The following is a 115,343-nucleotide window of genomic DNA, read 5'->3' on the forward strand; positions in this document are numbered from 1 at the left end:
CCACCGAAGTGGCCATAAAAGCCTTTATCGGAAACCTCAAACGAGGTTGTTGGTTCAAGAGTGGTTTGCATAAAATTAGTGCTTGATTAAGCGCAGGCCTGAAGCAGATTTATATAGGGCAATCTATGAAGTCAGACTTATTCTAGTAGCCTTATTGCCAGATATGCGTCTCGTTTTCTACAGCATTCAAGCAGAAGAATTCGTTAACTTCTAGCCAAAGGTGCCCATTCGGAGTTATTGATACGTCAATAAGCCCCACAACACTGGGTTTATTATAGGTTTGCCTTATTGCTTTGTTGTGTATTGGCTTTAACCAAAACTCATAAATCGTTAACGACAGCCATTACACCGTTTCTTCTTCTTCTACCGGCCGAACGCGATCGATCAGTTCTTTCACTTTTGCTACGTCTTTCACACCTGGCGATACTTCGACCTGACTATTTACGTCGACGCCGTAGAGTTTCATGCCTTTCAGTTGATCCAGCTGATCCAGGTTGTCGAGGCCAATGCCACCGCTGATTAGAAATGGTTTTTCGTTATCGTACCGCCGTAAAATGCTCCAGTCGAACGTAATGCCATTACCACCGGGTTGATCGCCTTTGGCGTCGAATAGAAAGAAATCGCAGTGGGCTTTGTAGTTGTTGAGCATCGAAAAGTTGAACGACTCATCAACCCGAAAGGCTTTGATAAGGCTTATACCTCTATTTCTCAGGCTACGGCAATAGTCAGGGGTTTCGTTGCCATGGAGCTGAACGTACTGGAAATCATACTTCTTTACGTTCCGGAGTATGTAGTCCGGGCTGGCATTGACAAAAACACCCACTTTGCGAATGGAACGGGGTAATGACTTCACTACGTCCTCATTCAAATCGTCTCCAACAAAACGGGGCGACTGATCGTAGAAAATGAATCCTACAAAATCAGGACCAAGGGCGGCAATCTCTTTCAGGTTCTCAGCGTCTCTCAGACCGCACACTTTTATTTTCATGATGTAAACGAGTTTTCAAAGGTGGGCATTCGTGAAGTAAAATCAGTAACGATGCTACGTAGTGCCGCAGCCGGATCAGCTGTTTTCATAAAGGCTTCGCCAATCAGAAAACCATCAAATCCAGCTCTGAACAGATTGAACATGGTTTCGGCATCATGTAGACCGCTTTCTGTAATCTTGCCAAACGTGTCAGGAATCCGATCAACCAGTCGGAGTGACGTATCGATGGACGTAGTAAACGTTTTCAGATTACGGTTATTAACGCCGACCAGATCAATGCTATGCATTAACGTCTGATCCAGCTCATCCTCATCGTGTACTTCGAGCAGCACCTGTAGCCCCAGGTTCTGGGCTTGTTCGCTCAACGCTTTTACTTCGGCTGGCGTTAGGCAGGAGGCAATGAGCAGAACGAGATCGGCACCCCAGGCTTTTGCCTCGAACAGTTGATACTCATCAATGACAAAATCCTTGCGTAGAATGGGCGTCGACGGGTTGGCAAGACGAGCAGCCTGAAGATCGGCAGGTGTGCCGCCAAAAAAAGGCTCATCCGTCAAAACCGATAGAACGGCAGCCCCGGCTGCTACGTATCCCTGCGTAGTCAGCGCTACGTCGGCCTGGTCGTTAATAATACCTTTGGAGGGCGATTTACGCTTAAACTCGGCAATAATGCCTGTTGAGTGTAATCCTTGGATGGCTTCTCGTGCCGACAACGGGTGACGTTTGAAGTCGGGCATTTGTTCCAGTACAGACACGGGGGAGGCCTCTTTGCGTTGAGCTACTTCGATTCGCTTTTGAGCAATAATTTCGTCTAAAATCGTCATTTCGTATGTAGAAACGGACATCCCCGTCCGTTTAGCCATCTGGCCAGCTGCTACTGTGACTTATATGGTTAGCCTCGCGGCTGAACGAATGGGGATATTCGTTCTTATTCGATTAATTTCTTAAAGCAGGCTAGTGCCCGTTTGCTTTCTAACGATTCTCTGGCCAGCGCTACCGCATCTTCCCGCGTTGTTGCTTTGCCGGCCGCTACTAATGCCATGGCTGAATTTGCCAGAACGGCCTGTTTCTGCGCAGCGGTTGCTTCATCATTCAGAACATTCATGAATATCTGCGCAGACTCATCCAATGTTTGCCCTCCTGCCAATGATTCAGGGGTTAATACGTTCATTCCCAGTTGTTCTGGCACCAAAACCTGTTCGGTTTGATTGCTGATCACTTTGAATCCACCGGTCAATGAAATTTCATCGTAGCCATCCAAGGCATGAATGATCATAAACTGTTTATCAGTTTGCTGATAAAGATACGCATATAATCGAGCCAATTCAAGGTTAAATACGCCAACGAGCTGTTTTTGAGGCTTTGAGGGGTTGATCATGGGGCCTAATACATTGAAAAATGTTTTGACTCCAAGGTCACGGCGGATGGGTGCTACGTTTTTCATTGCCGGGTGGAAGAGGGGAGCGTGCAGAAAGCAAATACCCGCTGTTTCCATTTTTCGCTGTAATTCGCCTATATCATTAGTGAATTGGTAGCCAAGTCGCTCCATGATGGTTGATGAACCTACCAGCGACGAAACCCCGTGATTACCGTGTTTCGCTACGCACTGACCGGCCCCGGCCACCACAAACGACGATAGGGTTGAGATGTTAAACGTATCTTTGCCATCGCCACCCGTGCCGCATAAATCCATAGGGTCGTAGCTGGTTAGATCAATGGGTAAGCAAAGTTCCAGCATGGCGTCCCGAAAGCCTTCGAGCTCTTCCAGGCGAATGCTCCGCATCATATAAACGGTTAAAAATGATGCGATTTGGGCTGCGTTATATTCCCCACGACCAATGCCAAGCAAGACCTGTCGGGCCTGTTCTTTGGTGAGGAATTTGTATTCAAATAAGTGATTTAAAATGGCTTTCATGGGATAAGTATGCAAAAACGCTACTGAGATTTATGCTTGATTCGTAACAGTTGATAAGCCCCTTTCTGGAAGTGATAATCAACGGGTACAATGTCGGCGTCGAGATTGTGTTGCTGACAAAGATCCAGAACTCTTGCCAGATAAGGCGAGGGCTGATTGTCCAGCGTCATCAGGGGAAAAATGCGAACTTCAGTGGCTATGCGAAGTAGTTCCTGTATTGATTCCAGATGAAAGCGCTCTGAAAGCTGCCCAGAATATAGAAAAAGCAGATGCGAACACAACGCCAGATCGAACGATTGGTCAGCAAACGGAAGAGCTGGCAACGAATGGTTTAAATAGCGACCTACGCTACGTCCCTTTTCGTAATCGGCCAAAAACAGGTTCATAGCCTCCATTCGTTCACTGCCTAGCTGATCCACATTTCGAAACGTTGTCCAGTTGTACTGATGTGCATTTGCGTTAAGCTGGTCAGTAATAACTTGATACGTATCGGTAATGCGCATTCTGATTTCATCGGCGGAGAAAGCATAAATAGGGTCAACCGATATAACTGAATAACCCTTCGCGGTCATTTGAGCGTTGAAACTGGCAGGGCCATCGCCAACGCCCAAAATCCGTTTTGACAGGTCTGTGTCTGTTAGCCCAAACATCAGCTGGTATTCGGTCAATGTTCGCCCCCATGGAACAATCTCAGCCAGTTTCATATCGACAACCAGTTCTGAATCATTTTCACACCGTTTTCTGTCAGAACAGATTCGGGGTGGAATTGCAGGCCTCTTACGTCGTAGCGTGTATGGGCCAATCCCATGACGCGCCCGTGTTCATCGACCGCCGTAGTATGTAGTTCGGCAGGCATCGAGTCGGGCATGACCGTCCATGAATGGTAGCGGCCAACCGTTAGTTCGTCGGGAATATCAGCGAAAAGGCGCTCGGAGCGATCAGTAACGGTTGCCCGATGTGCTACGCCATGCAAAACGTCGCCGAGGTTTTCCAGGCTGGCACCGTAGGCTTCGCCAATGCCCTGATGACCGAGGCATACACCTAAAATGCTTTTTGTTGAACCGTATTCGGTAATCAGCTCCTGCATGATGCCTGCTTCCGATGGGATACCAGGCCCCGGCGACAGCAGAATTTTATCGTATTGGCTTACCGCTTCAAGCGCAATTTTATTGTTTCGGATAACATCAGGCCGTAGCCCTAACTCTCGTAAAATATAGACGAGATTGTAGGTGAATGAGTCGTAATTATCTAAGACTAAAAGCTTCATAAAGTGAAGATTGACAAGTGTAACGTGAAGAGAAGACGATGCTACGTGTTGCAGGCTACCTTCTGTAGTGTTTAAATTGTTTTTGCCTGTTCGATAGCCATTCGGAGGGCGGCCAGTTTGTTATGCACTTCCTGCAGTTCGCTTTCTACGACCGATTTAGCAACAACACCCGCTCCGGCCTGGTAGTAAAGCGTGTTGTCTTTACTCATAAACGTGCGGATCATAATGCAATGGTTGAATTCGCCATCGAAACCCATATAACCAATGCTACCGGCATAGAAACTTCGGCTCAGATTTTCGTAGCGATCAATCAGTTGCATGGCCATATGCTTTGGCGCACCGGATAACGTACCGGCGGGGAAGGTTTCGGCCACAATCTGTAGCGGATCGGCGTCAGGCGTAAGATCACCCACTACTTTTGAGACCAAGTGAATGACGTGGGAGTAGTACTGAACTTCTTTGAAAGTTTCTACTTTCACTACGTCGCAGTTACGGCTTAAGTCATTACGGGCCAGATCGACGAGCATGACGTGTTCGGCCGATTCTTTCGGATCGTCGTATAATTTTTGGGCCAGTTCGGCGTCGTGAAGATCGTCGCCCGTGCGCCGGAAGGTTCCAGCAATAGGGTAAATGGTTGCCTGACGATTTTTGACAACAATTTGAGATTCAGGCGAAGAGCCGAACAGTCTGTAGTTACCGTAATCGAAATAAAATAAGTAAGGTGATGGATTGAGCGACCGCAAGGCGCGGTAAACATTAAATTCATCGCCAATGAACGGCGTGGAAAAACGACGGGACAAGACAATCTGAAAGACATCGCCCCGCTGGCAGTGATCTTTCCCTTTCTGAATAACCCCTCTGAACTCGTCGTCGGTAAAGTTGGATTGCTCAGGGCCAGCGGTACTGAACGAGTAGGTAGGATAATTACGCCCGGTAATCAGATCGCTGATGTAGTCGAGACGATTTTCAGTATCCTCGTTGGCTGACTCCGAATCGACGTTACTCAAATAGCTGTGTTCAAAGAGATAGAGTTCGTCTTTGAAATGATTGATAGCTAACACGTAACGATAAACGGTAAAGACCGCTGCCGGAATCTGATTCTCGGTAGGTACAGGTGCCTGAAGAGTTATGTCTTCAAAGCTTTGAACCGCCGGATAGCCAAAATAACCGAATAAGCCATTGGTAATGAAAGGAAAAGGGAGCTTTTCGTGCTGGAAACTGTCTTTAAATTGCTGGAGTGCATCAACCATTTCCCTATTTTCTGATAACTCCCGAGTCTGCTCCTCCCTCCCCGGCATCTGGACCGTCAGTCTCCCTTTATCGTAGGAGAACCGGGCAACGGGATCGAAGGCGATGTATGAAAAGCTATTGTCATTGCCATGATAGTCAGAGCTTTCCAAAAGGATGCTATTCAGAAAGCGATCCCGAATCCGTAAATAAATACTAACGGGGGTGATGATGTCGGCCAGCATCCGTTTATAACGGGTTGTGACGCGGTACGTGGTTTGAGCTGTGAGGGTTGGCATAATCGGAGTTAATTGTAAGACAAAAAAGAAGGCTCACCGGGATGACGGTGAGCCTTTATAAAATTTGCTGGTGAACAACAATAGCGGCAACCCTCATCCCCAATGAGAAGAGTGCCACCACCAAATCATGTTATTTACCGAACGATTCATTGTTTCTATATATGTATGTCAGGGGTAGACGGTCTTAGCCGTTACATTCTGAACACTTTATCAAAGTCAAATTCCGTGTCGGGGTGGCGGGATTCGAACCCACGACCTCTACGTCCCGAACGTAGCGCGCTACCAGGCTGCGCTACACCCCGAAGGCTGGACGCAAAGATAAAACGATTGTTTTGATATGGACAAGTGGGATAAGGCTTTTTCTCATAAAAAGTAAGACGTATAACCTACTACGTATAGTTTGGTGACGACTAAAAAGGGGCGAGAAGTCTATAAAATCAAATTTGACTATGCTATTGCTTTACGGAGCGTACTATGTAATCATGCGCATCATAGATGTAAAATGACACATATTATAAAATAAGTATATGTTTTTTTTAATGGGTAAATAATAGTTGCCATTTAAAAAATTTAAATATGAGAATTCTAACAATTGAGAGGGTGGATCTATTATTACGATGCGTTTTGGGGGATTTTTAAGTTCCCACTTTTTACTCAAATAGACTTATGGAAAAGCTAATCTTTACATTTGCGGTGGGCATTTGTGCCCTCAGCCTGGTATCCTGTTCGTCTGAGCAGCTAGATAAAGAGGGTCAATCGGTTGCCCCTTCAGCAAAGGCCAGCCGTGCTGAAGAAGCGTTCCCCAATCAGCGTGGGGAAGTGAAAACGGCTTATTTTTTCGGGCAGAAGATTCAGTACCAACAGATCGGTGGCGAGGCTGTTTTCGATAGCGATATGCTTTTATTGCCGCAGGATCTGGAAGAAGGTAGTGGTATCAAAACACAGGGAACGGGGCGGTCAAAGGCTAGTTCGCGCTGGCCGAACAAAACCGTTTACTACGTTATAGACCCTTCTCTGCCAAATCCATCGCGTGTTATGGACGCTATTACGCATTGGGAAGCCAACACCAACATTCAGTTTGTACCGCGAACAACGCAACGGGGCTATGTTCTTTTTCGGACAGGAAGTGGTTGCTCGGCCAATGTGGGCTATTCTGGGGGCCTGCAGTATGTAAATTTGGCTAGTGGCTGCTCCACCGGCAATACCATACACGAGATAGGCCATACGCTGGGTTTGTGGCATGAGCATACTCGGGCAGATCGGGATACCTACGTTACTGTAAACATGGGCAATGTACTGTCGGGTTACGAGAGCAATTTTTATACGTATACGCAGCAGAACATGGATGGCTTTGATTATCAGGGCGGCTTAGACTTTAACTCGGTTATGCTCTATGGCTCGTATGATTTCTCGGCCAATGGGTTGCCAACCATTACCAGAAAAGATGGTTCGACCTTTACCGGGCAACGGAACGGACTCTCGGGAACAGACATCAGTATCATCAATTCAATGTACCCCTAACAAATCAGCAAACACTAATTCACTACCAAAACGCAACAGGTAAACGAACAGGTCGGGAGCAGAAATGCTTATCCGACCTGTTCGTTTAAGACTACATCTCCATCATACGAATCGAAATTGTTTTCGACTCGTTGAGCTCAAATGAAGATTGATCGAAATTAGGTGGCCCCATTAACATCGTTACGTTCGAAAAGCCAAACGGTTCGTCTGGCATTTGTCCGGAAAAGTCCATCTTCTGGTTGTTATTGAGGTCCTGAAAAACCCGTACGGCATAACGGCCAGGTGCAAGTCCATCGAAGGTTACGCTGATTTCTCCGCTGGCTGGCACATCAATAGATTGGCTCTTTATTGATTCGTCTTTAAAACTAGATTCGTTGTTCGCTAAGCCAATGTATAGTTTGCCGGATCGCTTCATTATCTGCCCTATAACTACGGTCAGCTTATGCGTTGCCGAGTCGGCCGGGGTAGGTTTATTGGCCGCCTGAACCAGGGATGTGTGCATAAGAATTAGTAGAACGGTAAGTGTTGCCAGTGTTTTCATCGTGTTTAGCTTTTATTAATTGCGGTTGTTGAACACGACAAACCTACCAGGTCTAGGACACTATATCCAGGTCAATGGGACGTATTGATTCGTTATGGGATAAACAGCACGTTTAGGGTTAAACGGGAAGAAATGGGGAGGTTTGGTAAGCCTGAACGTTATTTGTTTCAGGAACTAGCTTATTGATTTAAAGTAAGGTTACCGTTTTTGGTGTACCGAATTTCTTCTTCGGCCAGCATCTGTTTGATCGTTTGCGCCAACGTATCGGAATCAGTTTGCGAAAAATAATGAGCCAGTTGTTTAGGCGACACGCCGGGGCCATTGGCGAGCGCAACGTATTCGCGCACCTGATCCCGCATGGCCGATGAGACGGTGTCGTGCTTCTTTCTGTTTTTGATGCAGTTATCACAGATGCCGCAGGCTTCGCCTGGCTTTTCTCCGAAATAGGACTGGAGCAAACGGGTTCGGCATTGAGTCGGATGTTCAGTATAAATAATAGCAGCCTGAACTTTCCGAAGCGCCAGTTCTTTTCGCCTTGTCAGTTCCTGAACATTAATAGGAAGTGTTGGCGCATCGAGCCGGGGGGTCAGATAAGTCAGCTGAGGTTTGTCTTTCTGTTTCTCGTAGACAACAACGTTACGTTGATGCAATTGCTCCAGCAAGCTGACAATTTCAGTCTGATTGACTAAAAAAGCGCGGGCCAGCGCTGATTCTGAAATAGTTACAAAATCAGTAAAAGCTTCACCACCATACATCCGCAGAACTAACTTCAGAAACGGATCGAACCGGGGATTCATGACCTGAAATTCATACAGCTGACGATTATCAAGCACCATTAACAGGCGGGATGGGTGAAAATAGTTCTCGCTTAATTCGATCAGGCCTTCCAGCTGTAATTGTTTCAGGGCGTAATGCGTTTCCTGCGGAGGCAAATTAAACGTACTGGTGAACGTAGCCAAATCAAAGTCGTAGCTGTTATACAATCCTCCACCAACCGGTACGGCCGTATAGTTCGCCACTGCCTGATATACACGACGTAGCATTTCGACTGGCTGATAAAGTTGCTCGGTACGGAACCGTAAATTTTCCAGATCGCTATTGGTGTAGAGCATAACCGCATACGCTTTTTGCCCGTCGCGGCCACCCCGGCCTGCTTCCTGATAATACGCTTCGAGCGAGTCGGGTACGTCGAGGTGTACCACCACTCGCACATCGGGTTTGTCGATGCCCATTCCAAAGGCATTCGTCGCTACCATAACACGGACGCGGTCCTGAATCCAGTCATCCTGCTTTTGGGTACGTTGTTGAGTTGTTAAACCAGCATGGTAGAAATCGGCTGAAATGCCCTGCCGGGAAAGCCACTGTGCTACGTATTGCGTTTGCTTGCGACTACGAACGTATACGATACCGCAACCCGGCACGTTCTGCAGAACACGTAGCAGCCGCGCTTCCTTATTTTCTTCCAGAACGGCAGAATAGGAGAGGTTTGGCCGGGCAAATGTTTGCCGAAAAACCTGGGGGTTACGTAATACCAGCTTCTCCTGAATGTCGGTCTGAACTTCGGGAGTCGCTGAGGCAGTCAGCGCAATAATGGGTGTATCGGGAATAAGCTCCCTGAATTCAGCAATTTGCAGGTAAGGAGGTCGAAAGTCATATCCCCAGGCCGAAATACAGTGGGCTTCGTCGACGGCCAGCAAGCAAACCGTCATCTGTTTAGCCCGTTCAATCAGGATTTCGGTACGTAGTCGTTCGGGCGATACGTAGAGGAATTTAGTATTACCATAAATGCAGTTATCGAGGGTAGAATCGATCTCCCGGTAATGCATTCCGGAATAAATGGCGGCTGCCGGAATTCCCCGTTTCCGGAGTTGCTCCACCTGATCTTTCATCAGTGCTATCAGCGGAGTAACCACAATACAAACCCCTTTCATGGCCAGCGCTGGAACCTGAAAACAAAGGGATTTGCCACCACCGGTTGGCATCAGAACAAGTGTATCCTGCCGATCCAGTACAGCATTGACAACATCTTCCTGCATAGGCCGGAAGCTGTTGTAACCCCAGAATTGCTGTAAAATTTGTCGGATAGTCACGTAATCGGGTAGTTGACGATATAAGCCAGAATCGCCAAACAGCCGCAAATTTACGGCCTTAATTCGGTTTCATTGGCGATGAAGCGAGTTGTTGGTACAGAATAAGTAAAACACTGGATACCGAAGTGAGGCTTTGTTTCTTGCGCTTCTCTGGGTACTTTGGCTAAAAAGGCCGACTAAATTGAACCGGGGCTACAATGAAATCCTACTAAAAGCCGTATAAATAAATGATAATCTGCCCGTCATAGAGGAACAGGTGTCGATCAGGAGTCCGTTTAAGGAGCTGGGTTTATCGCAGAGATTCTAGAAAAGCTTGCCGGTAAATGACATTGGTGCCTTTAAAAAGAGCAGACACTCTAGTGCTATAATAAACGAAAACGAACGTATCGATTTATAATTCTACTTTTATATGCATATATGGCAAGTATCAGCGCGGGGTTTCGTTGCTGGTTTAGTGCTGATTAGTACGGCTGTTACCGCACAAAAAACACCTTCATCGGCCTATGAACAGTTTGTTCGGAAAGTCAGAGCCGATTTGCCAGTCCCTAAAACGATCTGTTACAGCAATGATCGTAATGCCTTTACAAATATAGCCCCTCCTCAAGCCTTTTTACAGGCCCGTCGGAATCCTAATTTGCGGACAGCGGCTACGGCCACCTTTACCGTTACGTATACTAACTTTACGCCTGAGGCCCAGGCCGCTTTTCAGTACGCGGTTGATATATGGGCCAATCTTATAAGCTCTCCGGTTCCTATCAATATCCTGGCTTCCTGGACCACTCAGGATCGTGGGGTTTTGGGTTCTGCGGGGCCTGCCGAAATCCGTTTTGGTTCCGATGGAGCGCAGAAAGGACACGGTATTTACCCGATTGCACTCGCCGAAAAAATAGCCCGTCGCGAATTGAACGTACCGGGTCAGCCAGATATACGGGCTGATTTTAACCGAAATAATAATTGGTATTACGGACTCGACGGTAAAACGCCAGCCGGACAGTATGACCTGGTATCGGTTGTGTTGCACGAAATTGCCCATGGCCTCGGCTTTATTGGGTACTTCAATACCAGCGGAACGGTAGGGCAATACGCTGCTGGTCTACCATCGGTCTACGACCATTTTGTTGAAAATGGCCAGAACCAGAACCTGGTAAGCTCAACGAGTCTGTTTGCCGATGGCTCGTCGGAACTTTATCAGCAGTTAACCCGCAACAATCTGTTTCTGAATGGGCCGATTCTGCAGCAGAAAACAGCCCAGAAAATAAAGTTGTATGCACCAGCAACGTTTGACAGAGGCTCAAGTGTTTATCACGTTGACGAAGGCACTTATCCACCTGGCAACCCTAACTCGCTCATGTCTCCTCAGTTTGGATCGGCTGAAGCTATCCATTCTCCCGGCCCCTTGGTGATGAACTTTTTTGCCGATATGGAGTGGAAAACTACCTCTGTATTATACGATGCACTGGCGAGTAGCGAAGAAACAAAAGATGTCGTTTTTAACGCCCGTGTCATCAGCGATACAACACTCGTGCCCGGCTCGGTGAAGTTGCTTTATCGTAAAACGGCGCCAACGGCAACAGATAATCGATTTACGGAAATACCGTTACCGCTGGTAGCCAGAAGCACAACTGCTTACAGTTATACTATGGCTGCTGCTACGGCTCAGGGCGATCTTTGGTATTACATACAGGCACAGGATGCGTCGGGCCGAACGTTTACCAACCCCGGAAAATCGATGGCTGGCGCTCAACTACTGCATCGGGTTCAGTTTGGCCCTGACAGAACGCCCCCGACCATTGTGTTTAGTCCTGACAACAGTTTCATTTTTGCCGTAACGGATAGTATTCCCGTGTATGCCCGGATTTCGGACGATCGAAGCATTGCCGGAGTTCGCTCGAATATCGATACGGCCTACGTTGACTACCAGATTAATGGAGTTGCTCAGCCTGGTTTACCGCTTCGGCTTACACGGCGTGGCCCGGATGGCGCAACCTACGATAGCCTCTATCATAACCGAATTGTTTTCCCGGCGAACGTATTGAAAGCTGGCGATAAAATCAGCTATCGGATTGTTGCGCGCGATTCGTCGAATGCGAAAAATCAGGCTGTCAGCCCGGCAACGGGTTTTTATGACTTGACGGTTGTGGCTCCCAAAGCGCCAATTGAGCGGTACACCAACACATTCGCGGATGCTACGTCGGCCAATGATTTTGTGGGCTATCGGTTCTCAATAGGAACACCAACGGGTTTTAGCAGCCCGGCCATTCAGTCAGAACACCCCTATCAGAACGGAAACAACTTCAAGTATGAAAGTAATGCCCAATACGTACTGCTGTCGCCTATTACAATCAAGGCGAATCCTGACAGTGCTAAAATTCGCTTCGATGAAGTTGTTCTGGTAGAGCCGGGTGATGTGCAGAGTAAGTATGGCGACAATAATTTCTTTGACTACGTAGTGGTAGAAGGTTCGAAAGATAATGGCCGAACCTGGCAACCTTTTGCCGACGGGTATGATTCGAATAGCTACCCCGATTGGCTGGTGGCCTACAATACTAATCTCGTGGCAGGTACTGCGGCTGGCGAAAAAAACTCAACTACGGTAGGATTGCCTAACTTAGCCAAACGGCGTGAGCTGTCGCTGGTCAGTAACGGTAATTTTAAGCCCGACGATAACGTATTAGTGCGGTTCCGATTATTCTCGGATCAGTTGGCGCATGGCTGGGGTTGGTCTATCGATAATCTACAAATTCAGGTTCCCCCACCACCGCCAGTACTCGGCAACGAGCCCATTGCTGCTGGAACACTTTCGGTATATCCAAACCCAGCCACCAGTGGTTTGGTACGTGTTGAAGCAGACCTGGTCAAGTCAGTCGCTGAAGCAGAACTGGCCATCAGCGGCCCTACCGGACAACGGCTTCGATACGTAACGTTGAAAGTGGGCGGAAGAAAGGTAAATGAGCAGCTTGATTTAAGTCAGCTGCCAACAGGCTTGTATTTTCTACAGCTAAAAGCGGGCGAAACTACGCTCACGCAAAAGATCGTAATTGCCCGATAGTTTGTAGGTTTACGGTGTTCGGTAAATAGAACGTAGTATCAATCGTTTATCGAACACCATAAACCGATGCCTATTTTATCGCGATTAGCTCTACTATCACTAGTTATTGCCTGCCAGATCAGTTGCTCGCCATCCCGGCGACTTAGCCGCGATCTGCGCACAAATCCACTGTATACGGATCATTTTATGGGTGTAGCCCTTTATGATCCGATGCAGCAACGAAGCTTGATTCAGCATAACGCCGATAAGCCATTTACCCCCGCATCGAATACCAAATTAGTTAGCTTCTATGCGGGCTTGCTGTCACTACGTGATTCGCTGCCAGCGTTTCGGTATACGATTCGGCGCGACGTAGCGAATGGCGATTCGTTAATTGTCTGGGGCGTCGGAAATCCGTTGTTACTACATCCCGACTTGCCAGACACAACACTGTTAACCTTTCTGCGGAATCGTCCTGAAAGAATCTTTTTTTCGGCGACTAACTATGACGGACCCCGATTTGGTCCCGGCTGGGCGTGGGACGATTACAATGACGACTATATGCCGGAACTAGCCGCATTGCCAATTTTTGGGAACGTGATTAGGTACAGAAACGAGCAGGTTAGCCCGCGCCGATTTATCGATAGTATCCGGGTTATAACCAGTTCTTCATCGCCCAAAGGGCTGCGTCGGTCAGAGTTTACTAATCAGCTCGTACGTACTGTCACTGATCGCCCCTTACGGCAGGATGTTCCCTTTCGCTGGTCGCCTGAATTGGCCGCTCAACTGTTAGCCGATACACTTCGGCGGCCTATTAATGTAGTGTCTATGACTATGCCACCAGATGCCCGGTTAGTACGTAGTACGCCAACCGATTCCTTATACAAGCGAATGCTTCAGGTGAGCGACAATCAATTTGCCGAGCAGGTTCTGTTTATGGCATCGGCCGAACGAAGCACTGGTAAGCTTGATCCTGTGTCCGAATTAAAGCGTATCACTGATAGCCTGCATTTTTCAGCCGGTTCGGCCAGGTGGGTTGACGGTTCTGGACTATCTCGCTACAATCTGTTTACACCCAACGTACTGGTTAATTTATTGACGAAAATTGCGAGCAGAGTCTCACAACAACGATTGTTTGCCTTATTACCGGCCGCTGGCCAGTCTGGAACGCTACGTACACTGTCGACAACCAATAATCCTTATATCTTCGCTAAATCAGGTTCAATGACTGGGGTGTATAATCTAAGTGGTTATATACAGACCAAACGCGGTAAGGTGCTCTATTTTAGCGTGATGAATAACAACTTCACCCAGTCTGTAAGCGAGATGCGTAAGCGCACGGCTGATTTTCTGAAACTAGTTCACGAACGTTTTTAGAACGTACCCCCGGTCTTAGCCAAGGGTATTTTTTTGCTTGATGAGCCGATAAATAGGATAGCTGACCGCAATGAAACCAATAGCATATAAGCTGCTGGAAAAATCGCCTATCACGACACCGATCAGAAAAGCAAGTGAGGCTATCAGCAAAACCCAGGTGGAGAAGGGATAACCCCAGGCCCGTACCGGGCGAAGCAAATCGGGCTCGGTCTGTCGTAGCCGGATCAGAGCCGCAAAGCTGGCTGCGTAGCACAGCACGAAGAAAAACGTTGCAATATCCGACAGCTTGTTATACGTATTGGTCAGGATCAGGATAATGGAGGTTGAGGCCGTCAAAATTGTAGCGTTAATGGGTGTGCCACCTTCGTTGACCTGATTGACAAACGGGAAAAATAACCCATCGCGACCCATCGCAAAAATAACGCGTGGATTGAACATAATCTGGGCGTTGATGATCCCCATAATCGAAATCATCAGCAGGAACGTAACGACCTGCGCACTGCCGGGTCCGAACAAAAGCTGCACCGCGTCGGCCGCTGGTAGTTTGGAACTGGCCAGCGTTGGTAGCGGTAATACGTATAGCAGAGCCAGATTAACCAGTATATAAATACCAATGATTAGCAGTACGCCAATAATCATGGATCGGGGCAGGTTACGACTGGGGTCAACGTCTTCTTCGGTAAAGTAGGCGGCCGTATGCCAGCCGTCGTACGTATAAAAAACAGATTGCAGCGCTGCCAGAATACCAAGCCAAAGGCCTCCTTCGGCTACGGGCCGAATTGTTTCGGCCGAAACGACGACGGGTTTGTCGGGCGTAACAACAAAACAAACAATTACAAAGGCAATAAGGGCGACGGCTTTTAGAACGCTCATAATCTCCTGGGCGCGACTGGCTAATCGAACTCCAACCGAGTGAAAGGCAACGAAAGCTATCAGGATACTAATGGCAATCCATTTCTGATAAGCCGACAGCGAGGGAATCAGTAAGGTTGTGTATTCACTCATGACAGCCGCTCCAAAAGCCATGGCCGATACACTACCCAGCCAACTGCTGATGCCGATCACAAAACCTGCATAGTTCCCAAACGCACGGCGGGCGTATACGTACCAGGCCCCTGCCTGCGGAAGCATAGTACCCAATTCCATAACGGACAAGGAACCGGCCAGGGCGTAAAGACCAACCACCAGCCAGACAATAATAATCAGCGTTGGATCGCCAATTTCCTGGGCAATGGGTCCCGGCTTACGTAGTATACCGGTTCCGACAGTTCCGCCAATGGTTACAGCAATGCCGAAACCGACACCTAATAATTTTTTAAGTTGGTTCTGAGCCATAGGAAGGCGGAGAAGCAGGAGTGGGTTATCCTACAATGATAACAAAAAAACGGCTTATACGCGCTTCTGCCACATATCTGGCCGTAGATACGTATCTATCAGAAACGGAGTAATCATTAGCACATCACTTATCTGTTAGCGATGACACTATCAGCTAAATCTGTTATTCAGCTCTGTTGAGCAGGCTTATCGGGCGGTCAGTTATGCATGTATTGCTGATAAGCGAATACTATAAAATTTATAGTATTGTCTTTTTCGTAGGTAATAATAGTTTTCTGGATATCGTTAACAGGCTATTTAAATGGTCATTAACAAAAAGGTAAATTTTGAAAAATAGACTGCAAATGGCACCAGAAAATCAACCGGTTATCGAGAGAAGCTAATATCCGTTTTAACAGTTAGTGAGAGTTTGTAGTTTGTTTGTTAGAAAAGTACAATTTGTTTGGTTAAGCGCTGTTCTGAAACGTGAGCATTTTATACGGGTTCGTGAACGAGAGTGCTGAATTTCTTAATTACACTATACTATGTTTATCATGAAAGCCGTAAAGGCTACGTTTATTGCTGCTTTCCTCCTTTGCAGTGTTGCTGGGTTTGCTCAGCAAATGACCCGTAATCGTTTGAATCAGAACGATACAGAAGTTCGTTTTTTTTCCCGCGATAATTACCGGGGAGACCAGAAGCGCCAGGGTGAAGGAGACTCTCGTTCCGTAAACTGGCTCATTAATTCAATTCAGGTGCCCAGTGGTTATGTTGTTGAGGCTTATGCGCAGGAAAATTTCCGAGGGCAGTCTACGCGTTACGTAGGTAATGTAACTCGGATAAGTACGCCCATCCGCTCGCTACGTATTACTCGGGAAACGAGTACCAAGCGTCCTGATTTTTCAAATGACCGGGGCCGCAACCGCAACCAGCGTCCGGGCAGTAATGGCAGAGAGGTGCTTCTGTATGCCGATATTAATTATGGAGGAGGTTCGCTGGCTTTGTCAGAAGGCCGTTACCGGGGTTCGGCGCTTCGCAATCTGGCCCGTCAGGTGTCGTCAATCAATATACCGGTAGGATATAAAGTGCAGGTTTATGATACGGATAACTTCACCGGCAATTCGTATACATTTACCACTAGTGCGAACGATCTACGGACCGTTTCCTGGAACGACCGCGCTGCGTCGATCATTATTTCGAGAGGTCGTTAATACTGGCAACAAAAATAGAAGTCTCTATACCGCAACAAGCGAGGCAGTGCGTATAAAAATCAATGCGTAGGATCGTAATCCTACGCATTGATTTTTATACGCACTGCCTTCGATTAGCCCCGGTTTATGTAATACCAGCTTTGACAAAGTTTTGAACTTTGTCAAAGCTATGACTGCCACGCACAATCATCGTTTTTCGTAAGTTTGTCCGTATGAGAGCATTGCTGACACAGCCTTATGTATTAGTTTTTGTGGGAGGTGGCATTGGAAGTTTACTACGTTACCTGGCAGGTCGATTCATTCCCGCAACGCTGGCCGGAATTTCATTTCCAACATCGATCCTACTTATCAACAGCCTGGCTAGTGGGCTTCTTGGCATCGTTTCGGGCTGGGCATTGACCCGTATTGCTGGCGAAGACGTACGCTTACTGGTAGGGGTTGGCTTTTGCGGAGGGCTCAGCACGTTTTCGAGTTTCAGCTACGATACCGCTATCTTGATCCAGAATGGTCGCTTATGGGTAGCCTTGCTAACTATTATTCTGAACGTAACAATCTGCCTGATTGCCTCATTTAGCGGGCTGTATGTAGGACAAAAAATATAATTTTGCCGAAAGCCAGCAAACGCGCACGGTAATCAGTTGTGCCAGTGGCTGACTATCAATCTGTACATGACCTCAACCGCTTTTTTGTCTCAGGATATAGCTCGTCGATTATACGACGCCCATGCTACGTATCAGGAAAAAACCTTTACGCATCGTCGGTTTAAACATAAAGACATCGTGCCTTTGCTGGATGCTTTGCGCAGTCAGCAGCCATTTACAGTCAGTCAGATAGGAGAGTCGTTAGAGAAACGATCGATCTATCAGGTTAAAGCGGGAAACGGGCCGGACAGCGTATTGCTATGGTCACAAATGCATGGTGATGAAGCCACGGCAACGATGGCTCTGTTCGATATTTTCAACTTCCTGAAAGCCAGCAATGATGGATTCGATGAGTTGCGACAAACGATTCTGACTAATACGTCATTGTATTTTGTGCCAATGCTTAATCCCGATGGGGCAGAACGGTTCCAGCGCCGAACGGCAACGGACATCGATATGAATCGCGATGCGCTACGGCTGCAAACACCCGAAGGAGCTTTGTTGAAATCGTTACAGCAAACGTTACGTCCTCTCGTTGGTTTCAATCTCCACGATCAGAATCCGCGCTACAGCGTGGGTAAAACGGGTAAACAGGCTGTTATGTCGTTTCTGGCTACCGCCTATGATGAGGAACGTAACGTGAATGAGGTACGCGAGCGATCAATGAAGCTCATTGTTGGCATGAATCGCGTGTTGAGCCAGTTCATACCTGGTCAGATTGGACGTTTCGACGATGAGTTTGAGCCGCGTGCGTTTGGCGATAATATTCAGAAGTGGGGAACAACGCTGATTTTGGTCGAATCGGGAGGCTACAAAGGTGACCCCGAAAAAATGGCCATTCGCCGGTTAAACTTTGTCGCTATTCTAACGACTTTGCTGGCCATAGCGGAGCATTCATACCAGCAGGAAGATACAAGCCAGTATCAAACCATCCCCGAAAATGGTCGTCTGCTTTTCGATGTACTGATACGTAACGCAACGGTTTGGCACAATGGGCACCCCGTAATGGTTGATATTGGCATCAACCACAATGAAGTGAATGTTGATGAGGCAACGGATTTTCGCTATAAAAGTACAATCGATGAGATCGGCGACTTATCTACGTTCTGCGGTCTGGACGAAATCGATGCGACAGGCTTAACGCTTGAGCCAGCTGGTGAGTATCAGGCAAGCTTGAAATCCGTTGACGATCTGACAGCGATTGATCTGTTGAGCCTGCAGCGTGAAGGTACGCTGGTGTTCAGAAGTCAGGAAAAGCCCCAAACGGACTTCCTGGATCTGCCCGTTCATGTTCTGTACGAAGGTGATTTTCCCGCGAAGCCGCTTCTGATCGATCAGATTCCGACCTTCCTGTTAAAACAGAACGAACAAATTATATACGCCTTCGTGAATGGTTTCTGTATTCAGAAGGCGAACATGACGGAGAAACGTAGCAATGGCATAGCCGAATAATCAGGAGCTAAAAAGATAATAAGCAGGGCAGTAAGAAACTATTGTATGGCATTGGCAGAATATTGTTATTCGTGTTACGTAATAGTTAAGATTCTGTCTTTTAGGGGATTAGGTTTAGGGGTAAATGTAATTCAAGCGTAACATTGGCATAACGTTGGCGTAATATTGGGCAGGTAGTTTTGCGACGCGAAAAGCGACTCCAAATTACCAATATGAACCGAAACGTATTACTCATTCTTTTATCTCTCTTCTCCACTGCCGTTCTGGCACAAACCGGTACTGTCCGAGGAATCGTCAAGGACAGTAAAACAAAAGAAGCACTTATTGGCTGTACGGTACGTATCGATGGCACGCAACTGGGGGCAACAACCGACATCGAAGGCAACTTTGTACTAGCCAACGTACCGGCCGGAACCCAAAAAGTTATTATCTCCTACATTTCGTATCAAACGAAAGAGATTCCGAATGTTCGTGTTGAGTCGGGTAACACAACCGCCATCGAAACCGAACTCGACGAAGAAGGAAAATCACTTCAGGAGGTTGTGGTTCGGGCCAATCGCGCAACGAACACCGAAGTAGCGGTCATTACCGAGATCAAGCAGATGAAGCCGATTGCGGTCGGAATCTCGGCCATGCAGATCCAGAAATCGCAGGATCGCGATGCCGCTGCTGCCATACGGCGGGTGCCGGGCGTTAGTATCGTCGACAATCGGTTTGTTCTGATTCGCGGTTTAGGAACCCGTTATAACTCGGTTCTGATTAACGATGTCGTTACGCCATCGACCGAAGTAGAATCACGTTCGTTCTCGTTCGACATTGTACCGAGTAACATTCTCGACCGGATGATCATCTACAAATCCGGATCGGCAGAACTTCCCGGCGATTTTGCGGGTGGCGCTATTAAAATTTATACGAAACGTCGGCCCGATCAGAATTTTACTGACGTTGGTTTTACGCTTGGTTACCGCGCAAACACTACGTTCCAGAACGTTCAGACGCACACACGTAGTGGCCTCAACGTATTAGGGTTGTGGGGAGCCGATCAGCAAATTCCCAGCAGTTTCCCCGCTCGTTCCGGCGATTTCAATAATCTGAATGCTGCTCAGCGTGCTGCCTATGCCCGGTTATTGCCGAATTCCTGGGGATTGACTAGCTCCACAGCTGCTCCGGATGTTCGTTTTGCCTTCAACGTGGGTCGTCGTTTTGATGCCGGTAACGTTCGGATCAGTAACCTGACCAGTATCAACTATAGCCTCACGAATCAGCTTACGAACGTCGACTTCAATATATATGATAACGGCGCCGTAGCGAACACGATTTCGCAACAATATAAAGACACGAATTTTGCCCGAAGTTCGAGACTAGGTCTGCTGCATAACTGGACTTTCCGATTCTCACCAACATTTACACTGGAATGGAAAACGCTGGTGAACCAATTGAGTTCAACCGAAACCGTTGTACGTAACGGACGTAACATCGATGATGGTAATGTCGATATTCGTAGCTACTCCGAACGCTTCGAAAACCGGACCATCGCCACAACGCAGCTTGCAGGTGAGCATTCGCTGAGTGAGCTGAGCAAATTTAACTGGATCGCCAGCTATGGCTATTCGGGTCGCTGGGAGCCAGACTGGAAACGGGCTCGTTATATCCGCCCTTCGGGGTCAATGGGTTCCGACGGACAGCCTGAACCCTATCGGTTGGTTACGCCAGCCGCGCCAAACCCAATTGATGTTGGACGTTTCTATTCAAAGCTGAACGAGGACGTATACTCTGTTATCGGTAACTACGAACATACGTTTGGCAACCCAACCGATCGGGAGCCCAACCGGATCCGTGCCGGTATCTACGGCGAACGCCGTAATCGTGACTACTCAGCCCGTTTTTACGGATACAATACCATTGGTAACGCATCAGCTGTAACGGTCCGGGATATCAACAGCATTTTTGCCCCCGAATACGTAACGGGTCAGCCTGGTGGCTTATCGCTGCTGGATGGTACAACCGATCTGGATTCGTACAGAGGTTACAATACGTATGGTGCCGCTTACGCCAGTGGCGACGTAAACATTGGGCCAAAAGCAAACCTGACGTTGGGTTTCCGGGGTGAATACAACCTTCAGGATTTACGGGTAACGATTGGTGGAGTTGAGCGCAAGCTGGTCGACAACCCCATCTTCAGCCCACTACCGTCGCTGAACTTTACCTATAAACTCAATGATCGTCAGAATCTGCGTCTGGCTTATTCGGCAACGGTTAACCGGGCAGAATTACGTGAGTTAGCGCCGTTTAGCTACTTCGATTTCAACCTGCTGGCTGTTGTTCGCGGTAATCCAGAGCTGAAAACGGCAACGATCCATAATGCCGATGCAAAATGGGAGTTTTACCCAACGCCTAACGAACTGATTTCGGTTACGGGTTTCTATAAGCGATTCCAGAGCCCGATTGAAACGTTCCTGTTGCCAACAGGTAATGGATTCTCGTACTCATTCATCAATGCCGAAAGCGCTCAGAACTACGGTGTAGAACTGGAACTAAGAAAAGGCTTCCAGAACTCAGCGAGCCGATTCCTGCAAAATATCCAGCTTGTTGGTAATGCGTCAGTAATTCATAGCCGGATTAGCCTTGGCCAGACAGTACGTGCCCCAGATCTTAGCGGAACCGTACAAAACATCGATCTGACCAACCTGACCGATAGCGAGCGCCCATTGGCTAACCAGTCGCCCTACCTGATCAACGCCGGAGTCTATTACGCAGAAGAGAAGACGGGTTTGCAATGGAACGTACTCTATAACATTTACGGCCCCCGGATTTTCGCCGTGGGTACACGTAACAACCCAACCATTTACGAGCTGCCACGTAGCGTCATTGACCTCAATATCAGTAAAACCTTCAATAAGCAACTCGACGTACGGCTAGGTATTCAGGATGTTCTTAATCAGGCCGTACGTTATGCGCAGGATTTCAACGGCGACGGACGTATTGGCAAAGACTTAACATCGCAAAACGCAACAGCCGATCAGACCATCCGGCGCTTCAAACGCGGACAATACGTTACGCTGACAGCTGTGTATACATTTGGCCGACGTACGGTAATTCCTTAATGCGCTTCTAGTCAATTGTTTAACTCAATCCAATTCCTTATGAATCAATTAAAACGCTGGCACTATCTGGTTCTTCTCGTAGGAGGTATCTTCGCAATGATGTCTTCCTGTAAGAACGACGAACAGCCTGCTCCGGTCCTGAGCATTACGAGCATTAGCCCAACCTCGGCTCCGGTAAACTCAACGGTTACGATTACGGGTACAAATTTTAATACAACACCAAGCAGCAATACGGTTGTTTTCGGTACGGTTTCAGCATCGGTTGTAGCTGCTACATCTACCCAACTAACTGTTATTGTACCTGCCAATGCCGGATCGCCTGTTTCAGTTTCGGCTAATGGTGCAACGGCCACAGGACCAGCGTTCAGCCTGGCAGCTAAACCGGTTGTTACGGTGGTTGGATCGGTTTCTGCCAACACAACCTGGTCGGCTGGTACGGTCTATGTATTACGTGGTTTCGTGTACGTATCGAATAATGCTACGTTAACAATTGAGCCTGGTACCATTATCAAAGGGGCTACAAGAGATCAGGACCCTGAAGGACAAAATAGAGGAGGTACGTTAATTGTAGAGCAGGGCGCTAAACTGATCGCACAAGGTACAGCAGATAAGCCTATTGTATTCACGTCCAGCAAAGCACCGGGTCAGCGTACGTATGGCGACTGGGGTGGCGTAGTGTTGATTGGTAAGGCTCCTCACAACCGTCCAGGTAGCCAGCAGCCAGAGGGTGGTATCCGTGGTCAATTGGGCACCTTTACGGACGAGAACGATAACTCCGGGATTCTGAAATATGTACGTATTGAATTCGGTGGTATTGCGCTTACGTCATCAGCCAATAGTGAAATTAACGGTCTGACGCTCTACGGTGTAGGCCGTGGAACAACCATCGATCACGTGCAGGTGTCTTATAGCGGTGACGATTCATACGAATGGTTCGGCGGTACGGTAAATGCTAAATATCTGGTAGCGCACCGTGGCTTCGACGATGATTTCGATACTGACTGGGGTTTCACGGGCCGGGTGCAGTTTGCTCTATCGCTACGTGATCCACAAGTAGCTGACCAGTCGGCTTCGAACAGTTTCGAGTCAGATAACTTCGCTAACGGTGAAAATGCGGCAGGAACGCCATTGTCGGCCAATAATGGTTTGCCGCTTACACAACCAATTTTTGCTAACGTAAGTAGCTTTGCGTTCTCTGGAACACCAAGTACAGCGTCTACGTCGGGCACGGGTGGTAGCGGTTCGTTCCAGTCTGCCATGCACCTGCGTCGTAACACCGCTATCAGCATCTATAACTCTGTATTTGCTGGCTGGCCAGAAGGTCTTCGCCTGGATGGTACAACAACAGGTACGTTGAATAACGTTAACACGGGTGCTCTGGATCTGCAAGGTATTACGGTGGCTAATTCGCTGACCGCCGTACGTGGTGCTGGTTCAATCACGAACGATCAGGCAACGGCATTCTTCAACACGACTGCTAAAAAGAACACAGTAATCGCTTCCAGTGATTTGCCTACGTTGTTGTTGAACGCCAATAACTTTAATCTGACAGCTCCTAACTTCCAGCCACAGGCTACGTCGCCATTGCTGGTGGCCGCTAATGCGGCTACGGGTGGTAAACTGAGCGACAGCTTCTTTACGTCTGCCCCATACCGGGGAGCGTTCAATGGTACTGACAACTGGCTAGCCGGTTGGACCAACTTTGATCCTCAGAATACAGATTACGACAAATAAAAGATTCAAAACAATTTTCATATTGGTGTCGCATGAAAGGGCCGGTGCTTTGCGCCGGCTTTTTTCTTTTAATGAGCGCTAATTAACGTCAGAAACTGATCCCATACTATACGTCACTGACCGCGTTTGTGGCATCAATTGATGTAGCCCAAGAAGTTGAGTTGAGCTAAAATAGGATGTATAGAATCCACAAGAAAGATCGTCTGCGTGTTACCTAAGTCAGAAAATCGCGTCTAACACCCAAGTAAATCTATTGAACTTTAAGACAGTAGATATACCTTGTATCCATGTAGGGCGACTATTTATAACGAGTGTAGAGCAGCCTGGCGATATTTACTCGATATAACGACCCTATAATCTAGCTTACTTAAGTGATTTCCACCTAATAATCCGTGTTGTCAAACCCTAAATCACCGTAGCAAATGATTTCCAAAAAAGCCAAATATGCCATTAAGGCACTTAAGGTTCTAACTGAAGAGTATGGAAAAGGGCCTGTACTGATTTCCTATATTTCAGCTAAAGAAAATATTCCTAAAAAGTTTCTGGAGGCCATTTTACTAGAACTTCGGAATCATGGAATCTTACAAAGTCAGAAAGGGAAAGGTGGTGGTTATCTGTTACGAGTTGATCCAGGCCGAGTTAATCTGGCGCAGGTTTTGCGCGTGATCGATGGTCCAATAGCACCTACTCCGTGCGTCTCGTTTAATTTCTACGTGAAATGCGACGATTGCAATGATGAAGTTACGTGCGCGCTTCGGCCAATTATGGAACGAGTTCGGGACGCGAATCTGGGCGTATATGAGAATACGACTTTGTTGGCTTTTCAGAATCTAGAACTGATTAATACAAAAGAGATTGCAATCGCTTCTGTAGAATTGGCCGAACCAGCCACCGATCGAATGTCTGCCTGATTTTACGTTTCTCAAATGCAAAAAGCCCGATAACGTCTATCGGGCTTTTTGCATTTGAGAAACGTATGACTAGTTTCCGGGCTGGTGCTCTTTACGTAGCAAGTCATTGACGGTCTTAACGGGGTTGAACGTAATGAGCGGTACTTCTACGAACATAGTATTCCAGTCGGCCATAGCCCCATTCCATAGGCCAGGTAGTTCCTGAGCTTTTAGGTCCTTCCCGTCTTTTGATTTGGCCGTGATGAAGCCTGTTTGCGGATCGCGATAGTCCGTTAGATTATACTTCTTGCCATCACGATCTTTGAGGCCACAGACCAGATCGACGGGGTTGAAATGGGTTGCACCGTCGAAAATAGATTTTTGTTGTGGATTAGCCAGATCAATCTGAGCCGATTCTACCACCTGCAACGACACCGATCCATCCTGATTTTTTGCCCAGAATGGTCCGCCACCTGGCTCTCCTACATTTTTTACCATACCGCATGCGCGTACCGGACGATCTAATTTTTTGCGGAAATACGCCAGCTTTTCGTCTGTCGATAGCGTATCAAACCCATCCGGAGGAAGCGTAAACAGCGTTCGGCGTAACAGTTCATCGGCTTCGGCCAGGTACCCTTCGCTAACATCATCCGTGGCGAGTAGGGTTTGCAGACGGGCAATTTGCTGCTGGGCATCTAACAAAACAGCCGCCAGTACTTTCTTATACGTAACGGTTTGTTCTTTGATCTCGTCGGGTACTACGTTGTCGATATTCTTGATAAAGACAATATCGGCGTCAATATCATTAAGATTTTCGATCAAGGCACCGTGCCCAGCCGGACGGAATAACAGCGACCCATCGGCATTCCGAAACGGCGAATTGTCCATATTAACGGAAATCGTATCAGTCGATTTTTTCTGCTCCGAAAAGCTAATGTCGAACGTAACACCCAGCCAGGCTTCATAATCCGCTTTCTGCTCATCAATGAGTTTTTCAAAGCGCTCCCGATGTTCTGGCGAAACCGTAAAGTGAAGTTTAACCAGGCCATCTGAATTGGCATACGCGGCTCCCTCCACCAAATGTTCTTCTACCGGTGTTCGGGGCCCATCAATGTAGCGATGGAATTTCAGCAATCCTTTAGGCAAACTGCCGTAGTCCAGGCCTTTGTTGGTCAATAAAAACTGGAGAACTGTCTGGCGATCGTTGTCGGCTACTGCTTTGTCGAGATCCAGGCCTTCCTGCGCCATAGCCGCTTTCAGGTCTTCGTAGAAAGCGAAGTCGGTTATGCGGGCAAATACCTCGTCGGTCGATTTATCGGATTTGCCATCAAGAGCCGCAAAAAGTGATTTAAACATGCGCGTGGCTGCTCCCGAAGCCGGTACGAATTTGACCAGGTCTTTTTCGTGAGTTGCTTCGTCAAACCGATGGATATAGGCGGCTAACTGGTCCTCGTCAACTCTGATAATACCGTCGCCGATCGTAGCGGCCTTGATTACGTTAAGGTATGGGAAGCCCTGTACGAAATAGTTTATCTGTTCGTCAATCTGACCGGTGGATACGCCCTGTGCCAGAAATTGTTGCTGATCTTGCTCAGTAAATTGCATAAGGGAATAGAAGTAATGACGTTAGGAACGATCGGCAAATTGGCTATTTCACCAATCGGACGCAAATCAAATTTTATAGAAGTTTGGTAATTTAGTTATTCGGTAGACAATGGCATCAAAACGTCAGTGGTATGCTTCTAACAGACTATTGACTTGTTTGTTTTTCGCCAATGCGCCCCAAAATGAATCACTTTTTACGCTAAAACCTTAACTAGCCATGAAACTAATTGCTTTCGACGCTGATGATACGCTATGGGTCAATGAGCCAAATTATGTCAATGTTAAAGAAAAACTGTGCGAACTGCTAGCTCACTACGTAGATCAGGACGTATTGACCGACCGCTTTTATGATGCACAGATCCGAAATCTTCATATGTATGGTTACGGAGCCAAAAGTTTTATTCTGTCGATGGTTGAAACGGCTATCGAGTTAACCGATGGGGCCATTACAGGCCGCGAAATTCAGCAGATAATTGATACGGGCAGGAAATTAATTGATTTTCCTATCGACGTATTCGACGGCATTCACGAAGTGCTGGAAATACTATCGAAGGATTTCGACTTAATGGTATTAACTAAGGGTGATCTGTTCGATCAGGAAAGTAAAATTGCCCGCTCCGGGTTGGGCCATTTTTTCAAACATGTTGAGATTGTGAGCGAGAAGAATGAGCAGTCGTATCAGCGTATTCTTGATCGATACGGCGTAGCACCGGCTGATTTTATTATGATCGGCAATTCACTTAAATCGGATATTCTGCCGGTTGTACATATCGGTGGCCGGGCCATTCATATTCCTTACTCGATTACGTGGGCGCACGAACGCGTGGCCGATGAACAATTGGTTGGCAAGTCGTTCACTACGTTGGCAAGTGCCCGTGAGTTACTGGCCTGTTTTCAGAAAGGTTCTCCCGTTTCGGAGAACATCAACTGATACAGCGTTCGGCTATTGATGCTTTATAGATGGAGGGCAAATTCGTCGGCATCCAGATTGGCTGGGAATTTTTCCCGGAACGAACGTAGCGCATCAATGGAAAGCGTCTGTTGATAAATGGCTTCGGTATCGGAATGACGATATACTACGTCGCCTTTAAAATCGATAAGCGCCGAATCGCCTGTGTAGGTATTACCGTTGTCATCGACGCCAACTCGATTGACACCCACTACGTAGCTCAGATTTTCGATGGCACGGGCCTGTAGCAGTGTATTCCAGGCAGTACGTCGGGCAGCTGGCCAGTTTGCTACGTAGAGGAGCAAATCGTAGGCAAAATCGGTTGAGTTGTTTTGACGATTACGGCTCCAGACCGGAAAGCGCAGATCGTAGCAGATAAGCGGGCAAATACGCCAGCCTTTCCATTCTTTAATGATTCGACGGGGGCCTGATGTATAGACTTTATCTTCGCCGGCCATTCGGAATAGATGCCGTTTATCGTAACTATCGAACTGGCCATCGGGCTGCATCCAGATCAGTCGATTAAAGTAATTACCCGCTTCATGCACTACGTAGCTGCCTGTTACAACGGCACCGGTTTGGGCGGCCATTTGTTTCAGCCAGCGGAACGTAGTAAGATTAGGTGGTTCTGCTACGTTCGAGGCATCCATCGTAAAGCCGGTTGTAAACATTTCGGGCAGAACGATCAGATCGGTAGGTTCGGGCAGTGAAAAGATACGTTCCTCCAGGGCCGCTCTGTTAGCCACAGAATTATGCCAACTAAGATCAGTCTGGAGGAGGGTAACGTGCATAGTAAGCTGGAATAGAGAATTGCCCCAATCAGGGATAGTATGAGTGATATTCCTGATTGGGGCGCTATATAGGCATATGGTTATTTAGGGAATTTCATTCGATATTCTGCATCCGTTTTCCCTTTGGTGATGTCGGTTAGTTTCCGTTTTATCAGCTGACGGCGTAGCGAAGGCAGATAATCCGTAAAAAGCTTTCCTTCCAGGTGGTCATATTCATGTTGAATAATCCGGGCGGCCATACCGTCAAATTCTTCCTCATGTTCCTGCCAGTCGGTATCAAAATACCGAATCACAACAATTTCGGGCCGGAACACTTCGCCCCGAATCCCCGGAATACTTAAACAGCCTTCTTCAAAGCCCCAATCGTCACCCGCTTCTTCAATAATCTCTGGGTTGATAAAGACCTTTTTAAAGCCCACCAGTGATTGGTCTATGTCTTCTTCCGCTTCGCCTTCATTGAGCGGATCGCCATCGACAACAAACATCCGAATACTCTGACCAATTTGCGGAGCGGCCAGGCCAATGCCCGACGCAGCATACATGGTCTCAAACATATCGTCACTTAATTTCTTTACGTCGATACTGCCAGGCTCAATGTCCTTGGCCCGTTTCCGTAATACTGGGTCGCCGTAGGCAATTATTGGGAGAATCATAATTTTTATTGTCCGAACCGGGATTGAGCAGATGCGAGGGTCAATTCCGGTTCAGCTGTTTGCTTTCCATATACGATTGGAGAATAATGACAGCACTGACTTTGTCAATATTGCCTTTCTCGCGTCGGTCTTTTTTACTGCTTCCACCCGCAATCATAGCCTGGAGGGCCATGGCTGACGTGAAACGTTCATCATGCCAATAAACGGGAATAGCAGGTAATGCGTTCTGTAAATGGGTGACGAACTTACGGACTCGGGGTGTATTGTCTGTATCCGTTCCATCTAATCGTTTGGGTAAACCGACGATAAAGGCGTCAACCGGTTCCCGCTCCACATAAGCCTTCAGGTATTTCAACAGTTCATGCGAGGGCACCGTTTCCAGCGCCGACGCAATGAGTTGCAAGGGATCTGTAACAGCAATACCAGTTCGTTTTGCCCCGTAATCGATAGCTAATAGTCGTGCCATTTGAACGACAAAGGTACGATATTGCCCGCAGTTTGAAGATTCTTTTTGTTGTTAGGCATGAGTTAATGCCAATGCCATAGCTGCTAATAAGGATGAGCCAGCATTATCGGCCAGATTCATCTAAAATCTCGGCGTCGGCGGATCGGTGCTGATTAGCGAGCTGCCTTTCGTGAATCGGGCCCGACTTGTCTTTCAAAAAGCCTCCGGAGCCTTTCGTGAAAAACGCCTTAATTTCGGCCATCATAGAGAGAGCTATCTCATCAGGAGTCTCGGCACCGATGTCTAGTCCAATTGGCGCATGAACCCGGCTTAAGGATTCTTCTGTAAACAGAAGCCCATCTTTCCGAAATTCGTCCTGCATCTTATCAAACCGTTTACGTGGGCCCAGCATACCAATGTAGGGGATATCTGTCGCCAGCAGCGATTGCAGTACGGCTCGATCGTAATTGAAATTATGCGACATCAGAACAGCGGCTGTCCGATTGGTGATCGTAATTTGATCCAGAACTGCCTGCCGGTCGGCATACAAAACGCAGGTAGCGACCGGGAACCGTTTGGGAGATAAGTGAGCGATACAATCGTCGGTGACCGTTACCTGCCAGCCCAGTTCCCGAGCTAGTTTGGCCACTGGGACCACGTCGTAACCAGCGCCGAAAATTACTAATTCAATACCTGGGTCGATTCGCTCAATAAATACATCGGCGCTGCCCGTATCAACCGTGTATGTCTGGTTCAGGGGTTTCCCCGTGCCAAGCACCAGTTGCATGTCGTTTTGTAGCCAATCAGGAACCAGACTAGTGCTTGAATCCGTCAACACAAACCGATTGCTGGGGCTAAGATGAGTGCCAGTACTTTTCAGAACGGTTGCCAGGACGCGCACATCTCGTTTTTGAGAGAACTCCTGAAGAATAGCAATGGGATTTTGCGGGTCAGTAGGGTTAATCGGCTCAATCAGAATATCGATGATGCCATTACAGCCCAAACCCACGCCAAAGCTATTTGCGCCATCGTCCATGGTGTCATACGTAACAACAATTGGCAGGCCATCAAGCATCACCTGACGAGCCTTACGTAGTGCATCTCCTTCCAGGCAGCCTCCGCTGATTGCTCCTTCCCAGCGGCCATCGTCGGTAATGAGCATTCGGGCCCCTGGTCGTCGGTAGGATGAACCTTCAACCCATACGACTGTTGCCAACGCAGCTTTTCGCTGAGAAAAATCGATTTGGTCAAAAACTTCGACAATGCGGGTTATTTCTTTCATGATTCAATAATGGGAAGATTACACCTGTACTGTTCTTGCTTGAAGAACTACAGATAAACGTTACGGTTAGACTTTCTCTATATCAAACGGTAACCGTCGGATGCGTTTACCGGTAGCTGCAAATACGGCGTTAGCTAATGCAGGAGCTAGTGGCGGTAGGCCTGGCTCACCAACACCTTTAATGGTAGAGCCTCCTTCGGCTAAAATGAGTACGTTCACTTCCGGCATTTCGTGGATACGTAGCATTCTGTTTTTGTCGAAGTTAGTTTCGACTGCCTGCCCCTTTTCGAACGTAATACTATCTTTTGTGGCCGCCGTTAGTGCCATTGCAATAGCTCCTTCCACCTGGGCTTTAACAGTATCGGGGTTGACAACGGTACCAAGGTCAATAACACAATAGACTTTGTCTACTTTTACGCCACCACTGTTTGTTTTTGACACCTCAACAACCTGGCCTGCTAAACCGGCGAAAAATTCCCATTGAGCCACACCCCGTCCCTTTCCAGCGGGTAACGGTTTATCCCAGCCAGATAGTTCTTTGAGTTTTTGCAGGACGCGTTTTGTGTCTGAATCCTTTGTCAGCATAGCCAGCCGGAAATCCATAGGATCTTTTCCGGCTTTATGAGCCATTTCGTCCAGAAAGCACTCGTGGGAAAAGGCTAAAGTTGAACTGGTTACCGAGCGCCAATACGAGAGAGGGATATGTATGTCTGCATGAACGTACTGCGTGCTTACATTCGGAATCTCGTATTTCTGCTCGCTGGTGCCTTCAAGCATAGTGCCATCAGGCTTGGTTTTGTCGTACGTTTCGCCCATCGTTGCGTCGATGGACGGCGAAATAACTTTGTGTTGTAAGGCTATAGCCTGGCCATTGGCTGATAAAGCGCCCCGCATGGCCGAGAACGTCATGGGGCGGAAGGGCCCCTGAGTCGTATCGTCTTCACGGGTCCAGACTACCTTTACGGGTTTACCGATGGTTTTGGATAGGAGAGCGGCTTCCGTAGCGAAATCCTGCGTCAATCGCCGTCCAAATCCACCACCATTGAACATAATGTGTACGTTGATGTTGTCGGCCGGAATCTTTAGGACTTTGGCCACTTCATCCCGAACCAGATCGCCCCCCTGCGAAGAAACCCACAGATCGACCTTATCACCAGCCTGATAGTGAGCCAGGGCATTCATCGGTTCCATCGTCGAATGGCTGACGATGGGTGTTTCGTAGAAAGCTTCCAGTTTAACGGGTGCCTCGTTGAAAGCCTGATTGAACTCGCCGGTTTTATGTCCTGTTACGCCCTCATTTTTAGCTAAGTCGCGAAGTTTGTTTTCAAAGTCAGCGGTACTGAATGAATCGTAACCATTGTGGTTCCATTGTATTTTAAGCGCCTTTCGGCCTTTGAGGGCCGCCCAGTAGGTATCCGCTACCACTGCTACGCCTTCATAACGGTTCTTGCCAACCACCCGCTCCACTTTGACGGCTTTCTGAACGCCTTTCACTTTTAGGGACTCTGAGGCATCGAAGTTCACTAGGTTACTACCTAATACCGGACACCGCTCAACAGATGCATACAGCATACCGGGCAGTTTACTATCAATGCCAAACATAGCCTGGCCCTTAACCTTCATAGGGGTATCTGGACGAGGAGCTGATGTGCCTAAAATCTTGAAATCGTTTGGATCTTTTAGTTTAGGTTCTTTTGGAACCTCAAGCGTAGACGCTACGTCTACCAGTTCGCCATAGGATAGCTTTTTGCCGGAAGGACGATGGAATACGCTGGCTTCTTTAGCGTAGCATTCCTCCGTTGGTACGTTCCATTGCTGACTGGCAGCCTTGATCAGCATATCGCGGGCCGATGCACCTATTTTGCGCATCTGAAAGTAACCGCCCCGAATGGAACCACTTCCGCCAACCGCCTGTGACCATAATCCTCCAAATTTGGTTTCACCACCCGTTTGCTTGATAACAACGTTGTCCAGCGAAACTTCCAGTTCTTCGGCTATCAAGGCCGGAACCGACTGATACGTTCCCTGACCAATTTCGGGGCGGGGATTCATGAGGGTAATACGTCCTGATTTTTCGATCAGAACGAACGGAGTAAGCTCGTGGGCGTTCGCTAAGGTCAGTTCTGGACCTGTGCTTACATTGAGTATCGGACCCGCCATGGTTTCACTGGAAAAACAGCCTAACACAAAGGCGCTACCGGTTATACCAGCGGCTTTTAGAAAGCTTCGACGGTCTATTCCATTCTGTATCGGTTTGCTGCTCATCGTTTGCCAAGTTTAGGAGTGGATTTAGGCGATTTTGCTGGGGTTGCAATATCGGCCGCAGCCGAATGAATAGCCTGACGAATGCGATTATACGTGCCACAACGGCATATATTGCCCTGCATGGCGGCATCAATATCGCTGTCTGTAGGTTTAGGGGTTTGTTTAAGCAGTGCTACCGCCGACATGATCTGCCCTGATTGGCAGTAGCCACACTGAGGTACCTGATGAGCGACCCAGGCTTTTTGAACGGGGTGGTCACCCTCTTTAGAAATGCCTTCGATGGTGGTGATTTTCTGTCCTACAGCCGCCGATGCCGGAAAGCTACACGAACGAATTGGACTGCCGTTTAGATGAACTGTACAGGCACCACACTGGGAAACGCCACAACCAAATTTAGTACCCGTAAGACCAACAACATCGCGGATGACCCATAGCAGTGGCATGTCTGGATCAATATCAACGGTATGGGCCTGGTTATTGATCGTTAATTTTATCAGGGACATAGCTTCATTCATATATGGCTACAGTTCACATAGACCGTAACACGTTGCAGAATAGGCATGAAAGATAAGCATTTGTCGGCAGATAGTTGTGGCGTAAGGTAGCCGAATTGAGTGCCGGAGTTAGTAAAAGGGAGTTACTATTCCTCCGTAAATGGTAGTTTTGTGTGATGCGTAAATACGTTTTAAACGTAACGGACGGTTGAGTCACGAGAGAAAGCTAAACAGAATAGCGTTTAGAGGAAAAGCTGTATCCTGTATACGGCATGATGTGTCAGAATACGTAGCCAAATTAGCCCACGGCCACAAACCGTCTATTGTGAGCCGTGAGGTCTAAGTACACCAATATAGACGATTGAAAAAGAATCTTCCTGGATGACTTATAAGGAACAACTGACCACTCATTTCAACAACATTTCGGAGGTATGCGTACCTGGTCTGTCACTGGATTGCGTCATTTTTGGTTTTCACGAGACTCGTCTTAACGTACTGTTGTTACGGTGGAAAGGTACCGATGAATGGTGCCTGCCGGGTGGGTTCATCGTTAAAGATGAATCGGTGGACGTAGCTGCTGGCCGGGTACTCCATGAGCGAACGGGTTTGGATCGGTTGTTTTTACAACAGTTTCATTTGTTTGGCGATGCGGTTCGATACGATCGGGAAGATACGTGGCGGAGGCAGAAAATGCCCATGCCATTTGGTAGTGCGGCATGGCCGGAGCGAACCATATCAGTAGGCTATTACGCATTGGTCGATCAGCTCAAAGTAACACCGATGGCCGATTTTATGTCCGATGAATGCAGTTGGTGGGAAGTAAACGAATTGCCGTCCTTGCTGTATGATCATAAACATATAATCGACGTAGCACTCCGAACCATTCGGGTTCAATTGAGCTGGCAACCCATCGGCCTGAATTTATTACCCGAAAAGTTTACGATTCCAGAATTACAACGGCTCTATGAAGCCGTTCTAGGCCGACCGCTGGATGCCCGTAATTTTCATAAAAAAATAATGGGACTCAATATTCTTATCCGTATGGATGAGCGCCGGACAGGCAAGGCCCACAAGTCGCCTTACCTGTATCAGTTCGATCAGGAGCGTTATCAACGAGCGTTGATCAATGGCGATCTAAGCTTTGTTTAAGCATATCCGTTAGACTTACTACTACCTAAAACCTGCTACAAGGCAGACGTAGCCGCTTTGTATAGCTGGCTATTTTCTTCCACTTGCTCATTAGTTTTTATGCATCGGCTCCTCTGCTGCAGCCGACAGCAATTCCGTTTTCTAAATAATAGTAAAGAGACGGATCTTTAGTTGCCGATTACTTAATAATATAAATATATTTGTATAAGACATAAATTATCTCCTGCTAGTATTCTGATATGTTCATTTGTTTGAATTAGAGCTTGGAGGGTTTATAGTTATCCATACCAGTCTATACAGATTTATGAAAACGTTAAGTTCTACTTGTCTACTCTGTCTTCTAGTAAGCTTTTCTGCGCTCGGTCAGCAATTGTATGTCAATGAGATAATGGCTTCCAATAGCCACACGCTGGCCGATAATTCCGGTTCGTATGAAGACTGGATTGAAATTTATAATCCTAACAGTTTTACCGTCAATATTGCCGGTTACTACATTACTGACAACTTATCGAATCATACAAAATCACAGTTTCCGACGGGATCGTCGCAGACCATTATTCCGGCTAATGGCTATAAAATTATATGGGCCAGCGAAGTCCCCAGTCGCGGCCCTTTACATGCCAATATTAAATTGTCGGCCGGGGGGGAAGCGGTAGGTCTGTATCGGCCAGATGGATCAACAGTTGATGAGGTTACGTTTGGTGCACAACGTACCGACGTATCGTGGGGCCGACAACCGGATGGAGCCGCTACCTGGCTGTTTTTTGCTGGCAGTAATATCAGCGCCGGTAGCTCAAATAATGGCAAAACAGGGTATTCGACGGTAATGCCAGAACCTACGTTCTCGCAGAATGGTGGCTTTTATACCAGTAATTTCAATCTGAGTTTACTTTCTTCCGACCCTGCCGCAACCATCTACTATACGCTGGATGGCTCGGACCCAGACCCGGCTAATTTAACGCCCCAAACGTATCAGTATAAAAATACATATGTCGAAAATCCTGGACAATCGCCGGGTAGTTTGCAGACGGGCACGTACCGGACATACACGTATTCCAGCCTTATTCCGATCAGCGATCGGACGAGTGCCGCAAATAAAGAATCGACAAAGTCATCCTCATTCTTTAATCCTCCGTTTTATCTGCCGATCAGCCCGGTTTTTAAAGGGACCGTTATTCGGGCCATAGCCCATAAACCCGGCGCTTTGGCCAGCAATATTGTTACCAATACATATTTTGTGACAAACACGCCAACGCCCCGCTACGCGGTGCCTGTTGTTTCGATTGCTACCAACGAAAAAAGCTTTTTCGATTATTATTCTGGGATTTACACGCCCGGAATCACATTCGATAACTGGCGGGCGGCCAATCCTTCGTTGTCGGCTGGCTTTTGTACAGGCGGCAATTTTTCGAATGAAGGGGATGCCTGGGAGCGGGCTGGTAACGTAGAGTTTTTTCTCAATAACAATTCTATTTTAAATCAATCCGTTGGACTACGTATCAACGGGGGGTGTTCGGTGTCAGTGCCTCGCAAAAGCTTGCGACTGTACGGCGACTCCGATTTCGAGTATCCATTCTTCAGTAACCGGCCCAGTAATCAATTTTACAATCGGTTGCTCCTACGTAACGGTGGTAATGACTGGGATTATAGTCTGATCGTTGATGCTTATATGCAGACAATGGTACGTCATTTGAAATTTGACACCCAGTCCAATCGGGCGAGCGTCGTGTTTGTGAACGGTGAATATTGGGGCATACATAGTCTGTATGAACGATACGATAAATACTATCTCAACCGAAATTATAAGGTCAGTCCAGATAGCGTCGATATTGTTTCGTTAAGTTTTGCGGTTGAAGCAAACGAGGGTGACCTGGTAACCTATAACTCGCTGGTAAACTATTTCGATAATACCAATCCAGTAAGTTATTCGTATGTGACGACGAAGATAGACGTTGAGAATTTTACCGATTATCAGATCGCCGAAATATACGCTGCCAATACCGACTGGCCGGGCAACAACCAGCAGCTTTGGCGGAAACGTACCAGCCAGTACGCACCAACGGCTCCCTATGGTCAGGATGGGCGATTTCGCTGGATGTTGAAAGACATGGACTATGGGCTTAGTTACGTCAATAACCAGGACCATAATACGTTGGCACACGCCACCGATGTGAACATATCGGCTACCCGTTTTCTGCGAAAACTATTAGACTTACCCGATTACAAATCGTATTTCATCAATCGCTACGCCGATTTGCTCAACACGACGTTTACAGTGGATCGTACGGTGGCTATGCTGAATACCATGCAGCAGGAATACCAGCCGTATATTACGGAGCATTATGAGCGATGGCGTACCAATAAAACCCTAACGACCTGGAACAACAACGTGGGAGCGATCCGAACGTTTGTGCAGCTACGTCCCGATCGCGTCCGTAGTCACCTTCGCTCTAAATTTGGCCTGTCTAGTAATCGTAATCTGACCGTAAACGTGTCGGATACGGCTCGAGGTTATGTTAAGGTCAATACGATTGACATTCGACCCTCAACGGCTGGCGTTGCTGCCAATCCATATCCGTGGACGGGTATTTATTTCCAGGGGAATACCATACGTATTGTTGCAAAGGCCAAACCCGGCTACCGATTTGTGTCCTGGCAGGAAAACGGAAACACGATTTCAACGGATACGGCTTATAGTTATAACCCAACTACCAATCGATCATTCACAGCTCTATTCGACTTCGATAATAACTTTGTCGGTAAACCAGCCGCTTTTGATCTTAGTACGTGTGATTATCGGTTTGAAGCCTGGCCTGCCAGCTCACCGGCTGGTACGTATCCACCTAATACGCATTTGGTGAGTATGAATACGCCCGATCCACCATTGACGGCTACGTTTACGCTGGCCGATACGGTTAAAGGAGCTTATAATTATTCGAGCAGTACACGTATCAATGGCCTGGGCGATGATGGATTATCGTTCATCAATACCGGTGGAGCAAACACGGGCTATGTAGCCAGTAGTTTGGGCGGTATGGTCCTCGGGTTAAAAACATTAGGCCTGACCGAAGCGTCTGTGCAGTGGCGGGGAGGTACCGTAACGCCTAATCCAAGACCGTATGCCATCCGGCTACGGTATCGGATCGGAAACACAGGGCCTTTTACTGATTTGCTGGATGGGTCTAATCAGGTGGTCGAGTATGTGCGGAATGCCAGCGCTGGGCATTCGCAGGTAATCGGGCCGGTTGCTCTGCCAGCCAGTCTGCTGAATAAGCCTTATATTCAGTTGTTGTGGCAGTATTATTCAAACGGCTCTGGTTCGGGCGCTCGCGATCAGCTACGTATCGACGATATTATCATTAGCCGGGGAAATTGCCAAAGCCTGGCGTCTGGTTCCTGGAATACGATTTCTACATGGAGTTGCGGTCGTATTCCGTCGGTATGTGACCACGTAGTAATTGCCGATGGCCACACGGTTACGTTAGGTATCAGCAATGCCACTGCCCGAAGTGTGCAATTTGGTACGAATGCTAAACTAGTGTACGCCAATAACACAGCTTCATTGTTCATTCAGAACTGAGTATTAGAACAGCGTGCTACGTTCCCATAAGACTATTGCATAGGTTTAGGCTAACATAAGGCCCTTGTCGGCGGTTGTTTCTGCGGATACAACTCGCACAACTATGGAAACAAATGCATCGGCCGAACGTGAAATAGGGCTTGGCGTTATTGGTATGGGAGGATTTGGTTTGTTCGCTGTACAACAATTCCTCCAAACACCACACACAAAGCTGGTTGCCATTGCTGGCTCGAAACGGGAAGAAGCGATCGTAACAGCCAAACGATTCGGGGCCGAACAGCTAGGCAGCCTGGAAGAACTTGTTCAGCACCCGGGTGTTGATGTCGTGTATATTGCTACTCCACCTTTTCTGCATTACGAACAGGCCATGCTGGCGCTCAATGCGGGTAAACATGTTATCTGCGAAAAACCGCTGGCGATGAATCCCGAGCAGGGAAAAGAAATGGTTGAAACCGCCCGAGCGAAAGGTCTGCTGATGGTAACGAACCTGATGCAACGCTACAACCCGATGTTTGCCCGGATCAAGCACCTGATCGACAAAAAACTGCTGGGTGAATTTTTACATGGCTACTTCGAAAATTACGCTGGCGATGAAGGCTTGTCGCCGGAGCATTGGTTCTGGGATCGTAGCAAAAGCGGGGGGATTTTTATTGAACACGGTGTTCACTTCTTCGATATGTTTTCGGGATGGCTGGGCGACGGTGTTGTTAAATCAGCTCAGGTAGTAAAACGTCCACGTAGCAACGCCCGAACGTCGGACCTTATCGAAGACCAGGTTCAGGCTGTAGTCGAGTACGGTGACGAAACCAGCGGTAAAAAACTCGTTAACTTCTATCATGGGTTTACACAAACCGGGCGCATGGACCGTCAGGAGATGCGGTTGCTGTTTGAACGGGGCGACATAACACTGTTTGAATGGGTTCCCACTCGTATGATTATGCGTTGTATAGTCGACGAAGAAACGACTCGTGCCTTACTGGATCTGTTTCCTGGAGCCCAGCTGAATGTAACGGCTAATGTGAGTGGAAAAGATCGTCCGCTACGTGGTCGTCATAAAGAATTTGATGCCTATCAGCAAATTGAGCTTCGGTTTGGATTTGGCGATGAAAAGCAACATCTCTACAGCGAATTGCTTCGATTAATGTTCCGCGATCAGGTAAGTGCAATCAAATACCCAGATACTCACCGGACAATTCGGGAGGAGAATGGACTTTACTCATTGAAAACCGCCACTGAGGCCGACCAACTCGCAAGACAAACGATTGCATAGCAGGATTTGTTACCTATATTATAAAAAATTTTAAAAATATGCGAACGAACATCCATAAAGACGTACGAACTCGCTGATTTTTTGCGACCTTTGCAAGCTCATACTAATCCCTCCGCATAGCGCATGATCACCGAGTCTCAACTACTCGATAACCCGGACGGACAATTACCGGGCTTCCCCTCTGCTGGTGGCCCGCTCCAGGCGGCTATTACGTACGAAAAAATCCCGACACACATTTATGCCGATGCCAAAGCTGCATCGCGGGCTGTTGCTCAGGAAATTGCCGATTTGATTCGGAAAAAACAAAGTGAAGGCAAGCCCTGCATACTGGGTCTGGCAACGGGTTCATCGCCCAAAACGGTTTATGCCGAATTAATTCGCATGCACCGGGAAGAAGGGCTGAGCTTCCACAATGTTGTCTCGTTCAATCTGGATGAATATTATCCGATGGAACCTAATTCGTTGCAGAGCTACTGGCGGTTTATGCGGGAGCAACTATTCGATCATGTCGATATCCCACAGGGTAATTACCACGTTCCCGACGGTACGTTGCCAGCCGATCAGGTTGCTGAGTTTTCGAAGAAGTACGATGCGGCTATTGAGGCTGCTGGCGGATTAGATTTTCAGTTATTAGGTATTGGTGGCAACGGTCATATTGGTTTTAACGAGCCAGGTTCGCTGATCAACTCGCACACCCGCCTGATGATGCTCGACAATTCGACTCGGGCGGCTGCTTCGACAGACTTTGGCGGACTTCCTAAAACGCCCCGTAAAGCGATTACGATGGGGGTAGCCAGTATACTGAGCGCTCGTCGCGTTGTGTTATTAGCATGGGGTGAGCGTAAAGCTCCGGTTATTCGTGGGGCTGTTGAAGGGACCGTTACCGAATTAAATCCGGCATCATATCTCCAGACGCATCCTAATGCCTTGTTTGTTATCGACGAAGCGGCTGCTTCTGAACTGACCCGCATGAAAGCACCCTGGCTGGTGGATTCTGTGGTTTGGGACAACAATATGAAGAAAAAAGCCGTCACCTATTTGTCGCTGGCACTAGGTAAGCCCATTCTTAAACTGACGGATCGCGATTATAACGATAACGGTATGAGCGACCTGCTGGCTCAGTATGGTCAGTCGTACGATATCAACATCGATGTATTCAATCAACTACAGCACACCATTACTGGCTGGCCGGGTGGTAAGCCTAACGCCGACGATACGAACCGGCCTGAGCGTGCCCTACCTGCTCATAAACGTTGTTTGATTTTCAGTCCGCACCCCGACGACGACATCATTTCGATGGGTGGTACGTTCCAGCGCTTACGCGATCAGGGACATGATGTACACGTAGGCTATCAAACGTCGGGTAACATTGCCGTAGCCGATGATGAAGCGCTACGTTTTGCCGACTACGTCGTTGATTTCAACTCGAAATTCAGCATCGACAGCCCCGAAGCAACCCGTATTTTCCAGGATGCCGCTGCTTTCCTGCGCGAAAAGAAAGATAGCGAGATGGACAGCCTTGAAGTTCGCTACATCAAAGGGCTGATTCGCATGGGCGAAGCGAAGGCAACCTGCCGTTTTGTTGGTATTCCGGTTGAAAACGCACATTTCATGAATATGCCGTTCTATGAAACCGGAAAAGTTGCCAAGAAGCCGCTCAGCGAAGAAGATATTAAGATCACGATGGAGTTGATTGAAGAAATCAAACCGCATCAGATCTATGCCGCTGGTGACCTGGCCGATCCGCATGGTACGCACAAAGTGTGTCTGGATGCAGTGCTGGAAGCGGTTCGCCGATTGAAGCACAAAGATTTCATGAAAGACTGCTGGGTATGGCTCTACCGGGGCGCTTGGGCTGAGTGGGATATTCACGAAATTGAAATGGCTGTACCGATGTCGCCTGATCAGGTGATGAAAAAACGGTTAGGTATCTTCAAACACCAGTCTCAGAAAGACGGCGTTGTGTACCAGGGTACCGACTCTCGTGAATTCTGGCAACGGGCCGAAGAGCGTAACCAGGGAACGGCTGGTTTATATAACCGGCTAGGGTTAGCCGAATACGAAGCCATGGAAGCGTTTGTTCGCTGGAAGTTTTAAATGCTGTTAAGAATAAAAAGCCCGATGCGTGCTACGTATCGGGCTTTTTGCTTTGTAGCCTGCACGTCTACGTCCGGATAGCTCGAATTTTTTCGGATGCAGACGTTCCGACTACCATTAAAATAACAAATAGTTGTTTATTGTAATATATATTTTAGATATAATTGCATGAATATATAATAGTTGTATTATAATTTGCCTGGCGGCTGTCATTATGGTAGGAAGAAGTAAGCAGAAAATGATTCGACTTTTTGCGTTGCATGAGTTTATTGTCGATCATTTTACGAAAGCCGACTGGATTAAGTTGGGGTATCTGACCGATAGTGTCGAACTGATCGAGGAGCATCCTCGACTGTTACGTAGTATGCTTTTTAAAGACGATGATTATGAGGGGAATAGCTTACAGATTTTATCAAAATTAATCACGGAGAGCATCAGTAATCTGTACGAAATTGAGCGTTTTGTTGAGGAGAAGAAAGCCACTTTAAACAGACCAGTCAGATACGTATCCGATTTTGTGTCTACTGTACAATTGTCGGCCCCTGAGCGTGTCATTACGTTTTCGCCCGACGTATTCCGAATTCCTGACAAAAGGGTAGAGGAGAACGTACTGTCGGTAATGATGCCGTTTGAGAGTCGATTTTCGGGGACTTATACGGCTATTCGAAACGTGTGCGAAAAACTTAAAATCGAGTGCAAACGCGCCGACGATATTTGGGATAACAGTATCCTGATTCAGGACGTATTTGATCTGATCTATACATCAAAAGCAGTCATCACTGATTTCACGGATCGGAACCCTAACGTCTTTTATGAAACCGGCGTAGCCCATACACTCGGGAAAATCGTGATTCCGATTACCCAGTCGGTTGGCGACATTCCATTCGATTTACGGCATCACCGCGCCTTAACCTATTTATCCAATACCGAAGGTTTACAAAAGCTGGAAAAAGACCTGGAAAAAAAACTCGTAAAAGTATTCAGCTAAACTTTTAGCCCTACTTGTCGTATCTTCGGGGAACCTCGCCTGGATAATTCTACCCGTTCCTCATGCAATCATTCGTTTCGACAAGTACGGCTTCGGTTCAAACAGCTCCTGTTTCATCAGGACGATTGCTTTCTCTCGATTTCTTTCGTGGATTGACCGTAGCGGCCATGATTACGGTCAATAATCCTGGCGATTGGGGCCATATCTACGCTCCGCTGGAACATGCCGCCTGGCATGGCTGGACGCCCACCGATCTGATTTTTCCGTTTTTTCTGTTCATTGTGGGCGTATCGATTACGTTCGCGCTGGCGGGTGCTAAAGCCGATGGGCAGAACGTAGTGGGCAAGATTGTCAAACGTAGTGTTACGTTATTTCTGCTCGGTTTATTCTTGAATTTCTTTCCAAAGTTTGATATCTCCACCGTGCGTCTTCTGGGCGTACTACAACGTATTGCGTTGGTTTATCTGGCCTGCTCATTACTGTTTCTGAAAACATCGCCCCGACAACAGTTGTATTTACTCGCAGGACTATTGGTCGGCTATTGGGTGTTAATGTCGTTCGTGCCTGTACCGGGTGTAGGGTACGCCAATCTTGAGCCGGAAACAAATATGGCGGCCTGGCTGGACCGAACGATTCTTACGCCCGCACACGTCTATAAACCGGCCAAAGTCTGGGACCCGGAGGGTTTGCTCAGTACGTTGCCTGCCATTGGGACCGGTCTTCTGGGGCTATTGGCCGGAACGTTGTTACGTAGCCAGCGCCCCTCTGCCGAGAAAGTAGCCTGGCTTTTCACCTGGGGTTGCCTGGCTACGTTGGGTGGACTAATCTGGAATGGCTTTTTTCCGATCAACAAAGCCTTGTGGACGAGTTCGTTTGTTTTGCTGGCTGGCGGCCTGGCAATGCTTGGACTGGCGTTATCGTACTGGCTAATTGACGTCATGCGTTATCGGAAAGGCGTTCTGCCATTTGTAGCGTTTGGCGTAAATGCTATAACGGTATTCTTTCTGTCGGGGCTGATTCCGCGGATTATGAACCTGATTCACGTAACGCGTCCTGACGGAACCGAATTAGGATTAAAAGAGTACCTGTATCGGGGTTTTATAGCTCCCCATTTTTCGGACCCGATCAATGCGTCGCTGGCGGGCGCTTTAACATTTGTCATGATCTGGTTCGGGATTCTGTGGTGGATGTACCGGAAAAATGTTATTATTAAGGTGTGACTCAGTATGTTGACGATCTTAAAGACCAGATTGAGCGCATTCTGCGCTGGGAGCCATCTGCCCATTGGCGTCCGCGCGATTTTGTGCAGTTGAGTGAATTGATCTTTGACCATACACAACAACGTATTGAGGCTCATCATCTGCAGATTTTCTGGCGTACGTCGGAAATTATTTCACCCAACTTACTCAACGAACTGGCCCGTTTTGCCGATTACACGGACTGGCGCGATTTCTGTCTTCGCAATTCGTATGGCAGCGTATCAGTAGATAATGAAACAGTGCTCACGCATTCGCCAATGTGGGAAATACCAATACGGTGGGTAGTGGCTATCTGTTGGTTTTCAGTTATTGCTTCCGTGGTTATCGCCATTTTGTTAGTTTGGAAACGATAAACGTTTCATCTCCTCTCAGCGTTATATCGTATAGTTTAGTTAATAACAGAACCACAATCCAATTAGAACGACCGAATGGTACGTTTCCCCTTATCACTGAGTTTGTTACTTAGTGCATCGTTGGTGTTGGCCCAACCGGCCCCCAAGTCTAAATCTCCAGCTGCTAAATCGCCTAAATCTGCGCAGCCTTTATCGCTAAACAGCCTTATTCCTACTGATCCTGCTGTTAAGGTTGGCAAATTGCCTAATGGCCTGACGTACTACATCCGTAAGAACGCCGAACCGAAAAATCGGGCGGAACTACGGCTGGTTATCCGGGCCGGGTCGGTGCTGGAAAATGATAATCAGCAGGGGTTGGCTCACTTCATGGAGCACATGGAGTTTAACGGAACGAAGAATTTTCCGAAGAATGAGCTGGTTAACTTTTTACAGTCGTCGGGTGTCCGGTTTGGAGCGGATCTAAACGCGTACACGGGTTTCGACGAAACGGTCTATCAACTGCCGGTACCAACCGATTCGGCCAATGTATTTCGGCAGGCTTTCCAGATTTTGGAAGACTGGGCGCATAATGCTACGATCGACCCTGCCGAAGTGGACAAAGAGCGTGGCGTTATTCTGGAAGAGCGTCGGTTAGGCCGTGGGGCTGGCCAACGGATGCGCGATCAGTATTTTCCGATTTTGCTGAATAACTCACAGTATTCGAAACGCCTGCCCATTGGTACAGAACAGGTGCTCACTACGTTCAAAACCGAAACATTACGTCAGTTTTATCAGGATTGGTATCGACCTGATCTGATGGCTGTTATTGCCGTAGGTGATTTCGATACGAAAGAAGTGGAAGCCATTATTCGGGAGAAATTCGGGCGCATTCCCATGGTGAAAAATCCGAAACCACGTATTACCTACGATATTCCATCGCATAAGGATACGAAAGTGGCTATTGTGACCGATCCTGAGCAGCCAAATACCGTTGTTCAGGTGATTTACAAACGGCCTGAAATCAAAGAGAAAACGCTGAACGATTTGCGGGAAAGTATTAAGCGTGGTTTGTTCAACACCATGCTGGGAAATCGAATTCAGGAATTAACGCAGCGGGCCGATCCGCCATTTTTAGGGGGCTACAGTAATTATAGCGATTTTCTGGGCAATCTGGATGCCTTTACGTCGATAGCAGTGGCTAAAGAAGGTAACGTAGAAAAGGCTATTCGGGCCATTCTGGATGAAAACGCACGGGTAAAACAATTCGGCTTTACGGCTACTGAACTGGAGCGCGCCAAACAGGAATTTCTGACGAGCGTAGAGCAGGCGTACAGCGAACGAAACAAAACCCGGTCGGTTAATTACGTGAACGAGTACGTTCAGAATTTCACGGACCAGGAGCCATACACCAGCATTGATTTCTACTACAACTTCCTGAAACAGGTGCAGGGAGGAATTAAACTGGATGAAGTGAACGCACTGGTCGATCTGTTTATTCATAACGATAACCGGGCGGTTATTGTCATGGCTCCCGAGAAGGACAAAGCTAAACTGCCTACCGTAGAGCAGATACTGAGTTATGTTGATGATGCCGGTAAAGGCCTGACGGCTTACGAAGACAAAATGCTGAACACACCCTTGTTAGCGAAGCTGCCAACGGGTTCGCCGGTGGTGAGCGAAAAAAAGATTAAGGATATTGGGGTTACCGAATGGACGCTCAAAAACGGGGTTCGGGTGGTGCTGAAACCGACTGACTTCAAAAACGACCAGATCCTTTTTTCGGCCAGTAGCTTCGGCGGTACGTCGCTTTATGATCTGAAGGATTTTATGTCGGCCCGATTCTCGTCAACGCTGGTTTCGATGGGCGGTACCGGCGACTACAACCAAATTCAGCTAGGTAAATTTCTATCTGGCAAACAGGTCAGTGTCTATCCATATGTGGGCGAGTTGAGCGAAGGGCTCAACGGCAGCGCAGCACCGAAAGATCTTGAAACGGCCTTGCAACTGCTTTACAGTTATTTTACGCAGCCCAGAAAAGATGCCGACGTAATAAAAGGCTTTTTGTCGAACCAACGTAGCGCGCTCCAGAATCAGATTAGTACGCCAACACCCCAGCGTGTTTTTCAGGATACCGTACAGGTAACATTGGGGGCGAACAACCCCCGTCGCCAGCCGCTGAAGCCCGAAGATCTCGACAAAATTGACCTCGATCGAGCGTTGCAGGTGTATGAGGAACGATTCGCTAATGGTGGCGACTTTACATTCTATTTTGTGGGGAATTTCACGGAAGCGCAGCTAAAACCACTGGTTGAAAAATATTTGGGTGGTTTACCATCGACTGGCAAGGAAGAGAAATTCAAAGACCTGGGAATACGTATTCCATCGGGTCAGATTAGCAAAACGGTCTACAAGGGACTTGACCCAAAGGCAACGGTTCAGCTCGTTTATAGCGGAGACATGACCTGGTCGCCGGACAATACGGTTCAACTCGATGCGCTGGCTGAAGTTTTGGAAATCAAGCTGATTGAAAAGCTGCGGGAAGAGGAGAGTGGCGTTTACGGAGTAGGTGCCAATGCCGCTTACAGTAAGTACCCGGCACCGCGTTATACGTTCCGTATTAGCTTCGGATGTGCTCCCGAAAACTTAGAAAAGCTTATTGCCAAGACGCAGGAGTTGATCAATGATCTGAAACAAAAAGGGGCGCTGCCTGCCGATATTGCTAAATTTAAGGCCGAAACAAGGCGAGAAACTGAAGTCCAGTTGAAAGATAATCAGTTCTGGCTCGGCTACCTGCAAAGTCAGTATTACAACGGCGATGCGCCCGATGAAGTACTGCACGAAAACGAGCAGTTGGCTAAAGTTACGGTTGAGAGTACCAAGGCGGCTGCCAATCAATATTTTGGATCAAACCTGATCCGATTAGTACTGATGCCCGAGAAAAAATAAGGTAGAGTTTTTTTATGAGAAGGGACCGATTAGCTGATGGCAATAGCTAATCGGTCCTTATTTTTTAGGACACAACGTAATAGTATTCTACCGATCGACTACCTTTGCCAGACAACTTTAGGGGTGTCGGTACCAAACTGGACCGACTGAGAGTTAAACCCTCATTACCTGATGCAGTTCATACTGCCGTAGGGAAAAGTTACCCGGCAATTGCTTGCCACTCCTCCTAAAGTTGCTGTACATACTTTTGCCAACAGCAACATGTCTCAATCAGCACAATCAATCTGGCAGGACGTAACACAGGTTCGTATCCAGGCTCCGCTTATCCATAACATCACCAATTTCGTGGTGATGAATAATACGGCCAATGCGCTGCTGGCGTTAGGCGCTTCGCCTGCTATGGTGCATGCACCTGAAGAGGTTGAAGAGTTTGTCGCGATCTCCAGCGCCTTGGTCGTCAATATCGGAACGTTGGATGCTACGTTTGTGGAGGGTATGAAACGGGCGATGCGCCAGGCAAAATCGATAGAAAAACCGATCGTTTTTGACCCGGTTGGCGTAGGCGCTACGTCGTATCGGAACCAGGTCAGCGAAGACCTTCTGACGCTGGCTACACCCGACATTATTCGTGGAAATGCCTCTGAAATTATGGCACTGGCCGGGCTTAATGCACAGACCAAGGGCGTTGACAGCCTGTACGGTTCGGATATCGCTTTGTCAGGCGCTAAACGTCTTAGTTCGGTTTGGGGCAGTGTTGTCGTGATCAGTGGCGCTATCGACTACGTCGTTTTCGGCGAGCAGATCGCGTCGATCGCCAATGGCCATCCGCTAATGGCGAAGGTAACCGGAATGGGCTGTACAGCAACGGCACTCACCGGTGCTTTTGCGGCTGTGAACCCTGATTATTTTCAGGCGGCTGTTCATGCGATGGCTGTGATGGGCATTGCCGGGGAAATGGCTGCGGAAAGAAATTTGGCCCCCGGAAGCTTGCAGGTGAACTTTCTGGATGCTCTGTATCAGCTGACAGAACAGGAAATCGAAGCCCGACTTAAACTCTCGTACGCATGAACGGCCTGTATTTGGTAACAGATCGCATCATCACGCAGCAAGCGGGGCATACGGTCGCATTTGTCGTTGAGGAAGCGTGTAGAGCTGGAGTCCGTTGGGTACAGCTCCGCGAAAAAGAGCTGTCGACACGGGCCTTTCTGGAAGCCGCCCGCGAGCTAAAGCAAATTACGCAGGCGTATGGGGCTCGGTTGATTATTAACGATCGTGTCGATATTGCGCTGGCGGTCGATGCCGACGGAGTGCACGTTGGTCAGGATGACATGCCTTATGAGGTAGTCCGTTCGCTAGTCGGCCCCGATAAGCTAATTGGCCTTTCGGTCAATAACATGATCGAGTTACGGGCTGCTTTGGATGACAAGCCAGATTATCTGGGCGTCGCTGCTGTTTTTGCTACGAGTACCAAACTTGATACGTCCAATTTACTCGGTCTGGATGGTCTTCGGGAAATCTGTACCAACACGTCGCTGCCTAGGTTTGCTATTGGTGGTATCAATGCCACCAACATTGGGCAGATCATGCAAGCGGGAGCTACCGGAGCGGCTGTTGTCTCCGCCATTTGCGGCCAGCCATCTCCCTTTGAAGCCACGCGTGAACTTCTTCAACTGATTAGCGAGTAAGTAGCCTGGACGTCTACGTCCGGGTATTGAAAAATCTTGATTACACCCGGACGTGGACGTCCAGCTACCCATAGACCATGAAAACATACGCACGAGCATTAACCATTGCCGGTTCTGACAGTGGCGGTGGGGCCGGAATTCAGGCCGATCTGAAAACGTTTGCTGCACTGGGCTGTTATGGCATGTCTGTAGTGACAGCGTTAACCGCTCAAAACACCCAGGCTGTTACGGGGATTATGCCCGTGCCACCTGCCTTTATTGCTGAACAGATGAAAGCTGTTTTGGGCGATATTGGCGTTGACGCTGTTAAGATTGGCATGCTTCATTCGTCGGAAGTTATTGAGCAGGTTGCCAGAACGCTACGTGAATTTGATGTAACCACAATCGTTCTTGATCCAGTTATGGTAGCCAAAAGTGGAGATAAACTATTGCAGGATGAAGCGGTGGCTGCCCTCAGGGAATATCTATTGCCAATGGTATCCGTTATTACGCCTAATTTGCCCGAAGCCAGCGTACTGTTAGGCCGTCCGGTCGATACGTTCGACGATATGCGTCAGGCGGCTGCCGACCTCGCCCAATTATGTCCGGGCGCTATTTTGGTGAAAGGTGGGCATTTGCATGCGCCCGAAAGCACTGACTTATTGTATCTGTCTCCTACTGAGCAGCATTTGTTTTCATCGGTACGATTTCTCACGAAGAATTCTCACGGAACGGGCTGTACGCTCTCGTCTGCCATTGCTGCCGGTTTGGCGAAAGGCTTATCGACTGTTGAGGCTGTGTCGAATGCGAAAGATTATTTGACTCATGCCTTACAGGCTGGCTCGGTTTATAAACTGGGGCACGGACATGGCCCCGTTCATCACTTTTTCAATACCTGGCAATAAACAATGACGTTTACAGATCAGCTTTGGCAGGACATCAGTCCAATATATGAGTCAATACTGAAGCATGGCTTTGTGGGTGAATTAACAGAAGGCGCTTTACCCACGGCTATGTTTCAATATTACATCCAGCAGGATGCGCTTTATCTGGCCGATTTTAGCCGGGCGCTGAGTTTGCTGGCTGCACGGTCGGTTAATACAGACGATGTGCTTCAGTTTACGCAGTTTGCTCAGAATGCTATTCTAGTAGAACGGGCCCTGCATGAGACCTATTTTGCGTTGTACGACATTCAGCCAGGAACGGCTAAAATGCCGGCCTGCTTTGCGTATACCAATTTCCTGCTGGCCACTACGTCGCTTCAGTCGGTGGCTGTAGGCGCGGCTGCGGTTCTGCCCTGTTTCTGGATCTATCGCGAAGTGGGGAAGTACATCTATCAGCGTGCTGTTCGCGAAAATCCGTATCATGCCTGGATTGATACGTATGCAGGGGAAGCGTTCGACGAATCCGTCAATCTGATGCTGGCGATTACGGATCGGCTGGCCGATGCTGCGGGCGCGTTTGAACAAGGCTTAATGCGGGATGCTTTTCGCACATCAAGCCAATTGGAATGGTATTTCTGGAACGATGCGTATACCCAGAATCGCTGGCTGGTCTGAATAGGCTAGTGAACAGGGAATTGATTTATATAACAATCGCCAGTCCGCACCGGACTGGCGATTGTTACTGTAAGTTGTATCGATAAATTATTGATAGATAAACTCCCGTATGCTTCTTGGCGAAGGTTCTGTATTCGCGATTACAAATTCCCGAATGGGGCGGCCTTGTTTATCCGTGTCATACGAGTAGACAAAGACATTGGTATCGGACGCTGAAGACTTCGTATCCGTCGTAACTAATGTTTGTTTGGTTAATAAATTTTTACTTTGCTGCCCTCGGAAAGTCAGCGGGGAAGGGAGACCGGGTTTTGTCAGGTCATACTCATACGTATTACGTTGCACGCTACCTGAGTTAAAGACCGTTTCCCTGGCCACCACATTTCCATCCTTTATGGTATAGGTATCTTGCTGATTATTCCCTCTGTATCGGATCAGATAACCATCTTCGTTGTAGACGTACTCATCGGGACCCTCATTTCCTTTGATATAGCCTCTTTCGTTTAACAGCAGGATATTCAGCATGTCTTTGTTCTCTGAATTTCGGTACCGTTGCGTTAGGTCGGGTGTATATTGATAGGACAGTTCTTCCCACCAATTGCTGTTGTTTCGGGCTGTAGTTGTCTGACGAGTCAGGCGATTTTGCGAATCGTACTCATATGTATTTTTTAGCTGCCAGCTTATTGTCAATTGACTGCCATTGAGCGTCACCCTTGTTTCTCCATTACTGGTTGCATAGTAATTGGTTATTTGAATGATCGGGCTCAGTTTACTGACTTCCGATTTACCTGATTCGACGAGCGAAGACGTCTGTGAGCCAGAAGACGCAGGAGTAATAGTATTTTCAGGGCTGGAGCAAGCGGTCAATATCGCTGATGAGATGACCAGCAAAACAGTTGTTTTCATACAGTAGAGTTAAGGAAATAAAGCCATTAGTGCAAATATAGGTTTGTGGCTGAATCGTTAAGAAAAAGTTTCTTTAGTGGACTTTCACGGTTGTCTAATAAGCTTTTAGTGTTAACTAGTTGGATATTAGTAGCTCACGACCGGTAGAAGCCCAAGAACATGGAAATTTCTGCGACTATAAAAAACTCGTTCAATCATAACGAAGTGGTGGTTGAAACAGATGGTAATTCGAAAACCCTCCAGATTTCATCAAGGATTACTGGCTATGGCTCCTCTGTAAATGGGGGCGAGTTCCTGCTTTTAGGGTTAGCCACCTGCTTTTGCAATGATATTTATCGGGAGGCCGCCAAACGGAATATCGTTGTGTCAGACGTTACGGTTGTCTGTACAGGCGAATTTGGGGCTGAAGGAGAGCCGGGAACCAACTTTCGCTATACAGCCACTGTGGTGTCGGAAGCATCGGAAGCAGAAATCGATGATCTGATAAAACACACCGATCGGGTGGCAGAAATCCACAATACCTTGCGAAAAGGGCTGGACGTTACGTTGATTCAATAAAAAAGCGGCTACGTTCTATCCAGTTAACGATTCTGTTTTAGCAGAAAATCCCGCGCCAGCTCTAACTGGTCAGTACTAATAAAATCGACGCCAGCCTCCCGAAGTTTTGCCCAAACCTGTGGATCTTCGGGACTTGCCCAAAGCCGAAGTTTTTTGCCTTCCTGATGCGTTTTGTCTACCAGTTGACGTATTTTTTGAAATTCACTAGCGGGTATGTCGCCTTTGCCTCGCCAGGCTAGCTGATTCTGATACGCGTCGCTGATGATAGGCATTATAGTTTGCTTATAACCTTTCCCTAAATCATTGGGGCGGCCATCTACGGCCAGCAGACGACTTTTGGCTTTGGTGAGCGCTTGTAAAGGTCGGTTGCCAGAAAGAACAACAGTTAGCAAGCGTTGACCCTTGAGAGTTAGCAGAGACTGATATCGGGTAATCAGCTTTTCCATAGCACGATACGTACTATCCGCCTGCGTCTTAACATCGATCATCAGATAAAATGGGCCTTTGTAGCCAGCCAGAACCTGGCCGTTATTCTGGCGAATCCGCTCCGCCAGTGGTTTGAGGTAGAGATTCTCAAGGGAAAGTTCTGGGCGTTTGATGGATGGCCATTCATGCGCTACGTATAACGTATCGTCAAGCAGATGTACGTCGGCTTCTATGCTCGTAAAGCCATTGTCCAGCGCATCCCAGAGTGGTCTCGATTGTTCGTAATCATTATGTGCGTGAGCATTAGGTAACGGCACTACGTTGGCTACTGGCGTTGGCGGAATGGATTGCGCTATTGGCTGAGTCCAGGCAGTTTCGACGGCATCTTCGGGTCGCCCGCTCTGGATGTACGGATTGTATTTAGGTTTACTGGAGATAATTTTTGCACGAATCAATAACAGATCGTTCGTCAGGGTAAAAGAAGCCGTGGTATCGGAAACCTCACGGAGTAGCTCGGCCTGCTGTGCGCCTTTGCGAATGCCGAAGAACTGAATTTTGTAGGTTATTTTCGGTTCGGGTTTTACGTCGATACGTAGCGTATTGCCTTGCTGAGGGAGCTGTTTCAACGTAACGCCGGATGTCGAGTAGAATCGTCCGGCTTCCATGGCTTCAATAAGGGCTTTTGGTGTCAATTCCGGTGCATTGACCATTACCCAGGCCCGGCCAGAATTACTGAATGTTGGGCCGAAAAAGTAATAATGATGGCTATCGTCGGTGCCCAGTCCATACATTAGCGGGCGGCCCTGCTGAATGAAATGATGATTGATTTTGTCCCACATCGCTTCGGTGCCTTCGCGGGTGCTATCGCCGTAGTTATTCACCAGCGGATGCCCGTTGAAAACCTCGAAAAAGCGTTCGTAGCGAAGCTTCATCAGATCCTGAGCCGTAATGGCATAGTAGAAATTGGGATGATTGATATGCGGAAACATCGGTTGACGCGTCTGACGACGTTGGGCAACCACCAGATCGATGTTGTTCTGCATGACCTCGGCAACGCTGTTGCCCGGTTGAGGTCGAATCAGGTTCTGTACGTTTGTTACGTTGATGTGAATTGGCTTACCCTGATAGCCGGTTGATAATTCTTCGCTCTTGATAATCAGGAATTTTTCGGGCTCTTCGAAATGGCTGCGGTATTCCTCCAGCTTTTTGAGCCGAACTTTGAGGGAGTCGTTCGGCCCCTTTTGATACGTTACCCAATCAGGCCCGAAGTTGCGTAAGTAACGGTCGAACGTTTGCCGACGATCTTTCTGCTTAGGAACATTCACCCATTTTTCGACATCCTGAATAATATTATGATCGGAGAGGCCAACGAAATTATATCCGTTGGCCTTGTACCAGTCCATAATCATCTCGGGATAATCGTCGCCGTCGCTCCACAGCGAATGTGTATGAAGATTGCCTTTGTACCAGTGCTGGGCCTGCGCTGCAGGAGCCAGAACAAGCCACAATACGATCAGGACGTAACGGTTTTTCATGGAAACAGGCGGGTTTATACGTAGCAAAAGGCTACGTCATAAAAGTACCGCTTGTTTCCAGAAGTTCTTTCACTGCCCGTATTACTGAATTATTTCCTTTGCCTTCTAGCGACGTAACGCCGTTTGGCGGCTACTCAATGAATGTTTCAAGCGTTTTCAGCAGCTCGGCCTTCTTTTCGTGCGCGTTATTGCAAAGCAGAATAATGGTTTTGTCTGCATCAATGAAGCGCATAATCTGCGTTTTGTATCCCGGATTATCGCCGTCGTGCCAGACTACTTTACCCAGTTTAGGATTTTGTTTCACTTCCCAGCCAAATCCGTAGTGCGTCAATGAACCATCGTTAAGGGTTGCAACGGTAAACGCATCATTCAGGGTTTGCTGGCTAACGAGTTTATTGGTATACAAGGCCCGATCCCATGTCAATAAGTCGTCAGCTGTTGAGCTAATACGGCCCGGTCCCTTCCGGTTGCCCAACCAAATGGCGTAGTTGAACTGAGGAAATGAGTCGGCCCGGACGTAGCGTTTTTTGTCTGGTACGTACATATATCCCCAGGCCATGTCTGGCAACTTGATTTTATCTTCCTTCGTGCGAATATCCGTATGCGTCATCCCGACGGGTTTGAATATCCGTTCCCGGCAAAATTCAATGAAGTCCTGGCCCGACGCTTTCTCGGCAATACTGGCCAACAGCATGTACCCCGTATTGCTATAGGTGTATTTTTCGCCCGGTTCAAAAAGTTTGGGCGGATGATATTTTATCAGATAAGCAATATTGTCGGCGTTGTTGGCCACTTTGGTTTTATCCCAGTGTTTGTCCATAACGTCCTGATAGTCCGGTAAGCCGGACGTATGGTTAAGCAAATGACGAATTGTTACGCCTGGGTAAGGAAGCCCCGGAATGTATTTGTCGACCGGGTCATCATAGTTCAGTTTACCATCCTGACGTAGCATCATAATGGTCATGGCAGTAAATTGCTTCGAGACGGATGCCAGTTCGAAAATGGAGGAGGTCGTTAATGGGTATTTCGTGTCGATATTCTTATAGCCGAATGCTTTCTGATAGATAGGCATACCCTTGTCGGCAATGAGTACAACACCGCTAAAATCGGGGACACTGGCGAAGAGAGAATCTACTTGTTCTTCCAGTGAATTATCGGCGCGGCTTTTAGGACGGCTACAGGCAACAAAAAGAAAAGTCAGACAGGCTAAGAGCGTAAATAAACAGTGAACTAATTTCATAGGCAGCAAAAAGTAGAGAACCTACGAAAAATAGACATTCTCAGCCTATTATACCGCCAACGAAATAATATTCTTATCTAGCTCCTGCGATGTATGTGTTTTGTCCTATTGATTTGCTTCCCGATGGCGCATATCGTGGTAGGCGTCTTCATCCAGTCCAAGTTTCCAGTAAGCTGCCACATGGAGTTCATGCTGAGCGAGTTGGTGGCGGATGCGGAGGTAGCTGCGAATTTGTTTTGCCGCCGACGACTCAGTAGCTACCCAGATAAATCGTGTTTGAGAAAGACCATCGGGAATAGCTGCCGCCCGGATCGCATCGTCCAGTAAACTACTCTGACCCGCTTCGACCCCATTACGGTGTAGCCAATGAAGCTCAATAGCAGCCTCGTACTGAATGGTTTGTTCTTCCGTGGCATCCGGAACCTCAATAAACGCTAGTCCTCTGGCAGAAGCTGGAAGTTGTTCCAGAATAGCGCCAATGGCTGGTAAAGCCGTCTGATCTCCCGCCAGCAAATACCAGTCGGCTTCCCGATACGGTACACCACCTCGCAGGGCTAGTCCCAGGTAGTGACCAATTGCTACGTTGGTAGCCCAGGCCGATGCGGGACCCTCATCGCCATGAAGAACAAAATCAATGTCTACTGCGCCGGTTTCGGGTTGGAAAGAGCGTACGGTATACGTTCGTACAATCGGTCGACTTTCTTCTGATGGTGGTAGTGGCTGTCCGTTGGCATCGAACGTGGGTAGAGCTGGTTTCTCCTGGCCCGGAGCCGGGAGAAGAATCTTAAGATGAACACCGGGAATTAATCCCTGCAGACCAATCAGCCCCTCACCAGCCACCTTGATCCGACGCATGTGTGGGGTGATATCAGTAAACGCGACAACCCGAACTAATTCGAGAACAACCTGCCTTGTTGGTCTGCCCTGAGACATGGTAGTATAATTTCTAATTTAGAATAACTATAAATGAATAGTGCCGAATGTACGCACAACTCATAAATCCCGCATTTCGATCCAGTTTTCCTGATATTTATCTCTAATTTTCCGGTCAAAGCTGGCAACGAGCGTCGTTCCGGTATATGTTAACCTACTGAATTCGCTAATGGCGATTGATAATCAACCTGAGCTTAGAACGGTTACGGTGACACGCTACGGTAAACCGTTACGGGAGGGCGGGTCATTACCGGCTCTTGTGGAGGCCGACGACGATTTTTTATACGTACTGAAATTCCGGGGTGCCGGTCAGGGTACCAAAGCGCTTATTGCTGAACTGATAGCGGGCGAAATTGCCCGGACGCTTGGCCTGCGTATTCCTGAAATTGTTTTTGCTACGCTCGATGCCGCCTTCGGACGTACCGAACCCGACGAAGAGATTCAGGATTTACTTCGGGCGAGTGAAGGGCTAAATCTGGCGCTACACTATTTATCCGGTGCTATTACGTTCGATCCGGTCATTAATGATGTTGATGCCCGACTGGCCTCGCAGATTGTATGGTTGGATGCCTTCGTTATGAACGTAGACAGAACGGCACGTAACACCAACATGCTGATGTGGCATAAAGAGTTGTGGCTGATCGATCATGGGGCCGCGCTCTACGTTCACCATACAGGACCTGACTGGCCCGAATCGAGTCGACGGCCATTTGCACAAATCAAAGATCATGTGCTGCTGCCGTGGGCTACGGAGCTGGATGCGGTGGATGCTGATTTTCGAAAACTCCTTACGTCAGAACGTATTCAGGCTATTATTTCGCTGATTCCAGACGATTGGTTTACCGACCGATCAATAGCTGAATCGCCTGATACGTTACGGCAGATATACGCCCAGTTTTTAGAAACCCGGCTCGCTTCATCAGAAATTTTTGTCAACGCAGCAAAGGAGGCCCGAAATGCACGTGTATGAGTACGCCGTAATCCGGTTTATGCCGCGCGTCGACCGGGAAGAGTTTTTGAACGTTGGTGTTATTCTGTATTGCCGCGAACAAAAGTTTTTACAAACGTTATTTGACCTGAATGCTGATCGACTACGTGCTTTTTTCCCTAACCTGGATACGGAAGAATTAGAGGGACGCCTGCTGGCTTTTCAGCGCATCTGTACTGGCCGGGCTGAAGGTGGTACGATTGGCTGTCTGCCAATTGCCGAACGCTTTCGCTGGCTGACCGCAACACGTAGCACGGTGGTACAAACATCACCGGTGCATCCCGGTCTGTGCGTCGATGCGAAAGAGACGCTGGAGCGACTTTTCAACGAGCTGGTCTTGTGAAGCCTGGTTGTATTTGTGATTTTAGCGCTTCTTTGCCATATTCAGCGCTATGCAACGGTTTACCAAACTCTTTCTAAGCGCTTTTCTGCTTGCGGCTGTCTGTTGTTATGGGCAGCCGCGAACAGATGCTTTCCTGGCTACTCTTCTTTCGGGAAACAAGAATTCTATTTTTCAGGAAGTAATTCGACATCCTGATACGTATCGCCTTCAGATCATTTATACCCAGATCAATCGGGATAAGCATAACAAGCCCTCGTTTACGAACTACTATTTCAATGTAGACAGCACCAATTATTTCAATCCGGCCTCTATCGTAAAACTGCCTCTGGCGCTGCTGTCGCTGGAAAAACTGAATCATCTGAACAAACCGCAGGTGACAAAATATACGGCTGTGCAGTTTGACAGCGCTTATAGCGCACAGACCAGAGAATGGCGCGACGAAACTTCCGAAACGGGCTATCCATCTATTGCCCATTTCATTAAAAAAGCTTTTCTGGTCAGTGAAAACGATCCCTACAGCCGAATGTACGAGTTTGTCGGCCAGGGCGAGATTAACTGTTCGCTACACGAAAAGGGATACCTGGATACTCGGATCACCCATCGATTTGTACGGATGACGGCCGACGAAAACCGGCATACAAATCCAGTACGGTTTATTCAGCCGGACGGAAAATCAATTTATGCTCAACCGGCTGCGTATAATCAGGACCCGTTTGATTTTAGCCGAACGGCCAAACTCGGTAAAGGGTATTATCTGAGGGATAGTCTGGTGAAGCAGCCTTTCGATTTCACCGAACGGAACAAAATGCCGCTCGAAACCTTTCAGCAAATCCTGCAAACGGTTATGTTCCCGAATTCGGTTCCGGCGAAACGGCGGTTTACGTTGACGGCCGATGATTATAAACTGCTCTATCAATATTTGTCGCAGTACCCCGGCGAAACCAATTACCCCAAATACGACCCCAGGCAGTATTACGACAGCTACGTCAAATTCTTCTTCATGGATAGTACGCATCATCAGATGCCGGAAGGCGTTCGGGTGTTCAATAAAGTTGGCTGGGCGTACGGCTTTCTGACTGATGCGTCATACGTAGTGGATTTTAAAAATAAGGTCGAGTATATGCTGACAGCTACCCTCTACGTCAACAGCGACGGAATTCTGAATGACGACAAATATGAGTATGATAGCATTGGTCATCCATTCTTATACCAACTCGGTCAGACGATTTATCAATACGAGCAGAAACGAAAGCGAAAGTATATTCCTGACTTAGAGAGCTTCAGGATTCAGTATGAGAAGAGACGTGCCGATGGCAGACCTGTTGTGAATGACGTTGATAATTAGAAAATGGGTACTATTTCAGTTTAATATTAGTACATGACCAAAAGCTAAACTGAGCCCTGGCAAAGTAAAACTGGTAACCCAAAATGACATTTCGCTTATGAACGCAGAGGAGCAAATTGACAGCTATATTAGTAGCCAGGCTGAGCCCAAACGCAGCGATATGCAAGTATTACACAAGCTCATTCTGCAAGTAATGCCAGCCTGTAAGCTATGGTTTCTGGATGGTAAAAACAGTGAGAATAAAACCGTTTCTAATCCTATCATCGGCTATGGATTACGTACTATAAACTATGCCGATGGAAAAACCAGAGCATTTTATCAAATTGGTATGAGTGCGAACACAGGCGGAATCTCAGTCTACATTCTTGGTATTGAAGATAAGAAATACTTAGCCCAGGCGTACGGAGAAAAACTCGGCAAAGCGAGCGTGAGTGGTTACTGTATTAAGTTCAAAACGCTAAAAGACATTAACATAGCTATACTTGAAGCTGCCATACGTTATGGCATTGAGGCTACAAGTGAGCATCAAAAGGTAAACTGAGCTATTGACGTAATTAAGTTTTAAAGCATTTACGATAACTGAAGATTTCTCCGAGAATTATGGTACTTCTATCTAGCCTCCGTACGATTTTTCTGGTGGGCATAACGGCAACATGCCTGTATGCGCAAACGGCCACCAAAGTAGTTGCCCCGGTTTTAACGACGGCCAACCCCGAATCGGCCGGATTCTCAGCGGAACGGCTTAATCGTGTCGATGGTCTGATTCAGTCGTACATTGATAAAGGCGCCTTTCCGGGCGTAGCAGCCATTGTAGTAAGGAATGGCAAGATTGTTTACCATAAAGCCTTTGGTAGATCGGATATGGACGATAAGAAACCGCTGAGCAAGGATGCTATTTTTCGGATCGCTTCCATGACCAAGGCCATTACATCGCTGGCGGTGATGATGCTTCACGAAGAAGGCAAAATCATGCTCGACGACCCAATCAGCAAATACGTTCCTGAGTTTGCCAAGCCGGTCGTGCTTGATACGTTCAACGAGAAAGACAGTACGTATACAACCGTTCCGGCCAAGCGCGAAATAACAATACGTCATCTGCTAACGCATACCTCGGGGCTCAATTACAACGTCATTGCCAGCGATCCCCGGATGCGGGCAATTTATACGAAAGCGGGTGGTATCCCCGATGCTTTTGTTACGCAGAACTATACGCTGGGCGAAATGGTCAAAAAGCTGGCCAAACAACCACTCAACCACCAGCCGGGCGAAAAATGGACGTATGGCCTGAATACCGATGTGCTGGGCTATTTAGTAGAGGTTATATCGGGAGAGTCGCTGAATCAATTTTTTCAGAAACGCATTTTTGAACCGCTGGGCATGAAAGACACGCACTTCTATTTGCCCGATGCGAAGAAAGACCGGCTGGCGAAACTCTATTCAGAAGACAAAGATAAAAAGCTGGTAAAAACCGAAACGATCAAAACGCTGCCGGTTAATCCTGATTACCCCATCACTGGCGCAAAGACGTATTTTTCGGGTGGCGGAGGTTTATCCAGTACTGCCTACGATTATGCTATTTTTCTGCAAATGCTGCTGAATAACGGCGTTTATAACGGAAAAAGGCTATTAAGTCGGAAAGGCGTCGATCTCTTTACCAGCACGAATCAAACGGACGCTTTATTCCCGACGGCTGGCAATTACTTTAGCCTGGGGTTCGAAGTTATTGGCGAGAAAGGCCATTCAAAAGATCTGAACAGTATTGGTACGTTCTCGTGGGGAGGAGCTTTCAGTACGCACTATTTTGCCGACCCGAAAGAGAAGATTTGTGTCGTACTGATGAAACAAATGTGGGGCTCGTCGTTTGGTGGGGAGCTTGATAGAAAATTCGACGTACTGGTTTATCAGGCTCTGGACGAGTAAAAGCTATCTGGGCTTTCTAAAGCCGAAACGTGCTAAAAATTAAGTAGGGTAGTAAATATACATTAGACATTTTTTGAGTGCTTGGTTTCGCAATCTGTTTGCATAATTAGTTGAGAATGAAACGTATTGCTACGCTGTTCTGCTGCTGGCTTTTTACATCTTTTGTCTTTGGTCAGACCCAGTATCTTCCGGTTTATAAACCAACTGTTTTTGATAAGGATTGGCTGGTGACCCCTGTTTTACAAAAAGCTGGCGTTTATCAGGCTAACGGTGGCAAAGACCTGGTTTTGGCAAATGGTTTGATCGTGCGTCGCTTCCGTATTAGCCCCAACCTGGCCATGGTCGATTACCAAAACCTGACCACAGGCGAACAGCTTGTGCGTTCAGTTCGGCCCGAAGCGGTGCTGATGATCGATGGCCAAAAATACCAGGTTGGGGGACTGTATGGCCAGAAAGAGCATGCGTATCTGCGCGAAGAATGGATCGATGGATTTACGGCTAATCCGGCCGATTTCCAGTTCAGGACATTTGCTGTTTCGCCGATAATACCATTTGTCCATTGGCAATCCCGCACCTGGACGTCGAATCATAAGCAACCAACGGGGCAGGAGCTGACCTTGCTGTTCAGTTCGAACGTACCAGCGCTGAAAGACATAACCGTAACGGTTCATTACGCACTGTACGATGGTATTCCGGCTTTGTGTAAATGGGTGACGGTTCAGAACAAAAGCACGAAAACGATACGTATCGATCAGGTTGTCAACGAGCTTCTGGCGGTTCCGGAGGAGGAGTCGGCGGTGGTGGGAAAACCGGATCAGATGAAGAAGCCACAACGGATTTACATCGAGAACAACTTTGCTTTCAACAACTCGATGCGCTACGATTTATCGGATCAGGCCACGCACTGGAAAACGGATTCGCTCTACACATCACAGGTAAATTACAACTATGAAACGCCCTGCGTACTGGAAGTGTATCCGACGCTCGGAGTAGGTATTGATCTGGAGCCCAACCAAACTTACACGTCGATTCGATCATACGAGTTACTACTTGATTCGTATGATCGGGAACGTAACGGACTGGCGCGTCGGCGGTTTTACCGGACTGTTATTCCCTGGACTACGCAGAACCCGATTTTTATGCATCTGATCAGTACCGATCCGCCCACGGTACGTAGCGTCATTGATCAGTGTGCGGAAACAGGTTACGAAATGGTCATTCTGAGCTTCGGTAGCGGTCTGAACATGGAGGATACAAGTGCCGCCAATATCGCCAAGTTCAAAACCCTGGCTGACTATGCTCATAGCAGAGGTATTCTTCTGGGGGGGTACTCCTTGTTCAGTAGCCGCCGAATAGATGATGAAACCGACGTAATTGATCCAAAAACGGGCTTGCCCGATAAAGGTGCTTTCTTTGGGCATGCACCCTGTCTGGCCAGCCGATGGGGAATTAATTACCTGAAAAGTCTGAAAAAGTTTATCACCGAAACCGGTTTCGATCTGCTCGAGCACGACGGGCCCTATCCCGGCGATGTCTGTGCATCAACCAAACATCCGGGCCACAAAGGGTTACAGGATTCGCAATGGGTGCAGATGGAAATGCAGAAAGGTTTCTATCGATTCCTGAGCGAGAAAGGTGTGTATATCAATGCGCCCGACTGGTATTTTATGGACGGTACCAACAAGATAGCGCTGGGCTATCGGGAGGTTAATTTCTCGCTGTCGAGAGAGCAGCAGAAGATACTTAACCGGCAGAATATCTTCGACGGTACATGGGAAAAAACGCCAGCGATGGGATGGGGCTTTGTTCCGCTCACAAAGTATCAGGGAGGTGGCCCCGAAGCGGTGCTGGAGCCCCTTAGCGATCATCTGGCCGACTACGAACAACTCATGATGCAGTACTACGGAGCTGGTGTTCAGGCATGTTACCGAGGCCCACGCTTATACGATACCGACAAAACGAAAGAGACTGTCAAGCGGGTTATAAGCTGGTACAAAAAATACCGTAAGATTTTAAATGCAGATGTTGTCCACCTGCGCAGGCCCGACGGGCGCGACTGGGACGGGATTATGCATATTGAACCTACGTTGCCCGAAAAAGGATTGGTGATGCTCTACAATCCGTTAAAAACTAAAATAATTCGAACAATCACTTTGCCATTGTATTATACCGGACTACGTAACAAAGCAACAGTCCGAAGAGGAGAGGGGCCGGCGAAAACGTATTCGCTCAGCAGAAATGATGATCTCAAACTAACCGTTGAGTTAGAGCCTGAAAGCTATGGATGGTGGGTTATTGAGTAATGGAGATGTGTTGCGAAACCAAGAGAATCTAAAACCGCCACCGTGTCTGAACCTTTATCTCTGACTTATGAGGGGCGTCAATCTGATCCAGGCCAGACCCAACAGTGGTTTGGTTCGTAAGGTCAGTCCTGGCCCAGCGCACCCAGGTAGTCAAGTGCCGATTCCAGTTATATTGCGCAATCAGATAATGCCTGACACCGTGATTGAAATAGGCCGGAAATGAAAACGCATAGAGCACATCACGCTCATAAACGTATTGGCGGCTATCGTAATCATCTGTACCAAATAGGGCAATGCGGCCACTCACACTAAATCGGCGTAGGTCTAACGTAGCGTCCTGTACAAAAGCTACTCCTTTGGAAGCTGACTGACCAGCATAGGCAAAACTTCCCCACTGCATGCGTGACCGAAGCGATAGCGTACGTATTGGTTTGTACTCAGCGTTGAGGGCAATAGACCGACGCGTTGTTCGAACCACTTCTTTGGGGTTACTACCAGGTCGGTTCTTCTCTTTATGCTCTTCGTGGTAGATCCCATAAAAAGCGGTTTGCCTGTTTGGGGTGTATCGCCCCTGCACTAGATAATCAAACCCATTCGATGGTTTATCGACCAGATATTTTAGCCAGGGAAAACGATAGTAATCGAAAAAGCTGCTGATTGTTAGTTTTCGATAGATGCTGTATTTAAGTCCCAGATACGCACCCGTTTCATTGATGGTTCGGCTACCTTCGCTAAATCCATTACTATAAAAACTATGGAAATTTTTGTCGTAGTGACGTAGCACGACCGCCATATCCACCTTTTTCGTCAGGCTGGCCAGTGTGCCTGCTACTGCGCCAATACCGCCTGAGTAGGTTTGTGAGCCACTACTCCGCGCGATTTCACTAAAGAAATTCAAGTTTCGCCAAACATAGCCTCCGTGTATGCCTACAACCAGATTTTGTTTGCCTGTAAACTCGTATTGATTATACGGTAGGTCGCGTTTTTGGTAATAGGTATTGAACGTAGTACTTAACAGTGTTAACCCAATTTGCCTATTCTTTTGGTTATGGTATAGTACATGGGCACCAATGTTTGTTTCCAGTAAACTTCCCTGATCATCTCGCTCAGATTGAGTGCGGTGCAGGCCCGATGTTTGTAAAGAAGTCGCTATAATGCCTTGATATGAGTCGTTTGCGATGTTTGCATCTCGCCGGTTTTGGGAAACTAACAGTGTGAGGTCAATGGTAGACCGTAGCGCGTATGTAGCCGTTCCTCCCCTAAAATAGCCATACTCGGTTAATGAGGTGTAAGGGCGAGCACCGATGTTAGGCCTTCTGACGGTTTGAACAGTCTCTGCGCTTTTACCCAGCACAAATCCGGCCGATAGTATTAATCCTTGCCCGATCTGAAGTTGATAGTCGCCTAGCAAAATACTTCGCCAGCGTCCACGATTCTGCAGTTGAGCGTGAAAAGATACGTAGTCGACTCCATGTCGGCGGGACGCGGGTTGCCAACCCATCACTTCGCCCGGGTCCTGTTCCAGCGTTAGTCCCAGACTAAATGCTCGTGGTCGGCTATATCGGTAGCGCGCATACCATTGTTGCGGATTCCCCACATAGCGAGTGGGGAGTTTTCCATTCTTATCTGGCGTTGCTGAGGCAAAGCCTCTCTGCTGTTCTAAAAGCTGCTCGTACCGTAAAATGACGTAATGGTCGGTAGGCGTAGCCAATTTAGTCAGTAGACGCCCTCCCGCTGAAACGGTTATGAATGGTAATAGCCGACGGATAGTTGGCAGATCGAAATCGGGTATAGCCTGAAGTTCATAAACCGAGAGCAGATCACCGTACTCGTTTCGGTAAGCGTTCAGGCTATTTAATTGTCGTTCATTGAGCAGATATGTCGCTGCTAACTCATCGCGGGTAGCTGTATTGATGTCAAGCGGGTTTGCATATAGCTGCGTTAGCGCATCATAAACAGCTTGATAGTCTATACCCTCTGTCTGGACAGGGAATAAATCCTGTATATAGTGCATGACGGCGTCTGTTGAACCGTCGGTAGGCCTTGTTGATCGGCTGCTCTGTGCTATAGCAAGATTACTGATAAGAAATCCGCAGAAACTCAGACAGTAGATGATACGCAAAGTAGCCTGATTTTAAGGTTAAGTACTCGTTCTCAACTCATCCCCATTGGACGGCAAAGAATCAGTTAAGTAACCTAAAATCAGAAAAAATATAAATGCTGTTTGCCTATGAAAAGCGTCGTTTTAGAATTTCAACCAGTTCGCTGACTTCATCACTGCTCATATCCCATAAGTACTGCGACGCATAGCGGTACGAAATCAGATCGAGCGCCTGACCATAATTGTTGAGCGTATCGATTTCTTCAATAGCCTGATTGTAAGCTGCTGAACTACCGTTGAATAGCTGGTTGATAAACCGGAATTTCTGATTAAGAGAAATGCTTCGGGCAATACTTTCAATCGGAGCGCGGTGGAATGTTTCGGCAACCGTTACGGGTTCTGCTGAATTGCTTTCGCGGAGTTTATCGTTCAGGGTTGGCGCTGCTTCTGTAGGTACAGTTAAATTGTCTGTCTGGTTTACGGTCGGCTGAGTGATGCTACCCGTTTGAAGTTGAGAGGGTTGGCTGATTGGGGCTACAGGTTCTGGCCCTGACCCTGAGCTACTACCAAGAAACATAGGACCGCTCGCACTAGAGTCATCCATTGGGGCAGGTGTTGGATCGGGTTGGGGCGGGATAGCTGGACGTGTCGTTTCAGAAACGGCTCCTTCGTGCTTTGATTGATCGTCTTCTGCTACGTTGTTCGTAAGCGGAACTAGCGGAGCAGGAGGAACTGCTGACTCGGTAATCGTGTCGAAGAAAGATCGCCCTGGGGCTGGGGGAATATTATCGGGAACATGACTGCGTAGAAGAGCCGATACGTCCATCGGCACTTTCTCAGAGAACAATGAAACAAACTTATCGTAGTGCTCGATCTCATGCCCACGCTGAGTCAGAACTTCGTCAAGATAAGTTAAAGCCTGATTTACATAGATGAATGGTTTGCCATTCATTCGTTGCGTGATATGGGCTGGAATAAACTGATTGATTTTGGTATAACGCGTAATTTGCCGGAGCGCCGACGCTGTGAGGGTAAACTCGGGCTGACTACGTAGTACATCATCGAAATAAGCCCTCGGATCAAAAATCAATGTAATGGTTCGCCGGATTGCATCAGCGAGTAAGGGCTCCAGGTGTTCACGACGTACTGAAATATGTTGCGATACTACGTTCATGAAGTTCTGTAAAGCCTCCTGAACATCAGCGTTGGTAAAGTCAAAAAAGGGACTACGGAATTTTTCGGCATCGGCTTGCCATTTGTCGGACAGTGTGCTAATAACCAGTAGGTTGATCTGGTTGATGGGGGTTAGTGACAGAATTTGCTGGCCATTAATTGTCGTATGCTGTTGATAAAAATCGGCGGCTACACGACGGGCATAGGACTTGCTATATTCAGTAAGGGCGTTGGCGTTGAACTTGTTCGACATTAGGAAAAGCCTTTCTTTTGTATAAAGATAAAATTTTCGGACACAAACCGCTTTTTGCCCGAAAAAAAAGTAAAAAGTGGTTGGGGCAGTGTAAATTAAAACTTGGATCGAAATAGTATCTATCCAATCTATAAAATATATCGGCTTCTACAACGACCGGCACCAAATGTTTATTGAACCAACTCGACGACGCGAACCTCCTCATCTACGTACTGGCTGGATAGAAGTAATCTGCGGATCCATGTTTTCTGGTAAAACGGAAGAATTAATCCGTCGACTGACCCGCGCTCGGATTGCCAAATTGCAGGTTCGAATTTTTAAGCCAGCCATCGACACGCGTTATGACGAAGAAAATATTGTTTCGCATTCGGCGTTGACTATCCATTCAACGCCTGTGCAAACGGCGGGCCAGATTTTAACGCTGGCCGGTAATTGTGATGTGGTAGGAATTGATGAGGCTCAGTTTTTTGACGAAGAGATTGTAGAGGTTTGTCGTAAACTGGCCGATCAGGGTCAGCGAGTCGTAGTAGCCGGGCTGGATATGGACTTTTCGGGGAAACCGTTTGGCTGTATGCCGCAGTTGCTGGCAACGGCCGAATACGTCACCAAAGTGCATGCCATTTGTGTGGTTTGTGGCGATATTGCGCAGTACTCGTATCGACTCGTTGCCTCAAAAGAACGGGTTTTATTAGGAGAGACGGATAGTTATGAAGCACGCTGTCGGCGGTGTTTCAATCTGGGAGCTGAAGCCGTTCCTAAGGAATGGGCTTACGAAGATGCACACAAAGAGGATTAGCTGACGAATGGATGATAAATGCAATGTCTATCTACGACAACGTAGCTGGTTCTGGCTCCTACTCCTAAGTTTATCATTCATCCATTGCGATTTGTTGTTAGCGCAGATCGGCAACTGGCAAACCCATGTCAGTTATCGATCTGGTCAGTCGGTTGTAGTAGGGGCTGGCAAAGTATACGCGGCCAGCCAGAATGGCCTATTTTATTACGATAAAACAACGAACGAGACCGTAACCCTGTCAAAAAAAGACGGCCTGAGTGATGTTGGAATCAGTCACCTTCTTTACCTGTCCGATCAAAAACGTTTATTGATTGCTTACAGGAGTGGTAATCTGGATTTTCTTTCATTGGACGAATCGGGTGAGCCTGGCGCCGTTCTGAATCTGAATACAATTGTTACCGCTTCCAATCTTCCCCCTTCCCGAACGATCAATCATATTAATCGAGTCGGAAATACTGTTTATCTGAGCACTGATTTTGGACTGGTTGTTCTCGACCTAGTACGGAACGAAATTCGGGACACGTATTTCAGCCAGCGTCCAGATGGCGTAGCGTTGCCTATTTATCAGACAACGGCAACGGCCGATAGCCTTTATGCGCTGACAGGCTCATTGGCAACTGATGGAGTAGGGCGACGTTTACAGGCAATTCGTTTTTCTGCTACTGTAAACATTGCTGATCCGGCTAACTGGCGGGCGGTTCCTGAACCGGGCTCGCAACTGGAGTCTATCGTAACTGCTCAGGATCGATTGGTCGTTACGGTAAATGGGCAGGGGATCTATCAACGTCAAACCGGACGGTGGGTGCTAGTTCAAACACTTGCGAATCCGATAATCCGGCAGTTTACGTCATCGACCGCCGTGATTGTAGCAACCAATTCGACCATTACGATTCCTAACTCAGCTACATTCACCGGAATGCTGTTAACCAATCCTAAAGAGGTCATGGCAGATGGGAATCAGGTTTGGGTAGCTGATGCGCAGAACGGTCTGCTTTATGGCAATGCTGGTACTTTTCAGCAAATTGCTCCGGAAGGTCCAACCCGTGATTTGTTTTCGGGTTTGTATGCCTACTCGAATACGTTGGTTGCCTTACCTAACGCCCCTCAAAGTGCTACGTTGTCTGATAGTGGCCAACCGCCCGTTGAGGTTTTTTCGGTGCCTGATCGTCGATGGCGTAGCGAGACCGGCCTGGGAAGAATTATAGGATTCAATTCCGCTGCTTATTTGCCAAATGAGCAAACCCTATACTTCGGTAGCTATGGCGGTGGTTTGCGAAGCCAGGCAAACGGCCAACCAATAACAACTGTTACGTTGCCAGCCACGATTGGGCCTTATATCAGTTGTATGGCCTCTGATCGGGACGGAAATTTATGGATAGCTACCGCAGGACCGAACGCCCGGCAAGCCACCTTGCATGTTCGGCGGCCCGACGGCCAATTCCAGTCTTTTTCGACCGTTACCATAACAACGATTAACCAGCTAGTACCCGATGATTTTGGCTTTATATGGCTTCGGTTGAGTTCGGGCGGTATTTTGGTATTTGATCCTCAAAACAACCGGAGCCGTTTCCTGACATCTGAAGCAGGGCAGGGCGGTTTGCTGACCAATGCAGTCAGAACATTGGCAAAAGATAGAAACGGAGCAATCTGGGTAGGTACGGACTTGGGGCCGACCGTTTTCGATGATCCAGCAGGGGCATTCGATTTAACCATCGATGCTCAACCTCCTTTATTAAATAGGCGCCGGTTGCTGGCCAATGAACCTGTCTATGCCATTGCGGTTGATGGGGGGAATCGAAAATGGCTGGGTACCCGCTCGGGTCTATACTACGTTGCGCCAGATGGCTCACAATTGCTCGAAACGTTCACGGCAGACAATAGCCCTTTGCCTGCTAACGGTATCCAGACGCTGGCTATTGAGCCAATTAGTGGAAAGGTTTTTATCGAAACCGCTACTGGTTTAATCTCTTACCAGGGCCCAGCCTCAGAGCCTGCTGAAACATTACGTACTATCAATATCTTTCCCAATCCAGTACGTCCTGATTATACGGGAACTGTTGGAATCAATGGATTGACCGAAAATGCTACAGTAAAGATTCTTGATGCGGGAGGGCAACTGGTTTATGAAACCCGTTCACAGGGAGGGACTGCCACCTGGAGCTTACGCGATTATCGGGGGCGTTTGGCGCAGACAGGCATTTATCTGGTTGTTGTTGTGACGTCCGATGGACTGGAAGGCTTAGCTGGCAAGCTTGCTGTTGTTCGGTAAACGAACAGTTTGGTGTACTGTTGGTTGTCAATCTGTTTGATAAGGATACCATTCATATAATCACACTGGGCTATGCTGCACCTCGACATTGAGCGGATCAATATTTTGCAGGATTATCTACGTCGGCGTGGCTGGCTCGATACCGAAGAGGTAATCTCAAGCGTAGAAGAGCCAGGTGAAGGAAAAATGAACGTTACGCTACGTGTGACAACGCCTAATCGTACACTTATTGTGAAGCAATCGAGGGAGTACGTGGAGAAATTTTCGGCTATTCCGGCTCCCGGCAATCGAATTAGTAATGAAGGCCGGTTCTACCAGCTCATACAGCCAGTAGCGATGCTAGCTAGTTATATGCCAGAATTTCTGGGTATCGATGATGAAAACAATATTCTTGTTCTCCGCGATTTAGGAAGCAATCGTCCCTATACATTTCTATACGAATCTGGGCAGACGTTAAATGAGACCGAAGTTGCTGAACTAACCAATTATCTGTCTGAATTGCACCTGCATTTCCTGACAGATCACCCAAATCCCGCGCTTGCCAATCGGGACATGAGGATACTCACTTACGATCACATCTTTAACTCGCCTTTTCTTGACGAGAATGGGTTTGATCTGGACACTGTGCAACCGGGCTTACAGCAGTTGGCTATGGTCTATAAGCAGGATACCAAGCTGAAGAAAGTAATTCAGGAAGTAGGCAGTCTCTATCTGGCCGATTATCAGGCTGGTGACCTGACAACCTTATTACATGGTGACTATTGTCCAAAAAATTGGCTGAAAGCTACTGCTGGCCAATTTTCGGGTATCCGTGTTATTGACCCGGAACGTTGCTTTTATGGACCACCCGAATTTGATGTAGGGGTTATGATGGCACATCTTATGTTGGCTCAGCAGCCTGGGGCGGCTCTGGAAACCGTCTTATCGATTTATGAAAAGCCCGCTGGTTTTAATGACATATTACGACAGCGGTTTACGGGCGTCGAGTTGATGCGTCGTCTGATCGGAATAAGACAGTTGCCCCTGGGTTTGTCTATAGACCAAAAACAGGTATTGCTTGAGGAGGCACATCGTATGCTTCAATAAGTTATAGGCTCCATACTCCCTAACAACTTATCATATCGCCCGTTGTATTGATACGTTCGTTATGAGTTCAATACAGGGAAAAGAAGCGGTTATCATACTTCCTGATAGATATTGTAAGCAGCAATAAACGATGATTTGACGAATCAGGTCATTTTGCCTAATTTTGACCAGTTTTTAGCCAATGCCATTCGTAAGAACCACTACGTTGTTAGGAATGGCATAAAACGAAATCAACCGATTCAGGATGAGAGAAATACAGTTCCGTGAAGCCCTGCGGGAGGCCATGTCGGAAGAAATGCGCCGAGACCCTAAAGTTTATCTGATGGGTGAAGAAGTCGCCGAATACAACGGTGCCTACAAAGTCAGTCAGGGAATGCTGGATGAATTTGGGCCAGAACGGGTAATTGATACGCCTATCGCCGAGTTAGGTTTTGCCGGTATTGGCGTTGGTTCTGCCATAAACGGTCTTCGGCCGATCATTGAATTTATGACCTTTAACTTCTCGCTGGTAGCGATTGATCAGGTCATTAACTCAGCAGCTAAAATTATGTCAATGTCGGGTGGGCAATATTCCTGCCCGATTGTGTTTAGAGGGCCTACGGGTAACGCCGGTATGCTGTCGAGCCAGCACTCCCAGAACTTTGAGAACTGGTTTGCCAATACGTCAGGGTTAAAAGTGGTTGTTCCGTCTAATCCTTACGACGCCAAAGGACTGCTTAAATCATGTATCCGTGACAATGACCCCGTCATTTTCATGGAGTCAGAGCTGATGTACGGCGACAAAGGCCAGGTGCCGGAAGAAGAATATCTGATTCCTATTGGTCAGGCTAATATTGTTCGCGAAGGTAACGACGTAACGATTGTGTCGTTTGGTAAAATTATGAAGGTAGCTCTGGCTGCGGCTGAAGAATTGGCCAAAAATGGCATTTCGGCTGAAGTTATCGATTTACGTTCAGTACGTCCGATCGATTATGCAACCATCATCAATTCTGTTAAGAAAACCAATCGTTGTGTAATTGTCGAAGAAGCCTGGCCATTAGCAGCTATTTCTTCTGAACTGACGTACAATATTCAACGTAATGCTTTTGACTATCTGGATGCGCCTGTTGTTCGGGTAAATAGTATGGACTTACCATTGCCATACGCGCCTACGTTAATAGAAGCCATTTTGCCAAACGTTAAACGTACATTGCAGGCTGTTGATACCGTGATGTATAAGAAATAAGGTAAGAGATACCTTACAAAAAAAGCGCTGAGTGTAGACTCAGCGCTTTTTTTTGGCCATAAAAAAAGCCCGTCTGATTAGAGCGAGCATCTGTTTTGTGGCGTAGTTGATAGTAAAACGATCTGGGCTAGTATTTAGTTTACGACTTGAAAAATTGTTCAATTATTTTTCATATTATTGTTGATAATGAACATAGCTCCAGAAAAACCGCAAAAACAACCTCGAATTCGGCCAACGGGCCGAATTATATACGAAGTGACAGTTAGTCATGTGGGAACGTTAAATTCAATTCGTCAGCGAGAATCAGCCGTAATTTACTTTTCAAATCTTCGGAAAGCTGTTGATGCCATTACCGCTGAACTTGCCCTCACGAATTGGCCGCCCAAGGTTAACTATACCGCCGTTTATAGAGGTATCAAGCAACGGGATTTTTATAGTTGTGATTTTGACGTAGCAGGGACGCGGGTTTTCCGTATTAAAATTATTGCCCGAGTGCTTAATCCCGCGTTGCCACGACTAGGCATTGATGATAACCCCGCTGCTACATAATGAGGTATTATTCGGCAGCCGCTATTTCACCAATAATCGGAACCACCGTTTTTTTGATGGCACCCATACCGCCTTCAACATTTACTACGTTAGCGAACCCCCGGGCTTTTAGAATAGAGTTCGCTATCATTGACCGGTAGCCGCCAGCGCAATGGACGTAAATAGAGCCATCGTGACTGATTTCGGCCATATGGTCATTGAGGTTATCCAGCGGTAAATTTCGGGCACCAGATATGTGCTCTACATCGAACTCGGTTGGCTTGCGTACATCAACTACTTCCTGAACAATGCCTGTTTGCCATCTATCCGCAAATTCTTCAGCCGAAATTGACTCAATCGTATCGGTTTCTTTACCGGACTGTTGCCAGGATGTGAAGCCTCCTGCCAGGTAGCCAATGCAGTTATCGTACCCAACGCGTGCCAGACGAACAATTGTTTCCTGTTCCAGTCCGGCAGGAGTTACTAAAGCAATTGGCTGGTTCAGGTCTGGAATTAGGGCGCCAACCCAGGGGGCAAATTGGCCATTCAGGCCAATATTGATTGAATTTGGAATAAAGCCTTGTGCGAAATCAACTGCGTTCCTAACATCCAGGACTAAGGCGTTATAATCATTCACAGTTGCTTCAAAAGCGTCGGGAGTTAGTGCCTGGTCACTACGTTGAAGTACTCGGTCTAGGCTTTCGTAGCCGTCTTTATTTAAGCGGGCGTTTTCGGCGAAATAAGCCGGGGCAGCAGTGAGCCCATCCAATACCTGTTTTGTGAATTCGTCTTTCGATTTTGCCCTTAACGCGTAATTGAAGCGTTTCTGGTTGCCGAGCGTATCAGTAGTTTCTTTACTCATGTTTTTACCACAAGCCGAACCTGCACCATGAGCTGGATAGACAATCACATGATCTGGCAAGGGCATGAGTTTGGCATTCAGACTATCGTAGAGCATCCCTGCCAGATCCTGTTCGGTCAGATCACCCTTGATTGCCAGATCCGGCCGACCAACATCGCCAATGAACAACGTATCGCCTGTGAAAATAGCATGCTCTTTTCCATGTTCGTCCAGTAGCAAATAGGTAGTTGACTCAAGGGTGTGCCCAGGTGTATGAAGTACTTTAATCGTTACGTTCCCTAATGGAAACAGTTCACCATCGTAGGCATGATGAGCCTCGTAGTTTGTAGTTGCCTTTGGGCCGTATACAATGGTTGCGCCTGTTTTCTTCGCTAAATCGAGATGACCCGACACAAAATCGGCATGAAAGTGAGTCTCAAAAACATACTTGATCGTTGCCCCTGCCTTTTCTGCTTTCCGGATGTAAGGCGACGTTTCGCGAAGCGGGTCAATGATAGCCGCTTCACCATTGCTTTCAATGTAATACGCTCCCTGAGCGAGGCAACCTGTATATAATTGTTCGATAATCATAAGTACAATTCTCAGAGCTGGCTATCGAATTGATGATAGTTCTTTGGTAATCATGTAGAAAGCTACTATCAACACGAACCAGCCAAATCCTTTTTTGAGTCGGTCAGGCGCAACGAATCGGCCAAGATAGGTGCCGATAAAAATGCCGATGATAGATAAACCCGTAAACGGTAGCAGAAAATTCCATGCTAAGCTGGTATGGTGGATGTCGCCAATAAACCCAACAAAAGAATTGACGGCAATAATAAGTACAGATGTTGCTACGGCCCGATGAATGGGTAAACCCGCTAACAATACCAACATAGGCACAATTAAAAAACCACCACCTGCTCCAATTGTACCCGTGAGTAAGCCCACGGCTAATCCGTCAAGAGATAACGTAGTATATCGAGGTCGTCCGTCGGCAGCTTCGCCCTGTTCTGGCCGAGTGCTACGTATCATGGCACGAGCCGCCAGAATCATTACCGTTGCAAAGAAGTATAAAATTGCGTTGCTTTTGGCTAATACAAACCGGTCGAGCTGGAAAAGCGGATCAGGAATCGCCGGAACTAAAAAACGCCGGCTCAGATAAACCGAAACAAACGATGGTAAGGCAAAGGCGGCTGTTACGCGTAGGTCAACCCGTTTGTTGATGATATGATTAATTGAACCCACTAACGACGTAGCGCCCACTACAAATAAGGAATACGTAGTGGCTAGAAGGGTGGGTATATGGAAAACATACACAAAAATCGGGACGGTCAGGATCGATCCTCCTCCGCCCGCCAAACCAATTACTAAGCCCACTATAATAGCAGATGCATAGCCAAGAATTTCCTCTCCGCTCATTTGTGAGCAAAGCTAGCTAATCTACGAATCCATTTTGGACACATCGATAAGTAAATAAAACGGCCTGCTCTTCGTCAGATGAGAGCAGGCCGTTGCCGTGTTGTAAACGGGAAGGATGTTATTCCTCCGGGTTATTCAGATTACTGTGTTTACGGCTATAGGCGAAATAGACGATTATTCCCAGTGTACCCCATACGAGGAAAGCAATTTTCGTATCGATGCGTAGGTTCCACATCAGGTACAGATTGGCCAGTATACCACAGGTTGCCACAAGCGGTAGGGCAGGAGTTTTGTAAGGACGTTCCAGGTTTGGCTCCCGGACACGTAGCAACCATACCGCACCACAAATCATGGCAAAAGCAAGCAATGTACCTGAGCTACACAGCTCCGATACTTTGTCGATCGGTGTAAGGGCGGCCACAATGGATACAATTGTACCAACCAGGATCGTACTTCTCCAGGGCGTTTTGAAGGTTGGGTGAATGGCGGCAAACAGACCTTTTGGCAATAGGCCATCTTTAGCCATACCGAGGAATACACGGGTCTGGCCAAGCATCATCACCAGCATTACCGACGTCAGACCAGCAATAGCGGCAATTGTAATGATATAAACCGCCCAGGTAAGGCCAATATCCGCAAAGGCCTGAGCAACAGGTGCTTTTAGGTCCAGGCTCGTATACTTAACCATGCCGGTTAGTACGCCGGTTACCAGAATATAAAGTATCGTACAAATAATCAACGAAGCGATAATAGCAAACGGTACGTCCTTACGAGGGTTAATCGCTTCTCCCGCCTGGGTAGAAACGGCATCGAAACCGATATAGGCAAAAAACACGATACTGGCCGCTGTTACGATACCGCTGAAACCATAGTGTTGCTGCCCATCTTTCATCACTGGTTCTGGAATGAACGGAGTCCAGTTGGCTGTATCGATGTAGAACGCACCTACGACAATAACGAATATAACAACGGCAACTTTCAGGATTACGATCAGGTTGTTGGTGCTGGCGGCTTCTTTAATTCCTTTCACCAGAATATACGTAACGACCCAGACGATGATAAAGGCTGGTAAATTCATTGCGAAGGTGAAGTCAGGAACGGCTTGTCCAGCGGCACGTAGCGCTTCAGCTTTTTCGTGTGCTGTAACCGGGTCGTTCATGAGCCACAATGGTGGATCTATATGAAACAGATGCAGTAGCTTCTCAAAATAGCCCGACCAGCTAACAGCAACAGTTGTTGCCCCCATCATATACTCCAGAACCAGATTCCAGCCGATAAACCAGGCGAATATTTCACCCACTGTACCATAGGAGTAAGCATAAGCTGAGCCTTCAACTGGCAAAATGGAAGCAAACTCGGCATAACAGAGCGCAGCGAACGTACAGGCCAGACCCGCTAAGACAAACGATAATACGAGTGCCGGACCAGCCCATTGGTTTGATGCGATACCGGTTAGTACAAAGACGCCCCCGCCAATAACGGCCCCGATTCCCAATGAAGTTAGCCCCCATCGAGTCAGGACACGTTTAAGCTCACTCTTTTGCATATCTGCTTCATAAGCCGAAAGGGGCTTTTTCCGCATTATGCTTGTATCAACTGGTTTTAGTTTGGTTTCCATGTAGGAAAATAGAGTTTGGTGATTGTGCCTTTTAGAAAAAGAATGTTAGGTGAAAACGTCGGGAAATATAACAAATTATCCGACATAAATCAGAAAAAGCCGAACAGCTTTCAGACTGTTCGGCTTTCTGGTTACTAACTTATTAGGATTGAGAAGGACGAATCAAAGGCTTTTTGTCTTTCTTCTCTTTTTTGGCTGTAAACTCCTCTGGTGTAGCAGGAGCCGTTGTGGTGAAATCGGCAGGAATAGCATCGAATCCTGTTTTCTTCTCAATTGTTGGTTTGCTGTCATCCTTGCCTTCATCGCGGCTCAGGGCATCAACTACAATCGGTGTAGCAACGAACAACGATGAATACGTACCCACAATAACACCAATCAGCATGGCGAACGAGAAGCCCCGAATGGTTTCTCCGCCGAAGAAGAACAAGACAAGCAGTACAAGAATGGTTGAGAAACCAGTTACCGCCGTGCGACTTAATGTACTGTTCAGAGCGTTGTTGATAATTGTCGGTATGCTTTCATTCTTGCCCCGGTTTTCACTCAGGTATTCCCGAACCCGGTCGAAAACGACGACAGTATCGTTCATGGAATAACCCATAATGGTAAGAAGGGCTCCCACAAACGCCTGGTCAACATCGAGCGAGAATGGTAAGAAACCATTAAAGATCGAGAAGATAGCCAGAATGATTAATACGTCGTGGAACATGGCCACAACGGCTCCGTAACCAAAGGCCAGCCGTTTAAAGCGGATAAGAATGTAGGCGAATACAACGGCTACTGCCAGCAGAATTGACCATAATGCTGATGTTAGAATATCGTAAGCAATGGTTGGACCTACTTTCTGCGAGCTTTCGATTTTAGCTGGATTGCCTTGAATCGTACTTAGCCCTTTGTAAACAGTAGCTTCAGCCCGCTTGTCGGCACCTTCTGAATTGTCATCGACCAGATAAGGTGTCGTTACTTTAACCTGATTGGCGCCAATACCTGTGCCACCGTAGGTTTTAACTTCTGGCGATGAGCCTAAAACACCTTCAAGGGCATTACGAACATCATCCGTACTAACAGCTTTTTCAAAACGTATTACGTAAGAACGACCACCTTTGAAGTCAACGCCCAATCCGAACCCTTTGAAAAGAACCGAGATAATACCAGCAGCAATAATTACCGACGAAATCGTGTAGTACAGCTTACGGCGAGAGACGAAATCAAAGTTAGAATCAGCGAATAGATTCTTGGCCCATGTCGACGTAAAGGTTAGCGTTTTGCCATTACGGATATAATACTCTAGCAGCAGGCGGGTGATGAAAACGGCAGCAAACAACGAGGTAAGAATACCAATGATCAGCGTTGTTGCGAAACCGAGGATCAAGCCTGTACCGAAGATAAACAGGACGATACCGGTAAGAAAGGTCGTTACGTTCGAGTCGATAATTGATGACATCGCGTGTTTGAAGCCATCACTAACCGCTAGTTTAAATGTTTTTCCCTGCTCTAACTCTTCTTTGATACGTTCAAAAATCAGTACGTTAGCATCAACCGCCATACCAATAGAAAGAACAATACCCGCAATACCTGGCATGGTCAGTACAGCTCCGAGTGAAGCCATTACGCCTAACAGGAAGAACAGGTTAATGAGAAGCGCGATATCGGCAATGAATCCAGCCCGGTTGTAATAGAACAACACGAAAGCGAAAACGAGAAGAATACCAACTACGGATGAAATTACCCCAGCGCTTACTGCTTCTGACCCCAGCGTAGCACCCACAACGCTTTCTTCAACGATTGTGGTTGGAGCAGGTAGTTTACCGGCTTTCAATACGTTGGCCATATCTTTGGTTTCTTCAACAGTGAAGTTACCGGAGATGCTGGAACGACCATTGGGGATCTCATTCTGTACGTTTGGAGCGGTGTAAACCAGGTTGTCAAGCAGAATGGCAACCGGACGGCCAACGTTGGCAGCTGTCAGGTTTTTCCATTTACGAGCGCCTTCTGGATTCATGTTCATGGTTACTTCAGGACGACCACGATCATCATAATCATTCGACGCATCCGTAATGACGTCGCCCTCCAGAGGAGCACGGCCACCTGGCTTTCTCAGGAAATAAAGAGGCAGAATTTCTTTACCATCCGTTGCCTTGAAGGATTTACGATCCCAGGCAAAAATGGCATCGGCAGGGAACAGGCTACGTACTTCTGGGGCATTCAGAACGGCATTGGCACGAGCAGTGTCTTTCAGGTAAACACCAAGCTGGTCCTGACCAACGGGTAAGAAAAGCTGGGTCAAGGCTGTACCCTGCGCAGCTGCAGCGGCTGTATCAGTTTTGGCCGTCGAATCTTTTTTCGCGCCCTGAGCCAGCTGAGATTCCAGGCTTGATCCTGCAGCAGTTGTTCCGGCTGTTGGCGTTGTGGTTTTCTGAGTTGCTTTACGAGCCGCTTCCTGCTGTAATAAATAAGCACCGATACCTTCAATGGCTGGAGCCAGTTCATTTAAGCGGTAAACTTCAGTGAATTCAAGTTTCGCCGATCCGGTTAACAGTCGACGAATACGTTCTGGGTTATCAACACCCGGTAATTCGATTTGAATACGTCCAGAACCCGGTAAGCGCTGAATGTTTGGGTTGGCTACCCCAAACTTATCGACCCGTGCCTGGATGATCTGGAAAGCACGACCAAAAGCACCTGAGACTTCTTCGTTCAGTAACTTACGAACTTCGGTATCCGACGACTGGAAATTGATCCGGCTGCGGTTTGCGCTGGTTGCGAAAATGGTAGCCAGCTTCGTATCGGGGGCCAGCTTCTTAAAGTTGTTGGCAAATAGATCCACAAAGCTGGTGTTGCTTGTTTTCTGATCTTCCTGGGCCAGTTTTAACGCTTCGTTGAATTTAGGATCGCGGTTGTTACCCGACAAGCTACGTAGAATATCGGCAGGCGATACTTCCAACACTACGTGCATACCACCCTGCAGATCAAGCCCAAGTCCTAGCTCACGCTCGGTTACTTCCTGTAACGTACTGCCCAAATAAACGGGCTCTTTCCAGAGCGAGTCCAGATAATGCTGCTTTTTAGCAGGATCAACCTGGCCTTGCTTATTGGTAGCGTAAGCCTCTGCATCAGATTTGATGCCTCTTGAGACAAACGTAAATGACAGGAAATAGAGGCAAATAGCCGTCAGTACACCCGTCAGGATTAATATTCCAGTTCTATTTTGCATGAGAAGTAACGAGCTTGAGGCTCGTTGGAGAAAATTGATTTACTTGGAAAGGAAAGATAATAGACTACTAATCAGGCTTGTGCCTGGGGGGAATGCTACGTTAGGGCGCATTCGTGGCTATATGGTGACCGAATACGTATTTGAAGTAAGAAAAATAAAAATGCGGAAGCATGAAATGCCGGAGCAAAGGAACGCTCAACAGCAATAGGATTACGAGCGTTGGAGCTGGCAGCAAAAAAGCGGTTTGGCTGCCACCATCAAGTGTAATAGCTGGCGTAACGACCGCTTCAAACTGGGCCGCACTCAGTTGGGCATCTGACGAGTGAGAATCAGTTGGTTTGCCTGTTTTACTCTGATCAGCAACCGATTGAACGCCAGATACGTTAATCGCTGATACGCGCTGCATCAAACCGACCTGTCCCCAAACTGCGGTAATGAGCAGTAATGAGGCCAGAAAAAGGCTCGAAAGACGTTGTATAGCGCGCGGTTGCTTCATGAATTGCTTTAGCGGATGACAAATTTCGTACCATTTGCGGAACTATGCAAGCGGTTTCAGCTGGATTATCAGAATTAACTGAAACTATGTCAGGCAGAAACAGAATAGTTAGGCCTCAATTCCTAAAAGCGGGCTTATACGATATGGCTAGTTAGTCCGCGTGAAAAATAATCTTAGTACCTTGCGTGCATGAATCTGCATGAATTTATTCAATTAGCTTTAGCTGAAGATGTTGGCGATGGCGACCATACATCCCGTTCTACAATACCAGCCGACGCGCAGAAACGGGCCCGGTTGCTGGTTAAAGAAGCTGGTGTTTTGGCTGGTGTAGACGTTGCGCAGGCGATTTTTGCGGAAGTTGACCCAACGTTTGAGGTCGATATTTTGCTACGTGATGGCGCCAGTATCAAACCTGGCGATGTTGTTTTAACCGTCAGCGGGAATGCACGTAACATTTTAACTGCCGAACGGCTGGTTCTGAACTGCATGCAGCGTATGAGTGGTATTGCTACGCATACTCGGCAATTAGTGGATTTGCTGGAAGGCACACGCGCAAAGCTGCTCGATACGCGCAAAACAACCCCAAATTTTCGGATTTGTGAGAAAATGGCTACCAAAATCGGAGGAGCTGTCAACCATCGATTTGGCTTATATGATATGATTCTCATTAAAGACAATCATATTGATTATGCCGGAGGCATTGAAGCCGCCATTACCAAGGCGGTTACGTATCTGAACGAAACCGGTCGAACACTACGTATCGAGATTGAAACCCGGAATCGTGCCGAAGTAGAAGAAGTTTTACGGGTTGGTCAGGTCGATGTTATTCTGCTTGATAATTTTTCGCCCGACGGTATTCGCGATATGGTACGACTTATCAATGGACGTTTCATAACCGAAGCATCGGGCGGTATCGACGAAACAAACTTGCGGGCTTATGCGGAAACAGGTGTTGATTTTATCTCGTCGGGGGCACTGACCCACCAGATTAAAAGCCTGGATTTAAGTCTGAAAGCTTATTAAAACAAAACGGACGTAGCATAGAAGAATGCTACGTCCGTTTTGTTGGTACGGTTGAATTTTATTTCTCCATTTCTCTCAGCAACTTATTGGCGAAGATAAACTCATTTAATTCAGGAACACTGGATTGGGTTAACGTATTACTATCGCCTTCCCATAGTTTATTCCCTTTATAGAGGAACATAATTTTTTCGCCAATTTCCATCATCGAGTTCATGTCGTGGGTGATCACCACCGTAGTAATTTTATACTCATCAGTGATTTCAGAAATAAGCTGATCGATTTTTATAGAGGTTAGCGGGTCGAGGCCAGAGTTAGGCTCATCGCAGAACAGATACTTAGGGTTAAGAACAATTGCTCGGGCAATACCTACCCGTTTCTTCATACCACCACTTATTTCTGATGGCATTCGGTCGCCCGCATTCTCCAAACCAACTCGTTGTAGGCATTCCTGTGCTCTATCCAGTTTCTCGCTTTCCGATTGTTCCGTTAACATATCAAGCGGAAAACGAACGTTTTCAAGAACCGTCTTGGAATCGAATAGCGCTGATCCCTGAAACAGTACGCCCATTTCGCGCCGGATCGCTTTTTGCGATTCGAGATCGACGGTCAAAAAGTTGCGACCATCATATAAAACCTCACCAGAGTCGGGCTTGACCAAGCCGATCATGCATTTCAGCAGAACGCTTTTACCCGTACCACTACCGCCGATAATCAAACTTGTGTCGCCCGGCTTGAACGTACCATCTATCCCGGCCAGTACCTGTCGGTCGCCAAACGTTTTTGCTATATTTTTAATTTCGATCATGTGAGCCAGAAGAAAAGTGCCTGCGCGAATGCTACGGCTATGCTTTCGGTTTTCACTACGTCAGTAAAATCTGAGTCAGAATAAAGTCGGCCGCCACGATCGCAATACAGCTATTGGTAACGGCTGACGTTGACGCAGCACCCACTTCCAGCGCCCCACCGCTAACATTGTAGCCCTGATAAGCCGAAATGGTGGACACTAGAAAGGCAAATACAACAGTTTTAATGAGTGCGAACGTAACGCCAAAGGGTTTGTAATCGAAACGCAGACCTGAAACATAATCTTCGGGAGAGATAACACCGGCTAAAACACCGGCGATGTATCCGCCTAAAATCGACAGAAAGCCCGCCATCATAACCAGAAGAGGGAACATGAGCACAGATGCAATAACTTTGGGGAGCACCAGATAAGAGCTTGAATTAATACCCATAACTTCCAATGCATCGATTTGCTCCGTAATACGCATAGTGCCCAATTCACCGGCAATATTGGAGCCTACTTTACCAGCCAGTACAATACAGGATAGCGTAGGAGCCAGTTCCAGAATGGTACTGTCGCGTACGATAAGGGCGATAATGTTTTTAGGAACGAATGGGTTAGTCAGGTTGTAAGCCGTTTGTACGCAGGTGACGGCGCCAATAAACGTATTGACGAGCGCTACTATAAAAATGGAGCCAACGCCAATCGAGGTGCATTCATTCAAAATAAGGCCCAGATAAACCCGCATTTTCTCTCTATTCCGGAAGAGAGAACCAAGAAAAATGAAATAATGACCTAATCGTGACATAAACTGCGTAAAGAGAAGCAAAAGTGCCGTTTCGATTATTGGACTGCGGCAATATCGAGAGAACCCCAGCAAAGATAGAATGGTTTCTAACGTAACTTGCGCCGTATCCTAAAGCAGTAGTATAGACAAAAAAGTTTTATCGTTTGTATGAATCCATTGGCTGTAGTGACAGGAGGGAGCAAAGGTATCGGCCGTGCTATTGCCGAACGATTTGTTAACGAAGGGTTTGATGTTGTTGTTTGTGCGCGTGCCATCGACGATGTGCAGGCGGAAGGATTGATTCCGTTTGCCGCTGATCTATCGGATCGATCAGGAGTTGACGCACTGCTACGGTATATTCATTCCTTGAATCGACCCGTTGATATTCTGGTGAACAATACGGGCATTTTTTTGCCCGGACAAATTCAAAATGAAGCAGAAGGAACCTTCGAGCTGACCATGAACACGAATGTTGCCAGTGCCTACCATCTGACAAGAGGGTTACTGACAGACATGATTGCCAGACGAAAAGGACACATTTTTATGATGTGCTCAACGGCTAGCATTACGGCTTATACGAATGGAGGGTCTTACTGCATTTCTAAATTTGCTTTGTTAGGCATGAGCCGTGTTTTACGGGAAGAGCTAAAAACACATGGCGTTAAGGTCACGGCAGTATTGCCAGGTGCTACGTTAACTGCCAGTTGGGAGGGAACCGACCTGCCAGAGGAGCGTTTTATGAAAGCCAGTGATGTTGCCGATAGCGTTTGGGCTGCTTACACGCTGTCGCAAAGTGCGGTTGTTGAGGAGGTGTTGATTCGTCCACAGCTGGGGGATATTCCTTAAATATTTTAATAATGCGGATTAGCCTGATGCTGCATAACGGTTGACTAACGACTCTTTCGTATCTTGCGGCACACTTCATCCTCCTAAGCGTATAACTGTTCACTGTTAACTGATTTCTGTTGCGAATGTCTTCTGTTGAATATTTGGGTATTGACGTCGGCGGAACGAACGTCAAAATGGGCATCGTTGATGCCGATACGGGCAAAATCTCCAATTTCTATAGCCACGATACTATTAGTTGGCGGCAGTCGGGCCATTTCGTTGAACGGTTTGGCGATGCGGTTGCACTTCAACTGGTATCCAATAAAGATGTAAAAAAAGTAGGTATTGGTCTGCCGGGTATGCTGAACCGCAACCGTACTGTGCCTTTGGAAATAACGGCTATTCCTGAAATAAATGGGGTTCCATTAGTTGATATTTTGACGAAACGATTCTCTGGTGTAGAGTTTTTTCTGGAAAACGACGCTAATGCCGCGGCATTAGGCGAATATTATTTTGCTGAAGAAAAGATCACTGAGAACTATATCTTCATTACGTTAGGAACAGGCGTAGGAGGAGCGGCTATCATCAATAAGAAAATTTTTACCGGTGGTGATGGTAACGCCATGGAGCCTGGTCATATTCCTTCTCGGAATGGTCGTGTTCTGGAACGTAATATCGGTAAAAAAGAGCTACTGGAGTTAGCAACTCAGCGTAGAGCTGAATACAAAGGAGAAACACAATTACCTGATGATGGCGATATTTCTACAACAGGACTGGTCGCTGCGGCTGCTGAAGGAGATGAACTTGCTCTTCAAATCTGGACGGAAGTAGGCGAAATACTAGGCGAGGGTCTGGCGGCTCTTATTAAGATACTCGATATTAAGCACGTACTGATTGGGGGCGGTTTGTCGGCTTCGTTCGATTATATTCTGCCAGCTGTTGAAAAAACGCTCGATTACTGGCTTAATGACTATTACAAAAATGGTTTAGCCGTAAAACGCGCAACCCTTGGTAATGACGCCGGTTTGCTAGGTGCTGCGTCATTATGTTTTGAATAATAGCACTACGTAGCGAAATGATGGGTTAACAGAGCATAGAATAGCTGTGTTAACCCATTTTTCTGCCTATACTACGTTTACTTCCGGTGTAATTTCTATATTGAATTTATCGTATACTGATTTTTGGACTTGGTGCGCAAGGGTTAGAATCTCATCTCCAGTGGCATTTCCGTAATTAACAAGTACTAATGCCTGTTTGGTATGCACTCCTGCGTCGCCTAATCGATACCCCTTCCAACCTGTCTGTTCAATCAACCAGCCCGCTGGAACCTTGACGATATCATCACTAATCGGGTAGCCGGGAAGGGTGGGGTAAGTTGATTTGAGTAGATCGAATTGAGGCTTTGGAATTTCTGGGTTTTTAAAGAAACTACCAGCATTTCCTATCTCATTGGGGTCAGGGAGCTTGCTTTGTCGAATATGAATCACAGCATCGCTGATTGCTTTGATTGTCAATGTATCATCCGATATGCCCATTTCTGTAAGCGTTTCCTGAATAGCCCCATAGCGTGTATGAAACGTAGGAGTTTTATCGAGTTGGAACGTAACGCTTGTAATAATATACTGATCCTTTAATTTTCGCTTAAAAACGCTTTCGCGATAGCCAAATGCACAATCAGCATGATTGAAGATACGCTGTTTGCCACTAGCAACGTCGATTGCAGTTAGGGATTCGAAGACTTGCTCAATTTCAACACCATACGCACCGATATTTTGCATGGGCGCTGCGCCCACTGTACCCGGAATTAGCGAAAGGTTTTCCAGGCCTGCATAACCCTGGTTGACACAAAACTTGACCAAGTCGTGCCAAATCACCCCGGCTCCCACTTTTACGTAAATATGGGTATCGTCTTCCCGGATCACATCAATACCCTGAATGTTCATCTTGACAACTAACCCGTTGAAATGTTGCCGCAGAAGAACATTGCTACCACCGCCTAAGATAAGTTTTGGCGTATTAACAAATTCAGTTAGTTGTAATAAAGTCTGAAGATCATCTTCTTGATTAATTTCAACCCAGTAGCGCGTGTTGACATCAAGTCCGAACGTATTGTAAGGCTTTAGTGACACGTAGCTTTCGATAGTCAGCATGTGGTCTCAATAATATACTGTCAAAATTAACCAAAATATAGTTTGTCCTAGTCCATTCTACTGGCTTCATCTATGAATGGACAAAATAGCTATTTTTGTAATCTAATTCTGTGTGGCTATGCGTTTCGGAATCAGTGGTTTTTCTGTTCTGGCTTTTTTGATCATGATGGGCTGTGCCTCAAGTCGACCAACCGTGTCCAACAAGTCGTCTGTGGATTATAACAGCTATGATGAGGATTTATCCGCAGTAAGACCTATTTATAATACGCCATCGTCAGGTAAAGCGACCAACGTAAAGCGGCCTAATTCAACGTCTTCAACAAATACTACTCCATCTCGTAAGCCTGACGCGCCAAGAGTGGCAGCGCCTAACGAGGCTTTGTATGTTAACAAGCGGCTTGACGTAGTGATGGATACCATCGCTGTTAAAAACAAAGCAGTTCGCTATGCGCCGGGATTTCGGATACAGGTATACGTCGGTAACCAGCGGCAGGAGGTCGATGCCGCTAAGTTGCTGATCTACCAGAATTTCCCGGAACTGAACCCCTATCTAACCTACAATCAACCAACATACAGATTGAAAGTTGGTGATTTTATGCATCGTATTGACGCTGAACGATATTATGCTTCAATACGTCAGTTATTGCCATCTGCCCAGCTACAGCCCGACAAAATTGAAGTACGGAGAAGCCTATCAATAAAATAACTTATATAATTTGCTACTGATTAGTTAGTTTTGATGAGTTTTGTACAATTCTGAAAGGTTATCTTCCCTTGTTATAAACGATGAAAAAAGCATTAATTACCGGTATTACTGGACAAGATGGCGCTTATCTGACCGAATTACTGTTATCCAAAGGATATGAAGTACACGGTATAAAGCGTCGTAGCTCGCTCTTTAACACGCAACGTATCGACCATATGTATGAAGATCCTCACGAGAAAAACGTGCGGTTCAAACTTCATTATGGCGATCTGTCTGATTCCACCAATATCATTCGTATAATTCAGGAAGTTCAGCCCGACGAAATTTATAATCTGGGTGCTATGTCGCACGTACAGGTTAGCTTTGAAGAGCCAGAGTATACAGCACAGGTAGATGGTATCGGAACGCTACGTATTCTAGAGGCTGTTCGCCTGTTAGGCATGACCGAGAAAACGCGTATTTATCAGGCTTCTACGTCTGAGCTATACGGTGGTGTTCAGGGACATGCTCAGTCGGAGACTACGCCTTTTTATCCTCGTTCGCCTTACGCTGTTGCTAAACAGTACGGTTTCTGGATTACGGTCAACTATCGGGAAGCTTACAACATGTACGCTTGTAACGGTATTCTATTCAATCACGAATCGCCACTACGTGGCGAAACGTTCGTAACGCGTAAAATTACCCGGGCTGTAGCACGTATCGGCCTTGGTCTACAGGATAAGGTTTATCTGGGAAATCTGGATGCTCAGCGCGACTGGGGCCACGCAAAAGACTACGTTGAGGCTATGTGGTTGATTCTTCAGCAGGATAAAGCCGAAGATTTTGTTATTGCTACGGGTGTTACAACTCGGATTCGGGATTTTGTGCGGATGTCTTTTGCTGAAATCGGGGTAGAACTTGAATTTAAAGGAGAAGGTGCATCAGAAACGGGCGTTGTTGTAAGCTCGTCTAACCCTGAATTCCCGGTTGAAGTTGGTAAAGAGGTTGTTTGTGTTGATCCTCGTTACTTCCGTCCAACAGAAGTTGACCTATTGCTTGGCGATCCAACTAAGGCTATGACGCAACTTGGCTGGCAGCCTAAATATGATTTGAAAGCGCTTGTTAATGATATGATGATCGCTGATATCGACTTATTCCGTCGCGATCAGGTTTTGGCTAAAAGTGGCCATCAGATTCTCAACTACTACGAATAGACTTACTCTATTCTTATCAACAAGAAAGCCCGCCAATTGGCGGGCTTTCTTGTTGATAAGAATACTTATTTAATGATTAAACAGGAACTGCGTAGTAATACATGCGAGAACTGTTAGGATACATGCCGATAAGCATCAGGCCTTCGCCTTCTTTTACTGAAGATAAGGCAGCTTGCAGGTCTTTAGTCGTTTTGACGTTTTTACCGTTAGCTTTTACAATAATGAATCCTTCTTCGATATCGGTTTCAGCTAATTTGCCATCCACAATCTTCTTCACACGAACGCCACCGGTTACTCCCAGTTGTTTGGCATCCTGAGCACTTAGCTCTTCGAAATCAGCGCCGAGTGAGCTTAGAGCTGTTGCTGTAGGTGCTTCTGTCTTCTTGATAACTTCACGACCACCATTACGGTTACGTAATTCAATTTTAAAGTCGCGTTCGGTACCATTGCGATTAACTGTTACGTTCACTACGTCACCTGGACGACGGCGACCGATAACTTCGCGCATTTGAGCATCCGAATCAAGAGGCTGACCTTCCATTTTAATGATAACGTCGCCTTTTTCCAGGCCCGCTATTTTGGCTGCGCCGTTTTCTACTACGCTTTCTACGTAAATACCACGGCCAACCTTAGCGCCTTTTTCTTTAGCAATGGTGCTGTTAAGTTCGATAGGCATGATACCTAAATAACCGCGCTGAACATTACCATATTTAAGAAGATCGGCCGATACTTTTTTCACGAGCGATACCGGCACCGCGAAACCGTAACCGCTATAATAACCGGTGGCCGACGCAATAGCGGAGTTGATACCCACCAGTTCGCCCCGAAGGTTTACCAGAGCACCACCCGAATTACCTGGGTTGATAGCTGCATCAGTTTGAATAAACGCTTCGATTGGCGTATCTGCTTTAGGATCATTTTGCTGACGTGCATTCTGATTCAGAATACCAATACCGCGGCCTTTGGCACTTACGATACCGGCAGTAACTGTCGATTCAAGATCCAATGGATATCCTACTGCCAGCACCCACTCGCCAAGCTTCAACGCATCTGAATCACCAAGAGTAATGGCAGGAAGGTTGTTTGCTTCAATTTTAACAACGGCCAAGTCCGTAAGCGGATCAGTTCCGATAACTTTCGCTTTAAAGCTACGTTTGTCAGTCAAAATCACTTCTACTTCGTCTGCATCCTGCACTACGTGGTTGTTCGTAACAATGTAGCCATCTTTACTGATGATAACTCCAGAGCCAGATGCCTGGCCTTGTTGACGACGGGGACGGCTTTGGCCTCCAAAATCATCACCGAAGAAATCCCGGAAAATGTCAGGAACTTGCTGTTGGCGAACCGTGCGGGTTATGGTAGTACGAATATGGACGACTGTGGGCGTAACGGCTTCTGCGGCTGTAGAAAAATCGTTTGGCGTAGCTGTGGGGCCATTGCCAGTCAGAGCGGCTAGCCGGCCTGTAATGGTTGGCGTAGTCGATGACGATTCGTTAAAAATAACATCCTGCTTATTGAAACCCAATAGGTTATAAGCAGCCAGCGTTACTCCACTCGATAAGAGCGCCATCAACGCTAATAATTTCCAGTTGCTTTTCATGATTAATTGGGAAAATCTAAAATTGCTGTCCTTATGTGTAAGACGTGTACTAATTTACTTCTACTTGTTGATATAACGGAAACGTAGGTTTGAAAAATCCTGCTTTTATAAGCCTTAACATATTTTAACAGGACAGTGTTACGTTGGGTTTAAGAACAAGGTACAGCCTGTGAGATTTTACCCACAGGCTGCGTATTTATTATCCGCCAATCTCAATTTGACGAGGAGGTTTAATTTTAGCTTCCTCACGTTTTGGGACGTCAATTTTCAGTACGCCATCGGTGTAAGTAGCCTGAATTTTGTCCGCATCAATTGAAGTAGGAAGCGTGAAAGTCCGTTGAAAAGAAGAATAACTGAACTCTCTACGAGTATACTTTTCATTACGTGTATCCGATTCTTCCTTTTGGCTTTCCTGAGAAGCTGAGATAGTGAGGTTATTGTGGTTCAAATTGAGTTTAAAATTTTCTTTCTTTAAACCGGGAGCCGCAACTTCAATACGGAAGCCATCTGCGTGTTCCACTACGTTGACCGCTGGTACGTTGCTGACCCAGGATAAACTTGTGTTAAAAAAGTCATTCATATCGCGACCGAATCGGGCCGCCGACGCGGAAGTCTCGATCAACGATGGGAGGTTGTTCGTGCGCATTAACGGATTCATGGCTTTATGTTGGTTTTGAGTTTAAAAATAAGTTAACAGCGTGTGTTACGCTTACTGATTTTCAAACTTTATGCCACCCCATATTTTGGTCATGAGCCAGTCAATATGGCACTATAACTTGGCAACGAGATAGAGAAAACAGACAAAATGCCAGTTTGAGGTCGGCATCATCTGCTAAGTAACTGGAGAAAATGATTGTTGTTGCTATTGAGCATTAAGCAATTCAAGCGCTTTTTCGGCAGCGGCTTGCTCGGCTTTTTTCTTACTATAGCCGCTACCAACCGCAAACTGCTCATCATTTATTGTAACCTGAGCAATAAACTCCCTGAAATGGCTATTCCCTTTTTCGGAAATGATTTCGAAGCGAATTTCCTTTCCCGCTCGTTGCGCCCATTCAATCAGGCGGCTTTTAAAGTTGATATTATTCTGTACAACAGAGTCAATATCGTAGTGGGAAAGCAATTCCTTTAAGATAAACTGACGAGAGAAACGAAACCCCTTGTCTAAATAAACAGCGCCAACGAGCGCTTCCAGCGCGTCGCCATACATAGAGGTGCGAGCTGGTAAACTACGCGTACGACTTCCGTCATACTCAATAAGGTGATCGAGACCGATTTTGCGTGAGATGCCATTGAGGGTTTCCCGGTTTACAATTCGGGAGCGTATCTCCGTCAGGAACCCTTCGTCCTTGTAAGGGTATTTTTTAAAGAGAAACTCGGCAATGACCATGCCGAGCACTGCGTCGCCCAGATACTCCAGCCGTTCGTTTGATTCCCGAAACCCCTCTATCGCTGTCGCCTTTGACGCTGACGTATGACGTAGTGCCAGTTGATACAGGCCGATGTTTGAAGGACGTTCGCCAATAATGTGCGCAATTGACCGTCGCAAATTTTTGCGAGGATTTGAGTTGCCCGAGCGGAACCAATCGAACGGATTAAACAAACTACGGGGTAGCGCGAGTTGCACGACTCAGCTTAGTTTACGGAAAATAACGATGGCATTATGACCTCCAAAACCAAAGGCATTACTCATCACTGTTGTTAAGGAACGAGTCTGCGCTTTCAACGGTGTCAGATTGAAACGAGAGTCGATCTCTTCATCCACATTAAACAAGTTAATGGTGGGTGGAACAATCTGATTTTCTAAAGCCTTTATACTGGCAATTGCTTCAACAGCTCCCGCTGCTCCCAGCAGGTGGCCAGTCATCGACTTAGTCGAGCTAATATTTATCTTAAAGGAATGATCGCCAAATAATTGATGGATGGCCTTCAATTCCTGAGGATCGCCAACGGGAGTTGACGTACCGTGCGTGTTAATGTAATCAATTTCTGAAGGATCAATGCCCGCATCATCAAGCGCATCTTTCATGGCCAGATAAGCGCCCAGCCCTTCAGGATGTGGTGCTGTGATGTGGTAAGCATCTGACGACATACCGCCACCAATTAACTCCGCATAAATTTTCGCTCCTCGGGCTTTCGCGTGCTCATATTCTTCCAGAATAAGTGAGCCTGCCCCTTCGCCCATAACAAAACCGTCGCGTTCCTTATCATAAGGACGGGAAGCTGTTTCGGGAGAGTCGTTACGTTCCGAGAGCGCCCGGTTTGCATTAAATCCGCCAATACCGGCGCGGGTTACGGCTGCTTCTGAGCCGCCCACCACACACATGATCATTCGGCCTAACCGAATATAGTTAAAGGCGTCGATGATACCATTGTTGGTAGAAGCACAGGCCGAAACCGTTACGTAATTTGGACCTCGGAATCCATATCGCATAGAGATCTGACCCGACGCGCTGTCGGCGATCATGCGAACAATAAAGAAAGGATTAATTCGGGGGGTACCGTCGCCTTTGGCATAGTCAATCATTTCGTCTTCGAACGATTTCAGACCGCCGATACCTGAACCCCAAATAACACCGACCTTGTTGCGGTCAACTTTTTCGAGGTCCATCCCAGAATCTTTGATGGCCTCGTCCGTAGCAATAAGCGCATAATGGGTAAATGCATCCATTTTGCGAGCCTCCTGCCGGGGAATAAACTGCGTGACATCAAGCCCCTTGACTTCGCATGCGAAGCGGGTACGAAACTTGGAAGCATCGAACTTCGTGATCGGGCCGGCACCACTTACGCCAGCTGATAAGTTGTTCCAAAAGGTCGGTACATCATTACCAATCGGCGTAAGTGCGCCCAAACCCGTTACGACTACTCGTTTTAACGTCATACAGTTTAACTGCGGGGTAATTAGATTGAGGAAAGCGTTACTGCTAAACCTCGGAAATTATTTACCTGCGTTTTCTTCCAGGTAAGAAATAGCCTGACCAACCGTACCGATATTTTCGGCCTGATCGTCTGGGATAGAAATGTTGAATTCTTTCTCAAATTCCATGATCAATTCAACCGTGTCAAGTGAGTCAGCGCCCAGATCGTTCGTGAAGCTTGCCTCTGGCGTTACTTCCGACTCTTCTACGCCCAATTTCTCGACAATGATATTTTTGACCTTTTGTGCAATTTCTGACATTTTAGTAGTCCGTTGGGGTTGAAAAACTGCGCAAAGAAAGGGATTTACCCGTTTATTGTCAAACAATTTTTTGAGTGAGGAAACGTTTTTGTTATCCCTTTTATGGCTATTAATTATTTGTAAATCAGGGAATTAATGGTTGTTTTCGGCCTGATGTATCTAGTCTGTAAGAAGGTAATAGAGTGATGATTTTAGCGCGAATAAGCTTAAAAAGTTAGTATTTAATCACTTTTTACCTGTCTGTTTCTCGACTTTTATAAATACAATTTACCTGGTTAACGTTGAAATTCTTCATAGGGCTACTAACGATTTGATGAGTATTGGTGTAGGCCAATAGCAGGTAACCAATTAATAAACTTCTTTAAGCAACTATTACCTCTATTAAACTGGATTCAGGAAGCTTTTACGTTGTCCAGGTTAAAATGCAACCCACGATTTTCACGGCGGGCCATAGCCATTTTGATGACCAGATAGGCTACCTCGATCATGTTACGTAGCTCGCAAATGGGGGCCGATACTTTCGATTGCCGATAGAGTTCTTCGTGCTCCAGATAAATAAGCTCAAGCCGATCCATAGCCCGTTTTAATCGGCGATTGGTTCGCACGATACCTACGTAGTTAGACATAATAGACTCAAGCTCTTTTTTCATCTCAGTTACCAGAACCAGCTCTTCGGGATGAGTAGTACCGGCATCGTTCCAGGCCGGAATGGTAGTGGGAATATTGGCCTGATCAACTAACTCTATTGTCTTTAAAAAGGCCCGATGACCAAAAACAACTGCTTCTAATAATGAATTGGAAGCAAGCCGGTTTGCTCCGTGCAGACCGGTGCAGGAACATTCGCCAACGGCGTATAGAAACTGGATATTGGTTTGGCCCCACTCGTTAACGCGAATTCCTCCGCAGAGATAATGTTGAGCCGGTACAACCGGAATGTAATCTTTTCGTAAATCCAGTCCCAGGCGTTCGTTACAATAGGCTGTGATATTGGGGAAGTGCTCAATAAATTTCTCATAGTCACAGTGTGTTACGTCCAGATAGACGAATGGGTCGCCTGCTTTTTTCATTTCGGAGTCAATGGCACGAGCCACTACGTCGCGCGGAGCCAGTGATAAGCGTGGGTCATAATTCTCCATGAACGTATCGCCTTTGCGGGTACGTAGCACACCACCAAAACCTCTTACAGCTTCTGAAATCAGGAAATTAGGCTTTTTGCCTGGTTCATACAGCGCCGTTGGGTGAAACTGAATGAACTCCATGTCCTTGCATACGCCTTTGGCGCGATAAGCCATGGCAATACCATCTCCGGTAGCAATATTTGGATTAGTTGTGTTTTGGTAAATGTTGCCAATTCCTCCCGTAGCCAGCAACGTCGTTTTTGCAAGAAATTGTTCTACCTGACCGGTTTGTGTATTCAGAACATAAGCCCCAAAGCAACGATTGTCGGTGTCGTATCGATGAACTGTCTCGCCAAGCTGGTGTCGTGTGATCAGTTCAACAGCATAGAAATGAGTAAAAATTTCGATTGAACGTAGTGAGCGGGCTTTGTCGAGAAGAGCCCGTTCTATTTCTGCCCCCGTAATATCTTTAAAGTGAAGAATACGATAATCAGAATGACCGCCTTCTTTGGCAAGATCGTAGTCATTTCCATTATGTTCTTTGTCGAAGCGAGTGCCGTAGTCAATTAGTTCCTTAATACGTTCAGGGGCTTCCCGGACAACAATTTCAACGACATGGCGATCGCTCAGAAAATCCCCTGCGATCATGGTGTCTTCGATATGCTTTTCGAACGAATCGGCTTCCGACCACACTGCTGCAATACCACCCTGGGCGTATTTCGTGTTGGTTTCGTCGGCCTGCACCTTGGTGATAACCCCAATGCGAACATGCTGTCCTATGGTATCGAAATGCATTGCCAGTTTTGTGGCGTAACTCAGGCCCGCTATACCGGAGCCAATAACAAGAAAATCGAATTGATGGGGCATTATTCTCTCAATTGAACGAATCGGCTAATATAAGTAGCGAAGCAGGGGAAAATACCTTGCAGCAACCACTTACTGGCGTCGGCTAGCCGATGGCGATTGGTAGTTTCTATTTACTCAACTCCAGCATTCGTGCCACTGACTCGTAGGCTTTCAGTCGAACAGCCTCAGGAACAACGATTTCTGGTTGCTCATAAAGCATGCAGTTATAAACCTTTTCCAGGGTATTCATTTTCATATAGGGGCATTCGGAGCAGGCACACGTGTTGTTCTGGCTGGCTGGCGCTGGTATAATCTTCTTGTGTGGCACAGCCTGCTTCATTTTATGGAGAATACCCGCTTCGGTACCAACAATAAATGTCTGTTCAGGGCTATCCACTACGTATTTGAGTAACGCAGTTGTTGAACCAACGTAGTCGGCCTCACTCAGGATATGTTCCTGACATTCTGGGTGCGCAATAAACTTGGCATCCGGATACTGAGCCCGTAGTTTGTGTAGCTTTTCGAGCGATATGTCGATATGGACAATACAAGCGCCATCCCAAAGAACCATATCCCGTCCAGTCTTTTTGGAAACGTACCGACCCAGGTTAGCGTCCGGTGCAAAAATGATTTTTTGATCTTTCGGTAAGCTTTCAACGATTTTAAGCGCATTTGACGACGTAACGATAATATCTGACAGCGCCTTGATTTCAGCCGAACAGTTAATGTACGACAACACAATGTGATCGGGGTATTGAGCTTTGAACGCGGCAAATTTGTCGGCAGGGGCCGAATCAGCTAGTGAGCAGCCTGCGTTCAGATCAGGGATTACTACTTTTTTTTGTGGAGACAAAACCTTGGCGGTTTCGCCCATAAAATGCACGCCACAGAACACAATCATATCGGCGGGCGTAGCGGCTGCCTGCTGCGACAAGCCAAGACTATCGCCTATATAATCTGCCAAGTCCTGAATGGCGCCATCTACGTAGTAGTGAGCCAGAATAACGGCGTTTTTTTCTTGTTTAAGGCGTTTGATTTCAGCTACTAAATCGATGTCGTCGGCAACAGGTTTGTTAACATAGCCTACGCGCTGAACTTCTTCCAGGAGTGCTTCCATTGACGGTATAACAGGTGGTTTTATACTAAACACGAATGACAGTAAAAAGTCACTACGTTCGATACGGTACGTTTGTTGAACTGTCGGAACAGGCTATGACCTTAGCCGCTCACGCAGGGCGAATTTCACTAAATCGTTTGGGCTTTCAAACAACGATCCGTATTTGGTTAGTTTTGAGTGAAAGCTAGGCACTTTTATGACTGACGATTTTCTTTCGCTTCTAATAACAGATATTGTTGACGAAGCTCCTGATACAAAAAGTTACGTATTGGAATCTACCGACGGACGTACGATTAGGCACCGTGCCGGGCAATTTCTCACCTTAATTTTACAGCATGGTGGCCATGAAGTTCGGCGGTCATATTCGCTAAGCTCAGCTACTAACGAACCGTTACGTCTTACCATTAAGCGTGTTCAGAATGGGGAGATCTCGCGCTACTTACTCGATACGTTACGCGTAGGGGACGTAGTAACGAGTTTGTATCCGGCTGGCCGATTCGTTGTTGATGATAGTATGCCTGGCGATTTAGTGTTGTTAGGCGCAGGCAGCGGCATAACGCCGTTAATGGCGATCTTAAAACAGGAGCTACTTTTTGCAGACCAACGTAACGTAACATTATTGTATAGTGCCCCTAATGAGCGCTCTATAATTTTTAGAAAGGAGCTAGACGCATTACAGCAGCAATTTCCAGATCGGTTCCGATTGTTTTACCTGTTGAGCAATCCCTCCGACGATTGGGTAGGACTTCGCGGTCGATTAAATAACGTAATGCTTGAGCGGCTACTGCCAGCCTTGATCGGGAAGTCAGACACAGAGGCAACCCACTTTTATATATGTGGTCCGGCTGATTATATGCGAATGATTCAATTTACGCTTGTATTTAGCGGTTTCCGGGCGGAGCAGATACGACGAGAGAATTTTGTTGTTGAGACCGTTGTGTTGGCGCCCCCGCCCGTACTGGCTCAGGATCGGACTGTATTGTTACGGTTCCGGGGGCGTGAAGTTGACATACAGGTGCCCGCTTACAAAACAATTCTACAGGCAGCTCTGGATGAGGGTATTACGTTACCCTATAGTTGCCGGGGAGGGCGCTGTTCTACGTGCGCTGCCCGTTGTGTTTCAGGTAGTGTTCACATGACCATTAACGACGTACTGATAGACCGCGACCTCGCCGAAGGCTGGGTACTAACCTGCACGGGCTACCCAGAAACAGATGGGGTAATTGTTGAAGTCTGAAACCGATTCTACGTGTTAACCTTCGTTTTTAGAAAAGCGAGTACTACGTCAAGACCTTTCTTGTAGTGATTATTATTGGGGATAACGATATCCGCTTCGTCTTTATGCGGTTTTACATACTCACGATAGGCTGGTCGTACGTGGTGTTTCCACTGGTAGTTGACCATTTCTTCGGTTAGACCTCGTTCGGCCTGATCGCGTAGTAGCCGACGATCCAGCTTGATTCTGTTTTTGGCCGTAATGTAAACTTTGAGATCCAGTTGACTGGCTACGTCCGGAAAGTGAAAAACGAATAAGCCCTCAACAATGATGATGGGCGTTGGGTGGTAGATAAGCGTTTTAGGAATAACGTTCGGATTATTGAACGTGTATTCTTTGGCCTCAACCGTTTGGCCTGCATGCAGCATGCTCAAATGCTCAGCAAACAACTCATGATTGATCGTTACGGGCAAGTCAAAATTATAGACACCATTCTGATCGATAGGAATATTGTCGAGAGTTCGGTAGTAATTGTCCTGTGAAATAAGGCAAATCTGATCGTCTGGAAATGTGTTAAGCACATCTCTAAGAAAAGATGTTTTGCCGGATGCACTGCCGCCGGTAATACCGACAATAAATGGTTTAGCTGTCATGATAGGACAAAGATACGGAGAGAACAAAAATAGTTTACTTGTCCGATTGTCCTATAAGGTGAATGTTCGAATGATTAATCCGCCAACGATCGCACCGACTATTGGTCCGGCTATGGGTACCCAGGCATACGGCCAGTCAGATGATCCTTTATTGGGAATTGGAAGTAGTGTATAGGCTAGTCGCGGGCCAAAATCGCGGGCAGGATTGATCGCATAGCCAGTCGTGCCGCCTAGTGATAGGCCAATACTCCAGACCAGAATACCAACCAGATAGGGACCTACGCCAATAGCTAGCTCGCCTAAGTTTTTGGAGGAAATTCCTGCCAGGCCCAGAATCAGTATAAGCGTCGCGAGGGTTTCGCTGGTAAAGTTAGCGCCACTATTTCGGATGGCAGGACCCGTTGCAAAGCAGGCGAGTTTAGAGTCAGGATCTTCTGTTGCAGCCCAGTGTGGTAAATAGTTTAACCATACGAGCGTAGCACCCAGGAAGGAGCCAATCAATTGGGCTGTAATATAAGGTACTACGTGACTGAAATCATTGGTGGCAAAGGCAAAGGCTATGGTAACGGCCGGGTTTAAATGCGCGTCTGTACTACCAAAGGCTTTAGAGACAAAAACGCCTATTGTTACGGCAAAAGCCCATCCTGCGGTAATGACGATCCATCCTGCATTTTCCCCTTTTGTTTGCTTAAGAACAACATTGGCTACTACACCATTACCCAAAAGAAGTAGAACTGCGGTGCCAATTAATTCGCCAAGAAATGGGGATGTGTGCATAAAACAACGACCAATAAGAAGTGGTTAGTGAACAGATACGTAAGCTGTCACTAACCACTGGTGTCAAGGTTTAGGAATAGTTTATGCAAATTAAATTATATTTTTGGAGTAAATGCAATTTTGAGGAAATTCCAGCTTGATTTTTATTTTCTCTACATGTTGACCGATGAAAACAATCAAATTTGATCAGATAGGTAAGCCAGCCGATGTATTAAAAACAACAAATGCGGCTATGCCAGAACCGGGGCCCAATGAAGTCAGAGTAAAAGTTATAGCTGCGCCTATCAACCCGTCCGATAGTATGTTTATCCAAAACCTGTATGGCATTCATCCGCAACTACCCTCAGGGGCTGGTTTTGAAGGAGTTGGCATCGTTGACGCTTTGGGTGAAGGGGTTCAAATGCGAACAGGAATGCGCGTGAGTTTTACAACTGTTGGTGCCTGGTCAGAATATGCTATTGCGCATCAGCGTAGCCTGATTCCGGTGCCGGATGCTATTCCCGACGAGTTGGCTGCTCAGTTGTTTGTGAACCCATTCACGGCTTATGCGATAGTACAAGATGCCAATGTTCCTGAGGGTGGTTGGCTCATGCTAACGGCGGCTGGCTCTGCATTTGGCAAAATGGTTATTCAATTATGTAAGATGCGCGGCATAAATACCATCGGCACCGTTCGGCGAGATGATTTGAATGATGAACTCAAAGACCTGGGGCTGACAGAAGTGATTAACGTAGCGACGGAAAACCTGACTGCTCGTGTCAAACAAATAACTGGTGGGGCAGGGGTGGCCTGCGTTTTAGACGCAGTAGGTGGCCCTACAGCTTCCGACTCATTAAAGTGTCTGAGTAAGGGTGGAACAATGATTGTTTATGGCGCACTTAGTTTACAGGACCCGGCTTTTAACGTAGGACTACTTATTTTTAGAGAGCTTACTATAAAAGGTTTCTGGCTTTCCGACTGGATGCGACGGGTCGATAGCCAAACGCGGCAGAACGTAGCACAAAACGTAATTCAACTGTTGGCTACGGGAAAAATTCAAATGCCAGTGGAAGCGTCCTACTCGCTCGATCAGATTCACGAAGCTGTTGATCACGCTGAGCGATCTGGGCGTTGGGGTAAAATTTTAGTGAAGCCGTAGCTATCATTACCTAACTTTCTCTTTCGTTTTCAGGTGGCTTAGTTATCTTTGAAACAATATCCGGTTAAGCCAACTCGTTTGTTTGCAATAACACCTGTAGGTCTAACCTCATCCACTTACCCGACTCGTTCGTATGCTCTTGCTTCAGGTACCGGCTGTTGACACCACGGCCGCATCGCTGTCGGCCACAGCGGCTACTCAACCCCAAAGTTTACAGTTATTTGATCTGGTAGCTAAAGGGGGTTGGGTCATGATTCCCATTGCTATTCTATTCTTTTCGGCGCTCTATCTGATCTTTGAGCGGTATTTCGTAATTCGCTCCCAGACCAAAGTCGATTCCAATTTCATCGATAATATTCGGGATATGGTAGCGCAGGGAAATATCAAATCCGCCGAATCATTTGCCAAAAATCAACGCACCGCTATGGGACGGGTTTTTGAAAAAGCGATTGGACGTATTGGATCTCCTATTAAAGAGATTGAGAGCACGATAGAGACAGTAGGCCAGATTGAACTATCTCGCCTAGAACGTAACATGGGATACTTGGGTATTATAGCCGGTATTGCGCCTATGTTAGGTTTTATTGGAACTATATCCGGGATCATTCGAATTTTCTACGACATTTCGTTATCCGACAATATCAGCGTTGGTATCATTGCTGGTGGTCTATACGAGAAAATGATTACATCGGGCGCTGGTCTTATTGTGGGTATCATCGCCTACACGGGTTACCACCTGCTCAACATGATGATTGAGCGGTTTACACTTTCGCTCGAAATGAATGCATTCGAATTCATTGAAGTGCTTCAGAAACCGACCAACGAACCCGCCCGAATGCGGTAATGAATAGATCTGAATACTAGGGTTTGGTAGGTTACTAGTGACAGCGTCTATCGGCTATCATCTTCTATAAGTATGAAACTTCGTAGAAAAAATAAATTTGCTGCTGAGGTTGCTACCTCATCATTGAACGACATCATGTTTTTCCTGCTGTTGTTCTTTCTAATCATTTCTACGGTAGCAAATCCGAATGTAATAAAACTAATGCTGCCCAAAGCATCATCGTCGCAGCAATTGAGCAAAAAGCAGGTTACGTTATCGGTAGATGATAACAAACAATATTTTATCGATAAAAAACCGGTCGATCCGGCTAATCTGGAAACTGAACTGAAGACCATCATGGCAGGAATTGCCGAGCCAACTGTGGTTGTTCGGTTTGATAAATCGCTTACCGTTCAGGATTTGGTAGATGTGCTTCAGACTGGCGCCAAGCTGAACATACGAATGGTAATGGCTACATCGAAGTAGTTTGGACTAGAATAGATTTTCTTCTCAACAAGAATGCCCTTTGGTTGCAACCGAAGGGCATTCTTGTTAAAGTACAATTGAAAACTCGTCGAACCAACGAATCGAACTGGGTATTTAGAAACGGAAGTTTAACTTACCAAACCAATAAGTTCCGTTGCTGCCCATCTGCACAGGGTCCCAGGCTCCACCTGATTCAGTGAGATCAGCTCGGTGCATATCAGGATAGACATTAAATATATTGGAGCCACCAATCGAAAGGCCAATCTGCGGAGTGAAACGGTAAGAGATTGAGAGATCGGTTGTTACTTTAGGTCGGTATATATCCAGATCGGTTGGGTCGTAGTTCCAGTTTGCGAGTTTCACTTCTCCAAAACGCACGAAACGTAGCAAAAAGGCCCATTTGTTGACACTATAATCAAGTGTCAGATTCATTTTGGAAGGCGGAGCAGATGCCCGTACAAAATAATATTCCCGCAGATCGAAATAGAGATCTTTATAGGGCTTCAGTTTTTCATTGGTATTAACACTGATAGTATCCAGGGAATTGAAGTTTACGCCCAAAGACGTATTTAAACGGCCCTGACCAAGTTGCGTACGATGCGCCAAAACAACATCGATACCACGTGTCCGGGTTGAAATCGCGTTGGTGAAAAACTGTACCTGACTGACATTTAACTGTTTCAAGGCATCCGAAATTTCGGGCAGTTCGTCACTAAATTGACCGGTCAATACGACACGATCTTTAATACGAACGTAGTAGCCGTCGACAGTCAGGCTAAATCCGTTCCCTAACTCACTGGTAAAGCCCAGGCTAGCATTAACCGAGGTTTCCTGTTTAAGGTCTGGAATGCCTAATGCCTGCGTGATGGCACTGCCGTTTTGTGCAATTTGAACCTGAACGGGTTGACCGCCGACAAAATTTGTGATCGTCGAATTAAAGTACTTCTGAGCCAGTGATGGCGCCCGGAAGCCAGTGCTTAACGTACCACGTAGCATGAAAGAAGGACTGATTTTCAGACGGCTCGATAACTTACCATTGAGCGTACTACCAAAATCACTGTAGTTTTCGTAACGGGCAGCGGCCCCAATCATGAATGCCTTGGTTAAATCGGCTTCTGTATCGATATAGATTCCCAGATTCGTACGGCTTTTGTTGAGTACGTTACTGGGTTGAAAACCTGGAAAGCCCTGTGCTCCGGCAGCCTTGCTAATATCGTATGCTTTGTATGAAGCTTCTTCGCCAGCGAAAATCTGGTAATTCTCATAGCGAAACTCTGAGCCAAACGCTACGTTCAAACCTTGTAATGTATTTTTAAAGAAACGGGTAAAATGTAAACCGGTTACGTTTTGCTGTAGTTGAAATCCTCCGGCCTTAAATTCTCGTGGCGACGTGGCCCCCATCGACGTATTAAGTGTGTTTTTAACGCCGTAATCGAATCGGTTGGAGCCAAAAATATTGCCCAGATCTACGTTCCAGTTACCTAGAGTGGTCCGTACGCCAGCCGCAAACGTACCATCGGTAATCGTACTGGTAATTATTGGGTCGAAGCCATCGGGGTAAATTGACGGAATATTACGTGGACTATCCGCAGTTCGAGTCCAGGCATAAGCATCGCCTTTACGAAAATTGATTCCCCCAAATGCATAAATAGTGGTATTTGTGCTTACGGGTATCTGTGAATTAGCATATACGGATGAATTTTTAATACGAGAATCGCCGTATTGCCGACGTTGCAATGTTGAATCGATGCCAGGCGTATTAGCGCGGTTGGTGTGCTCTCGCTGATTATAGTCGCCAGTGAGATTTAGGAAGCCGTTTTTGCCGATACGCCAGCCATAGTTAGCATTTACGTTAAGATTGCCTCCGTCGAATTTCTGGTTATCAAAACGATATTTAGCCTGATAGGCTCCGTAGTTTACATTGGCTACGAGCTGATTAGTTGTTGCTTTTAGCACAATATTAATTACCCCTGCGATAGCATCAGAGCCATATTGGGCGGCAGCTCCGTCGCGGAGGATTTCAATACGTTCGATAGCGGCTGCCGGAATTGTATTCAGGTCTGTTCCCGTATTGCCCCGGCCGCGTGTTCCAAATAGTGTAACTAAAGCCGATTGATGCTGGCGCTTTCCGTTAATCAGTACTAAAGTCTGATCGGGCCCCAACCCACGTAAGCTGGCTGGGTCTACATGGTCAGCACCATCCGAACCAGTCTGCCGGTTTGAGTTAAATGAAGGCGCTACAAATTGCAGCAACTGATTCACATCGAGTTGACCAGTTTTGGCGGTTACCTGGCGCACGTCAATAACATCGATTGGAGCCGGAGAATCAGTAACCGAGCGGTTAATATTACGAGAGCCAACCACCATAACCTCAGTGAGGTTGGTTTGGGCCGATTTCAGTGCTACGTCAAGCGGAGCATTATCATTTGCTGCTACCGTAACTAATTTTTCGATAGTATCGTAGCCAAGCGAACTGAAACGTAGCGTATAACGCCCTGAAGCTAACTGTAGGCTAAAATTTCCACTGGCATCAGTAGTTGTGCCTGTTTGTTTGCCCACTACTAAAATTGTAACACCCGGTAAAGCGCTGGAGTTAGCTTCGTCTGTTACACGACCTCGAATTGATTGAGAAAAGGCCGAGACCGATAAAAAACAACATGTAACTAAGATTTTTGTATTCATTCAGGGAAAAATATAATCATTGAGATTTGTAAAGAAATGTCTATGAATTAGACGTAGCATGGCTTCAATAGTGACTACTATACGCAACAAATTGGACTAATAGTCTCTTTTGTAAACAGCCCATTTTGTAAGCACGTGGGGGGCTATCGCCTACATTTGTCTGTAAGGCATGAGTTCCATTACCGATAAAAGGCATAAAAAGACCGAAAAAATAGGTGTCGATGAGCAATCCGTATTTTTATGAATGCACTCGTCCGCCAGAAGTTTTTAACTTTGTCGCCAAACCGTGCTAGAAACCGGTTTGCTTATGACGCATCAACTTGCCCTCAAAAAGCCGCTGGCTTTTTTTGATTTGGAGACGACAGGTATCAACGTCGCCAAAGACCGTATCATTGAGATTTGTGTTGTTAAGGCAATGCCTAATGGAGAGACTGTCAGTAAAAGTCAGCGAGTAAATCCAGGCATACCAATTCCATTGGAGTCGAGTCTGATTCATGGAATTTACGACGATGATATAAAAGATGCCCCTCCCTTTAAAGCTGTTGCCCGCCTATTTGCTCAGTTTATGGAAGGTTGTGATCTGGCGGGTTTCAATAGCAATCGATTCGACGTGCCTCTGTTGGTCGAAGAGTTTTTGCGGGCTAATGTTGATTTTGACATGAAAAATCGGCGTATGGTTGATGCGCAGCGTATTTTTCATTTGATGGAACCCCGAAACTTGTCAGCGGCCTATCGATTTTATTGCAATAAGGAGTTGGTCGGTGCGCATGGGGCCGAGGCCGACACGATTGCATCGTTTGAGGTGCTAAATGCTCAGGTACAGCGTTACAGAGGAATGGTTGCCAAAACAGATAGTGGTCAGGATGTTGTATTCGAAAATGATATCGATATGTTGCACAGCCTGACCGCCAATAATAATGTTGATCTGGCGGGAAGAATAATCACTAACGATAAAGGCGAGGAAGTTTTTAATTTCGGCAAACATAAGGGGCTACCTGTACTCGACGTATTGAAGAAAGAGCCGTCATTTTATGACTGGATACTGAAAGGTGAATTTCCGCTTGATACTAAAAGACGACTTACTGAAATCCGGTTAAGAATGTTCAGTAACGGGCGTAAATAGTCAGTTAGGTGGTCTGTTCAAGTAAAATAATCATATAAAATTGGGGCTTAATCTGTATTTATTACACTAATAACCTTTATACCTTAGGGTCGCAAATTTGAGCAAGCCCGAATAATCTTTACATTTGCGACACTTTCTATTAACCGGCTAGCCATGCAACCCACGCAGGACGTTCTCATTCCGGAGGTCATTCAGCAAATACCGCTCACGTATTATCTGATTTTCAGCACCGCGCTGTTCGTCATTGGTATCATTGGCGTATTGACCCGCCGTAATGCCATAGTTATCTTCATGTCGATTGAGTTGATGCTCAATGCTGTCAACTTGTTGCTCATCGCCTTTTCGTCATATCGCTCTGACTCGTCGGGCCAGGTATTCGTCTTTTTTATTATGGCAGTAGCTGCGGCTGAAGTATCAGTCGGCCTGGCTATTATTGTGATGATTTACAGGAACACCCGATCCATTGATGTTGGATTACTTAATAAGTTGAAATGGTAAATCAAGTTGTCGTCGTTTTGACAGGTAATAAACGATAAACAACTATGGACTAACGAATAATGAAGATAGAAGTACTCTGTGCATTAATTCCGCTCTTTCCGCTCATTGGTTTCCTGATCAACGGAATAGGCTTTCGTCGAGTGCCTAAAGGCTTTGCTGGTGTAATTGCGACAGCGGCCGTTCTGGTCTCATTTCTCATATCAATTATTCTGTTCAGAGCTTTTGTCAGTAGCGGAGCAGAAGCCCCTTTGGTCGCAACTTTGTTCGACTGGATTAGTGTTGGTGATCTTCACATTAATTTCTCCTTCCAGATCGACCAGCTTTCGTTACTGATGCTGATGGTTGTAACGGGCGTTGGTACATTGATCCACCTATATAGTATTGGCTACATGAGCCACGATGAAGGCTTCGGAAAGTTTATGGCTTTTCTTAACCTGTTCGTATTCTTCATGTTACTGCTGGTGATGGGTTCCAACTACGTCATTATGTTTATTGGCTGGGAAGGCGTTGGTCTTTGTTCCTACTTGCTGATAGGCTTCTGGAATAAGAATACGAACTACAATAATGCTGCCCGGAAAGCTTTTGTCATGAACCGTATAGGGGATTTAGGCTTTTTGCTAGGCATATTCATGCTTATCAATACATTTGGAACGGTAGAATATCTTGACGTTTTCAAGCAAGCTACCAGCCTTGCTATTGGCGACAAGACTGTTTTGGCAATTACATTGTTACTCTTCGTCGGGGCAATGGGTAAGTCAGCCCAGGTTCCTCTCTATACATGGTTGCCGGATGCCATGGCTGGCCCTACGCCAGTTTCTGCTCTGATCCACGCAGCAACAATGGTAACAGCCGGAATTTACATGGTTGTCCGTTCAAACGTATTGTATACGCTAGCACCGATGACACTGGAAATAGTGGGCATTATTGCCATTATTACGGCTCTGCTGGCGGCTTCAATAGGATTGCTGCAAAACGACATTAAAAAGGTACTGGCTTATTCTACAGTATCACAATTAGGATACATGTTTCTGGGATTAAGCGTAGCCGCTTATACAGCAGGTATGTTCCATGTTATTACCCATGCTTTCTTTAAAGCATTGCTCTTCCTGGGAGCCGGTAGTGTTATCCACGCTATGTCTGACGAGCAGGATATGCGTAAGATGGGCGGATTAAGAAAAGCATTGCCTATTACGTTCGTGACGTTCCTCTTAGGAACTTGGGCTATTTCGGGTATACCGCCTTTGGCTGGTTTCTTCTCAAAAGATGAGATTCTGGCTCATGTGTATGAACATAGTAAAATTCTGTGGGCATTAGGTGTGGTGGGTTCTGGCCTGACATCCTTCTATATGTTCCGCCTACTGTTTCTGACTTTCTTTGGCGAGTTTCGTGGAACGGAGGAGCAAAAGCACCATCTCCATGAGTCGCCAATTACGATGACACTACCACTAATGATTCTGGCCGTTTTGTCAGTAGTTGGCGGTATGCTTAACCTGCCAGGTGGTGGCTGGCTCAGTCATTTTATGGAGCCGTTGTTTGAAGGTTCTCGCCAGGTCAATCCCGAAGCTTTTGCCGAAGGAGCAATTGATCATGGTACCGAGGTTATGCTCATGGCTATTTCATCGGGTGTTGCCTTATTATCGTTAGTTATTGCTTATGTAATGTACGTCCGTCGCGAAGCTGTTCCCGAGCCAGATTCTGCTGAACGCTCACTGCCTGAACAACTGGTATATAATAAATACTACGTCGATGAGCTATACGATACGATTATCGTTCGGCCTATTCGCAGCCTGGGTGATGCCTTGTACAGTTTTGGTGAGGGTCTTATTGACGGCGTAGTGAATGGCATAGCCTGGCTTGTTCGTCAGAGTTCGGCCCAGCTACGTCTATTGCAAAGTGGCTCGATTGGGTTTTACGTATTTGCGATGGTGGTTAGTATTGCTGCTATTTTCGCTCTGCGCTTTTTTATTCGATTCTAGGATAGTATACGTTTTACATTGCCGTAGAATTTGCTTTGCTACGTAACAAAAAACGAAACTGCACGGATTAACCCGTGAAAACTTGTTTTACAATGCTTACACTTTTTCTAATTCTTTACCCTGCCGCAGCTGCTACGTTGATTCTTCTTTTTCGTGGAGAACGGGTAAAGCAGGCAGCTTTGGTTGCTGCGTTGGTTGAGTTAGCTTTAGCGGGTTACGCATTTTTAGGGTTTCAGCCAGATGCTTCATCGCAATTCGGCTTCGATTATCCCTGGCTTGGCTCATTAGGAATTCGATTCAGCGCAGGAATTGATGGAATTAGTGTTCTGTTGGTGCTATTAACGGGGCTGTTAGTCCCGCTCATTGTTCTGTCTACATTCAATCGGAACTACGAACGTCCAAGTACGTTCTATGCGCTGATGCTGTATATGCAGGCAGCCTTAGTTGGCGTGTTTACTGCGCGTGATGGCTTCCTGTTCTATCTGTTTTTTGAAGCAGCCTTAATTCCTATTTATTTTCTGGCTGCCATGTGGGGCGGAGAGAATCGTATTGCTGTTACGTTTAAATTCTTTGTTTATACCATTTTCGGTAGTTTGTTTATGCTGGTAGCGCTGGTCTACTTATACTACCAGACTCCGCCAACGGCTATAGCTCCTCATTCCGCAGCAATAGAAGATTTTTATAAACTCAAATTAACCGCTGAAGCACAAAATTGGATTTTCTGGGCCTTCTTCATCGCATTTGCTATTAAGATGCCAGTATTTCCATTTCATACCTGGCAGCCTGATACCTACGTAGAGTCGCCTACACCGGCTACGATGCTGCTGGCTGGGATTATGCTGAAGATGGGCGTATACGGTCTGATCCGGTTCATTTTGCCGATTGCTCCGCTAGGAGTTGGAACCTGGGGGAAAACGGCTGTTATCCTGTCTGTTATTGGTATTATTTACGGGTCAATCATCGCTATTCGTCAGCGAGATATGAAGCGTCTGATCGCCTATTCATCTTTTTCTCACGTTGGATTGATGGCAGCAGGCGTGTTTTCTCAAACCGAAACAGGTCTGCAGGGCGCACTTGTCCAGATGTTGGCTCACGGGATTAACGTAGTTGGTATGTTTTTCGTAGCTGATATTATCTTTTCCCGTACAAACACTCGTCAGTTAGATCAGCTCGGGGGTATAACGAGAACAACGCCCAAACTAACCGTCTTTTTTATGATCATCCTGTTGGGTAGCGTAGCATTACCGCTGACGAATGGGTTTGTGGGTGAGTTCTTATTGCTGCACGGGGTTTTTACATATAACAATTACCTGGGCCTGGCTGCGGGATTCACAATCATATTTGGTGCCGTATATATGTTGCGGATGTTCCAGAAGAGTATGTTTGGTCCCACTTCGTCCCGAACCGAATCCTTTAGCGATTTAACCGCTTCTGAAAGCTGGGTGTTTATATCCTTAGTACTATTTGTATTCTGGATCGGAGTTTACCCACATACATTCCTGAAAGTAACTGAACCAGCTGTTGTCAATCTGATGAAGTATATCGGAACAGCAACAGTATCAATGAAATAAGTTAAATAGGTACGGATAATTAAGTAACGTATTGTTCCTGCTTATTCATACCATCTAATAGTAAGCCGAAAAAATATGCTTCCCATCGTTCTATTGTCGGTTTTTGGTATTGTTCTTCTATTTCTTGGCTTTATGAAGTCCAAGGCGATACTACTGCCAGCTACGTTATTATTTTTAGTGATTACACTGGCTGTTAATTTCCTCGACTGGAACAAATCGTACTTATATTTTAACGATATGCTACGTACCAGCAACCTTTCAATGGTTTTTACGGCCATTGTATTAGGGTCTGCTTTTATGGTTGTGGCCCTATCGAGCCGTTTTATGGAGGAGGAGTCTGCCCAACCTGCCGAATATTACGGATTAATGTTGTTTTCGCTGGTTGGTGCTTTAATGATGATCGGGTTTGAAAACCTGATTATGCTATTTGTTGGCGTAGAGATTCTTTCTGTCGCTATGTACGTATTAACCGGCAGTGATAAGCGAAACCTTCGTTCGAATGAAGCGGCATTGAAATATTTCCTGATGGGGGCTTTTGCAACAGGCATTATGCTGTTTGGGATGGCATTGCTTTATGGAGCAACAGGATCATTTACATTAGCTGGCGTGGGGTCAGGAGCTAATCCTCAACAAGGTATTTCGCTGCTGACTGCCTCTGGAATGCTGATGTTGCTAATCGGACTGTTGTTTAAGGTGTCCGCTGCTCCTTTTCATTTTTGGACACCAGATGTGTATGACGGAGCTCCTACCATATTTACCGCTTTCATGTCTACGGTGGTTAAAACAGCAGGTTTTGCCGCTTTATTCAAATTGCTCTCTGTCTCATTCGCTGGCTTATATCCGTGGTGGTGGACTTTATTAGCTATTATAACCGCTTTGACACTGGTAGCTGGCAATATTACGGCTGTATATCAGAATAGCTTTAAGCGTATGATGGCCTACTCTAGTATTTCTCATGCGGGCTATCTGTTGATTGGTTTAGCTGCACTGGGAACACAAACTAAACAGGCAATTGTGTTTTACTCACTGGCTTATTCGGTGGCCACAATTGCTGCTTTTGGCGTTCTACTGTTAGTGGCCAGGCAGCGAGCTACGCAAACCTTTACCAGTGAGGGTGTAATGAGCGAAAATTTTGACGCTTTTAATGGTCTAGCCCGCCAAAACCCATTATTAGGTTTTGCAATGGCCGTTTCTATGTTGTCATTAGCTGGTATTCCATTAACGGCTGGTTTCTGGGGTAAATTCTACATGTTTTCGACAGCAGTTGAACGGGGGCAGATTTGGTTATTGGTTGTAGCCGTTCTGATGTCAACTGTAGGTATTTACTATTATTTCCGGGTTATCATTGCTATGTATTTCCGCGATGGCGCTACCGAACCTATTCAGGTTGCCCCTTTTTACCGATACGTTTTGCTGGCTGCTACCATTCTAACATTAGGTTTAGGTATTGCTCCAGGATTATTACAGGGCCTGTTTTAATCGTATAGGGTTCGTTCCAATCCGTATCCTAATTAATAAGTTCCGATTACATACGTCTTTGGCATCTAAGTTGTACTTTTGATCTAACGACTTATAAACTAATAAATAACGAAAACGTATTGTTTCGGATAATAAGTGAACGTGAGCAGCATTGATCAGCCAAAACCTAAAGAACTCAAGAATATCTTTTCGTATTTTCTGACGGCTTTGCTGGGAGCGTCTATCAATTTTATTAGTCAGATTTTTTATCGGAGATATTTTGACTACGCTACAAGCGTTCTTTGCGGTTACTTAACGGCTACTGTTCTCACCTTCATTCCAACGAAACGCTACGCATTTTCTGCTGCCGAAACGGGAAATACGGGTCGCGAAGCAATCAAATTCCTGGTAATCGCTCTGGTAGCCTTGATTGTTCAGGTATACGTGTCAAAATATACCCTGGAATGGGTCGCTACTCCCTTGTTTCCCTCAACACCTATGCTTTGGCGAGAAAAAGGATCACATGTGGCAGGTATGGGAATGAGCTTTATGGCTAATTATTTTGGACATAAGTTGCTTACGTTTCGCAGTACCGGTATGTATGATCGAATACGGTCGAAATCGCCGAAAGAAAACGAAGAACAGCCCTTTGATGGCCAGTAGTAATCTTCGAATCTTAATAGTATCAATTGTATTTTTCTATTAACATAGTTGCTCTTTATAAAAATAAAGGGCGGTTATTTGCATTATTTAGAAAAAAGGTATATTTGCTCCCGCAAACTTTAGAATATCACAAAAAGACAATGAAAAAAGTATTCGCTTTATTATTCGTTGGCAGCATGTTAACTTTTGCTGCTTGCCAAAGCAAACCAAAGACTGAAGAAACTACTACAGAATCGACAACGGCAATCTCGACTGATACCACTACGATGGCTACGGATTCGGCTGTAACGACCGTAGATTCAGCTGCAACTGTTGTTGCTGACACCGTGAAGAAATAAGTCATTCGTTTTTCGAATGTAAAAAGCCTTATTTTTATAAGGCTTTTTTTGTTGCTTTAACTTTGACAGACGTTTTTACAACATATTTCCCAGCGGGGGCATCAAATTATTGTCGGCAACTGTGGGAAACCTACAACTTCGATTTCCACATTGTGAAGCCGCGCCGAACTCGGCTGGGTGATTTTCGGGCTTTCCCTTCCGGGAAAACGCAGATTACCGTAAATCAGGATCTTAATCCCTATGCTTTCTTAATTACGTATGTGCATGAAGTGGCTCATGCCGATGTGAACTGTACTTATAAAAAGCGTATTCAGCCCCACGGGAAAGCCTGGCAATCGGCTTTTCAGCGGCTTATGCAGCCATTGCTGGCAGAGCCGATTTTTCCTGAAGAAATAGTAGTACCGTTGCAGCGCTATATGACTAAACCAGCGGCAACAACATATGCCAATCCGGATTTGATGGCGGCATTAAGAAAAGTCGATGTACTGTGGAAAGTAAACACAGATAGTAACGCAATACTTCTTCGCGATGTTATTGAAGGAGAAATGTTTCAATTTGATAAAAAGACATTTATCCGAGGTACGTTACGTCGAACGCGTATCGTTTGTAAGGAAATGTCATCGGGAAAATCTTATGCCATATTGGCTCATGCATGGGTGCAGAAGAGCTGTGACTAATCCATGCCGAATTCTGGGATGCCTAATCTTTTTTAGTTCACTGACGCTGACTATACGCGCTCAGAGCGTTACGTCATCCGTACTGCGTAATGGAACCTGGGTTAAAATAGGCATAAAAGAGTCAGGAGTTTACCGGCTGGATTATGCTTCCCTATCGAAATTAAACGCAAATTTCTCGACTGCCGACCCCCGTCTGTTACGTCTTTACGGCAATGGGAGTGCCGTATTGCCTCAGGCTAATGCGTTGTCGAGAGCAGAAGATTTAAGAGAAAATGCTATTCAGGTACTGGGCGAGGAGGATGGCCGATTTGATCCGGGCGATGCCATACTGCTTTTCGGCGAAAGTCCGCATGTGATACGGTACGATTCCATAAATCAACGTTTTAAACATACTGTCAATCCCTATTCAGACACTACGTATTACTTTCTAACTATTGGTACAAGTCCTGGATTACGAATTACAGAGCGAGCGGCTGGTGTTATGTCTGCAACCGCTACTACTACGTTTCTGGATTATCAGTTTCATGAACAGGATCTATTAAAATTGCCAGCCGTGCGTTCGGGTAGAGAGTGGTTTGGGGAGTACATGACGGCTGATACAATCAGAGATATTGATTTCGACGGGGCAGGATTAGTGGCTAATACGCCTATTCGGTTAATTGGATCGGCAATGGCTGGGGCAAGGTCTCCAACTCAGTTTACACTACAGGTAAATGGTCAATTCGCTGGTTCGTTGCCAATATCGAGTATTTCAGGAGCGGAATACGATTATCAGGGCGCAATGCGGACCGATACCTTTTTAGTAAAATCCACAAATGTTGCCAATTCGTTACGTGTACTGGCAACATTTCAGAAAAGGGGACAATCGTCGGCACAAGGTTATTTAAATTACATCGGTGTTGAGTTTCAGCGCGAACTTCGGCAGTATGATCAGCCAGTATGGGCACGTCGTATGGGAGCCGGGCAGTTGGCTCTCAAACAAGCTACGTCGGGCCTGCGTATTTGGGACGTTTCAAACGCTTATGCGCCAGTTAATCAGCTCTATTCGCTGTCTGCTGACCAGATAGCACGTTGGGGTAGTCAAAAGCATGCCGACTATTTTTTATTTACGGATAATCAGCTAAAGTCCCCGTTATCATTAGCCCTGATTTCGAATCAGAACGTACATAGTTTAACCACGCCTAACTTGCTGATTGTTACGGCTCCAGCTTGGCGTACTCAGGCCGAACGCCTGGCCACTTTCAGACGTGAACATGATCAGCTATCAGTTCAGGTTGTGACAACTCAGGAGGTCTATAACGAATTTGGATCGGGGATACCAGACCCTACGGCCATACGGGATGCTGCCCGCTATTTTTACAAGAAAGAGCCAGGTAAACTGCGTTACTTGTTGCTGATGGGCGATGCTACCTTTGATTATCGGAATATAAGTAACCTGTTAAGCGCATCCCAACTTGCCAATACCATACCTGTTTATGAGAGTTATGAGTCTTTACATCCGGTGCTAAGTTATTCATCCGATGATTACTATGGGTTTATGGATGAACAAGCTGGTGAATGGCCAGAAACACGTGATGGAGACTATAAAATGAATATTGGCATTGGTCGATTGCCTGTCAAGAGTACAGACGAAGCTAAAACAATCGTCGATAAACTAATTCGCTACAGTTCTGATCCAGCATTGGCGGGCGATTGGCAAACACGAGTAATGTTGGTAGGTGATGATGGCGATTTTAATATACATCAGAGCGATGCCAATGAATTAGCAACAATTGTAGAAACTACGGCTCCTGCCTATCGACCTGAGCGCGTTTTTTTAGATGCTTACCCGCAGGAAATAACTGCCAATGGACAAAAATCGCCTATTGTCAATCAGATGATTAACAGAGCAATGGACGATGGACGTTTAATTATTAACTATAGCGGTCATGGAGGAGTAGAAACGCTGGCTGATGAGCAAATTGTTACGCTTCAGGATATATTTTCCTGGAAGAATCACAGACTACCCTTGTTCGTAACAGCGACCTGCCAGTTTGGTCGATACGATGACCCAACCACAAACTCGGGTGCTGAATTAACGTTGCTAAGTCGGCAGGGGGGGGCGATTGGCTTGCTGACAACGACCCGACCTGTTTATGCAAATACGAATCTAGTCTTGAATTCATCGTTTTATAAGGCTGTTTTTACCCCCATCGACAAACAAATGCCAAGATTAGGCGATGTTATTCGGCTTACTAAAAATGCAAGCCTAGTTGGCCCCGTTAACCGGAATTTTGCTCTACTAGGCGACCCTTCCATGCATTTGGCGTATCCTAAGGCGAAAGCGGTGTTGACTCGGATAAATGGTCAACCGGCTTCGAATGGCCGCTTAGATACATTACGAGCTTTGCAGGCGGTAGAGCTTTCGGGTGAAATTCGGGCTGGCGAACAGCAACTAAATAATTTTTCTGGCTTACTTCGATTAACGCTATACGATAAGGCCACCACTCAGACGACACTGGGGACGGAAAGCGCTAAAATGAGCTATCAGGCATATACCAGTACGTTGTTTTCTGGGCAGGTAACTGTCAGGAACGGACAGTTTACAGTACGGTTTGTAATGCCTAAAGATATTGCTTATCCAGTAGGGCGGGCAAAAGTGTACATGTATGCCGTTCGGGCTGATAGCTTATTGGATGCCCTCGGTAGTTACGATAGTCTGCGAGTTGGCGGAAGTTTAGTAACTGATAACCTTGATACAGAACCACCTCTTATGCAATTGTCCGTGGATGGAGGAATGAAACAAGGTGAACAAGTACGGGTGGCCGGCCCAAATGTTACGTTACGTGTTCATGTGTCCGACAATCAGGGGATTAATATTGCCCGTTCGGGACTGGGCCATGAATTAACCGCGCAGTTGGGTAATCAATCGCCTGTGATACTAAACGATACGTATGTGGCTACCGATAGTAACGGGCGTCAGGGAGAGGCTGTGTATACTTTTTCGGGGGTTGCGCCCGGTCAGTATACCGTTAAGGCAAAAGCGTGGGATATTAACAATAATTCAACAGAGGGCACGTTGAGCATAATAGTTTCGAGTAGGCCAGGCTTGCTGCTCAACGTAGTGCAGGCCTATCCAAATCCGATTACTTCCGAAGCGAAGATCGCAGCAGAACACAATCGTTCTGGTGAAGCTCTTGACTGGACATTACAGATTTTTGATCTAAATGGTCGTCTATTCAGCCAACAGCATGGGCAATGTAATAACTGCTCAACTACGCTTGAAGTAGGCTCATGGAATGGACTGGCCGATAATGGGCAGAACCTACCAAATGGAATATATATCTATAGATTACACATTCAATCAACGGCTGATGGATCGGTTGCCGATGGAAGTGGTCGATTAGTTTTGTTGAAATGACGAAGGGTAAAGTATACCCTTTTTTCTAATCCAACGAATCGTTGTAATTTTGACCGTTCAGGGCTGTCCTATTCACCACAACCAGTCGCTGTTGTTGACCAACACACTTTGTATGAAGCGCAATTTCTCCCGTTTTCTTTTCGCTGCCTGTAGTTTTTTTCCTTCTGTCATTTTCGCCCAATCTACGTTATCAGGAGCTAATCTTGGTATTCCAACATCGGCAGTGCCATTTCTGAACTTCACTCCGGATGCACGTTCAGGAGCGTTGGGAGAGGCTGGAGTTGCTCTTGGCGATCCTGATGCAAATGCTCTTTTCTGGAACCCGTCGAAGTTGGTCTTTGCCAAGCAGGATAAAGGGGCTACTATTTCATACACGCCCTGGCTCCGGCAATTGATTGGTGATATGTACTATACTTATTTGGCGGGCTACTCTAAAATCGGTAAAAACTCCGTGATTGGTGGTTCGTTAATGTACTTTGATCTGGGGACGGTTAATTTCACGACGGCAGCCGGTGTGGCCGCTGGAACATTTAACTCGCGAGAATATGCGATCACGGCGTCGTTTTCACAGCGTCTGTCACAAAACTTTTCGCTGGGCGTCGATCTGAAATACCTCAACTCAAACCTGGCTGCCGGGGCTGCCAATGTTGGTTTGAAACCTGGTGGTACGGCAGCCGCAGATATCAGCGCATTTTATCGGAATGAAGCCCGCGATAATGCCACTGGAAAAGGTATTGGCTGGGCATTTGGCGGTATGATTTCGAACCTTGGCGGCCGAATTAGCTACGGTGGGACGCAGCAGTCATACATTTCAACAAATCTACGTTTAGGTACTGCTTTTACGTATTACGCCGATCAGTATAACAAATTCAATATCATAGCTGATGTAAACAAACTGATGGTTCCTACGCCACCAGAATATGCTCGTGATGCTAATGGTAATCTGATTCCGATTGCGGGAAGTAATCCTACAAAATATCAAATCGCCAGAGGTAAAGATCCAGATCGGGGCTACTTCAGTGCTGTTTTTGGCTCATTTGCTGATGCACCAGGTGGTTTCAGTGAAGAACTTAAAGAGTTTACAATCTCTACAGGCGTTGAAT

Annotated in this window: 94 protein-coding genes, 1 tRNA gene and 1 riboswitch (2 of these 96 cut by a window edge); of the genes, 52 read left to right on the forward strand and 43 right to left on the reverse strand. The window is 46.7% G+C overall.

The genetic code is table 11. The features are described 5' to 3' along the window. From trpB to GK108_RS00265, 8 genes are all read right to left on the reverse strand, one after another. Nucleotides 1–71 carry the beginning of a tryptophan synthase subunit beta gene (gene trpB / locus GK108_RS00230; protein WP_163941025.1) on the reverse strand. Its footprint begins 1,129 nt before the window's first position, so the window shows 71 of its 1,200 coding nt (coding positions 1–71); its start codon is at nucleotides 69–71; its stop codon lies beyond the left edge, outside the window. A gap of 272 nt (nucleotides 72–343) precedes the next feature. Beyond that, nucleotides 344–988 carry a phosphoribosylanthranilate isomerase gene (locus GK108_RS00235; RefSeq protein ID WP_163941028.1) on the reverse strand — a complete coding sequence of 215 codons (645 nt, stop codon included), beginning with the start codon at nucleotides 986–988 and terminating at the stop codon, nucleotides 344–346. After that, complete coding sequence (trpC, locus tag GK108_RS00240) at nucleotides 985–1,809, reverse strand: indole-3-glycerol phosphate synthase TrpC (protein WP_163941031.1); 825 nt, start codon at nucleotides 1,807–1,809, stop codon at nucleotides 985–987. Before trpC ends, GK108_RS00235 begins: the two co-directional genes overlap by 4 nt. A 104-nt stretch (nucleotides 1,810–1,913) precedes the next feature. After that, entirely contained in the window at nucleotides 1,914–2,900 is a 987-nt protein-coding gene (trpD, locus tag GK108_RS00245; RefSeq protein ID WP_163941034.1) for an anthranilate phosphoribosyltransferase, read from the reverse strand. A gap of 20 nt (nucleotides 2,901–2,920) precedes the next feature. Then, nucleotides 2,921–3,604 (reverse strand): class I SAM-dependent methyltransferase, encoded by a 684-nt coding sequence (locus GK108_RS00250; RefSeq protein ID WP_163941037.1) that lies wholly within the window; start codon nucleotides 3,602–3,604, stop codon nucleotides 2,921–2,923. Beyond that, nucleotides 3,601–4,167 carry an anthranilate synthase component II gene (locus GK108_RS00255; protein ID WP_163941040.1) on the reverse strand — a complete coding sequence of 189 codons (567 nt, stop codon included), beginning with the start codon at nucleotides 4,165–4,167 and terminating at the stop codon, nucleotides 3,601–3,603. The genes GK108_RS00250 and GK108_RS00255 overlap by 4 nt, the downstream gene beginning before the upstream one ends. Nucleotides 4,168–4,238: 71 nt before the next feature. After that, the gene (locus GK108_RS00260) at nucleotides 4,239–5,693 is read right to left on the reverse strand and encodes an anthranilate synthase component I family protein (RefSeq protein WP_163941042.1); all 1,455 of its coding nucleotides are present in this window, start codon (nucleotides 5,691–5,693) and stop codon (nucleotides 4,239–4,241) included. 228 nt (nucleotides 5,694–5,921) lie between these two features. Next, nucleotides 5,922–5,995, reverse strand: a tRNA-Pro gene (locus GK108_RS00265). Nucleotides 5,996–6,359: 364 nt separating this feature from the next. On the opposite strand from GK108_RS00265, the gene GK108_RS00270 reads away from it, so the two are divergent. Then, complete coding sequence (locus GK108_RS00270) at nucleotides 6,360–7,214, forward strand: M12 family metallopeptidase (protein WP_163941045.1); 855 nt, start codon at nucleotides 6,360–6,362, stop codon at nucleotides 7,212–7,214. Between the two features lie 91 nt (nucleotides 7,215–7,305). Here GK108_RS00270 and GK108_RS00275 read toward each other — a convergent pair whose 3' ends face one another. Both GK108_RS00275 and GK108_RS00280 read right to left on the reverse strand, forming a co-directional pair. Next, nucleotides 7,306–7,755 carry a DUF2141 domain-containing protein gene (locus GK108_RS00275; RefSeq protein WP_163941048.1) on the reverse strand — a complete coding sequence of 150 codons (450 nt, stop codon included), beginning with the start codon at nucleotides 7,753–7,755 and terminating at the stop codon, nucleotides 7,306–7,308. A 179-nt stretch (nucleotides 7,756–7,934) separates the two neighbouring features. After that, complete coding sequence (locus GK108_RS00280) at nucleotides 7,935–9,845, reverse strand: RecQ family ATP-dependent DNA helicase (protein WP_163941051.1); 1,911 nt, start codon at nucleotides 9,843–9,845, stop codon at nucleotides 7,935–7,937. Nucleotides 9,846–10,254: 409 nt separating this feature from the next. Between GK108_RS00280 and GK108_RS00285 the strand changes: the two genes are divergently transcribed. Continuing rightward, the gene (locus GK108_RS00285) at nucleotides 10,255–12,894 is read left to right on the forward strand and encodes a T9SS type A sorting domain-containing protein (protein ID WP_163941055.1); all 2,640 of its coding nucleotides are present in this window, start codon (nucleotides 10,255–10,257) and stop codon (nucleotides 12,892–12,894) included. 66 nt (nucleotides 12,895–12,960) lie between these two features. Beyond that, a complete protein-coding gene (locus GK108_RS00290) occupies nucleotides 12,961–14,250 on the forward strand; it encodes a D-alanyl-D-alanine carboxypeptidase/D-alanyl-D-alanine-endopeptidase (RefSeq protein ID WP_163941058.1) in 1,290 nt (429 codons plus the stop codon). Between the two features lie 15 nt (nucleotides 14,251–14,265). Here GK108_RS00290 and GK108_RS00295 read toward each other — a convergent pair whose 3' ends face one another. Further along, nucleotides 14,266–15,585, reverse strand: coding sequence for an APC family permease (locus GK108_RS00295; protein ID WP_163941061.1), 1,320 nt, complete (start codon nucleotides 15,583–15,585; stop codon nucleotides 14,266–14,268). A 533-nt stretch (nucleotides 15,586–16,118) separates the two neighbouring features. Here GK108_RS00295 and GK108_RS00300 point away from each other — a divergent pair. The 6 genes from GK108_RS00300 (at nucleotide 16,119) to GK108_RS00325 (ending at nucleotide 24,617) form a co-directional block, all read left to right on the forward strand. Continuing rightward, nucleotides 16,119–16,775: a beta/gamma crystallin family protein gene (locus GK108_RS00300; RefSeq protein WP_163941064.1), complete on the forward strand. Its 657-nt coding sequence runs from the start codon at nucleotides 16,119–16,121 to the stop codon at nucleotides 16,773–16,775. Between the two features lie 212 nt (nucleotides 16,776–16,987). After that, complete coding sequence (gene crcB / locus GK108_RS00305) at nucleotides 16,988–17,377, forward strand: fluoride efflux transporter CrcB (protein WP_163941067.1); 390 nt, start codon at nucleotides 16,988–16,990, stop codon at nucleotides 17,375–17,377. A 66-nt stretch (nucleotides 17,378–17,443) separates the two neighbouring features. Next, on the forward strand, nucleotides 17,444–18,868 hold the full coding sequence (locus GK108_RS00310) for a M14 family zinc carboxypeptidase (RefSeq protein WP_163941070.1): 1,425 nt from the start codon (nucleotides 17,444–17,446) through the stop codon (nucleotides 18,866–18,868). A gap of 212 nt (nucleotides 18,869–19,080) precedes the next feature. Then, nucleotides 19,081–21,972, forward strand: coding sequence for a TonB-dependent receptor (locus tag GK108_RS00315; protein WP_163941072.1), 2,892 nt, complete (start codon nucleotides 19,081–19,083; stop codon nucleotides 21,970–21,972). Between the two features lie 39 nt (nucleotides 21,973–22,011). Next, nucleotides 22,012–23,706: an IPT/TIG domain-containing protein gene (locus GK108_RS00320; protein ID WP_163941075.1), complete on the forward strand. Its 1,695-nt coding sequence runs from the start codon at nucleotides 22,012–22,014 to the stop codon at nucleotides 23,704–23,706. A 422-nt stretch (nucleotides 23,707–24,128) separates the two neighbouring features. Next, entirely contained in the window at nucleotides 24,129–24,617 is a 489-nt protein-coding gene (locus GK108_RS00325; RefSeq protein ID WP_163941078.1) for an RrF2 family transcriptional regulator, read from the forward strand. Nucleotides 24,618–24,686: 69 nt separating this feature from the next. On the opposite strand, the gene GK108_RS00330 is transcribed toward GK108_RS00325, so the two are convergent. Next, a complete protein-coding gene (locus GK108_RS00330; protein ID WP_163941085.1) occupies nucleotides 24,687–26,201 on the reverse strand; it encodes a DUF4301 family protein in 1,515 nt (504 codons plus the stop codon). Between the two features lie 217 nt (nucleotides 26,202–26,418). Here GK108_RS00330 and GK108_RS00335 point away from each other — a divergent pair, with 217 nt between their 5' ends. After that, a complete protein-coding gene (locus tag GK108_RS00335) occupies nucleotides 26,419–27,132 on the forward strand; it encodes an HAD family hydrolase (RefSeq protein ID WP_163941088.1) in 714 nt (237 codons plus the stop codon). Nucleotides 27,133–27,155: 23 nt separating this feature from the next. Here GK108_RS00335 and GK108_RS00340 read toward each other — a convergent pair whose 3' ends face one another. The 6 genes from GK108_RS00340 to GK108_RS00365 form a co-directional block, all read right to left on the reverse strand. Continuing rightward, nucleotides 27,156–27,941, reverse strand: coding sequence for an amidohydrolase (locus tag GK108_RS00340; RefSeq protein WP_163941091.1), 786 nt, complete (start codon nucleotides 27,939–27,941; stop codon nucleotides 27,156–27,158). Between the two features lie 80 nt (nucleotides 27,942–28,021). Then, on the reverse strand, nucleotides 28,022–28,594 hold the full coding sequence (def, locus tag GK108_RS00345; protein WP_163941093.1) for a peptide deformylase: 573 nt from the start codon (nucleotides 28,592–28,594) through the stop codon (nucleotides 28,022–28,024). Between the two features lie 40 nt (nucleotides 28,595–28,634). Next, the gene (gene ruvX, locus GK108_RS00350) at nucleotides 28,635–29,060 is read right to left on the reverse strand and encodes a Holliday junction resolvase RuvX (protein WP_163941096.1); all 426 of its coding nucleotides are present in this window, start codon (nucleotides 29,058–29,060) and stop codon (nucleotides 28,635–28,637) included. A gap of 103 nt (nucleotides 29,061–29,163) precedes the next feature. Then, a complete protein-coding gene (locus GK108_RS00355) occupies nucleotides 29,164–30,321 on the reverse strand; it encodes an XdhC family protein (protein WP_163941098.1) in 1,158 nt (385 codons plus the stop codon). A gap of 66 nt (nucleotides 30,322–30,387) precedes the next feature. Continuing rightward, nucleotides 30,388–32,586, reverse strand: coding sequence for a xanthine dehydrogenase family protein molybdopterin-binding subunit (locus GK108_RS00360; RefSeq protein WP_163941101.1), 2,199 nt, complete (start codon nucleotides 32,584–32,586; stop codon nucleotides 30,388–30,390). Continuing rightward, a complete protein-coding gene (locus tag GK108_RS00365) occupies nucleotides 32,583–33,089 on the reverse strand; it encodes a (2Fe-2S)-binding protein (protein WP_163941104.1) in 507 nt (168 codons plus the stop codon). Before GK108_RS00365 ends, GK108_RS00360 begins: the two co-directional genes overlap by 4 nt. Before the next feature lie 372 nt (nucleotides 33,090–33,461). Here GK108_RS00365 and GK108_RS00370 point away from each other — a divergent pair, with 372 nt between their 5' ends. From GK108_RS00370 to tenA, 12 genes are all read left to right on the forward strand, one after another. Continuing rightward, nucleotides 33,462–34,229: an NUDIX hydrolase gene (locus tag GK108_RS00370; protein ID WP_163941107.1), complete on the forward strand. Its 768-nt coding sequence runs from the start codon at nucleotides 33,462–33,464 to the stop codon at nucleotides 34,227–34,229. A gap of 304 nt (nucleotides 34,230–34,533) precedes the next feature. Continuing rightward, complete coding sequence (locus GK108_RS00375) at nucleotides 34,534–37,809, forward strand: CotH kinase family protein (protein WP_163941110.1); 3,276 nt, start codon at nucleotides 34,534–34,536, stop codon at nucleotides 37,807–37,809. Between the two features lie 103 nt (nucleotides 37,810–37,912). Further along, nucleotides 37,913–39,079 (forward strand): Gfo/Idh/MocA family protein, encoded by a 1,167-nt coding sequence (locus tag GK108_RS00380; protein ID WP_163941112.1) that lies wholly within the window; start codon nucleotides 37,913–37,915, stop codon nucleotides 39,077–39,079. Between the two features lie 123 nt (nucleotides 39,080–39,202). Further along, entirely contained in the window at nucleotides 39,203–41,176 is a 1,974-nt protein-coding gene (nagB, locus tag GK108_RS00385) for a glucosamine-6-phosphate deaminase (RefSeq protein WP_163941115.1), read from the forward strand. 214 nt (nucleotides 41,177–41,390) lie between these two features. Next, complete coding sequence (locus GK108_RS00390) at nucleotides 41,391–42,164, forward strand: hypothetical protein (RefSeq protein ID WP_163941118.1); 774 nt, start codon at nucleotides 41,391–41,393, stop codon at nucleotides 42,162–42,164. 62 nt (nucleotides 42,165–42,226) lie between these two features. Continuing rightward, nucleotides 42,227–43,384 (forward strand): acyltransferase family protein, encoded by a 1,158-nt coding sequence (locus GK108_RS00395; protein ID WP_163941121.1) that lies wholly within the window; start codon nucleotides 42,227–42,229, stop codon nucleotides 43,382–43,384. Beyond that, the gene (locus GK108_RS00400; protein ID WP_163941124.1) at nucleotides 43,381–43,776 is read left to right on the forward strand and encodes a hypothetical protein; all 396 of its coding nucleotides are present in this window, start codon (nucleotides 43,381–43,383) and stop codon (nucleotides 43,774–43,776) included. The genes GK108_RS00395 and GK108_RS00400 overlap by 4 nt, the downstream gene beginning before the upstream one ends. 75 nt (nucleotides 43,777–43,851) lie before the next feature. Next, nucleotides 43,852–46,701, forward strand: a complete 2,850-nt coding sequence (locus tag GK108_RS00405) for a M16 family metallopeptidase (protein ID WP_163941127.1) — start codon at nucleotides 43,852–43,854, stop codon at nucleotides 46,699–46,701. A gap of 109 nt (nucleotides 46,702–46,810) precedes the next feature. Continuing rightward, nucleotides 46,811–46,913: riboswitch (TPP riboswitch) on the forward strand. Between the two features lie 49 nt (nucleotides 46,914–46,962). Next, entirely contained in the window at nucleotides 46,963–47,769 is an 807-nt protein-coding gene (gene thiM / locus GK108_RS00410) for a hydroxyethylthiazole kinase (RefSeq protein WP_163941131.1), read from the forward strand. Continuing rightward, nucleotides 47,766–48,386, forward strand: a complete 621-nt coding sequence (gene thiE, locus GK108_RS00415) for a thiamine phosphate synthase (protein WP_163941134.1) — start codon at nucleotides 47,766–47,768, stop codon at nucleotides 48,384–48,386. Before thiM ends, thiE begins: the two co-directional genes overlap by 4 nt. A 77-nt stretch (nucleotides 48,387–48,463) precedes the next feature. Then, nucleotides 48,464–49,270, forward strand: a complete 807-nt coding sequence (gene thiD / locus GK108_RS00420) for a bifunctional hydroxymethylpyrimidine kinase/phosphomethylpyrimidine kinase (RefSeq protein ID WP_163941137.1) — start codon at nucleotides 48,464–48,466, stop codon at nucleotides 49,268–49,270. A 3-nt stretch (nucleotides 49,271–49,273) separates the two neighbouring features. Further along, complete coding sequence (tenA, locus tag GK108_RS00425; protein WP_163941140.1) at nucleotides 49,274–49,924, forward strand: thiaminase II; 651 nt, start codon at nucleotides 49,274–49,276, stop codon at nucleotides 49,922–49,924. Nucleotides 49,925–50,011: 87 nt separating this feature from the next. Here the strand turns inward: tenA and GK108_RS00430 are convergent, their stop codons facing one another. After that, a complete protein-coding gene (locus tag GK108_RS00430) occupies nucleotides 50,012–50,827 on the reverse strand; it encodes a hypothetical protein (protein ID WP_163941143.1) in 816 nt (271 codons plus the stop codon). Between the two features lie 159 nt (nucleotides 50,828–50,986). Here GK108_RS00430 and GK108_RS00435 point away from each other — a divergent pair, with 159 nt between their 5' ends. Then, complete coding sequence (locus GK108_RS00435) at nucleotides 50,987–51,385, forward strand: OsmC family protein (protein ID WP_163941146.1); 399 nt, start codon at nucleotides 50,987–50,989, stop codon at nucleotides 51,383–51,385. A 23-nt stretch (nucleotides 51,386–51,408) separates the two neighbouring features. Here GK108_RS00435 and GK108_RS00440 read toward each other — a convergent pair whose 3' ends face one another. From GK108_RS00440 to GK108_RS00450, 3 genes are all read right to left on the reverse strand, one after another. Continuing rightward, nucleotides 51,409–53,346 carry a histidinol-phosphatase gene (locus GK108_RS00440; RefSeq protein ID WP_163941148.1) on the reverse strand — a complete coding sequence of 646 codons (1,938 nt, stop codon included), beginning with the start codon at nucleotides 53,344–53,346 and terminating at the stop codon, nucleotides 51,409–51,411. 130 nt (nucleotides 53,347–53,476) lie between these two features. After that, a complete protein-coding gene (locus GK108_RS00445) occupies nucleotides 53,477–54,586 on the reverse strand; it encodes a serine hydrolase domain-containing protein (protein ID WP_163941152.1) in 1,110 nt (369 codons plus the stop codon). A 105-nt stretch (nucleotides 54,587–54,691) separates the two neighbouring features. Further along, nucleotides 54,692–55,519, reverse strand: coding sequence for a siderophore-interacting protein (locus GK108_RS00450; RefSeq protein ID WP_163941155.1), 828 nt, complete (start codon nucleotides 55,517–55,519; stop codon nucleotides 54,692–54,694). Between the two features lie 169 nt (nucleotides 55,520–55,688). Between GK108_RS00450 and GK108_RS00455 the strand changes: the two genes are divergently transcribed. From GK108_RS00455 to GK108_RS00480, 6 genes are all read left to right on the forward strand, one after another. Further along, the gene (locus GK108_RS00455; RefSeq protein ID WP_163941158.1) at nucleotides 55,689–56,489 is read left to right on the forward strand and encodes a HipA family kinase; all 801 of its coding nucleotides are present in this window, start codon (nucleotides 55,689–55,691) and stop codon (nucleotides 56,487–56,489) included. Then, nucleotides 56,476–56,850, forward strand: a complete 375-nt coding sequence (locus GK108_RS00460) for a DUF3037 domain-containing protein (protein ID WP_163941161.1) — start codon at nucleotides 56,476–56,478, stop codon at nucleotides 56,848–56,850. Before GK108_RS00455 ends, GK108_RS00460 begins: the two co-directional genes overlap by 14 nt. Nucleotides 56,851–56,899: 49 nt before the next feature. Further along, nucleotides 56,900–58,195: a serine hydrolase gene (locus GK108_RS00465; RefSeq protein ID WP_163941164.1), complete on the forward strand. Its 1,296-nt coding sequence runs from the start codon at nucleotides 56,900–56,902 to the stop codon at nucleotides 58,193–58,195. A gap of 97 nt (nucleotides 58,196–58,292) precedes the next feature. Beyond that, nucleotides 58,293–58,736: a DUF1801 domain-containing protein gene (locus tag GK108_RS00470; protein WP_163941169.1), complete on the forward strand. Its 444-nt coding sequence runs from the start codon at nucleotides 58,293–58,295 to the stop codon at nucleotides 58,734–58,736. Nucleotides 58,737–58,795: 59 nt separating this feature from the next. Then, complete coding sequence (locus GK108_RS00475; RefSeq protein WP_163941172.1) at nucleotides 58,796–60,115, forward strand: serine hydrolase domain-containing protein; 1,320 nt, start codon at nucleotides 58,796–58,798, stop codon at nucleotides 60,113–60,115. A 116-nt stretch (nucleotides 60,116–60,231) separates the two neighbouring features. Beyond that, nucleotides 60,232–62,418, forward strand: a complete 2,187-nt coding sequence (locus GK108_RS00480; RefSeq protein WP_163941176.1) for an alpha-galactosidase — start codon at nucleotides 60,232–60,234, stop codon at nucleotides 62,416–62,418. A gap of 28 nt (nucleotides 62,419–62,446) precedes the next feature. Here GK108_RS00480 and GK108_RS00485 read toward each other — a convergent pair whose 3' ends face one another. Beyond that, complete coding sequence (locus GK108_RS00485) at nucleotides 62,447–64,432, reverse strand: ComEA family DNA-binding protein (RefSeq protein WP_163941178.1); 1,986 nt, start codon at nucleotides 64,430–64,432, stop codon at nucleotides 62,447–62,449. Nucleotides 64,433–64,646: 214 nt separating this feature from the next. Then, the gene (locus GK108_RS00490; protein ID WP_163941181.1) at nucleotides 64,647–65,945 is read right to left on the reverse strand and encodes a hypothetical protein; all 1,299 of its coding nucleotides are present in this window, start codon (nucleotides 65,943–65,945) and stop codon (nucleotides 64,647–64,649) included. Between the two features lie 166 nt (nucleotides 65,946–66,111). Between GK108_RS00490 and GK108_RS00495 the strand changes: the two genes are divergently transcribed. The 5 genes from GK108_RS00495 (at nucleotide 66,112) to GK108_RS00515 (ending at nucleotide 71,870) form a co-directional block, all read left to right on the forward strand. Next, nucleotides 66,112–66,741 carry a thymidine kinase gene (locus GK108_RS00495; RefSeq protein ID WP_163941184.1) on the forward strand — a complete coding sequence of 210 codons (630 nt, stop codon included), beginning with the start codon at nucleotides 66,112–66,114 and terminating at the stop codon, nucleotides 66,739–66,741. 7 nt (nucleotides 66,742–66,748) lie between these two features. Beyond that, nucleotides 66,749–69,010, forward strand: a complete 2,262-nt coding sequence (porZ, locus tag GK108_RS00500) for a type IX secretion system anionic LPS delivery protein PorZ (protein ID WP_163941187.1) — start codon at nucleotides 66,749–66,751, stop codon at nucleotides 69,008–69,010. 72 nt (nucleotides 69,011–69,082) lie between these two features. Further along, nucleotides 69,083–70,096 (forward strand): phosphotransferase, encoded by a 1,014-nt coding sequence (locus tag GK108_RS00505; RefSeq protein ID WP_246224599.1) that lies wholly within the window; start codon nucleotides 69,083–69,085, stop codon nucleotides 70,094–70,096. A 244-nt stretch (nucleotides 70,097–70,340) separates the two neighbouring features. Further along, nucleotides 70,341–71,321, forward strand: coding sequence for a pyruvate dehydrogenase complex E1 component subunit beta (locus GK108_RS00510; RefSeq protein WP_163941190.1), 981 nt, complete (start codon nucleotides 70,341–70,343; stop codon nucleotides 71,319–71,321). A gap of 186 nt (nucleotides 71,322–71,507) precedes the next feature. Then, nucleotides 71,508–71,870 carry a hypothetical protein gene (locus tag GK108_RS00515; protein WP_163941193.1) on the forward strand — a complete coding sequence of 121 codons (363 nt, stop codon included), beginning with the start codon at nucleotides 71,508–71,510 and terminating at the stop codon, nucleotides 71,868–71,870. Between the two features lie 7 nt (nucleotides 71,871–71,877). Here the strand turns inward: GK108_RS00515 and GK108_RS00520 are convergent, their stop codons facing one another. The 5 genes from GK108_RS00520 to GK108_RS00540 all read right to left on the reverse strand — a co-directional run bounded on the left by GK108_RS00520 (nucleotide 71,878) and on the right by GK108_RS00540 (nucleotide 79,434). After that, nucleotides 71,878–73,281: an MBL fold metallo-hydrolase gene (locus GK108_RS00520; RefSeq protein WP_163941195.1), complete on the reverse strand. Its 1,404-nt coding sequence runs from the start codon at nucleotides 73,279–73,281 to the stop codon at nucleotides 71,878–71,880. Between the two features lie 21 nt (nucleotides 73,282–73,302). Then, a complete protein-coding gene (locus GK108_RS00525; RefSeq protein ID WP_163941198.1) occupies nucleotides 73,303–74,109 on the reverse strand; it encodes a sulfite exporter TauE/SafE family protein in 807 nt (268 codons plus the stop codon). Between the two features lie 118 nt (nucleotides 74,110–74,227). Next, nucleotides 74,228–75,727, reverse strand: coding sequence for an APC family permease (locus GK108_RS00530; RefSeq protein ID WP_163941201.1), 1,500 nt, complete (start codon nucleotides 75,725–75,727; stop codon nucleotides 74,228–74,230). 142 nt (nucleotides 75,728–75,869) lie between these two features. Next, nucleotides 75,870–78,938 carry a protein translocase subunit SecDF gene (gene secDF / locus GK108_RS00535; RefSeq protein ID WP_163941203.1) on the reverse strand — a complete coding sequence of 1,023 codons (3,069 nt, stop codon included), beginning with the start codon at nucleotides 78,936–78,938 and terminating at the stop codon, nucleotides 75,870–75,872. 100 nt (nucleotides 78,939–79,038) lie between these two features. Continuing rightward, the gene (locus tag GK108_RS00540; RefSeq protein WP_163941206.1) at nucleotides 79,039–79,434 is read right to left on the reverse strand and encodes a hypothetical protein; all 396 of its coding nucleotides are present in this window, start codon (nucleotides 79,432–79,434) and stop codon (nucleotides 79,039–79,041) included. A gap of 189 nt (nucleotides 79,435–79,623) precedes the next feature. Here GK108_RS00540 and nadC point away from each other — a divergent pair, with 189 nt between their 5' ends. Then, a complete protein-coding gene (gene nadC / locus GK108_RS00545) occupies nucleotides 79,624–80,457 on the forward strand; it encodes a carboxylating nicotinate-nucleotide diphosphorylase (protein ID WP_163941209.1) in 834 nt (277 codons plus the stop codon). A 58-nt stretch (nucleotides 80,458–80,515) separates the two neighbouring features. Here the strand turns inward: nadC and GK108_RS00550 are convergent, their stop codons facing one another. Together GK108_RS00550 and GK108_RS00555 are read right to left on the reverse strand one after the other, a co-directional pair. After that, nucleotides 80,516–81,262, reverse strand: a complete 747-nt coding sequence (locus GK108_RS00550; protein ID WP_163941211.1) for an ABC transporter ATP-binding protein — start codon at nucleotides 81,260–81,262, stop codon at nucleotides 80,516–80,518. A 55-nt stretch (nucleotides 81,263–81,317) separates the two neighbouring features. Next, entirely contained in the window at nucleotides 81,318–82,049 is a 732-nt protein-coding gene (locus GK108_RS00555; RefSeq protein ID WP_163941214.1) for an MlaE family ABC transporter permease, read from the reverse strand. A 147-nt stretch (nucleotides 82,050–82,196) separates the two neighbouring features. Between GK108_RS00555 and GK108_RS00560 the strand changes: the two genes are divergently transcribed. Next, nucleotides 82,197–82,874 carry an SDR family oxidoreductase gene (locus GK108_RS00560; protein ID WP_163941216.1) on the forward strand — a complete coding sequence of 226 codons (678 nt, stop codon included), beginning with the start codon at nucleotides 82,197–82,199 and terminating at the stop codon, nucleotides 82,872–82,874. A 125-nt stretch (nucleotides 82,875–82,999) separates the two neighbouring features. Beyond that, entirely contained in the window at nucleotides 83,000–83,914 is a 915-nt protein-coding gene (locus GK108_RS00565) for an ROK family protein (RefSeq protein ID WP_163941220.1), read from the forward strand. Nucleotides 83,915–83,980: 66 nt separating this feature from the next. Here GK108_RS00565 and murB read toward each other — a convergent pair whose 3' ends face one another. Next, a complete protein-coding gene (gene murB / locus GK108_RS00570) occupies nucleotides 83,981–85,006 on the reverse strand; it encodes a UDP-N-acetylmuramate dehydrogenase (protein ID WP_163941222.1) in 1,026 nt (341 codons plus the stop codon). A 118-nt stretch (nucleotides 85,007–85,124) separates the two neighbouring features. Here murB and GK108_RS31135 point away from each other — a divergent pair, with 118 nt between their 5' ends. Continuing rightward, nucleotides 85,125–85,712, forward strand: a complete 588-nt coding sequence (locus GK108_RS31135; RefSeq protein WP_212592694.1) for an SPOR domain-containing protein — start codon at nucleotides 85,125–85,127, stop codon at nucleotides 85,710–85,712. Nucleotides 85,713–85,792: 80 nt separating this feature from the next. Continuing rightward, nucleotides 85,793–86,905, forward strand: a complete 1,113-nt coding sequence (gmd, locus tag GK108_RS00580; protein WP_163941225.1) for a GDP-mannose 4,6-dehydratase — start codon at nucleotides 85,793–85,795, stop codon at nucleotides 86,903–86,905. Between the two features lie 76 nt (nucleotides 86,906–86,981). Here gmd and GK108_RS00585 read toward each other — a convergent pair whose 3' ends face one another. The 7 genes from GK108_RS00585 to nadA all read right to left on the reverse strand — a co-directional run bounded on the left by GK108_RS00585 (nucleotide 86,982) and on the right by nadA (nucleotide 94,761). Then, the gene (locus tag GK108_RS00585; RefSeq protein ID WP_163941228.1) at nucleotides 86,982–88,505 is read right to left on the reverse strand and encodes a Do family serine endopeptidase; all 1,524 of its coding nucleotides are present in this window, start codon (nucleotides 88,503–88,505) and stop codon (nucleotides 86,982–86,984) included. Between the two features lie 199 nt (nucleotides 88,506–88,704). Beyond that, nucleotides 88,705–89,163 carry an Hsp20/alpha crystallin family protein gene (locus GK108_RS00590; RefSeq protein WP_163941230.1) on the reverse strand — a complete coding sequence of 153 codons (459 nt, stop codon included), beginning with the start codon at nucleotides 89,161–89,163 and terminating at the stop codon, nucleotides 88,705–88,707. A 204-nt stretch (nucleotides 89,164–89,367) separates the two neighbouring features. Continuing rightward, nucleotides 89,368–90,129, reverse strand: a complete 762-nt coding sequence (gene rnc / locus GK108_RS00595; protein WP_163941233.1) for a ribonuclease III — start codon at nucleotides 90,127–90,129, stop codon at nucleotides 89,368–89,370. Between the two features lie 3 nt (nucleotides 90,130–90,132). Then, nucleotides 90,133–91,383 carry a beta-ketoacyl-ACP synthase II gene (gene fabF, locus GK108_RS00600; protein WP_163941236.1) on the reverse strand — a complete coding sequence of 417 codons (1,251 nt, stop codon included), beginning with the start codon at nucleotides 91,381–91,383 and terminating at the stop codon, nucleotides 90,133–90,135. A gap of 57 nt (nucleotides 91,384–91,440) precedes the next feature. Then, nucleotides 91,441–91,680 (reverse strand): acyl carrier protein, encoded by a 240-nt coding sequence (locus tag GK108_RS00605; protein WP_163941241.1) that lies wholly within the window; start codon nucleotides 91,678–91,680, stop codon nucleotides 91,441–91,443. 392 nt (nucleotides 91,681–92,072) lie between these two features. Beyond that, a complete protein-coding gene (nadB, locus tag GK108_RS00610; RefSeq protein ID WP_163941245.1) occupies nucleotides 92,073–93,665 on the reverse strand; it encodes an L-aspartate oxidase in 1,593 nt (530 codons plus the stop codon). A gap of 106 nt (nucleotides 93,666–93,771) precedes the next feature. Then, entirely contained in the window at nucleotides 93,772–94,761 is a 990-nt protein-coding gene (gene nadA / locus GK108_RS00615) for a quinolinate synthase NadA (RefSeq protein WP_163941248.1), read from the reverse strand. Between the two features lie 196 nt (nucleotides 94,762–94,957). Between nadA and GK108_RS00620 the strand changes: the two genes are divergently transcribed. Further along, nucleotides 94,958–95,998 carry a 2Fe-2S iron-sulfur cluster-binding protein gene (locus tag GK108_RS00620; protein WP_163941251.1) on the forward strand — a complete coding sequence of 347 codons (1,041 nt, stop codon included), beginning with the start codon at nucleotides 94,958–94,960 and terminating at the stop codon, nucleotides 95,996–95,998. A gap of 8 nt (nucleotides 95,999–96,006) precedes the next feature. Here the strand turns inward: GK108_RS00620 and udk are convergent, their stop codons facing one another. Both udk and GK108_RS00630 read right to left on the reverse strand, forming a co-directional pair. Next, a complete protein-coding gene (udk, locus tag GK108_RS00625) occupies nucleotides 96,007–96,630 on the reverse strand; it encodes a uridine kinase (protein WP_163941255.1) in 624 nt (207 codons plus the stop codon). A gap of 51 nt (nucleotides 96,631–96,681) precedes the next feature. Continuing rightward, nucleotides 96,682–97,407 carry an MIP/aquaporin family protein gene (locus GK108_RS00630; protein ID WP_163941259.1) on the reverse strand — a complete coding sequence of 242 codons (726 nt, stop codon included), beginning with the start codon at nucleotides 97,405–97,407 and terminating at the stop codon, nucleotides 96,682–96,684. A gap of 166 nt (nucleotides 97,408–97,573) precedes the next feature. Here GK108_RS00630 and GK108_RS00635 point away from each other — a divergent pair, with 166 nt between their 5' ends. The 3 genes from GK108_RS00635 to GK108_RS00645 all read left to right on the forward strand — a co-directional run bounded on the left by GK108_RS00635 (nucleotide 97,574) and on the right by GK108_RS00645 (nucleotide 99,854). Then, the gene (locus GK108_RS00635; RefSeq protein WP_163941262.1) at nucleotides 97,574–98,545 is read left to right on the forward strand and encodes a zinc-dependent alcohol dehydrogenase family protein; all 972 of its coding nucleotides are present in this window, start codon (nucleotides 97,574–97,576) and stop codon (nucleotides 98,543–98,545) included. Between the two features lie 133 nt (nucleotides 98,546–98,678). Further along, nucleotides 98,679–99,389, forward strand: a complete 711-nt coding sequence (locus GK108_RS00640) for a MotA/TolQ/ExbB proton channel family protein (protein ID WP_163941265.1) — start codon at nucleotides 98,679–98,681, stop codon at nucleotides 99,387–99,389. 72 nt (nucleotides 99,390–99,461) lie between these two features. Beyond that, a complete protein-coding gene (locus tag GK108_RS00645) occupies nucleotides 99,462–99,854 on the forward strand; it encodes an ExbD/TolR family protein (RefSeq protein WP_163941268.1) in 393 nt (130 codons plus the stop codon). A 114-nt stretch (nucleotides 99,855–99,968) separates the two neighbouring features. Here the strand turns inward: GK108_RS00645 and GK108_RS00650 are convergent, their stop codons facing one another. Then, on the reverse strand, nucleotides 99,969–102,536 hold the full coding sequence (locus GK108_RS00650) for a TonB-dependent receptor (protein WP_163941271.1): 2,568 nt from the start codon (nucleotides 102,534–102,536) through the stop codon (nucleotides 99,969–99,971). Nucleotides 102,537–102,843: 307 nt separating this feature from the next. On the opposite strand from GK108_RS00650, the gene GK108_RS00655 reads away from it, so the two are divergent. The 6 genes from GK108_RS00655 (at nucleotide 102,844) to GK108_RS00680 (ending at nucleotide 109,825) form a co-directional block, all read left to right on the forward strand. Next, on the forward strand, nucleotides 102,844–103,659 hold the full coding sequence (locus tag GK108_RS00655; protein ID WP_163941274.1) for a 3'-5' exonuclease: 816 nt from the start codon (nucleotides 102,844–102,846) through the stop codon (nucleotides 103,657–103,659). 153 nt (nucleotides 103,660–103,812) lie between these two features. Further along, entirely contained in the window at nucleotides 103,813–104,157 is a 345-nt protein-coding gene (nuoK, locus tag GK108_RS00660) for an NADH-quinone oxidoreductase subunit NuoK (RefSeq protein ID WP_163941277.1), read from the forward strand. 59 nt (nucleotides 104,158–104,216) lie between these two features. Continuing rightward, nucleotides 104,217–106,133, forward strand: a complete 1,917-nt coding sequence (gene nuoL / locus GK108_RS00665) for an NADH-quinone oxidoreductase subunit L (RefSeq protein WP_163941280.1) — start codon at nucleotides 104,217–104,219, stop codon at nucleotides 106,131–106,133. Nucleotides 106,134–106,225: 92 nt separating this feature from the next. Continuing rightward, nucleotides 106,226–107,704, forward strand: a complete 1,479-nt coding sequence (locus tag GK108_RS00670) for a complex I subunit 4 family protein (protein ID WP_163941283.1) — start codon at nucleotides 106,226–106,228, stop codon at nucleotides 107,702–107,704. A gap of 75 nt (nucleotides 107,705–107,779) precedes the next feature. Beyond that, the gene (locus tag GK108_RS00675; RefSeq protein WP_163941286.1) at nucleotides 107,780–109,183 is read left to right on the forward strand and encodes an NADH-quinone oxidoreductase subunit N; all 1,404 of its coding nucleotides are present in this window, start codon (nucleotides 107,780–107,782) and stop codon (nucleotides 109,181–109,183) included. Between the two features lie 135 nt (nucleotides 109,184–109,318). Beyond that, the gene (locus GK108_RS00680) at nucleotides 109,319–109,825 is read left to right on the forward strand and encodes a GtrA family protein (RefSeq protein ID WP_163941289.1); all 507 of its coding nucleotides are present in this window, start codon (nucleotides 109,319–109,321) and stop codon (nucleotides 109,823–109,825) included. 127 nt (nucleotides 109,826–109,952) lie between these two features. Here the strand turns inward: GK108_RS00680 and GK108_RS00685 are convergent, their stop codons facing one another. Then, nucleotides 109,953–110,168 (reverse strand): hypothetical protein, encoded by a 216-nt coding sequence (locus GK108_RS00685; protein WP_163941292.1) that lies wholly within the window; start codon nucleotides 110,166–110,168, stop codon nucleotides 109,953–109,955. Between the two features lie 57 nt (nucleotides 110,169–110,225). On the opposite strand from GK108_RS00685, the gene GK108_RS00690 reads away from it, so the two are divergent. The 3 genes from GK108_RS00690 to porV form a co-directional block, all read left to right on the forward strand. After that, nucleotides 110,226–110,840, forward strand: coding sequence for a SprT family zinc-dependent metalloprotease (locus GK108_RS00690; RefSeq protein ID WP_163941294.1), 615 nt, complete (start codon nucleotides 110,226–110,228; stop codon nucleotides 110,838–110,840). After that, nucleotides 110,833–114,240 (forward strand): type IX secretion system sortase PorU, encoded by a 3,408-nt coding sequence (porU, locus tag GK108_RS00695; RefSeq protein WP_317166466.1) that lies wholly within the window; start codon nucleotides 110,833–110,835, stop codon nucleotides 114,238–114,240. The genes GK108_RS00690 and porU overlap by 8 nt, the downstream gene beginning before the upstream one ends. Before the next feature lie 112 nt (nucleotides 114,241–114,352). Continuing rightward, nucleotides 114,353–115,343: the 5' portion of a type IX secretion system outer membrane channel protein PorV gene (porV, locus tag GK108_RS00700; RefSeq protein ID WP_163941300.1), read on the forward strand. 254 nt of this gene lie beyond the right edge of the window; only the first 991 of its 1,245 coding nucleotides appear in the window; it begins with the start codon at nucleotides 114,353–114,355; its stop codon lies beyond the right edge, outside the window.

The sequence above is a fragment of the Spirosoma terrae genome (genome assembly GCF_010435915.1).
GTDB lineage: Bacteria > Bacteroidota > Bacteroidia > Cytophagales > Spirosomataceae > Spirosoma > Spirosoma terrae.

What these genes read in the sequence shown, in the direction of transcription:
- GK108_RS31135 (WP_212592694.1), top strand. Translation starts at nt 85,125, where the DNA reads ATGCGTTTCGGAATCAGTGGTTTTTCTGTTCTGGCTTTTTTGATCATG.
- GK108_RS00255 (WP_163941040.1), bottom strand. Translation starts at nt 4,167, where the DNA reads ATGAAGCTTTTAGTCTTAGATAATTACGACTCATTCACCTACAATCTC.
- GK108_RS00435 (WP_163941146.1), top strand. Translation starts at nt 50,987, where the DNA reads ATGGAAATTTCTGCGACTATAAAAAACTCGTTCAATCATAACGAAGTG.
- GK108_RS00270 (WP_163941045.1), top strand. Translation starts at nt 6,360, where the DNA reads ATGGAAAAGCTAATCTTTACATTTGCGGTGGGCATTTGTGCCCTCAGC.
- def (WP_163941093.1), bottom strand. Translation starts at nt 28,594, where the DNA reads ATGATTCTCCCAATAATTGCCTACGGCGACCCAGTATTACGGAAACGG.
- GK108_RS00485 (WP_163941178.1), bottom strand. Translation starts at nt 64,432, where the DNA reads ATGCACTATATACAGGATTTATTCCCTGTCCAGACAGAGGGTATAGAC.
- gmd (WP_163941225.1), top strand. Translation starts at nt 85,793, where the DNA reads ATGAAAAAAGCATTAATTACCGGTATTACTGGACAAGATGGCGCTTAT.
- GK108_RS00630 (WP_163941259.1), bottom strand. Translation starts at nt 97,407, where the DNA reads ATGCACACATCCCCATTTCTTGGCGAATTAATTGGCACCGCAGTTCTA.
- GK108_RS00380 (WP_163941112.1), top strand. Translation starts at nt 37,913, where the DNA reads ATGGAAACAAATGCATCGGCCGAACGTGAAATAGGGCTTGGCGTTATT.
- GK108_RS00235 (WP_163941028.1), bottom strand. Translation starts at nt 988, where the DNA reads ATGAAAATAAAAGTGTGCGGTCTGAGAGACGCTGAGAACCTGAAAGAG.
- GK108_RS00320 (WP_163941075.1), top strand. Translation starts at nt 22,012, where the DNA reads ATGAATCAATTAAAACGCTGGCACTATCTGGTTCTTCTCGTAGGAGGT.
- GK108_RS00540 (WP_163941206.1), bottom strand. Translation starts at nt 79,434, where the DNA reads ATGAAGCAACCGCGCGCTATACAACGTCTTTCGAGCCTTTTTCTGGCC.
- GK108_RS00285 (WP_163941055.1), top strand. Translation starts at nt 10,255, where the DNA reads ATGCATATATGGCAAGTATCAGCGCGGGGTTTCGTTGCTGGTTTAGTG.
- GK108_RS00675 (WP_163941286.1), top strand. Translation starts at nt 107,780, where the DNA reads ATGCTTCCCATCGTTCTATTGTCGGTTTTTGGTATTGTTCTTCTATTT.
- GK108_RS00505 (WP_246224599.1), top strand. Translation starts at nt 69,083, where the DNA reads ATGCTGCACCTCGACATTGAGCGGATCAATATTTTGCAGGATTATCTA.
- GK108_RS00390 (WP_163941118.1), top strand. Translation starts at nt 41,391, where the DNA reads ATGGTAGGAAGAAGTAAGCAGAAAATGATTCGACTTTTTGCGTTGCAT.
- GK108_RS00590 (WP_163941230.1), bottom strand. Translation starts at nt 89,163, where the DNA reads ATGAATCCGTTAATGCGCACGAACAACCTCCCATCGTTGATCGAGACT.
- GK108_RS00455 (WP_163941158.1), top strand. Translation starts at nt 55,689, where the DNA reads ATGGCGATTGATAATCAACCTGAGCTTAGAACGGTTACGGTGACACGC.
- GK108_RS00640 (WP_163941265.1), top strand. Translation starts at nt 98,679, where the DNA reads ATGCTCTTGCTTCAGGTACCGGCTGTTGACACCACGGCCGCATCGCTG.
- GK108_RS00360 (WP_163941101.1), bottom strand. Translation starts at nt 32,586, where the DNA reads ATGAGCAGCAAACCGATACAGAATGGAATAGACCGTCGAAGCTTTCTA.
- GK108_RS00550 (WP_163941211.1), bottom strand. Translation starts at nt 81,262, where the DNA reads ATGATCGAAATTAAAAATATAGCAAAAACGTTTGGCGACCGACAGGTA.
- GK108_RS00495 (WP_163941184.1), top strand. Translation starts at nt 66,112, where the DNA reads ATGTTTATTGAACCAACTCGACGACGCGAACCTCCTCATCTACGTACT.
- GK108_RS00250 (WP_163941037.1), bottom strand. Translation starts at nt 3,604, where the DNA reads ATGAAACTGGCTGAGATTGTTCCATGGGGGCGAACATTGACCGAATAC.
- GK108_RS00325 (WP_163941078.1), top strand. Translation starts at nt 24,129, where the DNA reads ATGATTTCCAAAAAAGCCAAATATGCCATTAAGGCACTTAAGGTTCTA.
- GK108_RS00670 (WP_163941283.1), top strand. Translation starts at nt 106,226, where the DNA reads ATGCTTACACTTTTTCTAATTCTTTACCCTGCCGCAGCTGCTACGTTG.
- nagB (WP_163941115.1), top strand. Translation starts at nt 39,203, where the DNA reads ATGATCACCGAGTCTCAACTACTCGATAACCCGGACGGACAATTACCG.
- GK108_RS00295 (WP_163941061.1), bottom strand. Translation starts at nt 15,585, where the DNA reads ATGGCTCAGAACCAACTTAAAAAATTATTAGGTGTCGGTTTCGGCATT.
- GK108_RS00510 (WP_163941190.1), top strand. Translation starts at nt 70,341, where the DNA reads ATGAGAGAAATACAGTTCCGTGAAGCCCTGCGGGAGGCCATGTCGGAA.
- GK108_RS00445 (WP_163941152.1), bottom strand. Translation starts at nt 54,586, where the DNA reads ATGAAATTAGTTCACTGTTTATTTACGCTCTTAGCCTGTCTGACTTTT.
- GK108_RS00620 (WP_163941251.1), top strand. Translation starts at nt 94,958, where the DNA reads ATGACTGACGATTTTCTTTCGCTTCTAATAACAGATATTGTTGACGAA.
- GK108_RS00460 (WP_163941161.1), top strand. Translation starts at nt 56,476, where the DNA reads ATGCACGTGTATGAGTACGCCGTAATCCGGTTTATGCCGCGCGTCGAC.
- nadB (WP_163941245.1), bottom strand. Translation starts at nt 93,665, where the DNA reads ATGCCCCATCAATTCGATTTTCTTGTTATTGGCTCCGGTATAGCGGGC.
- GK108_RS00605 (WP_163941241.1), bottom strand. Translation starts at nt 91,680, where the DNA reads ATGTCAGAAATTGCACAAAAGGTCAAAAATATCATTGTCGAGAAATTG.
- GK108_RS00430 (WP_163941143.1), bottom strand. Translation starts at nt 50,827, where the DNA reads ATGAAAACAACTGTTTTGCTGGTCATCTCATCAGCGATATTGACCGCT.
- GK108_RS00465 (WP_163941164.1), top strand. Translation starts at nt 56,900, where the DNA reads ATGCAACGGTTTACCAAACTCTTTCTAAGCGCTTTTCTGCTTGCGGCT.
- nuoK (WP_163941277.1), top strand. Translation starts at nt 103,813, where the DNA reads ATGCAACCCACGCAGGACGTTCTCATTCCGGAGGTCATTCAGCAAATA.
- GK108_RS00275 (WP_163941048.1), bottom strand. Translation starts at nt 7,755, where the DNA reads ATGAAAACACTGGCAACACTTACCGTTCTACTAATTCTTATGCACACA.
- GK108_RS00365 (WP_163941104.1), bottom strand. Translation starts at nt 33,089, where the DNA reads ATGTCCCTGATAAAATTAACGATCAATAACCAGGCCCATACCGTTGAT.
- thiE (WP_163941134.1), top strand. Translation starts at nt 47,766, where the DNA reads ATGAACGGCCTGTATTTGGTAACAGATCGCATCATCACGCAGCAAGCG.
- GK108_RS00450 (WP_163941155.1), bottom strand. Translation starts at nt 55,519, where the DNA reads ATGTCTCAGGGCAGACCAACAAGGCAGGTTGTTCTCGAATTAGTTCGG.
- GK108_RS00650 (WP_163941271.1), bottom strand. Translation starts at nt 102,536, where the DNA reads ATGAATACAAAAATCTTAGTTACATGTTGTTTTTTATCGGTCTCGGCC.
- thiD (WP_163941137.1), top strand. Translation starts at nt 48,464, where the DNA reads ATGAAAACATACGCACGAGCATTAACCATTGCCGGTTCTGACAGTGGC.
- GK108_RS00340 (WP_163941091.1), bottom strand. Translation starts at nt 27,941, where the DNA reads ATGCACGTTACCCTCCTCCAGACTGATCTTAGTTGGCATAATTCTGTG.
- murB (WP_163941222.1), bottom strand. Translation starts at nt 85,006, where the DNA reads ATGCTGACTATCGAAAGCTACGTGTCACTAAAGCCTTACAATACGTTC.
- GK108_RS00335 (WP_163941088.1), top strand. Translation starts at nt 26,419, where the DNA reads ATGAAACTAATTGCTTTCGACGCTGATGATACGCTATGGGTCAATGAG.
- thiM (WP_163941131.1), top strand. Translation starts at nt 46,963, where the DNA reads ATGTCTCAATCAGCACAATCAATCTGGCAGGACGTAACACAGGTTCGT.
- fabF (WP_163941236.1), bottom strand. Translation starts at nt 91,383, where the DNA reads ATGACGTTAAAACGAGTAGTCGTAACGGGTTTGGGCGCACTTACGCCG.
- GK108_RS00685 (WP_163941292.1), bottom strand. Translation starts at nt 110,168, where the DNA reads ATGACTTATTTCTTCACGGTGTCAGCAACAACAGTTGCAGCTGAATCT.
- GK108_RS00330 (WP_163941085.1), bottom strand. Translation starts at nt 26,201, where the DNA reads ATGCAATTTACTGAGCAAGATCAGCAACAATTTCTGGCACAGGGCGTA.
- trpD (WP_163941034.1), bottom strand. Translation starts at nt 2,900, where the DNA reads ATGAAAGCCATTTTAAATCACTTATTTGAATACAAATTCCTCACCAAA.
- GK108_RS00310 (WP_163941070.1), top strand. Translation starts at nt 17,444, where the DNA reads ATGACCTCAACCGCTTTTTTGTCTCAGGATATAGCTCGTCGATTATAC.
- GK108_RS00300 (WP_163941064.1), top strand. Translation starts at nt 16,119, where the DNA reads ATGAAAGCCGTAAAGGCTACGTTTATTGCTGCTTTCCTCCTTTGCAGT.
- GK108_RS00585 (WP_163941228.1), bottom strand. Translation starts at nt 88,505, where the DNA reads ATGAAAAGCAACTGGAAATTATTAGCGTTGATGGCGCTCTTATCGAGT.
- porZ (WP_163941187.1), top strand. Translation starts at nt 66,749, where the DNA reads ATGGATGATAAATGCAATGTCTATCTACGACAACGTAGCTGGTTCTGG.
- udk (WP_163941255.1), bottom strand. Translation starts at nt 96,630, where the DNA reads ATGACAGCTAAACCATTTATTGTCGGTATTACCGGCGGCAGTGCATCC.
- GK108_RS00475 (WP_163941172.1), top strand. Translation starts at nt 58,796, where the DNA reads ATGGTACTTCTATCTAGCCTCCGTACGATTTTTCTGGTGGGCATAACG.
- GK108_RS00565 (WP_163941220.1), top strand. Translation starts at nt 83,000, where the DNA reads ATGTCTTCTGTTGAATATTTGGGTATTGACGTCGGCGGAACGAACGTC.
- GK108_RS00355 (WP_163941098.1), bottom strand. Translation starts at nt 30,321, where the DNA reads ATGAAAGAAATAACCCGCATTGTCGAAGTTTTTGACCAAATCGATTTT.
- GK108_RS00260 (WP_163941042.1), bottom strand. Translation starts at nt 5,693, where the DNA reads ATGCCAACCCTCACAGCTCAAACCACGTACCGCGTCACAACCCGTTAT.
- GK108_RS00375 (WP_163941110.1), top strand. Translation starts at nt 34,534, where the DNA reads ATGAAAACGTTAAGTTCTACTTGTCTACTCTGTCTTCTAGTAAGCTTT.
- GK108_RS00645 (WP_163941268.1), top strand. Translation starts at nt 99,462, where the DNA reads ATGAAACTTCGTAGAAAAAATAAATTTGCTGCTGAGGTTGCTACCTCA.
- tenA (WP_163941140.1), top strand. Translation starts at nt 49,274, where the DNA reads ATGACGTTTACAGATCAGCTTTGGCAGGACATCAGTCCAATATATGAG.
- trpC (WP_163941031.1), bottom strand. Translation starts at nt 1,809, where the DNA reads ATGACGATTTTAGACGAAATTATTGCTCAAAAGCGAATCGAAGTAGCT.
- GK108_RS00370 (WP_163941107.1), top strand. Translation starts at nt 33,462, where the DNA reads ATGACTTATAAGGAACAACTGACCACTCATTTCAACAACATTTCGGAG.
- crcB (WP_163941067.1), top strand. Translation starts at nt 16,988, where the DNA reads ATGAGAGCATTGCTGACACAGCCTTATGTATTAGTTTTTGTGGGAGGT.
- GK108_RS00470 (WP_163941169.1), top strand. Translation starts at nt 58,293, where the DNA reads ATGAACGCAGAGGAGCAAATTGACAGCTATATTAGTAGCCAGGCTGAG.
- GK108_RS00395 (WP_163941121.1), top strand. Translation starts at nt 42,227, where the DNA reads ATGCAATCATTCGTTTCGACAAGTACGGCTTCGGTTCAAACAGCTCCT.
- GK108_RS00555 (WP_163941214.1), bottom strand. Translation starts at nt 82,049, where the DNA reads ATGTCACGATTAGGTCATTATTTCATTTTTCTTGGTTCTCTCTTCCGG.
- nuoL (WP_163941280.1), top strand. Translation starts at nt 104,217, where the DNA reads ATGAAGATAGAAGTACTCTGTGCATTAATTCCGCTCTTTCCGCTCATT.
- GK108_RS00655 (WP_163941274.1), top strand. Translation starts at nt 102,844, where the DNA reads ATGACGCATCAACTTGCCCTCAAAAAGCCGCTGGCTTTTTTTGATTTG.
- nadA (WP_163941248.1), bottom strand. Translation starts at nt 94,761, where the DNA reads ATGGAAGCACTCCTGGAAGAAGTTCAGCGCGTAGGCTATGTTAACAAA.
- ruvX (WP_163941096.1), bottom strand. Translation starts at nt 29,060, where the DNA reads ATGGCACGACTATTAGCTATCGATTACGGGGCAAAACGAACTGGTATT.
- GK108_RS00530 (WP_163941201.1), bottom strand. Translation starts at nt 75,727, where the DNA reads ATGGAAACCAAACTAAAACCAGTTGATACAAGCATAATGCGGAAAAAG.
- GK108_RS00525 (WP_163941198.1), bottom strand. Translation starts at nt 74,109, where the DNA reads ATGAGCGGAGAGGAAATTCTTGGCTATGCATCTGCTATTATAGTGGGC.
- GK108_RS00440 (WP_163941148.1), bottom strand. Translation starts at nt 53,346, where the DNA reads ATGAAAAACCGTTACGTCCTGATCGTATTGTGGCTTGTTCTGGCTCCT.
- GK108_RS00405 (WP_163941127.1), top strand. Translation starts at nt 43,852, where the DNA reads ATGGTACGTTTCCCCTTATCACTGAGTTTGTTACTTAGTGCATCGTTG.
- secDF (WP_163941203.1), bottom strand. Translation starts at nt 78,938, where the DNA reads ATGCAAAATAGAACTGGAATATTAATCCTGACGGGTGTACTGACGGCT.
- GK108_RS00635 (WP_163941262.1), top strand. Translation starts at nt 97,574, where the DNA reads ATGAAAACAATCAAATTTGATCAGATAGGTAAGCCAGCCGATGTATTA.
- GK108_RS00560 (WP_163941216.1), top strand. Translation starts at nt 82,197, where the DNA reads ATGAATCCATTGGCTGTAGTGACAGGAGGGAGCAAAGGTATCGGCCGT.
- GK108_RS00490 (WP_163941181.1), bottom strand. Translation starts at nt 65,945, where the DNA reads ATGTCGAACAAGTTCAACGCCAACGCCCTTACTGAATATAGCAAGTCC.
- GK108_RS00290 (WP_163941058.1), top strand. Translation starts at nt 12,961, where the DNA reads ATGCCTATTTTATCGCGATTAGCTCTACTATCACTAGTTATTGCCTGC.
- GK108_RS00520 (WP_163941195.1), bottom strand. Translation starts at nt 73,281, where the DNA reads ATGATTATCGAACAATTATATACAGGTTGCCTCGCTCAGGGAGCGTAT.
- nadC (WP_163941209.1), top strand. Translation starts at nt 79,624, where the DNA reads ATGAATCTGCATGAATTTATTCAATTAGCTTTAGCTGAAGATGTTGGC.
- GK108_RS00480 (WP_163941176.1), top strand. Translation starts at nt 60,232, where the DNA reads ATGAAACGTATTGCTACGCTGTTCTGCTGCTGGCTTTTTACATCTTTT.
- GK108_RS00515 (WP_163941193.1), top strand. Translation starts at nt 71,508, where the DNA reads ATGAACATAGCTCCAGAAAAACCGCAAAAACAACCTCGAATTCGGCCA.
- GK108_RS00315 (WP_163941072.1), top strand. Translation starts at nt 19,081, where the DNA reads ATGAACCGAAACGTATTACTCATTCTTTTATCTCTCTTCTCCACTGCC.